The sequence below is a fragment of the Eubacterium multiforme genome, assembly GCF_030813415.1.
GTDB classification, from domain to species: domain Bacteria; phylum Bacillota; class Clostridia; order Clostridiales; family Clostridiaceae; genus Clostridium; species Clostridium multiforme.
This window is the reverse complement of record NZ_JAUSUF010000007.1, coordinates 1-115,343: the sequence shown is the minus strand read 5'-3', so window position 1 is coordinate 115,343 and position 115,343 is coordinate 1. Positions and strand designations below refer to the sequence as shown.

101 protein-coding genes, 1 pseudogene, 1 riboswitch and 2 other annotated features (1 of these 105 running past the window's edge) are annotated in these 115,343 nt (G+C 28.4%); of the genes and pseudogenes, 29 read left to right on the top strand and 73 right to left on the bottom strand.

The features are described from left to right. Positions 1-208, bottom strand: partial view of a M24 family metallopeptidase gene (locus J2S18_RS10665; RefSeq protein ID WP_307486793.1) — the 5' end (the start) only. 872 nt of this gene lie to the left of the window's left edge; the window shows 208 of its 1,080 coding nt (coding positions 1-208); it begins with the start codon at positions 206-208; its stop codon lies off the left edge, out of view. Positions 209-363: 155 nt separating this feature from the next. On the opposite strand from J2S18_RS10665, the gene J2S18_RS10660 reads away from it, so the two are divergent. Further along, positions 364-1,062 carry a metallophosphoesterase family protein gene (locus J2S18_RS10660; RefSeq protein WP_307486792.1) on the top strand — a complete coding sequence of 233 codons (699 nt, stop codon included), beginning with the start codon at positions 364-366 and terminating at the stop codon, positions 1,060-1,062. A gap of 187 nt (positions 1,063-1,249) precedes the next feature. On the opposite strand, the gene J2S18_RS10655 is transcribed toward J2S18_RS10660, so the two are convergent. Continuing rightward, entirely contained in the window at positions 1,250-1,657 is a 408-nt protein-coding gene (locus tag J2S18_RS10655; protein WP_307486790.1) for a cytochrome b5 domain-containing protein, read from the bottom strand. A 101-nt stretch (positions 1,658-1,758) separates the two neighbouring features. Next, positions 1,759-2,014, top strand: a binding site (T-box leader). Positions 2,015-2,077: 63 nt separating this feature from the next. Here J2S18_RS10655 and asnS point away from each other — a divergent pair. Beyond that, positions 2,078-3,472 (top strand): asparagine--tRNA ligase, encoded by a 1,395-nt coding sequence (gene asnS / locus J2S18_RS10650; protein ID WP_307486788.1) that lies wholly within the window; start codon positions 2,078-2,080, stop codon positions 3,470-3,472. Between the two features lie 124 nt (positions 3,473-3,596). Here asnS and ebgA read toward each other — a convergent pair whose 3' ends face one another. Both ebgA and J2S18_RS10640 read right to left on the bottom strand, forming a co-directional pair. Beyond that, positions 3,597-6,662 (bottom strand): beta-galactosidase subunit alpha, encoded by a 3,066-nt coding sequence (gene ebgA / locus J2S18_RS10645; protein ID WP_307486786.1) that lies wholly within the window; start codon positions 6,660-6,662, stop codon positions 3,597-3,599. Between the two features lie 64 nt (positions 6,663-6,726). After that, positions 6,727-8,280, bottom strand: coding sequence for an amino acid permease (locus tag J2S18_RS10640; protein WP_307486784.1), 1,554 nt, complete (start codon positions 8,278-8,280; stop codon positions 6,727-6,729). 277 nt (positions 8,281-8,557) lie between these two features. Between J2S18_RS10640 and J2S18_RS10635 the strand changes: the two genes are divergently transcribed. After that, positions 8,558-9,388, top strand: a complete 831-nt coding sequence (locus J2S18_RS10635; protein ID WP_307486783.1) for an AraC family transcriptional regulator — start codon at positions 8,558-8,560, stop codon at positions 9,386-9,388. Between the two features lie 119 nt (positions 9,389-9,507). On the opposite strand, the gene J2S18_RS10630 is transcribed toward J2S18_RS10635, so the two are convergent. The 6 genes from J2S18_RS10630 to nrdD form a co-directional block, all read right to left on the bottom strand. After that, positions 9,508-10,635 carry a glycerate kinase family protein gene (locus J2S18_RS10630; protein ID WP_307486781.1) on the bottom strand — a complete coding sequence of 376 codons (1,128 nt, stop codon included), beginning with the start codon at positions 10,633-10,635 and terminating at the stop codon, positions 9,508-9,510. 22 nt (positions 10,636-10,657) lie between these two features. Further along, entirely contained in the window at positions 10,658-11,914 is a 1,257-nt protein-coding gene (locus J2S18_RS10625) for a GntP family permease (protein ID WP_307486779.1), read from the bottom strand. Between the two features lie 110 nt (positions 11,915-12,024). After that, a complete protein-coding gene (locus tag J2S18_RS10620; RefSeq protein WP_307486776.1) occupies positions 12,025-13,083 on the bottom strand; it encodes a CdaR family transcriptional regulator in 1,059 nt (352 codons plus the stop codon). Between the two features lie 102 nt (positions 13,084-13,185). Then, on the bottom strand, positions 13,186-14,667 hold the full coding sequence (locus J2S18_RS10615; protein WP_307486775.1) for a leucyl aminopeptidase: 1,482 nt from the start codon (positions 14,665-14,667) through the stop codon (positions 13,186-13,188). Positions 14,668-14,700: 33 nt separating this feature from the next. After that, positions 14,701-15,219, bottom strand: coding sequence for an anaerobic ribonucleoside-triphosphate reductase activating protein (gene nrdG, locus J2S18_RS10610; protein WP_307486773.1), 519 nt, complete (start codon positions 15,217-15,219; stop codon positions 14,701-14,703). A gap of 208 nt (positions 15,220-15,427) precedes the next feature. Then, on the bottom strand, positions 15,428-17,545 hold the full coding sequence (gene nrdD, locus J2S18_RS10605) for an anaerobic ribonucleoside-triphosphate reductase (RefSeq protein WP_307486772.1): 2,118 nt from the start codon (positions 17,543-17,545) through the stop codon (positions 15,428-15,430). A 259-nt stretch (positions 17,546-17,804) separates the two neighbouring features. Here nrdD and J2S18_RS10600 point away from each other — a divergent pair, with 259 nt between their 5' ends. The 4 genes from J2S18_RS10600 to J2S18_RS10585 all read left to right on the top strand — a co-directional run bounded on the left by J2S18_RS10600 (position 17,805) and on the right by J2S18_RS10585 (position 20,597). After that, positions 17,805-18,809 (top strand): DUF3048 domain-containing protein, encoded by a 1,005-nt coding sequence (locus tag J2S18_RS10600; protein ID WP_307486770.1) that lies wholly within the window; start codon positions 17,805-17,807, stop codon positions 18,807-18,809. A gap of 128 nt (positions 18,810-18,937) precedes the next feature. Continuing rightward, the gene (locus J2S18_RS10595; RefSeq protein ID WP_307486769.1) at positions 18,938-19,783 is read left to right on the top strand and encodes a DegV family protein; all 846 of its coding nucleotides are present in this window, start codon (positions 18,938-18,940) and stop codon (positions 19,781-19,783) included. Between the two features lie 6 nt (positions 19,784-19,789). Then, entirely contained in the window at positions 19,790-20,242 is a 453-nt protein-coding gene (locus J2S18_RS10590) for a PadR family transcriptional regulator (protein ID WP_307486767.1), read from the top strand. A 166-nt stretch (positions 20,243-20,408) separates the two neighbouring features. Further along, complete coding sequence (locus tag J2S18_RS10585; protein WP_307486765.1) at positions 20,409-20,597, top strand: hypothetical protein; 189 nt, start codon at positions 20,409-20,411, stop codon at positions 20,595-20,597. 48 nt (positions 20,598-20,645) lie between these two features. On the opposite strand, the gene J2S18_RS10580 is transcribed toward J2S18_RS10585, so the two are convergent. The 9 genes and pseudogenes from J2S18_RS10580 to J2S18_RS10540 all read right to left on the bottom strand — a co-directional run bounded on the left by J2S18_RS10580 (position 20,646) and on the right by J2S18_RS10540 (position 28,356). Next, the gene (locus tag J2S18_RS10580; RefSeq protein WP_307486763.1) at positions 20,646-20,834 is read right to left on the bottom strand and encodes a ferredoxin; all 189 of its coding nucleotides are present in this window, start codon (positions 20,832-20,834) and stop codon (positions 20,646-20,648) included. A gap of 33 nt (positions 20,835-20,867) precedes the next feature. Then, positions 20,868-21,620: pseudogene (locus tag J2S18_RS10575) on the bottom strand (Mrp/NBP35 family ATP-binding protein); the annotation flags it as partial. Positions 21,621-21,694: 74 nt separating this feature from the next. Continuing rightward, positions 21,695-22,540 (bottom strand): YhfM domain-containing protein, encoded by an 846-nt coding sequence (locus J2S18_RS10570; RefSeq protein WP_307486761.1) that lies wholly within the window; start codon positions 22,538-22,540, stop codon positions 21,695-21,697. Continuing rightward, positions 22,527-23,297: a prolipoprotein diacylglyceryl transferase gene (locus J2S18_RS10565; RefSeq protein ID WP_307486759.1), complete on the bottom strand. Its 771-nt coding sequence runs from the start codon at positions 23,295-23,297 to the stop codon at positions 22,527-22,529. The genes J2S18_RS10570 and J2S18_RS10565 overlap by 14 nt, the downstream gene beginning before the upstream one ends. A 114-nt stretch (positions 23,298-23,411) precedes the next feature. After that, a complete protein-coding gene (locus tag J2S18_RS10560; protein ID WP_307486757.1) occupies positions 23,412-24,629 on the bottom strand; it encodes a hypothetical protein in 1,218 nt (405 codons plus the stop codon). A gap of 72 nt (positions 24,630-24,701) precedes the next feature. After that, on the bottom strand, positions 24,702-25,544 hold the full coding sequence (gene rsmA, locus J2S18_RS10555; RefSeq protein WP_307486755.1) for a 16S rRNA (adenine(1518)-N(6)/adenine(1519)-N(6))-dimethyltransferase RsmA: 843 nt from the start codon (positions 25,542-25,544) through the stop codon (positions 24,702-24,704). 4 nt (positions 25,545-25,548) lie between these two features. Further along, complete coding sequence (rnmV, locus tag J2S18_RS10550; protein WP_307486754.1) at positions 25,549-26,109, bottom strand: ribonuclease M5; 561 nt, start codon at positions 26,107-26,109, stop codon at positions 25,549-25,551. A 153-nt stretch (positions 26,110-26,262) separates the two neighbouring features. Then, on the bottom strand, positions 26,263-27,318 hold the full coding sequence (locus J2S18_RS10545; RefSeq protein ID WP_307486752.1) for a resuscitation-promoting factor: 1,056 nt from the start codon (positions 27,316-27,318) through the stop codon (positions 26,263-26,265). A gap of 252 nt (positions 27,319-27,570) precedes the next feature. Continuing rightward, positions 27,571-28,356, bottom strand: a complete 786-nt coding sequence (locus J2S18_RS10540; RefSeq protein WP_307486750.1) for a TatD family hydrolase — start codon at positions 28,354-28,356, stop codon at positions 27,571-27,573. A gap of 98 nt (positions 28,357-28,454) precedes the next feature. Here J2S18_RS10540 and J2S18_RS10535 point away from each other — a divergent pair, with 98 nt between their 5' ends. Further along, the gene (locus tag J2S18_RS10535; protein ID WP_307486748.1) at positions 28,455-29,132 is read left to right on the top strand and encodes a Crp/Fnr family transcriptional regulator; all 678 of its coding nucleotides are present in this window, start codon (positions 28,455-28,457) and stop codon (positions 29,130-29,132) included. A 199-nt stretch (positions 29,133-29,331) separates the two neighbouring features. Here J2S18_RS10535 and J2S18_RS10530 read toward each other — a convergent pair whose 3' ends face one another. Together J2S18_RS10530 and metG are read right to left on the bottom strand one after the other, a co-directional pair. Next, entirely contained in the window at positions 29,332-30,735 is a 1,404-nt protein-coding gene (locus tag J2S18_RS10530) for a methionine--tRNA ligase (RefSeq protein WP_307486746.1), read from the bottom strand. 143 nt (positions 30,736-30,878) lie between these two features. Beyond that, positions 30,879-32,846 carry a methionine--tRNA ligase gene (gene metG / locus J2S18_RS10525; protein ID WP_307486745.1) on the bottom strand — a complete coding sequence of 656 codons (1,968 nt, stop codon included), beginning with the start codon at positions 32,844-32,846 and terminating at the stop codon, positions 30,879-30,881. Between the two features lie 88 nt (positions 32,847-32,934). After that, positions 32,935-33,178, bottom strand: a binding site (T-box leader). Positions 33,179-33,299: 121 nt separating this feature from the next. On the opposite strand from metG, the gene J2S18_RS10520 reads away from it, so the two are divergent. Then, positions 33,300-33,791: an FUSC family protein gene (locus J2S18_RS10520; protein WP_307486743.1), complete on the top strand. Its 492-nt coding sequence runs from the start codon at positions 33,300-33,302 to the stop codon at positions 33,789-33,791. 129 nt (positions 33,792-33,920) lie between these two features. Here the strand turns inward: J2S18_RS10520 and J2S18_RS10515 are convergent, their stop codons facing one another. From J2S18_RS10515 to J2S18_RS10495, 5 genes are all read right to left on the bottom strand, one after another. Next, positions 33,921-35,696: an aminopeptidase P family protein gene (locus J2S18_RS10515; RefSeq protein WP_307486741.1), complete on the bottom strand. Its 1,776-nt coding sequence runs from the start codon at positions 35,694-35,696 to the stop codon at positions 33,921-33,923. 107 nt (positions 35,697-35,803) lie between these two features. Then, entirely contained in the window at positions 35,804-36,301 is a 498-nt protein-coding gene (locus J2S18_RS10510; RefSeq protein ID WP_307486740.1) for an Hsp20 family protein, read from the bottom strand. Positions 36,302-36,526: 225 nt separating this feature from the next. Further along, positions 36,527-38,239 (bottom strand): Na+/H+ antiporter NhaC family protein, encoded by a 1,713-nt coding sequence (locus J2S18_RS10505; protein WP_307486738.1) that lies wholly within the window; start codon positions 38,237-38,239, stop codon positions 36,527-36,529. A gap of 114 nt (positions 38,240-38,353) precedes the next feature. Continuing rightward, a riboswitch (Lysine riboswitch) is annotated at positions 38,354-38,529 on the bottom strand. 83 nt (positions 38,530-38,612) lie between these two features. Beyond that, positions 38,613-39,863 (bottom strand): aminopeptidase P family protein, encoded by a 1,251-nt coding sequence (locus J2S18_RS10500; RefSeq protein WP_307486737.1) that lies wholly within the window; start codon positions 39,861-39,863, stop codon positions 38,613-38,615. A gap of 18 nt (positions 39,864-39,881) precedes the next feature. Continuing rightward, entirely contained in the window at positions 39,882-40,322 is a 441-nt protein-coding gene (locus J2S18_RS10495; RefSeq protein ID WP_307486735.1) for an ACT domain-containing protein, read from the bottom strand. A 239-nt stretch (positions 40,323-40,561) separates the two neighbouring features. Between J2S18_RS10495 and J2S18_RS10490 the strand changes: the two genes are divergently transcribed. After that, positions 40,562-41,716, top strand: coding sequence for a dicarboxylate/amino acid:cation symporter (locus J2S18_RS10490; protein WP_307486734.1), 1,155 nt, complete (start codon positions 40,562-40,564; stop codon positions 41,714-41,716). Positions 41,717-41,903: 187 nt separating this feature from the next. Here J2S18_RS10490 and J2S18_RS10485 read toward each other — a convergent pair whose 3' ends face one another. Then, positions 41,904-42,428 carry a spore maturation protein gene (locus J2S18_RS10485; RefSeq protein WP_307486732.1) on the bottom strand — a complete coding sequence of 175 codons (525 nt, stop codon included), beginning with the start codon at positions 42,426-42,428 and terminating at the stop codon, positions 41,904-41,906. Between the two features lie 11 nt (positions 42,429-42,439). Next, complete coding sequence (locus J2S18_RS10480; protein WP_307486730.1) at positions 42,440-43,015, bottom strand: nucleoside recognition domain-containing protein; 576 nt, start codon at positions 43,013-43,015, stop codon at positions 42,440-42,442. A gap of 121 nt (positions 43,016-43,136) precedes the next feature. On the opposite strand from J2S18_RS10480, the gene J2S18_RS10475 reads away from it, so the two are divergent. After that, positions 43,137-43,322 (top strand): hypothetical protein, encoded by a 186-nt coding sequence (locus J2S18_RS10475; RefSeq protein WP_307486728.1) that lies wholly within the window; start codon positions 43,137-43,139, stop codon positions 43,320-43,322. Between the two features lie 208 nt (positions 43,323-43,530). Here the strand turns inward: J2S18_RS10475 and J2S18_RS10470 are convergent, their stop codons facing one another. The 8 genes from J2S18_RS10470 to J2S18_RS10435 all read right to left on the bottom strand — a co-directional run bounded on the left by J2S18_RS10470 (position 43,531) and on the right by J2S18_RS10435 (position 53,682). Then, positions 43,531-43,698 (bottom strand): hypothetical protein, encoded by a 168-nt coding sequence (locus tag J2S18_RS10470; RefSeq protein ID WP_307486726.1) that lies wholly within the window; start codon positions 43,696-43,698, stop codon positions 43,531-43,533. Between the two features lie 278 nt (positions 43,699-43,976). Beyond that, a complete protein-coding gene (locus tag J2S18_RS10465) occupies positions 43,977-44,663 on the bottom strand; it encodes a ferredoxin-like domain-containing protein (RefSeq protein WP_307486725.1) in 687 nt (228 codons plus the stop codon). A gap of 237 nt (positions 44,664-44,900) precedes the next feature. After that, entirely contained in the window at positions 44,901-46,277 is a 1,377-nt protein-coding gene (locus J2S18_RS10460) for an MATE family efflux transporter (RefSeq protein WP_307486723.1), read from the bottom strand. Positions 46,278-46,292: 15 nt separating this feature from the next. Next, the gene (locus tag J2S18_RS10455) at positions 46,293-46,757 is read right to left on the bottom strand and encodes a YbbN family protein (RefSeq protein ID WP_307486721.1); all 465 of its coding nucleotides are present in this window, start codon (positions 46,755-46,757) and stop codon (positions 46,293-46,295) included. 95 nt (positions 46,758-46,852) lie between these two features. Then, positions 46,853-47,851, bottom strand: coding sequence for a LacI family DNA-binding transcriptional regulator (locus tag J2S18_RS10450; protein ID WP_307486720.1), 999 nt, complete (start codon positions 47,849-47,851; stop codon positions 46,853-46,855). A gap of 178 nt (positions 47,852-48,029) precedes the next feature. Then, positions 48,030-51,140, bottom strand: a complete 3,111-nt coding sequence (ileS, locus tag J2S18_RS10445) for an isoleucine--tRNA ligase (RefSeq protein WP_307486718.1) — start codon at positions 51,138-51,140, stop codon at positions 48,030-48,032. Between the two features lie 492 nt (positions 51,141-51,632). Next, a complete protein-coding gene (locus J2S18_RS10440) occupies positions 51,633-52,532 on the bottom strand; it encodes a selenium metabolism-associated LysR family transcriptional regulator (RefSeq protein ID WP_307486717.1) in 900 nt (299 codons plus the stop codon). Next, positions 52,522-53,682 carry an aminotransferase class V-fold PLP-dependent enzyme gene (locus tag J2S18_RS10435; protein WP_307486715.1) on the bottom strand — a complete coding sequence of 387 codons (1,161 nt, stop codon included), beginning with the start codon at positions 53,680-53,682 and terminating at the stop codon, positions 52,522-52,524. The genes J2S18_RS10440 and J2S18_RS10435 overlap by 11 nt, the downstream gene beginning before the upstream one ends. A 183-nt stretch (positions 53,683-53,865) precedes the next feature. Between J2S18_RS10435 and yedE the strand changes: the two genes are divergently transcribed. The 5 genes from yedE to J2S18_RS10410 all read left to right on the top strand — a co-directional run bounded on the left by yedE (position 53,866) and on the right by J2S18_RS10410 (position 56,047). Next, entirely contained in the window at positions 53,866-54,933 is a 1,068-nt protein-coding gene (yedE, locus tag J2S18_RS10430) for a YedE family putative selenium transporter (RefSeq protein ID WP_307486713.1), read from the top strand. 13 nt (positions 54,934-54,946) lie between these two features. Next, positions 54,947-55,150, top strand: coding sequence for a sulfurtransferase TusA family protein (locus J2S18_RS10425; RefSeq protein ID WP_307486711.1), 204 nt, complete (start codon positions 54,947-54,949; stop codon positions 55,148-55,150). Further along, positions 55,131-55,403 carry a putative Se/S carrier protein gene (locus J2S18_RS10420; protein ID WP_307486709.1) on the top strand — a complete coding sequence of 91 codons (273 nt, stop codon included), beginning with the start codon at positions 55,131-55,133 and terminating at the stop codon, positions 55,401-55,403. The genes J2S18_RS10425 and J2S18_RS10420 overlap by 20 nt, the downstream gene beginning before the upstream one ends. Before the next feature lie 203 nt (positions 55,404-55,606). Further along, positions 55,607-55,834 (top strand): (2Fe-2S)-binding protein, encoded by a 228-nt coding sequence (locus tag J2S18_RS10415; RefSeq protein ID WP_307486707.1) that lies wholly within the window; start codon positions 55,607-55,609, stop codon positions 55,832-55,834. A gap of 63 nt (positions 55,835-55,897) precedes the next feature. After that, positions 55,898-56,047 (top strand): hypothetical protein, encoded by a 150-nt coding sequence (locus J2S18_RS10410; protein WP_307486705.1) that lies wholly within the window; start codon positions 55,898-55,900, stop codon positions 56,045-56,047. Between the two features lie 95 nt (positions 56,048-56,142). Here the strand turns inward: J2S18_RS10410 and J2S18_RS10405 are convergent, their stop codons facing one another. From J2S18_RS10405 to J2S18_RS10390, 4 genes are all read right to left on the bottom strand, one after another. Beyond that, positions 56,143-57,645, bottom strand: coding sequence for a helix-turn-helix domain-containing protein (locus J2S18_RS10405; protein ID WP_307486703.1), 1,503 nt, complete (start codon positions 57,643-57,645; stop codon positions 56,143-56,145). A gap of 230 nt (positions 57,646-57,875) precedes the next feature. Then, the gene (locus tag J2S18_RS10400; RefSeq protein WP_307486701.1) at positions 57,876-59,183 is read right to left on the bottom strand and encodes a conjugated bile salt MFS transporter; all 1,308 of its coding nucleotides are present in this window, start codon (positions 59,181-59,183) and stop codon (positions 57,876-57,878) included. A gap of 149 nt (positions 59,184-59,332) precedes the next feature. Then, positions 59,333-60,673, bottom strand: coding sequence for a conjugated bile salt MFS transporter (locus J2S18_RS10395; protein WP_307486699.1), 1,341 nt, complete (start codon positions 60,671-60,673; stop codon positions 59,333-59,335). A 334-nt stretch (positions 60,674-61,007) separates the two neighbouring features. Continuing rightward, positions 61,008-62,240: an NAD(P)-dependent oxidoreductase gene (locus tag J2S18_RS10390; protein ID WP_307486697.1), complete on the bottom strand. Its 1,233-nt coding sequence runs from the start codon at positions 62,238-62,240 to the stop codon at positions 61,008-61,010. Positions 62,241-62,651: 411 nt separating this feature from the next. Here J2S18_RS10390 and rbr point away from each other — a divergent pair, with 411 nt between their 5' ends. Further along, positions 62,652-63,242: a rubrerythrin gene (rbr, locus tag J2S18_RS10385; protein WP_307486695.1), complete on the top strand. Its 591-nt coding sequence runs from the start codon at positions 62,652-62,654 to the stop codon at positions 63,240-63,242. A gap of 55 nt (positions 63,243-63,297) precedes the next feature. Here rbr and J2S18_RS10380 read toward each other — a convergent pair whose 3' ends face one another. Genes J2S18_RS10380 through J2S18_RS10370 form a run of 3 tightly spaced genes read right to left on the bottom strand, consistent with a single transcriptional unit; the run spans position 63,298 to position 66,119 of the window. Further along, a complete protein-coding gene (locus J2S18_RS10380; protein WP_307486694.1) occupies positions 63,298-64,011 on the bottom strand; it encodes a 2-phosphosulfolactate phosphatase family protein in 714 nt (237 codons plus the stop codon). 9 nt (positions 64,012-64,020) lie between these two features. Continuing rightward, the gene (mnmL, locus tag J2S18_RS10375) at positions 64,021-64,956 is read right to left on the bottom strand and encodes a tRNA modification radical SAM protein MnmL/YtqA (RefSeq protein ID WP_370873816.1); all 936 of its coding nucleotides are present in this window, start codon (positions 64,954-64,956) and stop codon (positions 64,021-64,023) included. Positions 64,957-65,006: 50 nt separating this feature from the next. Next, positions 65,007-66,119, bottom strand: coding sequence for a hypothetical protein (locus J2S18_RS10370; protein WP_307486692.1), 1,113 nt, complete (start codon positions 66,117-66,119; stop codon positions 65,007-65,009). A 135-nt stretch (positions 66,120-66,254) separates the two neighbouring features. On the opposite strand from J2S18_RS10370, the gene J2S18_RS10365 reads away from it, so the two are divergent. After that, a complete protein-coding gene (locus tag J2S18_RS10365) occupies positions 66,255-67,319 on the top strand; it encodes a YkvI family membrane protein (RefSeq protein ID WP_307486690.1) in 1,065 nt (354 codons plus the stop codon). 71 nt (positions 67,320-67,390) lie between these two features. On the opposite strand, the gene J2S18_RS10360 is transcribed toward J2S18_RS10365, so the two are convergent. The 23 genes from J2S18_RS10360 to murI all read right to left on the bottom strand — a co-directional run bounded on the left by J2S18_RS10360 (position 67,391) and on the right by murI (position 92,980). Further along, on the bottom strand, positions 67,391-68,686 hold the full coding sequence (locus tag J2S18_RS10360) for an amidohydrolase (protein ID WP_307486688.1): 1,296 nt from the start codon (positions 68,684-68,686) through the stop codon (positions 67,391-67,393). 345 nt (positions 68,687-69,031) lie between these two features. After that, on the bottom strand, positions 69,032-70,267 hold the full coding sequence (locus J2S18_RS10355) for a peptidoglycan-binding domain-containing protein (protein WP_307486686.1): 1,236 nt from the start codon (positions 70,265-70,267) through the stop codon (positions 69,032-69,034). A gap of 61 nt (positions 70,268-70,328) precedes the next feature. Further along, positions 70,329-73,802, bottom strand: a complete 3,474-nt coding sequence (locus J2S18_RS10350) for a S8 family serine peptidase (protein ID WP_307486684.1) — start codon at positions 73,800-73,802, stop codon at positions 70,329-70,331. Positions 73,803-74,028: 226 nt separating this feature from the next. Further along, positions 74,029-74,706 (bottom strand): helix-turn-helix domain-containing protein, encoded by a 678-nt coding sequence (locus J2S18_RS10345; RefSeq protein WP_307486682.1) that lies wholly within the window; start codon positions 74,704-74,706, stop codon positions 74,029-74,031. Between the two features lie 6 nt (positions 74,707-74,712). Further along, positions 74,713-75,075, bottom strand: coding sequence for a DUF3783 domain-containing protein (locus J2S18_RS10340; protein ID WP_307486681.1), 363 nt, complete (start codon positions 75,073-75,075; stop codon positions 74,713-74,715). 13 nt (positions 75,076-75,088) lie between these two features. Further along, entirely contained in the window at positions 75,089-75,613 is a 525-nt protein-coding gene (locus tag J2S18_RS10335) for a peptidylprolyl isomerase (protein WP_307486679.1), read from the bottom strand. A 212-nt stretch (positions 75,614-75,825) separates the two neighbouring features. Further along, complete coding sequence (locus J2S18_RS10330) at positions 75,826-76,479, bottom strand: DedA family protein (protein ID WP_307486677.1); 654 nt, start codon at positions 76,477-76,479, stop codon at positions 75,826-75,828. A gap of 32 nt (positions 76,480-76,511) precedes the next feature. Beyond that, on the bottom strand, positions 76,512-77,072 hold the full coding sequence (locus tag J2S18_RS10325) for an undecaprenyl-diphosphatase (protein WP_307486676.1): 561 nt from the start codon (positions 77,070-77,072) through the stop codon (positions 76,512-76,514). A 191-nt stretch (positions 77,073-77,263) separates the two neighbouring features. Next, positions 77,264-79,012, bottom strand: a complete 1,749-nt coding sequence (locus J2S18_RS10320; protein WP_307486674.1) for a solute:sodium symporter family transporter — start codon at positions 79,010-79,012, stop codon at positions 77,264-77,266. Between the two features lie 16 nt (positions 79,013-79,028). Further along, on the bottom strand, positions 79,029-81,044 hold the full coding sequence (locus J2S18_RS10315) for a heparinase II/III family protein (RefSeq protein WP_307486672.1): 2,016 nt from the start codon (positions 81,042-81,044) through the stop codon (positions 79,029-79,031). A 122-nt stretch (positions 81,045-81,166) separates the two neighbouring features. Further along, entirely contained in the window at positions 81,167-81,457 is a 291-nt protein-coding gene (yajC, locus tag J2S18_RS10310; RefSeq protein ID WP_307486671.1) for a preprotein translocase subunit YajC, read from the bottom strand. Between the two features lie 17 nt (positions 81,458-81,474). Next, positions 81,475-82,311 carry a PTS system mannose/fructose/sorbose family transporter subunit IID gene (locus tag J2S18_RS10305; RefSeq protein ID WP_307486669.1) on the bottom strand — a complete coding sequence of 279 codons (837 nt, stop codon included), beginning with the start codon at positions 82,309-82,311 and terminating at the stop codon, positions 81,475-81,477. Positions 82,312-82,323: 12 nt separating this feature from the next. Next, complete coding sequence (locus J2S18_RS10300) at positions 82,324-83,136, bottom strand: PTS mannose/fructose/sorbose/N-acetylgalactosamine transporter subunit IIC (protein ID WP_307486667.1); 813 nt, start codon at positions 83,134-83,136, stop codon at positions 82,324-82,326. A gap of 46 nt (positions 83,137-83,182) precedes the next feature. Continuing rightward, positions 83,183-84,400, bottom strand: coding sequence for a glycoside hydrolase family 88 protein (locus tag J2S18_RS10295; RefSeq protein WP_307486665.1), 1,218 nt, complete (start codon positions 84,398-84,400; stop codon positions 83,183-83,185). A gap of 56 nt (positions 84,401-84,456) precedes the next feature. Further along, positions 84,457-85,113: a lactate utilization protein gene (locus J2S18_RS10290; RefSeq protein WP_307486663.1), complete on the bottom strand. Its 657-nt coding sequence runs from the start codon at positions 85,111-85,113 to the stop codon at positions 84,457-84,459. 141 nt (positions 85,114-85,254) lie between these two features. Beyond that, positions 85,255-86,040, bottom strand: a complete 786-nt coding sequence (kduD, locus tag J2S18_RS10285; RefSeq protein WP_307486661.1) for a 2-dehydro-3-deoxy-D-gluconate 5-dehydrogenase KduD — start codon at positions 86,038-86,040, stop codon at positions 85,255-85,257. A 28-nt stretch (positions 86,041-86,068) separates the two neighbouring features. Further along, the gene (gene kduI / locus J2S18_RS10280; RefSeq protein ID WP_307486659.1) at positions 86,069-86,899 is read right to left on the bottom strand and encodes a 5-dehydro-4-deoxy-D-glucuronate isomerase; all 831 of its coding nucleotides are present in this window, start codon (positions 86,897-86,899) and stop codon (positions 86,069-86,071) included. A 30-nt stretch (positions 86,900-86,929) separates the two neighbouring features. Further along, a complete protein-coding gene (locus tag J2S18_RS10275; RefSeq protein WP_307486657.1) occupies positions 86,930-88,114 on the bottom strand; it encodes a glycoside hydrolase family 88 protein in 1,185 nt (394 codons plus the stop codon). Positions 88,115-88,129: 15 nt separating this feature from the next. Then, entirely contained in the window at positions 88,130-89,152 is a 1,023-nt protein-coding gene (locus tag J2S18_RS10270) for a PfkB family carbohydrate kinase (protein ID WP_307486655.1), read from the bottom strand. Between the two features lie 14 nt (positions 89,153-89,166). Continuing rightward, positions 89,167-89,805 (bottom strand): bifunctional 2-keto-4-hydroxyglutarate aldolase/2-keto-3-deoxy-6-phosphogluconate aldolase, encoded by a 639-nt coding sequence (locus J2S18_RS10265; protein ID WP_307486653.1) that lies wholly within the window; start codon positions 89,803-89,805, stop codon positions 89,167-89,169. Positions 89,806-90,469: 664 nt separating this feature from the next. Then, positions 90,470-91,243: an IclR family transcriptional regulator gene (locus tag J2S18_RS10260; RefSeq protein WP_307486651.1), complete on the bottom strand. Its 774-nt coding sequence runs from the start codon at positions 91,241-91,243 to the stop codon at positions 90,470-90,472. 267 nt (positions 91,244-91,510) lie between these two features. Further along, a complete protein-coding gene (locus tag J2S18_RS10255; RefSeq protein ID WP_307486649.1) occupies positions 91,511-91,783 on the bottom strand; it encodes an STAS-like domain-containing protein in 273 nt (90 codons plus the stop codon). Positions 91,784-92,206: 423 nt separating this feature from the next. Next, positions 92,207-92,980 carry a glutamate racemase gene (murI, locus tag J2S18_RS10250; protein ID WP_307486647.1) on the bottom strand — a complete coding sequence of 258 codons (774 nt, stop codon included), beginning with the start codon at positions 92,978-92,980 and terminating at the stop codon, positions 92,207-92,209. A 482-nt stretch (positions 92,981-93,462) separates the two neighbouring features. On the opposite strand from murI, the gene J2S18_RS10245 reads away from it, so the two are divergent. After that, positions 93,463-95,364 (top strand): type I glutamate--ammonia ligase, encoded by a 1,902-nt coding sequence (locus tag J2S18_RS10245; RefSeq protein ID WP_307486645.1) that lies wholly within the window; start codon positions 93,463-93,465, stop codon positions 95,362-95,364. Positions 95,365-95,468: 104 nt separating this feature from the next. Here J2S18_RS10245 and J2S18_RS10240 read toward each other — a convergent pair whose 3' ends face one another. The 3 genes from J2S18_RS10240 to carA form a co-directional block, all read right to left on the bottom strand. Continuing rightward, positions 95,469-95,732: a hypothetical protein gene (locus J2S18_RS10240; protein WP_209797135.1), complete on the bottom strand. Its 264-nt coding sequence runs from the start codon at positions 95,730-95,732 to the stop codon at positions 95,469-95,471. A 238-nt stretch (positions 95,733-95,970) separates the two neighbouring features. After that, a complete protein-coding gene (carB, locus tag J2S18_RS10235; RefSeq protein WP_307486642.1) occupies positions 95,971-99,186 on the bottom strand; it encodes a carbamoyl-phosphate synthase large subunit in 3,216 nt (1,071 codons plus the stop codon). 21 nt (positions 99,187-99,207) lie between these two features. Next, on the bottom strand, positions 99,208-100,257 hold the full coding sequence (gene carA, locus J2S18_RS10230) for a glutamine-hydrolyzing carbamoyl-phosphate synthase small subunit (protein ID WP_307486641.1): 1,050 nt from the start codon (positions 100,255-100,257) through the stop codon (positions 99,208-99,210). Positions 100,258-100,722: 465 nt separating this feature from the next. Between carA and J2S18_RS10225 the strand changes: the two genes are divergently transcribed. The 4 genes from J2S18_RS10225 to J2S18_RS10210 all read left to right on the top strand — a co-directional run bounded on the left by J2S18_RS10225 (position 100,723) and on the right by J2S18_RS10210 (position 105,506). Continuing rightward, entirely contained in the window at positions 100,723-101,454 is a 732-nt protein-coding gene (locus J2S18_RS10225; RefSeq protein WP_307486639.1) for an ABC transporter ATP-binding protein, read from the top strand. Beyond that, the gene (locus tag J2S18_RS10220) at positions 101,447-102,628 is read left to right on the top strand and encodes an ABC transporter permease (protein WP_307486637.1); all 1,182 of its coding nucleotides are present in this window, start codon (positions 101,447-101,449) and stop codon (positions 102,626-102,628) included. Before J2S18_RS10225 ends, J2S18_RS10220 begins: the two co-directional genes overlap by 8 nt. A gap of 198 nt (positions 102,629-102,826) precedes the next feature. Further along, positions 102,827-103,963 carry a betaine/proline/choline family ABC transporter ATP-binding protein gene (locus J2S18_RS10215; RefSeq protein ID WP_307486635.1) on the top strand — a complete coding sequence of 379 codons (1,137 nt, stop codon included), beginning with the start codon at positions 102,827-102,829 and terminating at the stop codon, positions 103,961-103,963. Further along, the gene (locus J2S18_RS10210; RefSeq protein ID WP_307486634.1) at positions 103,956-105,506 is read left to right on the top strand and encodes an ABC transporter permease/substrate-binding protein; all 1,551 of its coding nucleotides are present in this window, start codon (positions 103,956-103,958) and stop codon (positions 105,504-105,506) included. The genes J2S18_RS10215 and J2S18_RS10210 overlap by 8 nt, the downstream gene beginning before the upstream one ends. A 93-nt stretch (positions 105,507-105,599) precedes the next feature. Here the strand turns inward: J2S18_RS10210 and J2S18_RS10205 are convergent, their stop codons facing one another. The 4 genes from J2S18_RS10205 to J2S18_RS10190 all read right to left on the bottom strand — a co-directional run bounded on the left by J2S18_RS10205 (position 105,600) and on the right by J2S18_RS10190 (position 110,265). Next, the gene (locus J2S18_RS10205; protein ID WP_307486632.1) at positions 105,600-106,403 is read right to left on the bottom strand and encodes an HAD family hydrolase; all 804 of its coding nucleotides are present in this window, start codon (positions 106,401-106,403) and stop codon (positions 105,600-105,602) included. Positions 106,404-106,414: 11 nt separating this feature from the next. Continuing rightward, complete coding sequence (locus J2S18_RS10200; RefSeq protein ID WP_307486630.1) at positions 106,415-107,191, bottom strand: SDR family NAD(P)-dependent oxidoreductase; 777 nt, start codon at positions 107,189-107,191, stop codon at positions 106,415-106,417. 81 nt (positions 107,192-107,272) lie between these two features. Further along, on the bottom strand, positions 107,273-110,053 hold the full coding sequence (locus J2S18_RS10195) for a sigma-54-dependent transcriptional regulator (RefSeq protein ID WP_307486628.1): 2,781 nt from the start codon (positions 110,051-110,053) through the stop codon (positions 107,273-107,275). Positions 110,054-110,067: 14 nt separating this feature from the next. Continuing rightward, positions 110,068-110,265, bottom strand: a complete 198-nt coding sequence (locus tag J2S18_RS10190) for a hypothetical protein (RefSeq protein ID WP_307486626.1) — start codon at positions 110,263-110,265, stop codon at positions 110,068-110,070. A gap of 244 nt (positions 110,266-110,509) precedes the next feature. On the opposite strand from J2S18_RS10190, the gene J2S18_RS10185 reads away from it, so the two are divergent. From J2S18_RS10185 to dhaL, 6 genes are all read left to right on the top strand, one after another. After that, positions 110,510-110,983, top strand: a complete 474-nt coding sequence (locus J2S18_RS10185; RefSeq protein ID WP_307486624.1) for a PTS sugar transporter subunit IIA — start codon at positions 110,510-110,512, stop codon at positions 110,981-110,983. 38 nt (positions 110,984-111,021) lie between these two features. Next, positions 111,022-111,312 carry a PTS sugar transporter subunit IIB gene (locus J2S18_RS10180; RefSeq protein WP_307486622.1) on the top strand — a complete coding sequence of 97 codons (291 nt, stop codon included), beginning with the start codon at positions 111,022-111,024 and terminating at the stop codon, positions 111,310-111,312. Positions 111,313-111,447: 135 nt separating this feature from the next. Next, positions 111,448-112,812 carry a PTS galactitol transporter subunit IIC gene (locus J2S18_RS10175; RefSeq protein WP_307486621.1) on the top strand — a complete coding sequence of 455 codons (1,365 nt, stop codon included), beginning with the start codon at positions 111,448-111,450 and terminating at the stop codon, positions 112,810-112,812. A gap of 72 nt (positions 112,813-112,884) precedes the next feature. After that, positions 112,885-113,541, top strand: coding sequence for a class II aldolase/adducin family protein (locus J2S18_RS10170; protein ID WP_307486619.1), 657 nt, complete (start codon positions 112,885-112,887; stop codon positions 113,539-113,541). 29 nt (positions 113,542-113,570) lie between these two features. Then, entirely contained in the window at positions 113,571-114,566 is a 996-nt protein-coding gene (locus J2S18_RS10165; RefSeq protein ID WP_307486617.1) for a dihydroxyacetone kinase subunit DhaK, read from the top strand. Between the two features lie 17 nt (positions 114,567-114,583). Then, positions 114,584-115,207 carry a dihydroxyacetone kinase subunit DhaL gene (gene dhaL, locus J2S18_RS10160; protein WP_307486615.1) on the top strand — a complete coding sequence of 208 codons (624 nt, stop codon included), beginning with the start codon at positions 114,584-114,586 and terminating at the stop codon, positions 115,205-115,207. Positions 115,208-115,343 lie beyond the last annotated feature (136 nt).

Sequence of the window (115,343 nt, the reverse complement as noted above, 5' to 3'; positions counted from 1 at the left end):
CTCCTAAGTCTTCTTCCACTGGAAATAACTTATTTATAATTAATTTATGTTCACCATTTGTTTTAATAAGTAAAGCTATCATTCTTTCTCCAGGGCTAAACCATTTTCCTGTTAAATAAAAAAGTGATGCTGGTGATGATACTATCATTTGTGATAAATTATTTTTCTTCATTTCATTTATAACTTTATTTATTCTACTATTTTTCATTAATCTTGCCTCCAAATTATTAAGATTTTCTATTACTTATTATAATATACTAATATTAATAAATTACAAAGTGTAACAAGTTAAGCATTATTTAATAAATTTAAACATATACAAGTGATATAATATTATTAAGAAATACTTAGGAGGCTAGACATATGAAAATAGCAGTAATCTCAGATATACATGGTAATCTTTATGCTTTAATGAGAGCATTAGAAGATATTGAAGATCAAAAAGTAGATACTATAATTTGTTTAGGTGATTTAGTAGGCTATGGCCCTCACCCAAATGAAGTAGTAGCAATGATAAAAAGAAAAAATATTATTTGTTTAAAGGGAAATTATGATGCTTCCGTTGTAGATGGCAGCTACACTTACATAAGAGAAAATACTATAAATTCCTTCTCTCTTCCTTGGGCGGTAGATGAGCTTAGAGCCGCTAATAGATTTTATTTAAATTCTCTTCCAACTTCTATTACATTAGAGTTTGAAGGAAGAAAAATATTATTTGTTCATGGAAGTCCAAATAAAATAAATGAATATATGTTAGAAGATGGAGCTAATACTTCTGAGATTATGAAAAACTTAAAAGAGGATGTTTTAGTATGTGCACATACTCATATACCTTCAGTTAAATATTTTGGAGACAAGCTCTTTATAAATGACGGAAGTATTGGTAAACCTAAAATAGGAAGACCAAACCCAACTTATTGTTTATTAGAAGTTGAAAGAAATAAGCCTATAAAGGCTGAAATTAAGGAAATTACTTATGATACTAAAGGAATAATAAAAGATATGACAATGCTTAAATTCCCTGAAAGCTTAATTAGATCCTTTGAAACTGGAGTAGAATAATATATTCTTAATTATTAAAAATATACTTAGTTACTACTTAAAAAAATCTATTATAAAGGCACAATAATAAACCATAAAGAGTATCTTAATATTTTTTGGTTTTCTTATTGTACCTTTTGCTAAATATCTGCTATCTTGAATATTTTCTTATATTTTAATTTAATCTATTAGATTGTGTAGCTATAAATTATTGTTTTAATACTCCAATAACTCTTAAATTTTTAAGTACATTAGTATTTCCCTTATGACAATTATTAAAGGCTCCTGTAGCATCCGTTCCTGGCTTTATACCAAAGTGATTTCCCTCTTCAAATCCCATAATTCCTGTTACATCATATACCGTTCCATTTACTGCTATATATGCCAAACGTCCTTCTTTCCCATCATACTTTGCTAATTCACTTAAAGTAAGCTCTCTTCCTCTTTCCTTATTAGATAACTTATTTTCCTCCTCTAATATTATAGTTAAATCCTCTATAGCATTTTTAATATTATCTACAATGTCATCTTTATCCCTTTCTCCTCTAAAAAACAAGCTATTTTTTAATTCATTAATTTCTTTATTTTTTTTCATTATAAGTCTTTCAAGTAACATAAAAAATCTCTCCTAATTGATTAATCTATAAGTAATATATGATAACCTTGTTGCATTTGTTAGAAAAGTATTGTAAAATCAATTTAATATAATATTGTTATAAAATAACTATGACGAGAAGAGTAAACTTAGGACGTAGTCTTAGCGAATAAGGGATGGTGTAAGCCTTATACGAAGCCTATTTTGAAGAACATCTCCGAGTTTCTAACCGAAAGCATTATTTGTTAGTAGACTTAGACGGATATTCTAGACCGTTATTTTTCTAGAAAGGCATAAGTTAATGTGCCTACATTTTGAGTTGGCTATATTTTTATAGCAATTTGGGTGGTACCGCGATAGTATCCTTTCGTCCCATGGTTTTGGGGATGGAAGGTTTTTTTATTTTTAAAATTAATTTTATAAATTACAGGAGGTAATATAATGGATAAAAATATTTTAGTTAAATCACTTTACAGAAACACTTCAGATTATTTAAACAAAGAAGTATCCTTAACTGGTTGGATAAGAACTTTAAGAGCTTCAAACGCTTTTGGATTCATTGAAATTAATGATGGTTCTTTCTTTAAAAATATCCAAGTAGTTTTTGATAACAAGTTAGATAACTTTAAGGAAATATCAAAACTTCCAATAAGTTCATCATTAAAGGTAATTGGTACTTTAGTTGAAACTCCAAATGCAAAACAACCTTTTGAAGTTCAAGCTAAAGAAATCGTAATTGAAGGAATGTCTGATTCAGATTATCCACTTCAAAAGAAAAGACATACTTTTGAGTACTTAAGAACAATAGCTCACTTAAGACCTAGAAGTAATGCTTTCTCTGCTGTATTTAGAGTAAGATCAGTTGCAGCTTATGCTATACACAAGTTCTTCCAAGATAAAGGATTCGTATATACTAACACTCCTATTCTTACAGGTAGTGACTGTGAAGGTGCAGGAGAAATGTTTAGAGTAACAACTCTTGATTTAAATGAAACTCCAAAAACTGAAGATGGATGCATTGATTACAGCAAAGACTTCTTTGGAAAAGAAACTAACCTTACAGTTTCAGGACAATTAAATGCAGAAACTTTTGCTTTAGCATTTAGAGATGTTTATACATTTGGTCCAACATTTAGAGCTGAAAATTCAAACACAGCAAGACATGCTGCTGAGTTCTGGATGGTTGAACCTGAAATATCTTTTGCTGATTTAGAAGATGATATGCAATTAGCAGAAGAAATGCTTACTTATGTAATTAAGTATGTTATGAAAGAATGTCCTGAAGAAATAGAATTCTTCAACAAATTCATTGATAAGGGCTTAGTTGAAAGATTAAATCACGTTGCAAACTCAGATTTTGCAAGAGTTACTTACACAGAAGCAATTGAAATATTAGAAAAGTGTGGAAAAGAATTTGAATATCCAGTTGAATGGGGTATAGACCTTCAAACAGAACATGAAAGATTCTTAACTGAAGAACACTTTAAGAAACCTTTATTTGTAACTGACTATCCAAAGGATATAAAAGCATTCTATATGAGAATGAATGATGATAATAAAACAGTTGCTGCTATGGACCTTCTAGTTCCAGGAATAGGAGAAATCATAGGTGGTAGCCAAAGGGAGGAAAGATTAGACCTTCTAAAGAAGAGAATGTCTGAACTTAACTTAAATGAAGAAGATTACTGGTGGTATTTAGAGCTTAGAAAATACGGAGAAACTAAGCATGCAGGATACGGTCTTGGATTTGAAAGATTAATTATGTATATAACTGGTATGACAAACATAAGAGACGTAATACCATTCCCAAGAACAACTGGTCAATCAGATTTCTAAAAAATATTAAAATAATTTTTGTAAAAAAGAAAGTAGATAAATTTGATTATTACACAAATTTATCTACTCATTCTTTTAAGGTATTAAGGTAGTTTTTCCAATTATTAAATCTACCTTTTTATTTTTATCTTTCTATAGTTTCTCTTCCTAAATTAACAGCTGAAACTTCTGTATTATTATATGGTGTAAGTTCAAAAGATAATTTAAATGGTTCAAATTTACATCTATACTTTTCTAATTGACTTTGTCCACAAGAATTTGTTCCTACTCCATTTTGCTTGTAATCTATATTTAAAACTATATAATCTCTCTTCTTAAGATCTATTGTATGCTTAGCATATTCTAAATCAGTATCTTCATAATAAGAAGCACTAAAATCAAATTTATTATCTGCTATTGCAATTAATCCTAATCCTTTATTGTTAGTTAAGCTTGCCCACTTACAATCTGAATGATTTCCATTTTCCTGTGGCTTAACATAGTTTGTAAACATCTCATCAACAGTTTTACTAAATACTCCAAAAAGATTATATTCTTTAGTATCTGCATAAGATTCTAAAGGTCCTCTTCCCTTCCATTTTACATTACTGCATTCTTTGTTTACTTTAAGTTTAACTCCTATTCTTGGAAGCATATCAGGTGCATTTTCAATCATACCAGCTGGAGTTCCCTCTACATTAACTACTATATATCCATTTGGATAAACTATATATTGATAACTTGACTCATAGTACCATGCACTATTTGTTGTTCCATTTACAGTCTTTACATTTACTTCTAAAATATTTTCTTCTACTTTATAAGTAACTTCTCTTACAACTTCATGCATTAAGTGCATAAAATATTTTTTCTTATAATCTTCAACTACATACATATCATTATCAATAGGGGCTCTCCAGAAGTTTAGTCTAGGGCCTTCCTCTACTAATTTGTATCCATCTCTAATTACATTTACAATATTTCCTCGTACTAAATCAAATTCTACTTCAAAGTCTTCTCCCTTAGCAAATAACTTGTAGTTATCTTTTATAACTTCTAATTTACCTTCTGCTTTTACTATATTTCTTTCCTCTTTTACAGGTAATATAAATTGTGCTGTTGCAAGTTCATGTCCAGCCTTTGCCCACATAGTATCATTTTTTAATACATAGGAGAAATTAATATAATAATCTGCACCCTTTACTTTATCAAAATCTAAAGAATATGGGATTTGTATTTCTTTTTCATTTCTTGCTGCAATACTTGGAAGTTCAACTCTTATACTTTGTAATATCTTATCATCTTCTACAATAGTACAAACTAACTCTAATCTATTTAAATCTGCAAAATCATATCGATTTATTAAATTAAATATTCCCTTTTCTAAATCTACTGCCTTAGTTTCAACTGGCTCAATAACCTTTTTATATTCAAGTAATCCTGGTGATGGTGTTCTATCTGGCATTATTAATCCATCTATACAGAAATTAATATTACTTGGATCATCTCCAAAATCTCCACCATATCTATAATAAACTTGTCCATCTTCAGTTACTGTTTCTATACCATGGTCAAACCATTCCCAAACAAAACCACCTTGAAGTTTATCATGGGCATAAAATAAATCTTGATACTCCTTAAGATTTCCTGGACCATTACCCATAGCATGACAATATTCACATAGTATATGAGGCTTTTTACTATTTTTAATTATTTTGCTCATAAGTAATCTATTTTCATCCTTATGCTCAAGCCAAGTATACATTGTGCTGTATACATCTGTTATTTCAGCTTCAAAATCTCCTTCATAATGAACTAGTCTAGTTGGATCTATTTCTCTTGTTTTATTTGCCATAGCCTTAAAGTTATGTCCAAATTCAGATTCATTTCCTAATGACCACATAATTATTGATGGATGGTTTTTATACATCTCAACCATTCTTTCCATTCTCTTAACATATGCAAGTTCCCAAGCTGGATCATCTGTTATCCACTTATAGTTTCCTGTTAATTCAAATCCATGACACTCTAAATCTGTTTCTGCAATTAAATACATTCCATATTCATCACATAATTCATATAAATAATATTGGTTAGGATAATGAGCTGTTCTTATCGCATTAATGTTATGCTCTTTCATTAAAATAATATCTTTTTCTATTTCTTCTCTAGTAACAACTCTTCCTGTTTTAGGATTATAATCATGTCTATTAACACCCTTAAACTTTATAGCTACTCCATTTACAGTAAAAGTTTCCCCTTTAACTTCTATTTTTCTAAATCCAACTCTTTGAGGAATAACTTCTACTACATTTCCATCTTTTATAACTGTTATATATAAAGTATATAAATTTGGTTCTTCAGCAGTCCATTTTAATGGAGAAATAACTTCTTTATTAAAGGATATTTCTTCCCCTTCTATTGAAACACTTTCTTCAAAAACTAGTTTTTCATTTTTATCTACTAATTCAAAAGATACACTATCACAGTTTGTAGTTTTAAGCTTTAAGTTAACTTTTAAGTTAGAATTAATATAATTTTCATCTAAATCAGTAACTACATATATGTCTTCAACACCATCTTTAGGTTCTCCAATTAATTCAACATCTCTAAATATTCCACTTAACCACCACATATCTTGGTCTTCTATATATGTTCCATCTGACCATTGATATACTCTAACTGTACATTGGTTTTCTCCAATTTCTACATAATCTGTTATATCAAATTCACTTAAAAGTCTAGCTCCTTTGCTATATCCTACTTCCTCACCATTTATCCAAAGGTTAAAAGCTGAATCTACTCCATTAAATCTTAAAATTATTCGCTTTCCTTCAAAACTTTCATCAATAGAAAAGTTTCTTCTGTAAATTCCTGTTGGATTTTCTGTTGGCACATATGGTGGATTTATTGGGAAATTGTACCATAAATCTGAGTAATGCATTTTACCATATCCTTGAAGTTGCCAATTTCCAGGCACCTCTATATTGTCCCAATTTTCCACTGAAAAATCTTTATTATAAAAACCAACTGGTGAATATTCTGGTGCATCTAAAAATAAGAATTTCCATGTACCATTTAGGTTTTTGAATTTATGTGTATATCTATTATCAATTAATTTAGCCTTTTCCTTTGATGCAAAACTTCTAAAATAACTTCTTGCATCTAATCTACCAATTCCATCAATATTAATGTTTTCCCATAATTTCATAAATATCCTCCTATTTATATAGGGAGATTTTTAATCTCCCTAATACTTTATAATTTATTTTAAATTATCTATTTTTATCTTTTTTATTAATTACTGTACTATTTTCTTCCTCTGTAATTGCCATTTCTGCTGAAGCTAAATTTTCTATTCCTTCATTTTCAAAATAACCTGAAGCCAATCTCTTTTGGTATCTGTTCCAGCAAATTAATGCAAATCCCATAAATATAACTATTCCTAAAATGTTGTATAAAAGTACAAACATTGGATTTGCTACTCCTTCAGCTAAAGGAACTCCATTTAAGTAATCCATTATAATCTTAGGTTCTGGAATTGTTGATATTACAAATGAAAGTGTAAATAATCCTAATAACATTACTCCTACTGCCATTCCAACTTTTCTATTTCCAAGTCTGAAATCTCTCTTTATATAATCTTTTTTATATCTTAAAACAACATAAGAAATTAATAAGAATAATACTGGTATTAGTGATGTTGCAGCAGTCATATTTATTAATGTTTCTAAGAAACTATCTATTGATCCTATTCCTAATGCTGGTATTATTAAAAGAATAGTTACTATTATAGCTTGTGTATATAATGCATTTACTGGTGTTCCTTGCTTATCTGTTTTTGCAATCCACTTTCCAAATATTCCTTCTGGAATTTCTGAGAAAAGTATTTTAGCAGGTGCTGCTGTCCATATAACTAATGAACCTATGCTACCTAAAAGCATTATTAATCCAACTATATTAGTTATGAAGTTTCCTATTCCATAATATTTACCTAATATAACAAAGGAATCAAATAATCCATTTGAGAAATTTCCTTGAAGTGTTTCCTGTGGAACTACTAATCCAACAGCTACACAACCTAAACTATAAATTAATCCGATAATTGCTGTAGAAATTAACATTGTTTTTACGAAGGCTTTTGTACCACCCTTTACGTCTTTAACATAAACTCCTATACTTTCAGCTCCCCCAACTGCTTGAAGTATCCAAGCTAATGTCATAAAGAATCCCCAGTTAAATTTTGGTGTTATTGTACTTGCTGTAAATTCTTGTGCTGGAGCTTTTCCTAAAACAAATGTTACTCCAAAAGCTAAAATTATAAATAAAATACCTATTAATATTCTTGCAACACCTGAAATATTAGTTACCTTTGAAATCCAATCTACGCCCTTTGTTGAAACATAAGTTGCAAGCCAGAATAATACTATTGATACTACTGATATAATAACTGTCATATTATCCCCTTGGAATATGTTTCTTCCTAGGAATGTATATGAAGCATATATTAAAGTTTGTGGTAATAATGATGTGAAAAAGAATAAGTTAACAAAGAAATACGCCCAAGCTCCTAAGAATGCCCATTTACCACCTAGTGCTGTTTTAATCCAACTATAAACTCCTGATTCTGAATCCTGATTTGCAGATGAAAATTCTCCAATCATAAGTGCAAATGGGAAAAAGTATACTATAGTTGCAAATACATAGGATGGTATTGATGCAAGTCCTATATTAATACTGTTGTTAATTATACTGTTGAATGAGAATACAGCAGTAAATGTCATAAGCATTAATGCTCTAGAACTCATTCGTCTTCTTGAATCTTCCATTTTAATCCCCCTCATTTTATTAATAGATTTTATTTTTTAAAGTTTCTATAATTTCTACTACCCTTCCTTTTAGAAAACCTTTACAAATTGTGCATGATCAACCTTCTAATAAATATAAGATATCTTATACTTATTTGTAATATTAATCATAAAATGGTAAAATTACATCGAACTTTATCTTTGATATAGCTATATTTTATAGTTTTTAATATGGCTTTACTATAACTTTTTGTTGTTTCAAATTTCACTTTTGTTGCATATTTTGGGAGGTTTTATTATGGATAATTTTTTTGGAATCTTTAAGACTAATAACATTCTTAGTAAAGAATTATTTATATATGAATGTGGTTATGAAAACTGTGAAGCTAATAAGCCCTTTGAGTATGCACCTATAGATTATTATTTAATCCATTATATTGTTGAAGGAGAAGGTACTGCAATTATAAATGGAGTTAAATATGTTCTAAAAAAAGGTGATGGCTTTTTAATTCCACCAAAGGCTACAAATAAATATTTCCCTTGCAAAAAAAATCCATGGAAATATAAGTGGATAGGCTTTAATGGAACAGAATGCAAAAGATTACTTAATTTATGTGGCTTTTCAAAGGATAATTATTCCTTCAGATATACTAAAGATAATTGTATTAATAATTACTTCGATAATATATTTGATTGCTCAAATAACGGAGATTTATTTTCATCTATTGGATATCTTTATTTATTTTTAGGCACTCTTATAAGAGAACACGATAATAATAAAAGTGATTATAATGTAAGTAATGAAAATACTTATGTAACAAAGGCATTAGATTTTATTCACAAAAATTATACTGAAGATATATCAATATCAGATATTGCATCTGAAATAAATATTAATAGAAGTCACTTATTTAAACTTTTTAAGTTAAATATGACTATAAGCCCTCAGCAATATCTTATAAATTATAGATTAAACAAAGCTTGTAATCTTCTAAAAGAAAATATTTCTTCTATTAATGAAATAGCATATTTAACTGGATTTAATAGTCCCTCTTATTTTTCAAGAATATTTACAAAATATAAGGGAATTTCTCCAGCATCTTATAGAAGTAATTCTTTAAATAAATAAAAATGCATCTTGTTTATTATTTTTTCTAACATAATAAACAAGATGCTTAAACTTTATCCACAACTTTTAAATTTTACTTTTTCTTTTCCACAAATCTGTGAATAACTTTTGGGATTACTTTAATTTTTTAAAAGCCTTACAACATTTTCTGTTGTTCTTTCTAAATTTTTTTCTCCATCCTTTAAAGCTTTGTCTAAACTTATAGCACCTGGTGTAATTCCAAATATAGAAGTTACTCCTATTGAATAAAGATTTTCTGCTCCTTCTAATATTCTTCCTCCAAAGGCTATTGTTTTAATTCCCTTTTTCTTTGCAACTGTTGCAACTCCCATTGGTGTCTTTCCACATATAGTTTGGGAATCAATACTACCTTCACCTGTAAATAAAAAATCTGCATTTTCTAATTTTTCTTCTAAAGCTGTATGCTTTATTACTAATTCAATTCCCCTTTTTAGTTTACCATCTAAAAAGGCTACTAATGCAGCTCCAAGTCCTCCTGCAGCTCCTGCTCCTTCTATATCTTTTATATCTTTACCTAAACATTCTTTTATCTTTTTTGAATAATGGTTTAAATTGCTATCAAGTTTTAATACCATTTCTTCTGTTGCACCCTTTTGAGGTCCAAAAACATGAGATGCTCCCTTAGGTCCGCATAAAGGATTTGTAACATCACAGGCAACTTCTATTTCTATATTCTTTAATCTTTTATCTAATCCACTTATATCTATTTTGTGAAGTCTATTTAATTCTCCTCCACCAAAGGGAAGTTCCTTCCCATTTTCATCTAAAAATTTTCCACCTAAAGCTTGAACCATTCCAATGCCACCATCATTTGTAGCACTTCCACCAATTCCAATTACAATTCTTTCTACTCCTAAATCTAGTGCATGTTTTATAATTTCACCAGTTCCATAAGTAGTTGTAATCATTGGATTTCTCTTTTCTCTATCTATAAGAGCAATTCCACTAGCCTCTGCCATTTCAATAATAGCTGTTTTTGAATTACCTAATATTCCAAACTTAGCTTCTGTATCCTTTCCTAATGGGTCTTTTACCACAATATTTAAAATAGAACCATTTGTTGCTTCAACTAATGCCTCAACTGTGCCTTCTCCACCATCTGCCATAGGTACTTTAATACATTCTGCATCTTTTATTACTTTTTTTATTCCTCTCTCCATTGCATTGCATGCTTCCTTTGAAGTCATACTCTCTTTAAATGAATCTGGTGCTAATACAAATTTCATGGTAATTTTCTCCCTTCAAATTTTATAATATAAATCCAAATATTATAGTTGATACAATTGTCATTGAAAGTCCAACTAATGATTCATATGGTATAAGTTTTAATCTCTCATTCATATCCATTGATACACTTCCACCTGTTGCATGAAAGAAACTTCCATGTGGAAGATGATCTAATACTGTTGCTCCAACATGTATCATTGCAGCTGTTGCTAAAGGTGTTACTCCAAGACCTACAATTGTTGGTCCAAAAACTGATGTTGCAACTGCTGTTCCTGATGTAGTTGATGCTGTTGCAGCTGACATTAAAATACCTGATATAGGTGCTAATGCAAAGCTTGGTAATCCTAATGAATTAACACCATGTATTATTACATCTTTAAGTCCTGAATTTGCTATTATTCCAGCAAGAGTTCCAGTTCCTATTAAAAGAACGGCTACTCCTGTCATCTTAGCTAATCCAAAGGTTGCATATCTATTTAAATATCTTATTTTTCCCATTGCTATTATTCCGCATATTCCTCCAACTGGAAGTGCTATTAATGGATCTATTGCTATTCCTGCAATTGGTCTTAACATTAATAATACTATTGCAACTAAAGGTCCTAAAATTGATGAAAAGAAACTTGGCATATCTTCAAAGTTTTTTAATTTTTCTTCTTCACTTACAAAGCTTCCCTTTTTCTTTAATTTCTTTGATATAATACATGTTACTATAATTCCGAAAATAGCTGGTATAACACCTGCAAGCATTACTGAAGTTAATGGAACTCCAAGATTATCCGCTGCTGCAATAGTATTAGGATTTGGGGACATTATGTTTCCAGCCTTTCCCCCTCCAACCATAGCTATCAATATAGCAGTTTTAGTTAATTTTGATTTTTGAGCTATAGCAAGAGCTATAGGTGAAACTGTTATTACAGCTACATCTACAAATACTCCAACCATTGTAAGTACTGTTGTTGCAATTGTTAATGCCATAAGAGCTCTTGATTCTCCTAATTTTTCAACAATTGTTTCTGCAATTTTTGCAGCTGCTCCTGATTCAATTAAAACTCCTGCTAACACACCAGCTGTCAATATTCTAATTATTGCAGGAATCATTCCTTTAGCTCCATCCATCATTAATGAAACTGTTCCAGTAAGTCCTGCACCTCCAACTAAGCCACCTACAATAGCTCCAATAATTAATCCATAAGCTGGATGTACTTTCTTTACAATTAGTACTATTGCTATAATTAATGCAACTACTGCTCCTAATGCTGTAACTGTAATATTCATTGACTTCTCCCCCTTAAATTTTTCTATAGGCTAATTGTAAAGGTTTTTATAAACATTTTCATTATTTAACTATCCAAACTTTTTAAATTATTTTTGTTCAAATGCACAATTTAATTTTTAAGTTTAAATCCAATATAGCTTGATAAATATTGAAATAAATCAATATAATTTTCAAATTTTAAAGAGGTTATATCCTCAATTCTCTTTAATCTATAATTTAAAGTATTTCTATGAATATGTAATTTATTTGAAACCTTGTTCTTCTCTCCATTCATATCAAAATATGCTAAAAAAGTTTCAAATAACTCCTCCCCTTCACTTTTAATTTTTGTTATTATTTCTTTATTGTCCTCTTGAAAAAAGAAATCCTCCATAAAGTAAAAAATTTTTATCTTCTTATAAAAGCTTATTCTATCATTATCATAAAGTTTTTCACCAATATTTAAGGCTTCTATTCCTTCTATTAATGAATTTTGAAGAATTTTATGAGACTCTCCCACCCCAATTTCTATTTTGTATTTACTTAAAGCTTTATCTATCCTTAAAATCTTATCATTAAATTTATTATCTTCAACCATTATTATTGCAATTTTATCATTTGATATATTTATAAAATACTCATCCTTATAAAGTATTTTTTCAAGGTTAGAAGATATTATATTTTCAAATCCTATTTCATATCCTACGATTACAACTGTTCTCTTCTTAGTTAAATCTATACCTAAGGATTTTCCTCTTTGAATAAAATCATTATCATACTCTTTATTTGAATATAAAAGTTCATATATGTATTCATCTTCTAATTTTTTTCTTATTAAATATTCATTTAGTGTATATTCCTGATTAATAAGTAATTCTGCTGTAACTGAAACAAGCTTAGAAAATTGCCTAACTTCATCTGGATTTCCAGTTATACCAATAACCCCTATAGCTCTGCCTCTAAAAAATATAGGAGTATTAACTCCAGGCTTTACTCCCTTTGCTTCTTCTTTTATCTCTGTTACCGATTTTTTTGCTAAAGTTTCTATTGCCCCTTCATGAATATCCCCAATTCTATTTTTATCCCCACTTCCAATAATAATCCCTTTTTCATCCATTATATTTACATTGTATGGAATAACCTCCATCATTTTTTTAGAAATATTCTGTGCTAATTCTCTACTAAGCATACAAACCCCTCCTAATAGTAATTTTTTATAATGCACTATTATCTTCTATATTATATTTTACATAAAAAAAGGCAGCTAAAAAGCCACCTTTTTTAAAATAAATTAATTATTTTCTCTTCTCTTTGCTAATTCATAAATTGTATTAACAGGAACTCCAGTACCACCTTTTCCCTTATAAGGTTTTTCTGAATCTGTCCATGCAGTTCCAGCAATATCTAAATGTAAAAATGATACACCATCATCAATAAACTCTTCTATAAATAATCCAGCAGTTATTGTTCCTGCATTTCTTCCACCAATATTTTTGATATCAGCTATATCAGATTTTAAAAGTTCTTTATATTCAGGGAATGTTGGTAATTTCCAAACCTTTTCTCCTGTATATTTTGATACAGATTCTAATTCTTCATATAACTCATCATCATTAGTTATAACAGCTGTAGTTGTTTCTCCAAGGGCAACAAGTGCTGCACCTGTAAGTGTAGCCATTTCTATAACTTCATTTACATTTTCTTTTTTAGTTATATAAGTTACTGCATCTGCTAAAGTCAATCTACCTTCTGCATCTGTATTTAAAACCTCAATTGTTTTTCCTGCCATACTTCCAATTATATCTCCAGGTTTATAAGCCTTTCCTGATATCATGTTTTCACAAGCTGCAACTACACCAATTACATTCATTTCTAATTTTCTTTTTGCAATTATTGATATTGCTCCAATTACAGCAGCTGCTCCACCCATATCTGACTTCATTGTATCCATACTTGAAGTTGGTTTTATTGAATATCCACCTGAATCGTAAGTTAATCCCTTACCAACAAGTCCTAATACATCTTCTTTATTATGCTTATCTCCAAAATATTTCATAACTATAAGTTTTGGTTCTTTAGATGATCCCTTAGCAACAGATGCGAATGCTTCCATTCCAAATTCTTCAATCTTTTCTTCTCCATAGACCTTAACATCAAATCCATTTTCTTTTCCTAGGATTTTAACTGCATCAGCTAAAACCTCTGGATACATTTCATTTGCAGGTTCATTAACTAAATCTCTAGCTATAATTATTCCCTTTGAAATGTCTATTCCTTCTTTAATAAACTCTTCTACTATATCAACCATAACGCCTTTAACTTCATCACCTAAAATTGATACAGTTACTTCTCTATCTTCCTTATCACTCTTATATTTGTTAAATTCATAGTCTGAAAGCATTAGTGATATTGTCATAGCCTTTGCTATTTCTCCTAAACCTAATTCCTCAGTATATGGTATTTTAACTAAAATATCATCATTTTTTAAAGCTTTCATTTTATTATAAGCCTTTGATATATTCTCTTTAATTTTTTCTAAAGTTATATCTTCCTCTTTTCCAAGGCCTACTAAAACTATATCCTCTATATTGTCTTCAGTTTCATAAGTAAAAGTATAAACTTCTCCTTCTTTTCCACTAAACTTTTCTTTTGAATTTAAATATTTTATCATTTTATTTATTTCTGGATTTTTTGATTCTAATTTTTCTTGAAATAAAGAAATTATTACTCCTTGTACTTCTGTACACTTTTTCCCTTTTGCACTTATCTTCATAAATCTCTCTCCCTTCATCTTTTATATAAATAATTAGTTCATATATTTATGTACTAAAACTATTTCTTTTTTTTCTAAACTTTGTGGTATGTCTATTATTCTTTGATTACTTGAACCTCTAAATTTTATGCCATCTTCCATTTTGCTTTCATCGAATTTTCCATCTATAAGGACATCTATATTATTAATGAATTCTCTCCAGCCTTTTCTATCATCTAAATGATCTAAAACATATTCAAAGGTATATCCTGTAAAAGACCAAACAGATAATCCATTTTCTTTAAACCTTTTTGCCATATAAGAAAATTCTTCTGCTCTCTCTAAAGGATCTCCACCACTAAAGGTTACCCCTTTAAGCATAGGATTAGCTAAAACATCTTCTATAAGTTCATCCATATCTCTTTCTTCTCCACCTTGAAAATCATGAGTATCTGGATTAAAGCAACCCTTACAATTATGCTTGCAACCTTGTGAAAAAAATACTCTCCTTATCCCAGGGCCATTTACTAAACTTTCATAAGCTATTCCTGCAAGTCTAATCTTTTTTCCCATAAGTTCACTCCTTAATTAATTTACATTATATCATCTTGATAAAATTTATCATATATAATCAAAAATATTTATTACTTAATTAATTTTATTAATACTTATATAATATAAATATTATTTACTTTATTATAAACTAAAACCATATAGTTTAATTTGAAAAAAAGCTTCTATAATAGAGAAATTTCTCTATTATAAAAGCTTTCTGCATACTCTAACAACTTTGGTAACAATTTGTTCCTGTTCCTGTGTGAGTTATTCTATCTTCTCTTTCATGATATTTTCCTGGACCAAATCTTTCATCTAGGCTTAAATATCCAGTAACTCTTGAAACACCTTGTATATCTGTGCTTCCACAATTATTACACTTCTTTTCATTACTTTGTAAATAAGTTCCACAATTTTTACAATATCTTATATGGAAGTTTATTCCTAAGTAGCTTATATTTGTATTTCTGTATGCATAATTTAATATATCCATTATGTCCTCACCTGATGGAGAATCATCAACTTCTAAATAACTTATATGTCCACCATTACAAAGTTTGTGGTATGGTGCTTCAATATCTATTTTATCCTTTATTGAAATAGCACATCCAACTGGAACATGGAAACTATTAGTGTAGTATTCTTTATCAGTTACACCTTTAAGTATTCCAAAAGCTTTTTGGTCTTGCTTTATAAACTTTCCTGATAATCCTTCTGCTGGTGTTGCATATGCACTCCAGTTAAGTTTTGTTTCTTCAGTTGATCTATCACAATAAGCTCTTAAATGTTCAATTATTTTTAGTCCAAGTTCCCTTGCCTTTTCGTCTTCTCCATGATGCTTACCAACTAATGCAACAAGTGTTTCTGCAAGTCCTATAAATCCAATTCCCCAAGTTCCTTGTTTTAAGATTGGTTCTATTGAATCATCTGGTGAAAGTCCTTCAGATCCCTTCATTAAATGTTGTCCTGCTACAAATGGTAAATCTTTAACTCTTAGTTTTTTAAGAACACCATATCTGTGCATTAAGGCTTCTCTTGCAAGGTTAAGTCTTAAATCTAATATTTCAAAGAATTTATCTATGTTTCCTTGTGCTTGTATTCCTATTCTAGGTAAGTTTAAAGTAGTTGGTGCTATATTTCCTCTTCCATTAATACCTGGATCTCCATTTACATTGCTCATAAGGTATGTTCTACATCCCATTGTTGCTGGAGTAATTCCCATATCATAGTATTTTTTATTAAAATCTGCATCTATATTCATAAATGTAGGATTCATTCTCTTAGCTGCAACTCTGCATGCTAATTTATATAAATAGAAATATGGATCATTTTCTTCTCTATTTACTCCATCTTTAACTCTAAAGATTATGTTTGGGAATATTGGTTGCTCTCCTTTTCCTAATCCTTTTTCGTACTCTAATAGGAAAACTTCACAAACAAGTGCTGCATCCGCTGACTCTGGTATTCCAATATTCATTGAACTAAATGGAACTTGTGATCCTGCTCTTGAATGCATTGTATTTAAATTATATACAACTCCTTGCATTGCTTGATGAACTCTTTTTCTTAATTTTTTTTCTGCAAGTTCATTTATTTTTTCTTCTGGAATTTCAAGCTCTTTTAATTCAGCTATAATTTCTTGTCTTGTTGGTTCTACAAAAATACCCATGTCGTTATCAAAGTCTGGGTGTGATTGTCCTCCAAACATATCATTTTGAGTTGATTGTAATAATATACATGATAATTCCGCTGCTGTTTCTATTCTCTTTGGTGCATTTATTGTTCCATAACCTGTGTTAAATCCATTTTCTAATATTTCTCTAGTTGGTATATGAAGACAATTAGTTGTTAAGTTATAACTATCTAAATCATGATAGTATAAATCTCCGATTTCATGAGCTTTAGCTAAATGCTTTGGCATTGAAGCTAAATTATGCCATTTATTTGATTCAGATGCTATTCTTAATAACTTTGAACTAAAATTATTTCCTACATTTGCATTATCTCTATCAGTTTCAACTCCGATTTTACTAATGGCTTTCATAAGATCTGATTTTATCTCTCTAATTTTAGTTCTTTCCGTTCTGTAATTTCTATATGCACCTAGTACCTCATTAAGTTCTGAATTTCTTAATGCTTTCTCCACAAGATTTTGAACTTCTTCTACAGATATTCTATTTTCTCCGCTTACTTCTATATAATCAATAACCTTTTGAACAATCTCTAAAGTCTTACTATCCTTTAAATTTAAGTTAGTTTCTTCAGCCGCACGCTTTATTGCATTTACTATTTTCTCTGAATTAAACTCAACTTCTCTACCGTCCCTTTTCACAACATATAGCATTCAAACTACCCCCGTTCACACAATATATAGTACTTTTTTTTAATACTTGTATTATTATACTTCAAAAGATATTCTAGCGCAATTGTATTTTTTTTTTAATAATTCGATATATTATCTCTTATTACTTAGTTAAATCTATTTAAATCTCATTCCCTCTCTTTTTTAATTTTGACATAAAATTTTTTTGCTAAATAAGAATTAATTAAACCAAAACCTTAATATACATTAAATAATGAAATTTTAATTTTAGGAGGAAAATATGAGAAAAAAATTATTGTTATCTTTTATTTCAATATTTATTATTTCATCATTAGTATCCTGTAATTCTAATGAATCTATTCCTACATCTCAAAATAATGTAGAAAATATAGAAATTGAAAAAACATATAATTATCCCTTTACAGGAATTGAATCAAAGGAAGACCCCAAAAGCAGAACGCCTTATATGGCAGTTATTGAAAATTCCAAAGCTTCAAGACCTCAAAGCGGATTATCCTTTGCTGATATAGTATATGAAACTTCTGCTGAAGGGGGAATACCTAGATTCATTGCTGTATATCATAGTAATAGTTCTGAAAAAATAGGACCTATTAGAAGCATACGTCCATATTTTTTAACTATTTCAAAGGAATACTCCCTTCCTATAGCCCATTGTGGTGGCTCTAAAGAAGCTCTTAATGAAGTAAAGAAAGATACTGCAATTATGAGCTTAAATGAAATGTATAACGGTAAATATTATTATAGAGATAATAATAGAGAAGCTCCTCATAACTTATACACATCAAGTACTAAAATATTAAAAGCTGTGGAGGATAAAAAATATAATTTAAAAGCAGAATCTTCTTTAAAATTTAATAAAGAATATTTTAATAAAGAAAATTTAAAATCAGCTAATAATATAATAGTTGAGCCTAATAATATATATAAAACATCTTATACCTTTAAAGATGGTCTATATACTAAACATATGGATGGAGAAGTTGCAATAGATGCCATTACAAATAATCCACTAACTTTTACTAACTTAGTAATACAAAAAACTGATATAACCTTACAAACTGATAATTCTCATTTAGATATAGATTTAGTTAATACTGGAGATGGACTTCTATTTTCTAATGGAAAAATAATTGAAATAAAGTGGAATAAAGATTCAGAGTTTGGAGACACTAAACTTTATGATTTAGAAGGTAATGAAGTATCTTTAACACCTGGTAATACTATATGGAATATAGTAGATTCTAGTTCTAAAATAAATTATTAATATAAAAAAGAAATTATTGTTGGAAATAATTTCTTTTTTCTTGATAAACTCTATCACTAATGATATAGTTTATATTATCAGTAGTGATAAAGATTTTATTATAATCTAAAAATTAGGAGGAATCATTTATGCAAAAAATTGCTGTTTTAACTGATAGTGGATCAGATTTAACTTTAGAACAATTAAAAGATAACAACATAGAATTTACACCATTTAAAATAATATATTCAACTGGTGAATTCGAAGATAAAATAGATTTAAGTCCTGAAGAGGTTTATGCTTCTTTAGATAAGGAAGTTCCAACTACTTCATTACCTAGTACAGCTAGAATCGAAAACATATTAACTAAATTAGAAGAAGAAGGCTATACTCACGTAATTGCAGTTACAATTTCAAGTGGTCTTTCTGGAACTTCTAATGCAATAAGATTAGCCCTTGAAGATCATCCTAAACTAATATCTTATGTTTTTGATACTAAAATACTTAGTATGGCTGAAGGTGCTTTAGTATTAAACGCAGCAGAATTAGTTAAGGAAGGAAAAACTTTTGAAGAAATTATTGAAGAACTTCCAAAGCTTCGTAAAAAAACTTATGGTTATTTTACTATAAACACATTAGAATACTTAAAAAAGGGTGGAAGAATAGGAAAAGTTGCTGGAACAATTGGAGAAATATTAAACTTAAAACCTATTATTTCTGTTGATGATGAGGGAGTATACTACACTTATGCAAAAGTACGTGGAAGAAAACAATCAATAAATAGACTTTTAAAAATAGCAAAGGAACATCTTGATAAATGTAAATGTAAAGTATGGGTTTTAAACGGTGGTTCTTCTATTGAAGAATTCACTCCATTTTATGAAGCAGTTTCTAAACTGCATAATATAGAGTCAATAGCTCCTGCTACAATTGGACCAGCATTAGGAGTTCATACAGGACCTGGCTTATTAGGATTGATATTTCAAGAGGTGTAATAACTAATGAATAAAACAAATTTTTCTGATTTAAAGGATATAGAGTCTGAGGAAAAACGTCTTTATGAGGAATATAAAAAGAAAATTACAGAGCTTAAAAAGGTAAAAAAAGAAAAAGAAGCAGTTGGCCAAGTTTTTACAAAGGGTCTTTTACCGATTTACGTTCTTCATATACTTACTTTAGGTCCTACAACAGGAAATTATATCTCTCATGAAATAGGAGTCCGTACAAAGGGTAAATGGATTCCTAGTACAGGAGGAATATATCCTCTACTAAAAGCCTTTGAAAAAGAGGGCCTAATTGTTGGAACTTGGGATAATCCTAAAAAGAAATTCAGAAAAATATATTCTCTTACTCCAGCTGGTAAAAAAGAGTATTTAAAAAAGAAATACTTACTGAAGCCAAAAATAGAAGAAGCTTTAGATGTTTTTAAAATTATATATAATGATATTTATTAAGGGTGCTATTATTAGCACCTTTTTTTGTATATATATTGCCTATACTGATAACACTATTAATATAAAACTATATTTTTAAGTAAGTATTTGTTTTAGCCTAATATATAAAATATTATACTTACTAAAATGAAATGCATACTAAATCACTAATTAGGAGGTTAATACCTTGCGTGGACAAATAATTGATATTAATAATTTAGAAACTTTTATTGAGCTTGAAGATGGCAGATTAATTTCAATACCATCTTACCAAACTAATAAAGCTTCCATTGGTAATTATATATACATATCAAATAATATTTCAAACTCTCCAATGAATCATTCCTTTGGCAAATATACAAATAATATTTTCTAATAAAAATAGCAGACCTAAATTTTTAGATCTGCTATTTTTATTATTTAATTATTCTGCTTCGATAGCATCAACTGGACAGCTTTCTTCAGCTTCCTTAGCTCCGTCTTCATGTTCTGATGATACATCACTGTTAAAAGCTACTGCCTTCCCATCATCATCCATTGTAAATACATCTGGACAAATTGATGGACATAATCCACATCCTATACAAGTGTCCTTATCTACATGAGCTTTCATATAAAAATTCTCCTCTCTTATAGAGAGTACATCTTAATATAATCCTTCGAAGATTAATGAGTATAGAGGATTATCTAATACGTACTCCTCAGCTCTTCCCTCTTCTAATGCTTCTGTAAGCTCTAAGTTTATTGGAAGTTCTCCTAAAAGTGGCAATCCAAGATATTCTGCATGCTCTTCTGCTGATTTCTTACTAAATACTCTTAATTTCTTGTCACAACCATCACAAATTATGTAAGACATATTTTCAACAACACCTCTTACTGGTGTTCCAACTTTTTGAGCCATCTTTACAACCTTTTTAACAATCATTGAAACCATATCTTGTGGTGTTGAAACTATTATAAGCTCTTTTACATTAAAGTCATTCATAACTGTAAGGGCTATATCTCCTGTTCCAGGTGGCATATCAATTAATAGGTAATCTAATTCTTCCCATTCAGTATCAAAATACATTTGGTTTAATACTCCAGTTATTACTGGACCTCTCCATATAACAGGATCGTCTTCTACATCAGTTAAAAGATTCATAGACATAACTTTTATTCCACTATTAGTAGTAGCTGGGATGAACTTTAAATTTTGTTCATCTATTGATATTATTTGCCCTCTTTTATTATTTATACCAAAAAATCTTGGCATTGATGGACCTGTTATATCTGCATCAAGAACTCCAACCTTATAACCTTTCTTTCTAAGAATAGTTGCCATTATACCAGTTACAGTAGATTTACCAACTCCACCTTTACCGCTTATAACTCCAATTACATTTTTTATTTTCCCATATTTAGGCTTCTTTTTAAATTCACCTATAGGTGTTCCCTTACTTGAAAATTCACTCATTTTTCTTCCTCCTCAGTTTACCAGTTTTCAGGCTTTTGCCCATCTTTTCCTACTGTTATATCCCATTTTTTAAAATCATAATGACCTACAACATAATATTTACTATATACATTGTCAGTCTTATTATCTATTGTTATAAGTGTTCTGAAAGTGCTACTATCATAACCCTTATTTTGTACATTAACAATTACATTAAAATCTTGTGAATTATCCTTTTTCATAATTTCAGCTCCAGGAATTATCTTTTGGACTTCATTTTGAAATCCTTGTAATTCAACTGAAAAAACATATTTAACGCAATCTATATCACCAAGTATATTAATTCCAACCTTATGCTTTCCATCTCCAAGCTGACTCTTATTCATCTCTAATACCTTCATTATTGTTCCATAATAAATTGAATTAAAATCTCTTGGTCTTCTTATGAATGATAAGTTGTTTATTATTGTTTGGTCTAGATTTTTTGGAACTTTGTAGGCATTAGTATCATTGTAAAAATTACCTTTTCCACTTTCATCAACACCAACAACATATTTATATGATTTAACTTGATCTCCTGAATGAATTTTAAAAATATAATCAGGTTCTAATGAACTTCTTTCTGATTCTGGATCTCCAGATGATAATTCATTATATATTTCTTGAATAGCCTTTGGATCAGTAACCTTAAATCTAAATCCTGTATCTCTGTTACTTTCAATTATAATTTCATCTACTTTATTTGTTTTCATATAATTAAAATCATTATTTCTAAGTCCAAGCTTAACCATTGCATCATTTACTGGAGAACATCCAACCATAGTTATTCCAATAATAAGCATAGTAAAAAGCATTAATATTTTAGTTATTCTACTTTTTTTCACCTTGTTTACCTCTCCTTTTTATTTTATCCAAATTGTATATTATACATCCAAATATAAATGTAAAAATAGCTATAAACTGTGATGTAGATAGTACTCCTACACTTCCTCTAGGATCATTTCTTAAAAATTCAACAAGGAATCTTCCAATGCTATATATTATTATGTATAAAGCTAAAACTCTTCCTTCTTTTTTGTTTTTCCTACTATACCATAATAATACTCCACCTAAAATAAAATCAAATATTGAACTATAAAGTTGTGTTGGTATTAAACATACTCCACTTGGTGCTAAAGAGTTTATTGGAAATTCAACTCCTATTGGAAGTGAAGTTTCTCTTCCATAGCAGCATCCTGCTAAGAAACATCCTATTCTTCCAAAACCTTGAGCTAAAGCCACACATGGTGCTGCAAAATCTAAAAGCTTTAAAGAGTCAAATTTATTTTTCTTGCAATATAAATAAAGTACTAAGCCGCCTAAAATTATCGCTCCATAAATAACAAACCCATTACCGAAGTCTAGGAGCATTGATGGATCTTTAATTATATTCTTTAGTTCAGTTATTATAAATAGTATTTTACCTCCTAAAACACCACCTATAACCGTAAATATTAGTAAATTTAGTATTTTATCTTCATTGTATCCAGCCTTTTTTGTTCTTCTTAAAAATATAGCTGAAGCTACAATTACTCCTATAGCTATCATAAACCCATAGCTATATACCTTAAAGTTTCCTATTTGAAATAATACTAGTCTCATATATCCTCCAAAAGTCATATAAGTAATTAGGAGAAGCTTAAGCTTCTCCTAATCATATTTAAATTATAATACTTTACATTACCATTGGCAAACTATTGTTATATTACAATTTTATTACTTTGAAGGTACAACAATAGTTGAATTTTTATAATCATAGAACATTAACCAAAAACCAATATCCTCATCTTTTTTCTTACACCAAGTAACAAATCCAGATTTACCTCCATAAGGTTGTTCATCTTTATCCTTTTTACCTGGAATAGCATAAACTAAGTACTTTAAATTACCTTTAGAATCACATTTATATCCCATCATAAAATATCCATGTTTATTTATATATGGATAGTAATTTAACATAGGATAATAAATTATTGAGTATTTATTATAATCGTTAATAGCACACATATCCTCTATATCTTTAACAGGTACTTTAAACCATTTGCAATAAGGTAAGCCTTTAAACTCTCCCTTAACTTCTTCAAAACCCTTTACTAAGTTTTCAAAGAAATCTCCAATTCCACCTCTTAGTTTAAAATCATATGGATCTAAATTTTGTTCTATGTTTCTTTCATAATTTTCAAATTTCTCTAATACAGGTTCTCTATCAATACACTTACATTTTGAATCCTGTTCTTTTTTATGGCACTCGTCTTTATCATGCTTTTCTTTATAATCTTTATCCTTGCAATCATACTCATCATGTTTCTCTTCATAATCCTTCTTTTTGCAATTATCCTCATGCTTTTCTTCATAGTCTTTCTTCTTGCAATCATCCTTATCATGCTTTTCTTCATGAATCATCTTGTAACAATCATCTTTATCATGCTTTTCTTCATGATCTTTTTTATCACTAGACTTCTTAATATATTCTTTTTGTTTCATCTGCTTACCTTTATCATCACAATTTAGAACTTTAAAGTTCTTCCATCCCTCTTGATATTTTTCACCATTAATAAAACCATACATTAAGAAATCTAATTTTTCTCCTGACTTCTTACATACTGCAGCTCCTGAAATTTTATCATAAGAAAGACTTAATCCACCTATATCATCAGAAAAATATTCTACACAAGCCTCACCTTTACCAACATTATTAATAACTATTGATCCCATATCAATAATTTGTTTCATATCTTTTTTGTTACAAATAAGTACTATGGCATAATTGTCATCCTTTTTTAAGTTCTGAGCATAAAAGGTTATTTTACACTTATCTCCCTTTGCTTCAATCTTTGCATATCCAGATAAAGCTTTTTCATTTAAGGATGATTTTTTATATTTTTCATCTTCTTGTAGTATTATAAAATTTCTATATAACTTATTACGTGCCAATCTCCCATTACCTCCACATATATTTATTCAATATAGTATATGCGTGAAGGTTCCTGTTATGATAATATTAGCTTATTTATATTCATAAATTCTGTCACTAAGCTTTGCAAACTCTTCAAGGGATAAAGTTTCTCCTCTTCTCTTAGGATCTATTCCTGCCTCCTCAAAAGCCTTTTGTAGGTCTTCTTTACTTAAGCCTATATTCTTTACTCCATTCCATAAAGTTTTTCTTCTCATATTAAAGGAGCTTCTTATTATTTCAAACATAAGAGCTTCATCTTTAACTTTAACCTTTGGCTCATCTAGTCTATCTAATCTTATAACAATAGACTCAACCTTAGGTCTTGGTATAAATGAACTTGGAGCAACCTTTCTTATTATTTTAGTATTACAGTAATATTGAACTAATAATGAAAGGGATCCATACTCCTTACAGTTTGGCTCTGCATCAATTCTCTCTGCAACCTCTTTTTGAATCATTATAGTTAAGCTCTTAAACTTATATCCATCCTTTAAAAGTTTAACTATAATTGGAGTAGTTACATAGTATGGAAGGTTAGCTACTAGCTTTACACTTTTTTCATCTCCAATTATTTCATTGAAGTCAACTTTAAGTGCATCCTTGTGTATAAGTGAAAAGTTTGGATGACTTCCAAGTTCTTCAGTTAATATAGGTATTAAATCACTATCTAATTCAATTGAAACAACCTTTTTAGCTTTATTTAAAAGCTGAGCTGTAAGGGTTCCAACTCCAGGACCTATTTCTATTACTAAATCCTCATCATTTACATCTGCACCGCTTACTATATCATTTAACACAGAATCATCTATAAGAAAGTTTTGTCCTAGACTCTTTGAAAATTTAAAGTTGTACTTTTTTACAAGTTCTTGAGTTTTATAATCTTTTATTTCCATATTATTATTCTCCTATTTCCTTATCTACCTTTTGTATAGCTTTTACAAATTCATCTTTATCTATTCCGTAATTATTTAATCTAGATACCATTTGCTTTGCATTTCCATATCCAATTCCAAGTTCTTTTCCAAGGGCCATTCTTCTTTCTTTTGCTTTGCTATCTGCTGTAAGTTTAAAGAAAAACATATCTTCCATTCCATAAATAGATGTCTTTTCTTCTAATGTGACCTTAGCTCCTTCTAAAGCTCTTATTATAACTTCAGGACAAGCATTCTCTACTCCAATATCTCCATCTTTTAATCCATCTTCTTGAGCAATATAAGCATGCTTTATTCCCTTTACTCTTTTTCTAATAATACTTCTTATCTTTTCTCCTGCAAAATCAGGATCAGTAAGTACTATTACACCTTTTCTTTTTTGAGCCTCTTTTATTCTATCTATAACTCTTTTATTTATTCCAAATCCTCCAACAGCAATAAGTTCTGCATCCACAGCCTTCTTTACTGCATCAATGTCATCTCTACCTTCTACAACTATAACTTCTTTTATAACCTTTTTTTCCACGGCTTTACATCCTTTCGCTAATTCTAATTATTCCTTAGCAGTTTTCTATATAAATAATTTACATATATATGAATGGTATGTCAAATAATCCTTAATTATATAAGTGCAAAAAAATAAGAGATAACACATTTTTGTTATCTCTATAAAATCCTACTATTCTCCCGGATAAGATACTATATAAACATCTACGCCATATTTTCTTCCCCATGAATTACATTGACTTGAACTATTGAAGAAAACATCTATTATATTTCCTTTAATAGCCCCACCAGTATCTGCGGCTCTTGCATAACCATATCCTTCTACGTATACTAAGCTACCTAACGGTATAACTCTTGGGTCAACTGCTATTGTACTTACACCCCCAGGGTTGTACACTGGTCTAACACCAGTAGCAGTAGTATTATGTCCTGAATATGCTGTTGATTCCATAACTAAATGTTTTTTATATTGTACTGAATCTCCTCTATTTGGTATATATTTTACGGGATTCTTAGTACCTTGTACAACAATCGCGTTTACAGGAGTTGCAACAGTTTTACTGTTTACCTCTCTCTTTGAAGCCGCCTTGCCATCTTTATAAACCACTTGGTAAGTAACTTCTTGCTTTCCGTTCTTACCTACAGCTTCAACCTTCTCCTTCCCTTTTTCAAGAGATGAGTCACTCTTAGTTACTGTGTCATAAGGTATATCTTTATGTTCTGTTATATTTTTAGTTTCTACCTTTACGACATCAACATTCATATCTTTTTCTATTGGAGTATTTGGTCCAGGCTTAACTTCATCAACGCCCTTTACATATTCTACTCCTTCTTTTTTAAGTTGATCATTACTAGCTACTAAGGCATCTTCAACATTATCTTCTGCTGAAAGAACTGTAACGTCTTTCTTTGCAAAGTTAACCTTGATAGGCACGGCCTTTTTAACTGTAATCTCTTCAGCCTCATTAATTTTGGATTCTAAGGATGGTTGCACTTTATCATGTTCAGATACTTCTACACCTTTATCTTGCAACGCATCTTTAACAGTCCCTTTATATGTGATAAATGTTTCTTCTTTTCCGTCAATTCTTAATTTTACTGTCTTCCTCATTGTAACAATTGTAATTATTGTTACTGCCACAATACAGACCGTGGCTAATATCACTATTTTTGCCTTCGGACCGTTAGAAAAACTTTTCTTAATAAAAGTTTTAAATTTTTCTACCATTGATTTCCCTCCTTTGGCAAGAGTGTCTTTTGCATTATATATTACTTTTTAATATTTTGTCAAATTAAAAGCCTCTTGCTTGTTTGAACTGACATAAAAAATGCAATACTTTGCATACCTAAAAAAAATGTATAATTCCTATATATCTCAGTTCTTTATGGAGTCTCCTTACGTCCTGGTTCTTAGTGAAAATGTCTCCTTTAAATTAATTGTTATAAATAAAAATTACAATTAATTCCATTTAATTATATTCTATTTTTCTTTATTAATCAAGTTATAAAAATTATCATTTAACTTGATATTTAATTCAATTGGGTCTAAATCTCTTATCTCTGCTAATTTTTCTATTATTTCTTTTATATAGTCTGACCTATTTCTTTTTCCTCTGTTTGGTACAGGTGCCATAAATGGTGCATCAGTTTCAACAAGCATTCTATCTAAAGGTATTTCTTTTGCAACTTCAACAATCTTTTTTGCATTTTTAAATGTGACTACTCCTGTAAATCCTATATAATATCCAAGTTTTATACATTCTCTTGCAAACTCAACACTTCCTGAAAAACAATGGATAATCCCTTTAACTTCTGGAAACTCTTTTATTATGTCAAGAGTATCTTTATGAGCATCTCTATCATGAATTATTACAGGCATATTTAATTCCTTTGCAAGTTCCATATGCTTTCTCAAAACTTCTTTTTGGATTTCTCTTGGTGGATTTTCCTCCCAATAATAATCTAATCCAATTTCTCCAACTGCAACTATCTTATCATTTGCTTTTATCATATCTTTTATTATATCAAGTCTTTCTTCTGTAAACTCATCTGCATTTTCAGGATGTATTCCTAATGCACCATATACAAAATCATATTTTTTTGTAAGTTCATCTGTTGCTTTAACACTATCATATGATGAAGCACAGTTTAATATTCCAATAACTCCATTTTCTTTTAATTCTTTAAGTATATTTTCCCTATCTATATCATAATCTTCTGAATCATAATGAGCATGAGTATCAAAAATTTTATATTTATTTTCCATATCCTCTATCTCCCTCTTTAAATAATCTAATATGTATATTATTATACATTATAAGTAACTTATACAAAACATATGAAATTTGAAAGGATGTGAAAGCTATGAATAATACTGAAATAATTTCTGTATTAAAAACTTCTCTATTATTTAAGAATTTTAGTGAAAATGAATTAAGCATACTACTAAAAAATCCTTTAGTTAATATAAAAGATTATTCAAAAGAAGAAACCATTTTCTTTCATACTGAAAAATGTGATCATTTAAGTATTATAATAAGTGGGAAAATTGAAATTCAACAAAATGATGCTAACGGTAACACCCTAGTTGTAACTGGGTTAAAGGAAGGAAATATGTTTGGAGAAAATCTTCTATTTGGAGATAAAAATACTTATCCTATGGATGTTGTTAGTAAGGATAAAAGTTTAGTCCTTCATATAAATAAAAAGGAGGTTACAAACCTCCTTCAATCAAATCAAAATTTTCTATTGTTATTTTTAAAACTATTGTCAAATAAAGCTATACTTTTAAGTTCAAAATTGCGCCAAGTAACATCTAAATCTTTAAGAAATATGATCTATGATTTCTTATTAAAAGAATCTAAAAAACAAAATAGTGACACAATAATATTATCTATGACAAAACAAGCTTTAGCAGATTCCTTTGGTGTTCAAAGACCTTCTCTTTCTAGAGAATTAATAAAATTAAAAAACGAAAATATAATAGACTACGACAGGAAAACCATTAAAATACTAGATTTCGCTAAGATTTATTCAAATTAATTGCTTTTATTGAAAATTTAATATTTTTATTATTATCTCTTAATATTTTATTATATTTTTTGACACATAAATGACATATTACTAGGTTATTATGTAATTGTAAAGTAGTTAAAGCATTATTATTTACCCCTTATAACCATCTTAATTGATTGGTTTGCCTAGAATATCTCGTCCCCCTATTGTAGATATTCTAGGTTTTTTATTTTTTATGGAAATTCTTACAAAATTTATTTTCTTTTAATTCCTTAATTTCTTCAATTATATTTTTCTTATCTATACTTTCAAAAATTGGATTATAAACCAAATTTTCTGGTATTTTTTTAATAGATATAAAATTCCAAATACATTCATTTATGCAAAACTTTTCTTTTATATTTCTGCTTGTTTTTGGTAAAAATGGTTCTAATATATTAGCCAAATTTATTACTATATTAATAGAAGGTTTTATTTTTTTATTTTCTTCTTTTATATAAGAAAATATTTCTTTTAATGCACTTTTAAATTCTCCATATTCTATTTTTTCTCCTACACTAAAATATAAATTTAACATTCTATTTTTCTCTTCTAAAGTACATTCTTTAATATTTCCATTTAATACTGCTTTTTTATATAATTCATTTAATTCTAAAGCTAAATCATAATTATGTGAATTAATAAAATTTTTCCACTTAAAATCAGTATCTTTAAATTCAGGTCCATTTAATATTAAATAATATCTTAAAGTATCAACATCATATTTTTTAAGTATTTCATCTACCCAAATTGCCCAATTTTTATTTGTAGAAAAATCTTTGCCTTCAAGCTTTAAATGTTCACTAGAAATAATATTTAATTTAGTATTTTTAAATCCTAATGCTGCTAAAAGCCCTGGAAAAACTATAGTATGGAATGGAATATTATCCTTACCATGAACTAGATATACCTTACTATCATCACCATCCCAATAATCTGAAAGCTTATCCTCTTTTCCCTCTAAATATTTAGAAGTTGCAGTAATATATCCCATTAATGCTTCAATCCATACGAAAATCTTTTTATCTGAATAGCCATCTAATGGTACATTAACTCCCCAATCTATCTCTTTAGTTACAGTTCTATCTCTTAAACCTTCATCTATATACCTTTTAGTTATATCTTGAGAATTTTTTCTCCAAAATTCTTGTTTAATAAACATTTTCTTTACATCTTTTTCTACTTTAGAAAGAGCAAAAAATAAGTGTTTACTTTCCTTGTTATTTTCTAAACTAGTTTCTTCATATATATATCCATTTTTATATAATTCCAAAATAAAATCTTTTACCATATTTTGATGATACTCTGTATCAGTATGTGTAAATAAATCAAAGGAAAAATTTAAATTTTTAAAACAATTTAAAAATTCTCTGTGATATTTATCTAAAGTTTCCTTTGGAGTAATCTTTAATTCTTTTGCCTTCCTTTTTACCAAGTGACCATGAGCATCACTACCTGATATAAATATTACATCATCACCCATCATTCTATGATACCTTGCAAGAATATCTCCTGGTAAAAATACTGCTATTCTTCCTAAATGAAGCTTACCATTTGCATAAGGCCAAGCATTTCCTATTATAACCTTCATAATTCACCTCTTTTATATAAACTTTTACTATTTAAAAACCTTAATATATTATGTTTAATTTTAATAATACTTTTTATACCTATGTATATAAGAAGGAAGTCAACTTAATTTTTAAGCTAACTTCCTTTAATGTTATAAAATATTTATCTTACTATACTTCCAGTTGGTAATTCTCCTGGGTTTACTAACTTTAATACACTATCATCATCAGTTGATGCTGCAAGTATCATTCCTTGTGATAATTCTCCTCTTAATTTAACAGGTTTAAGATTTGCAACTAATACAACATTCTTTCCTATTAAATCTTCTGGCTTAAAGTGTTTAGCAATTCCTGAAACCACCTGTCTAACTTCTCCACCTAGGTCTACTTTTAGTTTAAGTAACTTGTTTGCTTTCTTTATTGGTTCGCATTCTAATACTTTAACTACTCTTAAATCTAACTTTTCAAAGTCATCTATAGTTATTTCTTCCTTTATTAGTGTCATTTCTTTAGCTTCTTCTACCTTTGCTTCTGCTTCTTCTTTTGCCTTTACAGCATCCATTTGAGCTTTTCTTAATTCTTCAAGTTCAGCTAATTTTTTATCAACATCTATTCTTGGGAATAAACTTTCTCCCTTTTTAACTGTTGTTCCTGGTGCTGTTCCATCAAAGCCTTCTAATGAACTCCAATCCTTAGCTGTTACTGCTAATTGTTCATTTATCTTTTCAGCTGTTGTTGGTAAGAATGGTGATATAAGAACTGATATAAATCTTAAACTTTCTGCTAAGTTATAAAGAACTGTTCCAAGTCTACCTTTCTTTTCTTCATCTTTTGCTAATATCCATGGTGTTGTTTCATCAATATACTTATTAGCTCTTCCAACTAATTCAAATATATTTTCTAAAGCTTCTGGAATCTTAAGTCCATTTATTGCATCTTCAACCTTCTTTGGAGTAGCTAATGCAAGATTTATTAAATCATCATCAACTTCTTCCTTTTCTAAAGGTGCTGGAATTGTTCCATCAAAATACTTTTCAACCATTGCAACTGTTCTTGAAAGTAAGTTTCCAAGGTCATTACAAAGATCTGAATTTATCTTCTTTATAAATATTTCATTATTAAATAATCCATCTGCTCCAAATGGTATTTCTCTTAATAAGTAGTATCTAACTGCATCAACTCCAAAGTTTTGAACAAGTGCAACTGGATCTACTACATTACCCTTTGATTTACTCATTTTTCCGCCATCAACAAGTAGCCATCCATGACCAAATATTTTCTTTGGTAGTGGTAAATCAAGTGCCATTAACATTATTGGCCAGTATATTGTGTGGAATCTTAATATGTCTTTACCTATTAAGTGAACATCTGCAGGCCAGTATTTATCAAATAGTTCTGTATTGTTACTTCCATATCCTAAAGCAGTTATATAGTTTGATAATGCATCTATCCAAACATAAACTACATGCTTTTCATCAAAAGTTACAGGAACTCCCCAGTTAAAGCTAGTTCTTGAAACACAAAGATCTTGAAGACCTGGCTTTAAGAAGTTATTTAACATTTCATTCTTTCTTGATTCTGGTTGAATGAAATCTGGATGATCCTCTATATATTTTATTAATCTGTCAGCATACTTACTCATCTTAAAGAAGTAAGCTTCTTCCTTTGAAGTTTCAACTGGTCTTCCACAATCTGGACACTTTCCATCTACTAATTGGCTTTCAGTCCAGAAAGATTCACATGGAGTACAATATAAGCCTTCATATGAACTCTTATATATATCTCCTTGGTCATATAATTTTTTAAATATTTTTTGTACTGCTTCAATATGATAATTTTCAGTTGTTCTTATGAACTTATCATATTTTATGTCCATTAGCTTCCAAAGATCTTTTATTCCAGCAACAATTTCATTAACATGCTCTATTGGTGCTATTCCTTTTTCTTCAGCAATTCTTTGGATTTTTTGTCCATGTTCATCTGTTCCTGTTAAGAACATTACGTCATATCCTGTTAATCTCTTAAATCTTGAAATTGCATCTGCTGCAACTGTTGTATAGGTATTACCTATATGAAGTTTTGTTGATGGATAATATATTGGTGTAGTTATATAATACGTTTTTTTACACATCTTAAAACCCTCCTTATATTTTCATACTAATGTATAATTTACTATTTTTAAAATTCTTATAAAAAAAACCTCTATGCAACACATATTGCATAGAGGCGTTGTATACGCGTACCACTCTATTTCTTTCCTATCTCACAATAAGAAACTCACTAGGTGACTATCATCACCATGCAATATAACGGTTGCTCCCGTATCTTCCTAACCTTAAATTTATAAGTTCAAAAGATATGCTCAAAGACCATCTTCATAAAAGTCTATAACGCTAACTTTCAGCAAATTATTAGCTCTCTTTGGAAATCTACTCTTACTACTCTTCTTATCATAGCATTTACATTTTAAATATATAATATTCCATATATCCTTATATGTCAATTATTTTAGGGCATATTAAATTAACACAATATTATTTCCTATGGTATAATATTAAAATATTAAATTAGGAGGAAAGTAAATATGAAACTTAATATACATAGAGTAGGTCTACGTAACATAAAAACCGCCTTAGCAGTTACTATATGTATGGTTATTTTTAATTTTATCGGAAGAGAAAATGCTTTTTATGCTTGTATAGCAGCAGTTATATGTATGAAAGATACTGTATCTAGTACCTTTGCAATGGGTAAAAACAGACTTATAGGCACAATTCTTGGTGGTCTATTTGGAATAGTTATTATATTCATTATGATTAAATTTCCTTTTTTATATGATTATAATTCCTTTGTTACAGGTCTTGGTATTGTTGCAGTTATATATACATGCAATCTTTTTAATAAGCCTGGTTCTGTAACCATAGCATGTATAGTTCTTATAGGTATAATGATAAATTATAGTGGCCCTCAATCTTATGCATATGCAGTTGGAAGAAGTATTGATACTGCAATAGGAATTATTGTAGCTATATTAATTAATAAATATTTTAATCCCCCAGAAGAAAAGACAGATTAAATAAAAATAACATAGAAAATCAATCTATTTTTATAAAATTTTTTTACAATAAAAAATTTCTAATATAATTAAAACCCAATAAAAAAGCTCCATAGGGAGCTTTTTTTTGGTCTTTGAGCAAAAATATTTTTATATTTCTCTAGTTTCATTTCTTAAAAATTCTTTTTCTTCATTACTTAAATAATGTGATAATGTATCAAATACAGTTTTATGATAATTATTAAGCCATTCTTTTTCTTCTTTGCTTAATAATTCTGAATCTATTCCATTTAAATCAATCGGACATAATGATATAACTTCAAATTTATAAAACTGTCCAAACTCCTCTGATGAAATATCATTTACAACAAGCATTACATTTTCTGTTCTTATACCATGTTTTCCTTCTTTATAAACTCCAGGTTCATTAGTTATAATCATTCCAGGTTCTAAAGGAATTTTATTTGGTACTGGGCTTATACTTTGAGGTCCTTCATGTACATTTAAGAAGAAGCCTATTCCATGTCCTGTTCCACATTTATAATCTATTCCATTATCCCATAAAGGTCCTCTAGCTCTTATATCAACATTTGATCCTGTTGTTCCCTTTAAAAATCTTGTTCTCATTAAATTTATATGAGATTTTAAAACTAAAGTAAAATCCCTCTTTTCTTCCTCTGTAAGATCTCCTAAAACAAAAGTTCTTGTTATATCTGTAGTTCCATCTAAATATTGTCCACCTGAATCTACTAATAAGAAACCTTTTTTGTCTAGTTTATAATCAGTTTCTTTAGTTGGGAAGTAATGCATCATTGCACCATGTTCCTTATGAGCTGCAATTGTATCAAAGCTTATTCCTCTAAATAATTCTCCTAAAGCTCTAAATTCCTCTAGCTTATCTGAAGCTGAAATTTCACTTATTTCTATTTTTCCTAAATTCTCCTTAAGCCATTTCATAAATCTAACCATTGCCACGCCATCTCTTACTTGGCATCTTTTTAGATTTTCAATTTCATCCTTATTTTTTATAGCCTTTAAAGATGTTGTTATATTTAAATGCTCAATTATATTATCTTTATTTTTTATATTTTCATATATTGAAGCACTAGTTTTATTAGGATCAATTAAAACTGTACCTCTTAATGCTTTAATTCCATTTATTAAACCATCATAGTCCTTTACAGTTATTCCATTCCTATTTAAGTCTTTTTCCATTTCATTAGAAATCTTATCTTTATCTACATATAAAAATGCTTCCTTTTCCTTAACTAAAGCGTAACTTATAACAACTGGATTACAATGTATATCATTGCCTCTAATATTATAAAGCCATGCAATATCATCTAAAGAAGCTATTATATAGTTTTCTGCTCCTAATTCCTTCATCTTTTCTCTTACTTCGCTTAGTTTTTCTCCTGCACTTTTACCACAATATTTAATGTTATGAATAAAAGCTTCTTCCTTAGGAATTTCTGGTCTATCAGTCCACACTTCATCTAATAAATCTTCATCTATCTTTATATTAATTTTCTTTTTATTTTCTATCTCTTTAAAATTTTTATAACTATTTACAGAGAATGTTTTACCATCAAAAGCTAAAGTTTCTCCATCTTTCATATTTTCCATAAGCCATTCTTCTAAAGTAGGCCATCCTGGTATTCTCATTTTAAATAGTTCTATTCCAGAGCCTTTAAGTTGATCTTCTGCTTGAATAAAATATCTTCCATCAGTCCAAAGAATCCCTTTATCTAAGCCTATTAATAATGTACCTGCTGATCCTGTAAATCCTGACATGTACGCTCTGCCTCTATAATGTTCACAGACATACTCACTTTGATGAGCATCTCCACTAGAAATAATATAATAATCTATTTCCTTTTTTCTCATTATCTTTCTCAACGATTTTATCCTATCTAATACTTTCATAAGATCCCGCCCCTTTTTCTATCATTTACTATATTCTCCCACAACAGTTATCTTATATCAAGTTGCAAGACATAATAAAATCCCAGAATAAACCTATATATTAATATTTATTCTTCTTCAAAATCTACAACATCTATAATATTACAATTATCTTCAAATAACTCAGTATTTAACTTAGGAAGTTCTAACCTTAGCTCATAATTTTTAAAGGAGGCATTCATTCTAGATACATCTCCATTTGGTACAAAAAATTCCCTACTAAAACCATCTCCATACTGCATAACCATCATGGACATATTATATCCATTTGAATAAACTTGCTTTCTATTAACATTTAAATATATATAATCATCTTTATAATCAATTCTTATATCTTTTCTTTCTATTCCTGGAAATACTCCTTCAATTAGATACTTATCTTTTTCATTTTTTATATTAACCCTTATTAAATCCTCACCTAAATTAATATTTTGAAATGTATCTTCACTAAAAAAACTATTAAATATATTATCTATAAGGTTTGTATCATTTATGATGGTTGAAAATGTTTGAGCAAATATATTAGAAAACATATCCCCATTTTTCATAACATTTCTATTTCTCATAACTTCTCCTGAACTTATTTCTATCTCTTTATTAAGATATTATTTTAATTTGTTTAATGATACACTTATTTAAAATAGACTAAATCTATTGTATAAATATTTTTATTAAAATTTACTACAACAAAAAAGCAAAACCATAAACTTATGAAATTTATATAAATCCATAAAAGTTTACTATTTTGCTTTTTAATAAAATTTATTTAGTTAATATAATTAATTACTTTTTTACTCTACATTATCTACTGGTTTTCCAATAAATCTTACAGCTATTGCAATTATAGCTATTGCCACTGGAAGTACAATATATATTGGTATATTTAATCCTACTGGAATATATCCAAATATAATTGTTATTCCTCCAACAAATAATGCATACCACATTTGAGTCTTTACATGTTCTATATGATCACAACCAGATCCCATTGATGAAAGAATTGTTGTATCTGATATTGGTGAACAGTGATCTCCAAATATTGCTCCTGTAAGTACTGCACTTGTACTTACTATAATATATCCCATATCTGGTGATATTGAATGAGCTAAAGGTATTGCAAGAGGCATTAATATACCCATTGTTCCATAGGCAGTTCCTGTTGCAAAGGATATTACTGCACCTAATACAAATATTATACTTGGCAGTAAAAACTGTGGTATTGATCCAGATAATAATGTTACTAAATACTTTGCTGTACCTAAATCCTTTATTACTGAACTTAATGACCAAGCAAGTAAAAGTATTACTCCTGTAATTATAAGACCCTTCATTCCATCAATCCAAGTATCTACCGCCTCTGACACTGTAAATATCTTTTTAAGTACTCCCATTGCTATTGCAACTATTGAAGCAAATACTGCTGATTGAAATAATGCAGTTGATGCATCTGCTGCACTAAAGGATTGCTGCACTGCATTAAATGAAAATGGTGCTTCGGTTAATACTTTTTGAAGGGCCACATCCTTTCCAGCCATTATTGCTGAATATCCACTATAATAAAAACTTATAAGAGCTGTAATTATAAGTGTACCTATTGGAATAATTGCATTCCATATGCTTAATTTAACCCCTTCTTTTACTTCCATTTCTTCATTTACAGTAATACTTTCAAGTTCTGATTTTTTATCCTTTATTCCTTTTCTCGCTCTAATTTCTGCCTTCCTCATAGGTCCAAAATCTCTAAGCATAATTGTTGTTATAACAACAAAGACAAGTATTAATATATTATAAAACCTATAAGGAATAGTTTCTAAAAATACTCCAAAGGCATCTACTTTAACTCCTATTTGAGTAAATGAATCATTTATAAGTCCAACTTCAAGTCCAATCCATGTTGAAATAATGGCAAGTCCTGCAATTGGTGCTGCTGTTGCATCAATTATAAAAGCAAGTCTTTCTCTTGAAACCTTTAATTTATCTGCAACAGGTTTCATTATAGGTCCAACAATTAATGAATTTGCATAGTCATCAAAAAATACTAAAATCCCCAAAAACCAAGTTACAAGTTGGGCACTTCTTGGAGTTTTTGCTCTCTTAGCTAATGCTTCTGCTATAGCCTTTGCTCCCCCCATTTTTGCAACTAAGTTTATGACTCCACCTATTGCTAAAACTTGAAGTATAATACCAGCATTCCATGGATCTGCCAAAGAATTTAATGCTCTTTGAATAAAGTCTAAGAATGCTTGTATTAATGATATAAATGCGTTGTGATCTAAAATTTGAAGCATAAAACAACCTGCTAGTGTTCCAATAAATAAGGAAATAACAACATTTTTAGTTACAAAGGCTAATATAATTGCAACTAATGGTGGAATTATTGTCCATATTCCAAACTTGTCTGCATTTAAAGTTCCTGGATCTACCTCTGCTGCAAAAACAACTGTTGACATACTCATCATTAAGATAAACGTTAAAAAAAATACCAAATAATTTCTTTTTTTCATGATTGAATCCCCCTTAAATAATTTTGTGAATATTTAGAGGCCCATCATTTACTTTAATGTAAAAAAAGAACCTTGAGATAACACCCAAGGTTCTGCTATATGTGCAAAAATCCGTTGAATGATAGCTCACCACAAATATCTTTTGTGACAGTCTTATGCATATTTTACATAAGCCCAGGATTGTAACCTTAAAGCATTGATTACATCCTTCGGCAATATTTCCTTTCCTATTACTTCATTGTGCTTACCTCAATAATAGTACTTTTAAATATTGCGCCTCTACCTCTTCTAATTATTCACTTGTTAATTAATGTAATTATACATTAAAATTATATCTCTATCAATACAATTTTAATATTTTGTATATAATTTATTAACATTTTGCCATAAAATCTTCTATTTCTTTAACACTTTTAATCATTTCTTTAGTAAGAACTTCATTACCATTTTCTGTTATTAATACATCATCTTCAATTCTTACTCCAATTCCTTCTTCTCCTATATAAATTCCAGGTTCTACTGTATATACCATTCCTGGTTCTAATATAGTATCTCTTCCTACATTTTCAATGTCATGAGTATCTAATCCTAAACTATGACCTATACTATGCCAATAATATTTAGATACTTCTTCTAAATTATCTATTAATCCAAGATTTACACACTCTTCTGCAATCCACTCTCTTGATTGTTTGTTAAGTTCTAAGAATTTAACTCCAGGCTTTAATGCATCTATTACTTTTTCATTTACTCTAAGTACAGCTTCATAAACTTCCTTTTGTCTTTGAGTAAACTTACCATTTACAGGGAATGTTCTTGAAATATCCCCATTATAATAATTAACTTGTGCACCTAAATCAAAAAGAATTAAATCTCCATCTTTAGCTTCTGCATCATTATCAACATAATGAAGTATTGTTGCATTTTTTCCTGCTGCTGCAATAGTTTTAAATGCATAATCTTTTACTCCATTTTTCTTACATTCAAATTCAAAATATGCTTCATATTCATATTCTTTCATTCCAGCTTTAGAGTTTTTCATAAGTGATTCTACACCTTTAATTGTTATATCTATAGCCTTTTGCATTTCACTTATTTCCTCAGGACTCTTTACAAGTCTTAAAGGAGCAAATAATTGAAATACATTCTTTATTGTAACTTGAGGATATTTATTTCTAAGTTTTTTGCAAAATGAACTACTTACAGAAGGAAGACTATCAAATGCATCTCTTTCTAAGTCTAAATAAATATTCATTTCTACCTTTTCATTTAATATCTTATTTAAGAATGGCTTTAAATCTCCTAAATATTCAACATCTTCTATTTTACTTACTTCAAAAACTTCTTCTTTTCTTATTGTCTTGCCATACCATTTTTCCATTTCAAGATCAATTTCTTTTATAAACATTTTTTCTATTACTTTTCCATCAAATTTTCCCATAACAAATATATGATCTTCCTCATCTATACCTGTTACATAATAGAAATTTCTATTTGGTGTAAATTGATATTGTTCATCTGCTGTTTTCTTTGGTGCTTTCCCAGCAAAAAGAATAAGCAAAGAGTTATCTTCTAACTTCTCAGCTAATCTTTCTCTGTTTAACTTAAATACATCGTTTCTCATACTAATCCCTCCAAAAGTTTATTCAACAGTTAAAACTCTAACCTTTATAACATCTTCTATTTCACTTATTTTATATAAGAAGTTTTTAACATCCCCCTTAATTTTAGAAACATCTAATGTTATAGTTACGTTAGCTGTCATATTTATTGGTATATCTTGATTTATTGTTAATATATTTAATTGTCTTGTTGCTATAAAATCTAGTACTTTTGATAAAACTCCTGATTTATGAGCTAATAAAAGTACAATAGTTATCTTTTTACTATTAACTCCCTCTGCCATTAAAAAAACAGAATCCTTATATTTGTAATAAGTACTTCTACTTATTCCAACTTTTTTTACTCCCTCTGATATATCCTTTACTTTTCCTGTATGTAATAATTCCTTAACTTCTATTACCTTATAAAATACTGTCGGTAATACTGATTCATTAACTACATAAAACTTTTCTTCTGCCATACAAAACCTCTCCCCACAACGAAAAAACAAATCCCACAATTTGTTTTTTGGTAAAAATTAATTTACTCTCATTATTTTTATTTACAATCATATTATCTCTTAATTTGCATATAATTATTGTTATTCTTCTTTTTATACTTATTTCCTCTTTATAATTACATTTTATAATAAATAATTGACTTTTATATCATATTACTATAATATCATATAAAATACACTTGTCCACAGGAGGAATACACATGAAAAACTTAGGTTTAATCCCTAAATTAATAATCGCAATTATATTAGGAGTAATATTTGGAAGCTTTATGCCAGAAGGATTTATTAGACTCCTTGCCACATTCAATTCAATATTCGGTAACTTCCTTGGATTTGTAATACCACTTATAATATTAGGTTTTGTAGTTTGCGGTATTGCTGATCTTGGAGGTTCTGCTGGTAAGATGCTTGGTCTTACAACATTACTAGCTTATGGATCAACACTTATTGCAGGTTTTTTTGCTTATTTTGTATCATCAAAGGTATTTCCTATGTTTATTACAAAAGCAATATCATTTAGTGCAGATAATCCTGAAAAAAAATTATTATCTCCACTATTTATTGTTGAGATACCACCTTTAATGCCCGTAATGACAGCTTTAATTTTAGCTTTCTTATTAGGCCTTGGTATATCTGCAATAAAAGGACGTACTCTTTATAATATGGCTTTTGAATTTCAAGAAATAGTTCAAAAGGTTATAAAAGTTATTATAATACCTTTAATTCCATTACATATTTTAGGTATATTTGCAAATATGACTTATACAGGAGAAGTTCAAAGTATATTTTCTGTATTTTGGAAAGTTTTCTTAATAATATTATTACTTCATTTCTGTATAATCTTATTACAATTTACTTTAGCAGCATCTGCTAGCAAGAAAAACTTATTTGTTCTTCTTAAAAATCAAGTAGCTGGATATTTAACAGCACTTGGAACTCAATCTTCTGCTGCAACTATTCCAGTAAATCTTAATGTTGCAGAAAAAAATGGAGTTTCAAAAGGAGTTCGTGAATTTGTGGTTCCATTATGTGCAACAATTCATTTATCAGGTAGTACAATAACTCTTACTTGTTGTTCAATTGCAGTTATGCTACTAAATGGAATGTCTTTTACATTCCCTCAATTTGCTGGTTTTATTGCAATGCTTGGTGTAACAATGGTTGCAGCTCCTGGAGTTCCTGGTGGAGCAGTTATGGCTGCCCTTGGAGTTTTACAAGTAAATCTTGGTTTTAGTGAAGCTCAACTTGCTTTAATGATAGCTTTATATATAACTCAAGATAGCTTTGGAACTGCTTGTAATGTATCTGGTGATAATGCAATTGCACTAATTGTTGACAGATTTAAATTTAAATAAATATATTAAAAACATGCAATTATAATAATTTGCATGTTTTTTTATATTACTTTAAGTATAATTATACTACTTATATAAAATTTTCCCAAATAGTCTTCTTTATTTAAAATCCATAAAAGATATATCTCTTTAATAATTTCTTTAAAATTTCTAATGTATTTCAATTGAAACCTTAAATTTAATAGTACTATATTAACATCCAGTTAACTACAATGATTGCCACTATTATAGCTGTTATATCTGCAATTATAGCTGCCCATAAAGTATGTCTTATCTTTTTTATTTTTGCTGCTCCAAAATAAACTGTTATAGTATAAAATATTGTTTCTGTTGTTCCCATAATAACTGATGCTAAAAGCCCTATAAATGTATCTGCTCCATATGTTTTAATTATTTCAGTAAACATTCCAACAGCACCACTTCCTGATATAGGTTTTATTAAAACTAGTGGAACTACCTCCTCTGGCAGTCCTATTGCTCCTGAAAATGGCGCAACTAATTTATTTACCAAATCCAAAAGATTTGCATTTTTAAATATTTGTACTGCCACTAGCATAGCTAATAGACATGGAAATATTCTAAAACAAACTCCTAACCCATCCTTTACTCCTTCTATAAACCACTCATATACTTTCCTACCCTTTATCATTCCATAAACTAATATTACAACTACAATAACAGGAATAATACTTTTTGTAATATAACTAAACATATATGTTCCTCCTAAAAGTATCTTTGCAATATTTTGCAGCAAACTATTCCAACAATTGCTGCAACACTAGTTGAAATTATTGCAGGAATTATTATTATCCCCGGATTTACAGAACCAGCTGCTGCTCTTATTGAAATAACAGTTGTAGGAACTAATTGTATGCAAGCTGCATTCATAACAAGAAATAAAGCCATATCATTTGAGGCTACACTACTTTCATTATTTAACCTATCCATTTCTTCCATTGCCTTTATTCCAAAGGGAGTTGCTGCATTTGAAAGACCCATCATATTTGCAGTTAAATTCATTACTATGGCACCAAGTGCCTTCTCATCCTTTGCTGCACCTTTAAAAACTTTTTTTAAAAGTGGTCTTAATAATTTTGCAATATGAGATGTAAGTCCACTTTTTTCAGCAATTTTCATAACTCCACACCAAAAACATAATATACCTGTAAGTTCAATAATAAAATTAACTGTTCCATAACTACCACTTACTATAGCCTCTGTTATCTTATCTGCATTTCCAGTAAACAGTGCAAATACTATTCCAAAAAATATTATTAAAAACCAAATATAATTAATCATCTTATCCTCCATAAAATAAGTACTGTTAACATTTAAATATATGCCTTGCACTAGAGTTTTAGTAGTGATAGGATATTTAATATATACATTAATTAAAGAATATATTAAAGGAGAAGCTTACATGAGAGAAGAAAATCTTAAATTAGCCCAACAAGATATTGAAGATGCATTAAAAACTGTAGAAGATTTAGAGCAAAATATTGATAGTGATGCCTTATCAAAAGACGATATAAAAGAAAGATTTATATCTTTAAGTGATAAACTTCAAAAATTAGAAGATATCTTAAAAAATGAAGGTATATTATAAAGCCTAATGATAATATGAATAAAAGAGCCTATCCACTAAGAAATTTTAAAATTCCTTAGAGATGGCTCTTTTTTATATTATATATTTTTTATTTTTAGTTTAGGTAAATCTTGATTAATATAAACCTTTAGTCTTAATTAATTGCTTATTAAAATGCTCTTAAAATTATATCTAGAATCTACAATAGTTTAAAACATAAGTTAATTTTTTAATATGTATTTAATATGTATTTAATCTTATAATTAATAAAGAGGTTTACCCCCAAAACAAGAACTATAACTTTCCACTTTGACAATTCTGGAAATATTATTGTTATAATTGCTGCTAACATAAAAAAACTAAAAAACATATCTATTAATTCTTGTCTCATATTCATAAATAATCCCCTCTTATATACCCATTAAATTTACTATTTTTATCCTGAAATAGTATTCAATTAATTTTATCATTTTTTACCTTTTTTATTTGTTGAATTTTGTAATTTTACCCAATAAAAAAGTCTACTTTTCCCGACAAAGAATTATTTATATATGAACCAAATTAAAAAATATACTTATAAACTTTTAAATGTAATTTCATTTATAACTCATATAAAAATATAAACATAAAACAAAAGAGTTTGCAGCACTAAAAATTAGTGTTGCAAACTCTTTTTTATAATACTTTCTCTTTAAATTCTTTTATTCCTATTCTGTCTATATAATCTCCAAGCTTTTCTCCTGCCATTCCCTCTAACTTATAAACTTCAAATATTTTATCTACAATATTTAAAGCTTCTTTTTCATCTACATCTTGAATAATTATATCTGCCATTCTTGGATTATAACCAGCAGAACCTCCTGCTGTAACTAAAAATCCTGTTTTATCAGCAATAACTCCAACATCCTTTGAATAAACTCCGCCGCAAGCATTTCTACAGCCAGCAACTCCAATTTTTGTTCTGCAAGGCATCTCCATGTATTGATATTTATTTAAAAGTTTCATACCTGTACCAATTGTATTAAACTTTGATCTTTTGCAATATCCTGCTGGACACATTTCAACATTCTTTACAGAATTTTGTGCCTTAACCCCAGGTTCCATACCAAGTTCTTCCCATATATTAGGTAAATCTTCCCCTTGTAAATTAGTTATTAATAACCTTTGTCCTGATGTAATTTTAATTACCCCATTATATTTTTTAGCTACTTTAGTTATCTTTTCTAATGTCTCTATTGTAATGAAACCTCCTGGAATATGAGGTGTTATACCAAAAGTTCTTTTGCCATCTCTTACTTTTTGAAGATTACCATAGTTAGTTCCACTTACCATAGCAGGCATTTTACCCATTATTTCACTCATAATTTCTCCTCCATAATTTAACTCACATATGTTAATTTTATATTTATATTATATATTACCCTTATAATTTAAGTAGTAACCATTGTTACAAATATTAAAATATTGATATACTTACTAAAATCCCCCTACTATAAAGCTTATAGGCTTCCATAAATATAATAATAAATTATACCTATAAAAACTTATAATAAAAAATATAGACTGCCTAATAACTTAAGGCAGTCTAAAATAAATTTTCTAATATGCTTCTACTTGTTCTAATTTGTCTTCCTTAACTTCTTTTAATTTCTTAACAGAATTATAGAAGAGAATACCTGTAATTAATGATGATATTCCATCACTTATTGGTCCTGAAAGCCATATTCCATTTAGTTCAAAAATATTTGGTAATATTAAAAGACATGGTATTAAAAGAATAACTTGTCTTAATAAACTTAAAAACATTGATATCTTGGCTTTACCTATTGATTGAAAATAATTTGAACTTATTACTTGGAATCCTATAACAGGTAACATAAATAAGTATATTCTAATACCATTTGTAGCAATCTTTACAAGTTCTGGATCCTTATTAAATATTTTAATCAATATATCTGGTGCAAATTGTACAACAATCCATCCTAAAACAACTATCATTGTAGCTATTATAGATCCATATTTAACTGTTTCCTTAACTCTATGATATTTCTTCGCTCCATAATTATATCCAATTATAGGTTGAGAACCTTGGTTTAATCCAAAAATAGGCATTAAGAATATCATAGAAATACTTGAAATTATAGTCATAGCTCCAATTGCAAGGTCTCCTCCATATTCTTTTAAAGAGTTATTTGCAAGAACTTGAACTATACTTGCTGCTATTTGCATACTACAAGGGCTCATTCCTATTGAAAATATACTAAGAACTGTAACTCTCTCTAAAAATAAGTTTTCTTTTCTAAGTTTAATAATACTTTTTCCCTTTGTAAAATATTGAAGTATCCATATAGTTGTTAGTACTTGAGATATTACTGTTGCAATGGCTGCTCCCCTAACTCCCATTCCTAAAACAAATATAAATATTGGATCTAATACTATATTGGTTATTGCACCAATTAGCATAGATAACATAGCAATCTTAGGACTTCCATCACTTCTTATTGAATGATTTAATCCAAAGCTTAACATATTAACAATTGTTCCTATAAATATAATTTGCATATATTGTCTTGCATATATTTCTGTATTTACACTAGCTCCAAAAATTGATAGTATCGGATCTAAAAATATAAGTCCAAATATAGTTATAATTACACTTATTATAATTATTAATGTAAATGCATTACCTAAATGTTTTTCTGCTGATTTTTTATCATGTTGTCCAAGTTTTATAGAAACTCTAGCTGCTGTTCCAATTCCAACTAGCATACCAAAAGCTAATATTATTGTCATTATAGGCATTGTTATACCAACACCTGTTATGGCTAATTGTCCACTACCTGGTATATGTCCTATATACATTCTATCAATTATGTTATACAGGGTATTTACCATCATTCCTACAATAGCAGGTATTGAAAAAGTTAATAATAACTTTGTTATTTTTTCTTCTCCAAGCCTCTTTTGTTTATCCATATACATTCCCCTTTCTTATTGTTTTTCATTAAAGTTAACTCCCATATCCTTCAAAATTTTCTCTATTCCCTCTTTTGAAAATACATCTTCTTTCTTTTCAATTAGTTTTCCATTCTTATCTAATGCAACTAATGTAGGAACCCCAACTACATCATATTTTTTAGCAAGGTCTATTGCCTCTTTATTATCTAAACTATCTGAATTAGCATGGACTATATTAAATTGATTACCATAATCATCATGTAGAAGTTTTAAATTTCTTTCTGCATAAAAACTATTTTTAACCATAGCACTTTTAAATAATATTATTGTTGGTAAATCCTTATTTATATCCTTCATACTAGTTACAAATTCAGCCTTACCATATTTTATAGCATCATATTTATCTTTTTTATTTTTATTAATTAAAATAAAGGTACTTGAGATTACTGCTATAACAGCAATCACTATAATTGAAATAACTATATATTTTTTCTTCACCATCTAGCCTCCTTTAAATTTTTATAAATATAATAATATCACAAATAAAAAATTAAGCTACCCTTATAAATTAAGGGTAGCTTAAAATTTTTAAATTATTTTACACTGTTTCTCTCTACTATTCCATGTGGTAAAACATAGTGTGCTTGTTCTAACTCTTGTTTATTAAGAAGTTTTATTAGTATTCTCATAGCTACAGAACCCATATCATAGCTTGGTTGACTAACTGTTGTAAGTTTTGGATAGAATACTTCTCCTAAGAAGTTATTATTAAATCCTACTACACTAACATCTTCTGGGACTCTTACTCCATTATCTCTTAATCCGTTAATAACTCCCATTGCTAGTTCATCTGTTGCACAAATTATACCTTCTACTTTATTACTTGATTTTATAAAGTTTTCAGCAGCCTTGTATCCGCTCTTAACTTTAAGATCTGATAAGTAAATTAATTCATTGTCTACAGATAATCCAGCTTCATCTAAAGCCTTTTCAAATCCTACGTATCTATCACTCCATGCATTTATTTCATCTTTTTTAACACCTACAAATGCAAGATTTTTTAATCCTTTGTCTAATAGATATTTTGTTCCTTCATATGCAGCCTCTATATTATCTATTGTTACACTTGGAAGTTTTCCTTCCTTATCTTTAGTTTCAACAAGTACAGTTTTTAAATCTAATTCATTTATTAAATCTAATATCTCGTCTTGAAGTGAACTACTCATATAGATAACTCCATCAACCATTTTTTCCTTTAATACTCTTAAATATTCTTTTTCTTTCTCTACATCGAAATCCGAATTTCCAAGTATTATATTGTAATCGTATATGTTAGATACATCTTCTGCTCCTCTAACAATTTCTGGATAGAATTGGCTTGATATGTCTGGTATCAATATTCCTATAGTCTTTGTTCTTTGTGTTTTTAAGCTTCTCGCTACTATATTTGGTCTATATCCTAACTTCTTAATTGCATCTACAACCTTCTTTTTTGTGTCTTCATTTACGACGTCTATGTCATTTAAAACCCTAGAAACAGTAGCTATTGAAACACCTGCTTCTCTAGCAACATCTTTAATAGAAGTAGCCATAATTTAATCACTCCTAATCATCTTTGATAACTTATTATACTAATATATTCGGTTTATTTCAATAAAATCCCTTCTTTAATTATAGTTTTCCTAAAACTTTTGTAAATATATATTAAAACATAAAAAAAAGAATAGAAATCTAAAAGTTTTTCAGATTTCTACCCCTAATTTTAAATAATTATTTTACAACTTCTACTGTCATATTTAAATTTTCACCATTAACTGTTACTTCTGTATAATCAAATTCTCCATTATATACTATTTCTTTAGTTAATGTTTCTTTTTTAATAGTATCTTGGAATTTCTTTATAACATCTATTAACATATCATTTCCTGCAACATAAAGGTTTATATTATCTAAAACTTCAAAGCCTTTTTCTTTTCTCATATTTTGAATTTTTGAGATGATTTCTCTTAAATGACCTTCTTCTCTTAATTCTTCAGTTATATGAGTATCTAAAACTACTCCGATTTCTCCTTCACCTGCAAAGGCAAATCCATCTAATCCTTGCATTGTTACAAGAATATTTTCTGAGTTAAGTTCTATTTCAGTTCCTTGAACGTTTATAACTTCTACTCCACCATTTTGAATTTTTTGAGCTAATTCCATTTGGTTTCTTGAAGCTATTTCTTTTCTTATTCCTGGTATTAATTTACCATAAGCTCTTCCTAATACAGGTAAGTTTGGTTTAAGTTCAAAGTTAACATATTTAGAAAGGTCTGCTCCAAACTCAATTTCCTTTATGTTAAGCTCATTAGCTATAATATCTCCATAGTAATCTGGAAGTGATGTTGTAGATACAAGTATCTTTGAAAGTGGCTGTCTGTTCTTAACATTAGCACCATTTCTTGCACTTCTTCCAAGTTTAACTATTGTGTAAGCTAAATCCATATGCTCTTCTAAATTTTTATCTATTGCTTTTTTATCAGCCTTTGGCCATGGACATAAATGAATGCTCTCTGGTGCATTTTCATCTAAGTTAACAACTAAGTTTTGATAAATTTCTTCTGTTATAAATGGAACAAACGGTGCACAAACCTTAGCTAAAGTAACAAGTACTTTATTTAATGTTACATAAGCTCCAATTTTATCATCAGTTAATTCTGATGACCAGAATCTTGATCTATTTCTTCTTACATACCAATTTGATAATTCATCTGTAAAATCTTCAATTGCAAGAGCTGAACCTGTTATATCATAATCATCTAATCCAGTTTCTACTCTTTCAATTAATGTATTTAATTTTGACATTATCCATTTATCCATTACGTTATCTGATACAAAGTCAGCATATTTAGTTGGATTGAATTTATCTAATTCAGCATATAAAACATAGAATGAATATACATTCCATAATGTGCTTAAGAATTTTCTTGAAGCTTCTGCTACATCATCAATTGAGAATCTAGTTGGAAGCCATGGTGCACTTGCAGTATAGAAATGCCATCTTGTAGCATCTGCACCTTGTGAATCAAGTACATCAAATGGATCAACAACATTCCCCTTTGACTTACTCATCTTTAAGCCCTTCTTATCAAGAACATGACCTAAAACTATACAGTTTTCAAATGGGTTTCTATCAAATATTGCAGTTGAAATTGCAAGTAATGTATAGAACCATCCTCTTGTTTGGTCAACAGCTTCTGATATAAATTGAGCTGGGAAGTTTTCATCAAATAATTCTTTATTTTCAAATGGATAGTGATGTTGTGCAAATGGCATTGAACCTGAATCAAACCAACAGTCAATAACTTCATGAGTTCTCTTCATCTTCTTACCACAATCTGGACAAGTTAAATGAACCTTATCTATAAATGGTTTGTGTAATTCTATACCTTCTGGTACATCAATTCCCTTTTCTTTTAATTCTTCTATGCTTCCAATACATTCTCTATGACCGCATTCACATTCCCATATTGGAAGTGGTGTTCCCCAGTATCTATCTCTTGAGATACCCCAGTCAATAACATTTTCTAAGAACTTACCAAATCTACCTGTTCTAATGTTATCTGGAAGCCAGTTTATCTTATCATTATTTTCTAATAATTTATCTCTTAAAGTTGTCATTGCAACAAACCAGCTATCCTTTGGATAGTAAAGAAGTGGTGTGTCACATCTCCAGCAATGTGGATATGAGTGAGTATGCTTTTCTGCTTTAAATAATTTATTTTCAGCTTCTAAGTAATCACAAATTTGTTGATCACATTTCTTTACAAACTTTCCTGCCCATGGAGTAACTTCTTCTTTAAAGCATCCGTGAGTATCAACTAAGTTTATAAATGCCATTCCATTTTTCTTAGCAACTAAGCTATCATCTTCACCATAAGCTGGTGCTATATGAACAATTCCTGTACCATCTGAAAGAGTTACAAAATCTCCATGAATTACTTCAAAGGCTTTTCCTTCTGGAGTATAGAATGGTAATAATTGCTCATACTTCATTCCAAGTAATTCTTCACCTTTAAACTCTTTACCAATTTCAAAATCTTCTCCTAAAACTTTTGGAGCTAATTCTTTAGCTAAAATATAAGTTTCATCTCCTACTTTAGCTTCAACATATTCGTATGCTTTATTTATACATAAAGCAACATTTGAAGGTAGTGTCCAAGGAGTTGTTGTCCATGCAAGTATATATTTATTGTCTTCTCCTGAAACTTTAAATTTAGCTACTGCAGTTAGATCTTTAACATCTTTGTATCCTTGTGATACTTCATGAGATGAAAGAGCTGTTCCGCATCTTGGACAATATGGCATAACTTTGTGACCTTTATATAAAAGATTCTTATCCCACATTTGTTTTAATGCCCACCATACTGATTCAATATATGGGTTATGGTATGTTACATATGGATGATCCATATCTACCCAATATCCTATTTGGTTTGTCATCTTTTCCCACATGCTAACATATGTGAAAACACTTTCTTTACATTCTTTAACGAATTTTTCAACACCATACTCTTCTATTTGTTCTTTACCTGAAATTCCAAGTTTCTTTTCGATTTCAAGCTCAACTGGTAATCCATGAGTATCCCATCCAGCTTTTCTTATTACTTTAAATCCCTTCATAACTTTATATCTTGGGATTATATCCTTCATAACTCTTGTAAGGATGTGTCCTACGTGAGGTCTTCCATTTGCTGTTGGAGGGCCATCATAAAATGTGAAATATTCACCATCTTGATTCATGTCAAAATTCTTTTTAATTACATTTCTTGCCTTCCAAAGGTCAGCAACTTCTTTTTCCATTCCTACAAAACCATTTGTAAGTTCTACTTTTTTGTACATGTTCATTCTCCTTTCTTATGTTCCTTTATATTTATTAAAATATTTTTCTATAAAATAAAAAAACTTCATCCTAACTATAGGACGAAGTAAATAACTCGCTATACCACCCATGGTAATATTACAATAATCAATTAAATATTGATATTATATCAATATTTTTTATAATAATAGATTTTTTCTCCTATTATTTGAATTGATATTGAACTATTTTAAGTACTAACATACTCTATCTTTTAACGCAAGATTACGGGTTAACTTAATAGGTAAATTTTTACCGTTAGGCCACCAACTCCTAGGTGATTTTCATTAATACTTATTGTAGCTTCTCACCAAACAGCTACTCTCTTAAAATAAGTTTATTAACTACTTTTCCTAATCATTGTCTTTATTAAAAACATTATATATTATGCCCATAAAAAAGTCAATTAATCAAATTGCTATATTTTTCAAAAAATTTTTAGTGACCTTTATAGTATTTTTTCACTAAATTTTTTAATATAAATCCTTATAATATTCCTTTACAAACTTTATAAATTTTTTTATATGTTTTGGTAATACTTTATTTTTTCTATAAACAATATATAAATTCCTATAAATTGCATTTTCTCCAATAGAAAATGCAATTAATTTTTTAGTTTTAACCATATCCTGTATTACCTTATTAGATACAATAGAAATTCCCATACCATTAGCTATAGATTTTTTAATAGCTTCCTGATCATTCATACTAGCTATAATTTTAAGTGACTCTGGAGAAATCCCCATACTTTTTATAAATCTATAAGCTTCCTTTTTTGTTCCTGAACCATTTTCTCTCATAATAATAGGTTCAGCTAATAAATTTTTTATATCAAAATTTTTATTAAGAAACTTCCTATAATATAAAGTGTTAGGAGCAGCTACAACAAGTTCATCTGTAAAAAAAGGTTCAAATATAAAATCCTTGTTATCTATTACAGTTCCAACAAACCCTATGTCAACGTTGCCATTTATAATTTCTTTTAATACTCCTTCACTATCAGAATGCCACGCATTAAAGGAAATCTTTGGTTCAATTTTTCTATAAGAACATAATATTTCAGGCAATATGTAAGAAGATGGTATAGTAGATGCTCCTATATTAATGATACTTTTAGTTGAAGTATCAAATTCTTCTAGAGCCTTTTGCCTAAGTTTCAACATACTAGCTGCATATTCATATAATTTTGCCCCTTCTTTAGTTATAGTTATTTTCTTTGTACTTCTAACAATAAGTTTTGTATTTAACTCACGTTCAAGAGATTGTATATGAGTGCTTACAGTAGGTTGAGTAAGACAAAGTTGCCTTGCTGCCTCAGAAAATCCCTTCCAGTCTATAACTGCAACAAAAGCCTCTAGTTGTTTAAGCTCCATAAATAATCCTCCTAAGAGAATCAAGTGCATAAAGAATCTCTTCTTCTGTATTAAAGTGACTAAATGAGAAACGAATTGTTCCTGTTGGATATGTGTTAAGAGTTTTATGCGCATTAGGTGCACAATGAAGTCCAACACGAGTCATAATTCCATATATACTATCTAATTCATAGGATACAAGAGCTGGATCTTTTTCTTTAGGTTGAATAGATATAACAGAAACACGACCATTAGTAGATGTTTTCCCTATAAGTTTTACCTTGTCCATTTCTTGTATTCCTTTAATAAATATATCTGTAAGTTTAAGTTCTTTTTCTCTAATACTATCTATACCTACTTTTTCTAAATAATTAAGTGCACCATGCAAACCTAAAATACCTGGAAGATTTAAAGTTCCTGCTTCAAATTTATCTGGAAGAAAGCTTGGAATTTCTTCTGTATGAGATAAACTTCCTGTCCCTCCACTTATTAAAGGTGTAATTGCATCTGAAAGCTCATCACTTATAATAAATCCACCAATTCCTTGAGGTCCTAATAGTCCTTTGTGTCCTGTAAATGCAAGGGCATCTATATTCATTTCTTTCATATCTATAGGTAAAATGCCTGCTGTCTGTGCAGAATCCACAAAAAATTTAAGATTATTATCTTTACAAATCTCTCCAACTTCTTTTATAGGAAGTACCGTACCACAAACATTTGAAGCGTGAGTCATTATAATAGCCTTAGTATTTTCTTTAATAAGAGGCTTAACTTCATTTAAAAGTAACTCTCCTTTATTACTACAAGAGATTCTATCAAAGGTAACCCCCTCTGAAGTTAACTGTACTAATGGACGCATAACAGCATTATGTTCCATATCAGAAACTAAAACATGATCTCCATTTTTTAAATAACCTTTTAAAAGAATATTTAAACTAGCTGTAATATTTGAAGTAAATATTACATTTTTGCAATCGTGAAAGTTAAACATGTTAGCTAACTGTTCCCTTGTTTCAAATACTATATCAGCAGTTTCATAAGCTTTACTATATCCTCCACGATTAATATTTGTTCCATATTGATTAATAAAGTCAAACATCATTTTTGAAACAGAAGACGGCTTTGGAAATGATGTACTAGCATTATCAAGATAAATTTTATTTTCTTTCATAATAATCTCCCCTCATTCCATAATAATTTCCTTTAATGTAAATCATTATAAATATTATAAGTTAAAAATTTGCTTTTGTCGATTTATAGAAAAAATCAATAAATGACATTGAATTATTGAATTAATGAATTATTCATTTTTGAGAACTTATGCTAAAATTTCTAGTATAAGGGGGAATTAACTATGAATTTAAAAAATGAGAAAATAAGTATTATCGTGGCAGGAATTATAATAGGAATAATTTCAGTTTCATTAGTTATTCTTGGTAATCCTGCTAACATGGGATTTTGTATCGCTTGTTTTTTAAGAGATACAGCAGGAAGTCTTGGTCTACATAGAGCTCAAGCAGTTCAATATATTAGACCAGAAATCATAGGTTTAGTTTTAGGTGCTTTCATTATTTCACTTACAAAAAAAGAATTTTCATCAAGGGGTGGTTCCTCACCAGTTACTAGATTCGTATTAGGATTTTTCATTATGATTGGATGTTTAATGTTTTTAGGATGTCCTTTCCGTATGATACTACGTCTTGCAGCTGGTGACTGGAATGCAATTTTTGGATTTATAGGACTTGTTCTTGGAATACTTTTAGGAATATATTTTTTAAACAGAGGCTACTCTTTAAAAAGAACTTATAAATTAACATCAATGGAAGGTACAATAGTTCCTATAGTTCAAGTAGTTCTTTTAATACTTCTTGTAGCTGCTCCAACATTTATATTATTTACTCCAGAAGGAAAAGGTCCTGGTGCAAAACATGCTGCAATTATAATTTCTCTTTTAGCAGGAGTTATTGTAGGAATTATAGCACAAAGAACTAGACTTTGTATGGTTGGTGGTATTAGAGATTTAGTTTTATTCGGTCAATGGAAAATGCTATATGGATTTATTTCTATTTTAATCTCTGCCTTTGTTATGAGTTTAATTGTAGGAGGATTTAATCCTGGATTTGCTGGACAACCAGTAGCTCATACTGATGGTCTTTGGAATTTACTTGGAATGGTAGCAACAGGTTTTGGATCTGTACTGTTAGGAGGATGTCCATTAAGACAACTTATCCTTACAGGAGAAGGAAATACTGATTCTGCAATTACTGTAATCGGTTTAATAGCAGGTGCAGCCTTTGCTCATAACTTTGCACTAGCATCTTCAGGAAAAGGACCTACATTAAACGGTAAAATCGCAGTAATAATAGGAATTATAGTTATGTTTATAATTGCAATTGTTAATACAAAAAAACAAAAATCTTAAGGAGGATAAAATTATGATTGATGCAAGAGGTCGTTCATGCCCAGAACCAGTTCTTATATTAAAGAAAGCTTTAGAGTCAGGTGATGATAATTATACAATATTAGTAGATTGTGCACCTGCCCTTGAAAACATAACACGTTATGCAAATTCTAAGAACTATGAGGTTTCTTATAAAGAAGATAATGGAGAATACAGCATTGAACTTAAAAGAAAATAATAAGAAGATATATATAGCTACATTTTTTTCTCACTTTGGTGCATTACGATTTAAAAAAGATTGTGAAATGGAAAATTTAAAGGTAGAAATTATGCCAGTTCCAAGAGATTTAAGTTCGTCTTGTGGAACCTGTGTAAAATTTGAAAAAGAAAACTTAGCTAAAAAAGATATTAAACATAGTGATGAAATAGAACAAATAGTTCAAGTAACTAAAGAAGGCTATAAAAGTATCTATAAAGCAGAAAATAGTTAAAATTTTAAAATAGCACTTACATTTATAATAAAAATGTAAGTGCTATTTTTTTAAATAAATATATTTTAAAATCAAATTAATAATTTTTATTACTTAGTATTGATTTTTAATTGAAACAATGATTAAATTAATTTATATAAAATGAATATTAAATTAGAAATATTGTTTAGAATATAGATAAATTGAATTTAGGAGGATCTAATATGGAAAATAATAATATAAATCAAGAGATAATGGATAAATTAACTAAAGTATGTATATGTAAGGCAATTAATAGAGCCAAAATTAAAGATGCAATAAGAGATGGTGCAAGAACAATAGCAGAAGTAAGAAAAGTAACTGGTGCAGGAACAGGATCTTGTGGTGGCGCTAGATGCGTATTTAAAATTCAAGGATTAATTGATCAGTATAATAACGGAGAATACAAATAAATTCCTAGAATTAAAATTTTTATAATGCTAAAACTATAAGTATTATAAGAAGGAGGAATTTATATGAGTGAAAAAGAAAAAACTGCAACTAATAATCAGTGGATTTCTACTCCAGTAGAAACAGAAGGTGCTAAAACTTCTTCCCAAGAAAAAACTGCTGGTAATAATCAATGGACTTCAACTAATAAAAATCCTATGAAAAATTACAAATAAAAAGTGAGCCAAATATTTAAGTGTATCTTAAAATGTAATTATATATTTTAACATTTTAGATATCCTTAAATAAGGCTCACCTTTTTTATTTAATCTTATTCTTTTTTTAATAATTTAAGACAATTCATATAATAAGCAATCTTTTCTAGTATACTTTCATTATCAGAAATAACTACATCTTTACAATCCTTCCACACTTCATTATAAAAATCATTGAAAATTTCGATTAAATCCTTATTATTTATTACTAAAAATTGTTTATCTGAAGCTTTGCAATCTTTTCTAATATAATTTATATTATCAGCTAAAAATAAAGAAATATCAGTGAAATTTTTTAAGCAGTCTACAAAATTTCCTTCTACTAATCTAATTTCTATATTTTTATGTTCCATAAAGAAATTATAAATATTGCTAAAACATTTTTCTCTTTCTTCTAAAGTTAAAATTATCTTCTTATTAAAAAAGTTTATTTCTCCATTTAAAATAAAATCATCTAAAGTAGATAAATATACTAAAATTTTAACATTAGACTCAACCATAGCATTTAAATTTGATATATGATTTTGAATTAATTGATCCTTTAGCTCCTCATCATCTTTAAAATATCTATTAAGTAAATCATTAAAAAGTTCTGTTGATAGTGCATGTTCTGTTATTTTTCCTAAAATCCAGCTCTTATTTTCATTTAAAATAGATTGAATATAATATTTTTTATTAATTATATTTTGTAAATCTAAAGATTCAACCATTAGTTTTGAAGATGTATTTACTAATTCATCTAATGTATCATACATTTCTTGTACAACCTTCTTATCCTCTGAAGTAGATGACATTATACAACGGTTATTATTGTCTACTATGCTGCTATGAGCTAAGCAATCTTTAATAACTATAAGTAATGAACAAAGAGGCTTATTGAAACTATATAGTTTAAATTTATCATTAGAAAATGATACAATCATATATAAAAGTATCATAGCATCAAACTTTGTTTTTATATGTTCCTTATTTAAATATAAATTTAGTTTAATACTTTCTATATTAAGAGCTTCACTTTTAAAATTTCTACCCTTTATTCCTGATAAATGTAATTTATCTTCTCTTCCTAATGAAAAAATATCAGTAAATAAAATAATATTTAGCTTTTCATTATTCTTAAATTCATTTATTTTATGGTTTAATACTATATGTTGTAATTTAGGGTTAATAATCATTTCTGCATTCATCTTATTATGTCCATTATGTAATATACTTCCACGTGAAATCTTTTTAGATGTAGTTCTATAACTTTTATATAGATTATCTTTTATTATTTTTTGAAATTTTTCATCATCTTCATATTTGCACTTTAAATATTCACATACCCTTTCAATAGCTTCATCATCTGCATTATCAATAAAAAATTCAGCTATAGAAGTGCATATGTTTTTAATATTTTTTGAAGTTGGTACATTAGTATTACTTATCCATTTACTTATATATGACACATCATATCCTAGTTCACTTGCTAAAGAATAATTTTTTTGTCCTGAATACCTTAATAATTTTTCTAATAGTGTTCCAAAATCAATTTCATCATAAGTATACATTTCCTTCATAAAATTCCACCTTAAACCATATTGTAATCTATTGTATTATATCATTTAAAAAATATTAAATTCAATGTACATACCTTTAATAATGTAGACTCGCGATGATTATTTTGTTAATTAAACATAGTTTATTTGAAATTCTTATACTTATTAACCCTTAATTTAATAACTTTAATCTTAAATGAACAATAAAAAGGTTTTTTCATTAATAATGAAAAAACCTTTTTATTGCTAGATTAATTAGCTTTAGTACTTTGAACTTTTGAGTCTTTATTTAAATTTAAATCTCTACTTTTATTTTGTTTATTTATTTTTTCAACTGCATATAATAATATTCCATATCCTATAGCAACTGCTACTATTGTAAGATACCAACCTATTGAATATCCATATTTACCTACAAGGAATCCAAATAGTGTAGTCCCTGCTGCAAACCCTACTGCAAATAATAAACTTACTATACCTAGAATCTCACTTGATTCTTTTCTTCCAAATAAAGCTTGAACTGTATATCCAGGACCTGTCATATATGAATATATGTTAAGTCCATAACCAATTGCAAATAAAAATACTAAATTATTCATACTTGGTGATAATATTAAAGCTATGCAAGAAATTGTCTCTAGTATCCCTGCAATAAGCATAGTTTTAAAAGTTCCAAATTTATCAAATAAAAATCCACCTGAAACATTTCCTATTAAGCAGAAAAATGCTAAAAATGATCCAGCTATCCCAATTCTTTTTGCATCAAATCCAAGTCCATCTCTTAAAAATGCTGCATATTGTGTACTTAATGCTGATATTGAAAGACCAATAAATAAAAATCCTATTGCATAAATCCAAAAATATTTATTTTTCTTTGTAGCCTTTGCTCCAAGTCCATCAAATGTAGCTACTTCTTTAACTTCTCCAGTTGCTTCAGAACCAAGCTTTGCAATAAGCTCTTTCTCATTACTTTTTGGTAATCTAATAAATATCAATGCAACTGGAATACTTACTACTAATGAAACTATACCAAATACTAAATAAGTATGTGCATAACCTAAATTAGCTAAACAATTAGCAACTATTGGTTGTAAAAATATATTTCCAATTGCACCACCTGAAAATACTACCCCTAAAGCTTTTCCTCTTTCATGAGGTTCGAACCAAGCATTAACTAAAAGTGGAACTCCAAGAGTTGAAAATGCAATTGTACCAATTTGCATAATAGCTTCAAATAAGTAATACATACCTATTGACTTTGCAAATGCAAAAGCTAAAAATCCTGAACCAGATACTATACATCCAATTGTAAATAATACTTTTACATTAATTTTTGAATATAGTTTTCCTATTGTAGGAGAACATATTGCTGAAGCAAGAGATCCAATTGTAAATATTAAAGAAAATTCTCCTAAGCTAAAACCCTGTCCTTTAATAACATAACTTATAAATAATGGCTGTATGTTTTGAGCAATACAAAAAGGAACTGCTTGCAAAAGCATACACATAAATATTACTAAATACTTATGTTCCTTCAATTTCTTTATGGTAGTTTCCATATATATTCCTCCCTATTTTATTTTTACTTTATGTAATTTATAAATCCGCTTTATTTTTTAATTTAAATTATTATAAAAGATAGATTAAGAATTCCATAAACTCTTAATCTATCTTTTTATCTACCTACACCTTATATTTAATTATTTTACTATTTAGTTGTTTGAGTAGTTTGATTTGATTGAGTCTTTGGAGCTGCTTGATTTACTTTTGCTGTTTTAGCTTCTTCTAACTCTCTATCTTTGTTTTGTTTATTTACTTTGCTAACTCCAAGTAATAATACACCATAACCAATTATTATTGAAACAATTGTAAGATCCCAACCTAAACCATAACCATATTTTCCTACAAGGAATCCAAATAATGTAGAACCTGAAGCAAATCCAACTGCAAATAATAAACTTACAATTCCTAAAATTTCACTTGATCCTTTTCTACCAAATAATGCTTGAGTAGTGTATCCAGGACCTGTCATGTAAGAATAAACATTTAAACCATAAGCAATTGAGAATAAATATGCTAGTCCATGCATATTTCCTGCAAACATTAGAGCTAAACAAGAAATAGCTTCTAATATTCCTGCTATAAGCATTGTTTTATATGTTCCAAATTTATCAAATAAGAATCCACCTGAAATATTTCCTATTAAGCAGAATAAAGCAAATACTGATCCAACAAATCCTATTGTCTTTGCACTAAATCCAAGAGAATCTCTAAAGAATGCTGCATATTGTGTACTTAATGCTGATATTGAAAGACCTACTAATAAAAATCCTACTGCATAAAGCCAAAAATATTTATTTTTCTTTGTAGCCTTTGCTCCAAGTCCATCAAATGTTGCTGCTTCTTTAGTTTTTCCAGTAGATTGTACTTCTAATTTAGCAATAAGTTCTTTTTCATTTTCTTTTGGTAATCTAACAAATAATATTGCTATTGGAATACTTACTACTAATGAAACTATACCAAATATTAAATAAGTATGTGCATAACCCATTCCTGCTAAACAATTAGAAACTATAGGTTGTAAAAACACATTACCAATTGATCCACCTGAAAAAGCAATTCCTAAAGCCTTACCTCTTTCATGACTCTCAAACCAAGAATTTACTAAAAGTGGAACTCCAAGTCCAGAAAATGTTACTGTACCAATTTGAGTTATAGCTTGAAATATGTAATACATTGTTATAGACTTTGCAAATGCAAACCCTAAGAAACCAGCACCAGATACTATACAACCAATTAGAAATAATATTTTTGCATTAACCTTTGAGTATAATTTACCTATTGTTGGAGAACATATTGCTGAAGCTAAAGCTCCTATTGTAAATATAAGTGAAAATTCTCCTAAACTAAATCCTTGTCCTTTTATAACATAACTTATAAATAGCGGTTGTATGTTTTGAGAAACCCCAAAAGGAATGGCTTGTAAAAGCATACACATAAATACAATTAGATACTTATGTTCTTTTAATTTTTTTACTGTAATGTCCATATTATGACCTCCTATACTATTTAATTTTCAATTTGTTCTTATTTATTATTGTTTATTTATTATGAAATATAGTTTGTTAATAATATTAACAGTTTTGCTATTTCAATAATATTTTGTTTATATTTTAATTAATTAATTAAATTTAAGCTGTTTATTTTTTAAAATAATTATTTTTTATAGTCTTTATTGTAATACTTTTATTTTCATTTATTAAGCTTATTCAACAAATTTCAATTGAATTCAATTTTATTCAGTTGAATTTAGTAAATAAAAAAATTGCTAGCCCAAATAGACTAACAATCTTTTATAATTTCTATATATATTTATAACTAATTTAATTGTTTTTACAATACTCTTCCATTGCATCTGCAACATGCTTTGCATGGGCAACTGCTTGAACAACTGTTTTAGCTCCTGTAACAACATCACCAGATGCAAATACACCTTCTCTTGTTGTACGTCCTTCCTCATCTGTTATAACAAGTCCCCATTTATTTGTTTCTAATCTTGTAGTACTTGATACAATAACACTTCTTGGTTCTTGACTTATTGCTATTATTGTTGAATCACATGGAATAAATTCTTCTTCTCCATCTAATGTTCTTGTTTTAATTTTTCCATCAACTTCTATATTTTCAGTTTTAACAACTTTAATTCCATCTTCTAATATTTCAACTGGTGCTCTAAATAATTTAAATTCTACACCATCTTCCTTAGCTTCCTCTATTTCTTTATTAGTAGCTGTCATTTGTTCAAAATCTTTTCTATAAACTACATAAACTTCCTTTGCTCCATTTCTTTTTGCAGTTCTTGCTGCATCCATTGCAACATTTCCAGCACCAATAACACAAACTCTATCTCCTAAATGATATACATTTGGAGCCTTTAAATAATCTATGGCATAATGAACATTTCCTAAAGTTTCACCCTTTATGTTTAGCTTTTTAGCATTCCATACCCCAGTTCCTATAAATAAAGCTTTATATCCATCTTCAAATAATCTATCTATAGTTATAACCGGTCCTATCATTATGTTAGGTCTTATTTTAACTCCAAGATCTTCAAGTTTTTCTGCAATTTTATCAACTATTTCATTTGGTAATCTATATTCTGGTATACCATATCTTAAAACTCCACCAATTTTTTCATGAGCTTCAAATATAGTAACTTTAAATCCTCTTTTTGCTAAAACAAAAGCAATTGTTATACCAGCAGGTCCTCCACCTATAATACCAATTCTATCTTTATCAGCTTCTGGTTTTTGTAACTTAACATTATTTAAATATTCTAATGAAAGTTCCTCTTCTATTTTACAAAAATGTATTGGCTCTCCTTTTATTCCTCTAACACAGTGTCCTGCACATTGTTCCTCATGAGGACACACTATAGCACATACTGCTGAAAGAGGATTATTTTCAAATAATATCTTACCTGCCTCATCAAATTTTTCTTCTCTATATAGTTTTATAACTTCTGGAATAGGAGTACTTATTGGACAAAACTCTTTACATCTTGGTTTTTTGCATAATAAACACCTATTTGCTTCTTCGCTTAAAAATAAATTCATAACTGCCTCCTGAAAAACTTTATTTCTTTAGTACATATTTTTTTATAATTATTACTTTGTTTTGTATAAAAAATAATTTCTTATAATTATAACTCAAAAAATTTCTATTATCATCTTAATTATTTTATTAACAATGTCAATTTTAACAAAAAAAATTAACTCTCATTTACAAATTTGAAATTTACAAATATCTCCTTAAAAAATCAATTTTATTTTAAAACATAGATTAAATCTTAATATATTTAAATTAAACTATATATTATTAACAAAAACTTCTAATTTAATATGCAATATTATCCTTTAATACGGTTGAATGTTTTAGTTTATACAATTATAATTAATTTATACATATTGAGGATATTAATTATCCACTAATATTTAATTTTAATAATTTAAGGGAGGAAGTTAATTATGAAGAGTTTAAAAGGTACAAAAACAGCTGAAAATTTAATGAAATCTTTCGCAGGAGAATGTCAAGCTAGAACAAGATATACTTATTTTGCTAGTGCTGCAAAAAAAGAGGGATTTGTACAAATCTCAAACATATTTATGGAAACTGCTGAAAATGAAAAGGAACATGCTAAAAGATTTTATAAATTCTTAAAGGATGATTTCCAAGGAGAAGTAATAGAAATAAATGCAGGATATCCAGTAGAATTACCTACTGATACTAAAACAAATTTAATCTATGCAGCTGAAGGTGAACATGATGAAAATTCAAATCTTTACCCTACATTTGCAGATATAGCTGAAGAAGAAGGATTCCCAGAAATAGCTGCTGCATTTAGAATGATAACTAAAGCTGAAATAGCTCATGAAATGAGATATAGAAAATTAGCTGCAAACATTGAAGAAGGAATTGTATTTAAGAGAGAGTCTAAAGATACTTTATGGAAATGTGGAAACTGTGGATTCATATTTGAAGGTGCTGAAGCTCCTATTAAGTGTCCAGCTTGCTTACATCCACAATCATACTTCGAATTATTTACAGAAAACTACTAAAATTATATAACAAAAAAGCTACCATTATTTGGTAGCTTTTTTTAAGTTCTAAAACTTATTTTACAATATGACCATTTTTATATTCTGGAACAATATTTGTAATTCCCTTTTCCATTGCATATTTAACATCATTCATTAAACCTAGTTCTTTCATTACTCCATAATGTCTTGCACTATTTATAAAACTATCTATGCCTTTATTATTTTCATATATATAATTTGCAGTTTTAGCTATATCTGTTAGCTCTAATTTATTACTTATTTTAAGCATTTCATTTATCATATATCCTGCACATATAAAGTCATCCATTGAAAACTGTCCATTAGTTCCTGCATTAACTATAACAACATCTTCTCCAAATTCTACTAACTTTTCTGCTACTGCCTTACCATTAATCATAGCACCAACAAAAACTCTCTTTGCATTTGCACACTTTGTTAAGCTTCTAGTTCCATTTGTTGTTGTAATTATAACAGTTTTATCTTTAACTACTTCTTCTGTATATTCTAATGGAGAATTTGACAAGTCAAAGCCTTCAATTTTAACTGCCTTTCTCTCTCCACCTAATATACAATCTCCCGCTTTAAATTCTTTGCTTTTTTCCTTTGCTTCTTCAACAGTTAAATAAGGTATTACTTCTTTGCAACCATTTATAAAAGCTGTTGTTATTACAGATGTAGCCCTTAGCATATCAATAACAACTACAACCTTATCTTTTATAGAATCCTCATTTATATAATCTGCTGAAATAATAATATCTATATTCATAGTATCCCCCTAAAAATCTTTTCCTTGGTATATATCATTATCTATTAATGCTTTATCAATAGCATTTAAAATCTCCCACTTTTTAAGACTCCACATTGGACCTATAAGTAAATCTCTAGGTGCATCTCCAGTTAATCTATGAACTACCATATCCTCTGGTAACTTTGCTACAGATTTACATATTAAATCTATATAATCTTCCTTAGATACAAATTGTAATTCACCTTTATCATATAATTTAACCATAGGGGTATGTTTCATTAAATGAAGAAGATGAAACTTAATTCCTTTAGATCCTGAATGTGCTATATAATCTACAGTTTTAAGCATATCTTCTTTTGTTTCTCCTGGTAATCCAAATATACAATGAGTTACAAAATCAATATTTCTTTCCTTTAGTTTTCTTGTAGCATCTTCAAACACATCTAACTTATATCCTCTATTTATTTTCCTCGCAGTTTCATCTGAAACAGTTTGAAGTCCAAGTTCTATCCATACATAAATATTTTTATTTATTTCTTCTAAAAGATCTAATACATCGTCACCTAAACAATCTGGTCTAGTTGCAATAGCAAGGGCAACAACTCCATCTTCCTCTATTGCTTCAGTATATTTTCTTCTAAGTTCTTCAACTGGTGCATATGTATTTGTAAAAGCTTGAAAATAAGCTATATACTTCCCATCTTTCCATTTCTTATTCATCATTTTTTTCATATCACAAAATTGTTTGCTTATAGATAAATTTCTATCTCCTGCATAATCTCCTGATCCACTTTCACTACAAAAAAGGCATCCACCAATGCTTATTGTCCCATCCCTATTTGGACAAGAAAATCCTCCATCTAATGATATTTTAAAAACTTTCTCATTAAATTTATGTCTTAAGAAATAGTTTAAGCTATGATATCTTTTTCCATTCCATTCTTTCACTATGATTGCCTCCATTATTAATCTTATTTATTTTAATAATATCATAAGTGAAAATTTATTTCTTGTTATATTTTTTCAAGAGTTTGCTCTAATAAATCTATTCTGTAATTGCCAAGCAGCTCCTGTGATACATCCCCTTTATCCTTTAAACTTATTACCTTTATTATTATGTCGCTTTTTGTTGCACTTTCATAATTTATACTATATTTATCTATAGGGAATATTTTTTCAAATTCTATCTCTAGTAATTCCCCGTCAGGATTTTTATATATTTTCATTCCCAGTCCTTTCCCTTTACCCTTTGTATATTGAACTATTAAATTTCCATCCTCTTCATTAAATATCATTCTTTTAACACTAGAATCAGGTATTATATCATAAGCTAGTATCTTTTGGGCAATTGGCTTTTCTAAAATTTCCTTTAAACTATTTTCATCAACTCCTTCGCTACCTTTACCACCTGCACCACCTTCAGCAATTAAATTATTTAAAGGTTTTGCAGATGCTTCTGAAATATTAGCCTCTTCAACTATAGCAACTCCAACAAAACTATCCTTTCCATCTGTTGTACTTAAAGCTATATTACCTCCAGTAAAACTTATACCAAAGGTAGAAAATTTGTCCTTAGGAATCTTAACCATTTTTATTGCTGGTTTATTCTCCTTAGGGTACATTTCTAGCGGTATATCCTTTAATCTAAGAACTAACTCACTAGTTCCAGTATCCTTATTTATAGCTCTAAGTTCAGAACCTTTATGATATAGTTGCTTCATAGTATCACTTTTCATATCAGAAATTTTATATTCATTTTTTTCCTTTGCTATTTTTAAAGTTATCACATCTAAACTTGCATCAGAAACTTCTCCCTTTGCCCTTGAACAATAAAAAGTTATATATGCACTTTTCCCTGTTTCTATTATGTTTCCTGATGAAAAAGCTACTATTGGCATATTAGCTATATCTTTTACTTTATTACTTGCTGCAAGTTCTGGCATTGATATTTTATTTGCACCTTCAATATCATTACTTTTAAGTCTTTCCATATATTGAATTGCCCTTTCATTTGCAATCTTACTATTAAATCCATCTGAATTACTATCATTAGTAGTCGCTTTTTTGCAACCTACAATACATAGTATAAATATTATAAAAATCAAAAATAGACTTCTTTTTTTCAAAAAATACCACTCCTCTTTAGATTTATATCTCTTTTTAGTTTTCCTTAGAAAATTTACCTTATTCACTTATAAATAGAATAAATCTTAAGTATCCTTTATATATTTTATATAGAAAGAATTTATAGGAGGTATCATTTGAAAAAGGAATGGATTAAAGTATTTCAAATTGCAGTTGTTTTTATAGGAACTGTTGTAGGTGCAGGACTTGCTTCTGGAAAAGAAATAACACAGTTTTTCACTTCCTTTGGTATATATAGCTTTATAGGAATAATTATTTGTGGCTTATTTTATATAATCATGGGAACAATAATTTCAAAGATAAGTATAAAATATAACTTAGAATCCTATGGAGATGTTATTTATAAGATAAGTCCAAATTTTCTAGGTAAGATTACTGGAGGAATAACAACAGTTTATTTAATATCAAGTGCATCTATTATATTAGCTGGAAGTGGTGCATTAATTAATCAATTTTTTGATATTCCAAAAATAGTTGGAACTTTAATTATGATGGCAATAGCAGTTTTCTTTTTATTTAGAGGAACAAATGGCTTAATAGAAGTTAATTCCTTTATAGTTCCAACATTAGTAATTACAATCTCAACAATAACAATATTATATTTTGTTTTTTGTGCTGATGCTGTAACAATTGAAAATATATTAAGCTTTCCACCTAAAAAAGAAAGTGGAATAGCTACCTCAACAATTCTTTATGCAGGTTATAATATACTCTGCTGCTGCGGAGTATTAGTGCCTTTAAGCACAAATATTAAAAAGACAAAAACTATGTCTCTTGGAATTTCCTTTGGGGCTATAGGACTTACTGTACTTTGCCTATTAATAAATTTATTACTTACAATAAATCAGCCTTATATTTATGAGTTTGAAATTCCACTATTATTTGTAGCAAAAAGATTTTCTACAATAATTCAAGCACTTCTTTTAATGGTTATACTTTTAGAAATGTTCTCAACAGAAGTTTCAGATGTATACTCAATAGGTAAAACATTAGAAAAAACCTTTAATATTAACTTTAAAAAAGGAATATTATTAGTTATTTTAATAGCATTTCCTATATCACAAATAGGCTTTGGTAATTTAATCTCAACATTATATCCCCTATTTGGAGTGTTAAGTTTAATATTTATATCCCAGTGCTTAATATTTTATTTTAAACATAAGAAAGAATTAAACAGCTAAAAAATAGACTATATCCTAGTGATTTAAAATCCACTCTGATATAGTCTAAAACTTTTTAATATATAATTTTTCTAATTAATTTTATTTATATCTTTTAAAATCTCAAAATAAACATTAAGTCCATTTATAAGATTTTCCTCATTTATATCAAAGGCTTCACTGTGATGTGCATCAGTTCTATTTGTTCCAATTATCATATATATTGCCTTACCATTATTATCTTCTGTAGCCTTAAGCATACAAGTTACATCTTCTGATGCCCCAAAATCTTCCCTAAAAATTAATTTTAATCCTAGATTCTTTATTATTCTTTTTATATCCTTTGCAAACTCTTCATTACCTAACTTATAGCAACTAGCAAAGCCCACTTCTTCAATATTATAAGTTAAATCATACATAATTGCAGAACCTTTTATCATATTTTTGGATTTTTCTATTAATTCATTAAGTATTTCCTCTTTATCTGATCTAACTTCAAGCTTTAGTGATGCCTCACTAGGAATAATATTTCTTGATGTTCCACCATTTAAAATACCTACATTTATTCTACTTACTCCCTCACTAAATTGGGTAAGTGTATGTAAATTCAATGTGCAATTACATGCTCCTAATAATGCATTTTTACCTTTTTCAGGTTCAGAGCCTGCATGGGAAGCCTTCCCTAAAAACTTTACATCTAACTTAGAAGTTCCTAAAAACTTTTCTGTTAAACAAACTATTTCATTATCCTTTGCCATAAATCCAATATGGGAAGAAATAAAATAATCAACCTTTGAAAAAATCTCTTTACCTATTTTACTATTTAAAATGCTACTTGCACCTCTTACTCCTTCTTCTGCTGGCTGAAAAATAAAATATATCTTACCACTAAGTTTATCCCTATACTCACTTAATTTTTTTGAAACTATTAACCCAATAGCTATATGAGAGTCATGTCCACAAGCATGCATTACATTATCATTATATGATCTAAAATTTTCTTTGTTAGGAATATGATAACTACTGTTAGTTTCTCTAATCCCTATTCCATCTATATCAAATCTTAGTATAGTATTTTTGCCATTTCTCTTAGTATCTAATATGCCTATTGCTCCAGTGTATCCTTCAAAAATATCTTTATATTCTTCACTATACTTTATCCTATTATTTTTTATTAGATTTTCTTTATGTGCCTTTATATATTCATCCTTAGGAAGCCCTCTTCTTACACTATGAATACTTTTCCCATAAATTACATCTAAATTAAAACTTTTTAGATATTCAATTATTTTAATTGTTGTTTCCATTTCAGTCCACCCAACTTCTGGGCATTTATGAAATTCTCTTCTAAGATTTATAATCTCTTCTACATCCTTTGTATTATTCAAAAAAACACCTTCTATTTATATTTAAAATTACATTTTATGAAAGTATAGATTTTAAATATCACCTAAGACCTATTTAACTTCTCAATCTATTGTATATTTCAAAATAATAGCTAAGGCTTTTAACTTTATACTTAAAGAAAAAGCCTTTAATACTATTATTTTTTATATTAATTAAGCTCTCTGATTACTTATTAAAATTATCTTGAAGTTCTATCTAAAATCAGCACTAGTTTAAACATAAGCCTATTTAAAAAATTTTAAACTATTTACTAATTTCTATTTTATATATAAATTTTACACATTTACTAATTTTTAATATAAAACATATTTTGTTTACATATATTTTTATTGCTTAAGTTCTGCTATTTTAGTTACCCCAACATATATTTCTGAAATTTTATACCAAGTTTTATAATCCACTACTCCTGTTTGTGGTAATCCAAATATTCCTTGAAATACTTTTACCTGCTCTGCTGTCTTTGCTCCATATATACCATCAATAGCAACCTTAGGTATTAATGGATAATTTTTAGCAATCCGATTTAAATATTCTTGAGTTACTCTTACTGGTTCTCCCCTTGATCCTATTGTTAAATCATATCCTGGATAGGACTTTGGACTACCTTTTACAATTTCAGCTGTTGTAAGTTCAATATTATTTCCATAGTAGTATGTTAATATATCAAATGGTACTCTACCTTCATCTCCAAGGGCTTTACTTCCCCACTGACTAAGCCATTCAGGACATATAACATTTTTACCATCACAATATTGAGTTAAAAGTGGCTGTTTTCTTCCTATTCTTCTTACATAAGTTGAAAATACTTCATCTACAATATTACTTATATTTTCATAAATATTTCTTCCAAAATTAAAAGCATGATCGTAGGCAGTTGAATTAGTAATATCAAAATTTTTACCTTTTGATCTATACCATTCTGTATAAATTCTATTTAAAGTAAATGATATTATACAAAAAACATTAGCAGTTATTGTACTTTGTGACCAAGTAGAAAATATCTCACTTGAGGCAACATTTTTAATATAATCTTTATATAAAACTCTGTGATTTTGTCCTGGTGAATTTGGTCCACCTTCATGAACTATAATATATTCTGGAACTACAGGTTTTGGTAATACTACTCCACTAGAAGGTGCTGGTAGAGGCTTATCCACTTCTTCAGGTATTTTTCTTGGAAAATCTCCAACCAACCTATTTGGTGGTATATCTATAACTTCGGCTCTACTACTTCTTGATGGATTAGATTCTGTTAAATTACATTTTTGATATGCAGTTTCTACGGGAAATATTTGACAACCATTAACAACAAAAGGTTGAAAACCATCTCTTTCTACTCTAATATCACATAAACTATAAGGTAATTTATCACTAGGCTTTTGTGAATTTTCTAGTGGTGGAGCATCTAATTCTATAGTTTGTGTAAGTCCAGAAGAATCTGTTTTAAGTTCAACTTGCGTTTCAGTTCCTTCTCTAGGAATTATAGTTGCTCTGCATCCTTCTACTGGAATATAATCATCTCCACTAAAACATTGAATTTTTAATCTTCCTTTATCAGCCATTAAAGACTCCTTATTATTTCTTTCATAAATAGCTTATGCATATATTACTTTATTGGTGAAATTATTTAATAGGCTTTCTTATAAATAAATCCTCTCTATAAAATTCATCATATCTATAATCCTTAAAGCCTCTAGCCCTTATATTATTAAAGATTCCCTGCATACTTAATATTCCATATCCCCATTCTCTATTTGGATATACATCTCCCTCTCTTTTTTCAGTTCCCCTAATTATATAAGTTTGCATTTTTATAGAATACATAGTTGGATCATTATCATCTACAATTCCCCATTGAAGAAGTAACACGCAGCATCCAGCTAAAACAGCACCAGCAATTGATGCTCCTGAAGCTACTTTGCTTCCACCTCCTGGAGTCATTACAACAGCATTAATTCCTCCAGCTACAACATTTGGTTTTATTCTATTATCTCTTGTAAATCCTCTTCCTGATTTACCTACAGTTGCATTGTTATTTTGATTATAATAAGCTGCAACTATTGCTCTTTCAGCTGTTGATGGTAGCATTAAAGTAGTATATTGACTTGAATTTAAAAACTTAGTGTCTCCTTGTAATAATTCTCTTTGTGGAATCCAAGCATCATATCTTCCATCTACTATATAATCTCCTATAAGATTAAATTGCCATATTCCTTCTTTTAAATTATTAGCTCTAATTCTTATTAATTCATCTCCTGTTATTTCTTCTGGAATAAAATATTCTACAAACATTCTTGTTCCTTCAAAAACAAATTTAATTTCTTCTGCTTGCTTTAATTTAGCTGGTATTCTATTTATTATTTCTCCTGAAGGAGAAACTATAGATAAGGAAACTTTATCAGGTCTTCTACACCATATTTCAAAAAACAAATCAGTTTGAGTATTAGAAACTCTAAGTTCTATAGTTTTAATATCACCATTTTTAGAAATAATTCCTGTTGTATGAGTGTCTGAATCTCCTTCATTTCCTGTACACGCTACAACAACTAATCCTCTTCTTTTTGATACATCATCTATAAATCTTTCAACTACAGAACTTCCATCATGGGCACCAACATTTGTTCCAAGAGGTATATACAAAACTAATGGTCTATTTAATCTTTTTGCTTCATCTAATATATATCTAATAGCAAGTACAATATCTACATTGCCATACCTTCCAACTCCAGGAGTAGTTATACCAAAGTTTCTTAAATATCTTTCTGATGCCTCCTTAAGCTTAACTACAATAAAATCACAATCTGGAGCTGCCCCTAAAAAATTTGGATTTTTTCCTCGACCTCCAACTAATCCAGCAACCATAGTTCCATGTCCTATTTCATCTCTACTATTTACTACAGAATATGGATCTCCTCCCGATAAAGATGTATTTATTGCATTATTTATCTGGCTTTCTGAAAATACACTTCCATATTTAGCTACACTAGATTCTCCTCCTTCTCCAAAAGTTTGATCCCAAATTGATATTATTCTTGTTGTATCATCCTCTCGTCTAAATTCTTCGCTCATATAATCTATTCCTGTATCTATAAGTCCAACTACTACACCTCTTCCATTTAAAGAAAGGTATGGATTATCATGAAAAAGTGGAGCTCCAGATGCGTCTATTGGAGAAATTTCATTTAATGTATAAACTGGAGAAGCTTCAGCAAATACAATTTGAGGTACATCCTTTACTATTTTATCTATTTCATTTTCTGGAGCATTTATAACTGCAAAATTTTCATCTAAAATTATTAGTTCTACATTAGGATAATTAGCTAACCCAGCTTTAACATCTCCTGAATATTCAATTATTTTTCTAATATTCATAACTTGTCTATCCTTTCTAGGTAAGTTAAGAATATTTCTTAATACTTCAAAAGAATTATAGGCACATACTGTTCCATAACCCCATAATGCATTTGGATAAGTTACACTAGGTCTATCTCTTTTAGCTCCTTGTATAAGATAACTTTTAAGCCTTTCACCATATAAAAATTTATCATTTCCTTTTACTATTCCCCACTCCATAAATAATGCAGCTATTCCAGTTATATGAGGAGCTGCCATAGAAGTTCCTGTTTTTGAGTCAAAACTATTATAAGGAACTGGCGCTATTATCCCTTCCCCTGGTGCTATTAAATCTGGCTTAATATTACTTTCATCTCCAACTTTTCCTCTTCCACTAAAACTTGATATTGTATTAGTTACATAATTATAACTTCCAACAGATATAACATTATTAACAGTTGCAGGTATTCCTAATGTATTAAAAAGAGTTGGCCTTAAAAATTTTGTATCCTTATTTAACCCTTCAGTTACAGGCATCCAAATATTATAATTTCCTCTATAATTGTTTAATGAACTTATTTTTATTTTCCACTCTCCAGTTACTAAATAATTATCTCCTGCTATAAAAGCTATTATAACTTCTCCTAACAAATCAAAAGGTTTAGGCCCTGACATATAAAATATTATTCTATCTCCATCTAAATTTACTTCATTAAATCCCTCCTTTATTTTTGTTTCTCCACTTATTTTTCCTGTCGGATTTGTAATTTGAACACTTACCTCTGATAAAATATCATGATAAAAGGCAAGTTCAACAGAAGGTTCATCATCTGCAATATTTATTGATATAGTTTGTACATCTCTTAAAGTTCCTCCTACATGATGTGAAGCATCTCCCTCATTACCTGCAGCTATGACAACAGTTATCCTTTCTAAATCACATACTGTGCTTATATACTTTTCTAAAAGAGAGGTTCCATTATGAGCTCCATCATTAGTGCTTAAACTAATATTTACAACTAATGGCATTTTAAGTTCTTTACTCTTATCAACTAAAAATTTAAGTCCTCTCATTATTTGAGTACTAAGGGCAAATCTTCCTCTATTTGCTTTTACCATTATAATTGAAGCTTTTGGTGCTACTCCATAATTTGAAATAGGTATTTTCCCACCAGCACAAGCTATCCCTGCAACATGAGTTCCATGTTCAATTAAATCATTTGATGGAACTATGCTATAAGGATTTTCATTTTTTATAGCATTATTTATTTGTTCTTTGTTATATACAGTTCCTCCTAAACTTAAATCATAAATATATTCAATTCTTGTAGTTCCATCATCATTTCTAAAAGCCTGATGTAAATAATCTATTCCTGTATCTATAAATCCTACTAAAACTCCACTTCCATTTACATCATAACTACTTTGTGCAGTTTGAACACAAGCTGCTCTATTACTACTTGCATCTGAAATATATAATGACTTTGGTAATTCAATATATTGTATTGTATCTACCATTTCTAACTGGGAAAGTTTATCCACAGATATCTTTACTATTCCATATCCATATCCCAAATTCTCATACTTACCCCCTAAGTTATCCACAGTTTGTGCAATGTTATCCACATTATCCCCACTTATTATTACAACCTCTATGAAATTTTGTCCATCAACCATTTCTCCCTTAAAAAAATTTAATTTATTTAAAGTATCTTTTGTCAAAGCTCTATATAGTTTCAAATAAGTATCTAACTTATTTTTCAAATTTAATTCACCTCTAATTTATTTCTATACTATAACCATTGTATGAAATCAGATATTTTTTTGATAAACTAATTATTTTTTGAAAACAAAAAAAGAGCCAAGTTACCTATGGCTCTTTTCCTACTAAATATAAACTTTTAAATTAAGCTATATTTTAAACTAGTTTTGATTTCAGATATAACTTTGCTACTCTAAAATCAACACTTAATAAAAACATAAACTTAAATTAAAGTTTAATTTCTATTCTATCTAATTTTGCTATTACTTTAATGTTTCTAACTTCAACAGTTTCAGTCATAAGACTTCCTCTGTTATTCATAAGTAAAGCTTTTGAGTTATCTAATCTTCTAATTTCTCTTATTTTAGTTTCTCCCTTATACTCTACTAAATAAAATCCATTTTGATTAAGCTCTGTAACTAAGTGACCAAATACTAAATCTCCCTTTAGCATTCTAAATCCACTCATCTCATCATCAGAAACCTCAATGTATAAAACCTTATCTTGGTTATATCCTTCTATCTTATTAGAATGAATAGGTAATTCCTTGTGTCCCTTTATATTTTTTAAACTGTAATCATATATAGGAACATTTTTTAAAACTGAAGAAAATGCATTTTCCCAAACATCATTAGATTTATTATTTTTCTTAGAAGTAGAATTAACTTCTCTAAAGGATTTCTTCTCTTCCATTAATTCTTCGTCTGTAGCTACCATGCTAATATCATTTAAATCAGTATTTAAAACTTTTGAAACTTTATTAATAAAGCTTTCTTGTGCAATCTTTCTTCCAAGTTCAACTTCATTTATATACTTTTCAGAAACTCCAAGCTTTTTAGCTAATGCTTTTTGAGGCATATTAGCTTTAAGTCTAGCTTCCTTTATTCTATCTCCAACTCTACTCAAAACTTATTACTCTCCTTTTTGTTGTTTCTTATACCATTCTCTTTCCTCTAAAAGATGAGTAAGTAAATATTTAAATGACCAATTACATGATATTGGCGTTACTACTGCAAGAACTCCACCTTTTACAGCACTTCTTATTTTCTTTACTAGAACTTGAACTTCTTTATCGGAAAAACCATTAAATAATATTGCCTTTTCATTTGGCATTTCAATAATTCCTTCAACATCAGAAACATTTTTACCCTCAGCTATTTCTTTAATTTTTAATTCTACCATTTCTGGTGTTATTTCTATAACCTTTGATAATAATCTTAATGAATTTATTTCATCCTTTGATAAGCCATGTACTAATAATGATTTATTACTCATCTTAGATCACCTCTTAATCTTCTAATATTTTTGGTTCTTTTGCTAAATAGTCACCTAAATCTACAGTAACCTTTTTAATTCTTTGATCTTCATATGGTCTATCTCCACGATCTCTTGGCTCTTTAACTATCTTATCTGCAACTTCCATACCTTCAATTACTTTACCAAAAGAAGCATATTGTCCATCTAAATGTGGTGCATCTGCAACCATTATAAAGAATTGACTTCCTGCTGAATCTGGATGCATTGCTCTAGCCATTGATAAAACACCTTTTGTATGTCTTAAATCATTTTTGAAGCCATTTCTTGAAAATTCTCCCTTTATTGCATATCCAGGACCACCCATTCCTGTTCCTTCTGGACATCCTCCTTGAATCATAAATCCTGGAATTACTCTATGGAATATTAAATCATCATAAAATCCCATGTTTATTAAATGTATAAAATTATCAACTGTATTTGGAGCTATTTCTGGATATAATTCAGCTTTTATAACTCCCCCATTTTCCATTTCAATTGTTACTATTGGATTTTTCATATAAATTCTCCTTTCAATTTAGACCTATTATGTATTATTGTCTAAAAAATCTATATAAATTCATATAAATCTTAGCAAAACAATACTTCTATATATAATGAAATTATATATCATTTAATCATATTAAACAATTATTATAATGTAAGATATCTTTAAAAAAATATAGTACAAGTGGTATATAAAAATATACCACCTGTACTAATTATTAGTAGCTATTCTATACTTTCACTAGAGGATTTCTTTCCTTTAAATACTCCAATTAAAGCTGGAAGAATTGATACTATTATTATACCTATTATAACTATAGAAAAATTATTTGCTACAACAGGAATATTTCCAAAGAAGTATCCTAAAATAGATATTAAAAATACCCAAAGAGTTCCCCCTAATGCATTATAAGATATAAATTCTTTATATTTCATAGAACCTATTCCTGCCACAAAAGGTGCAAAGGTACGAACTATAGGAACAAACCTTGCTATTACAATAGTTTTGCCCCCATATTTATCATAATATTCATTGGTTTTATCTATATATTCTTTCTTTATAAATCTTGAATCCTTCTTTTCAAGTAATCTCCTTCCAAGATACTTTCCAATATTGTAGTTCATAGTATCACCAATTATAGCTGCAAAAGTAAGAGCTATCATTACAACAAAAATATTTAAAGCTCCTAATGCTGCAAAGGTAGCTGATGCAAATATTATTGAATCTCCTGGTAAAAATGGTGTTACAACTAATCCAGTTTCTAATAATATTATCAAGAATAATATTACATAAACCCATATGCCATAATTATTTATTAATACTCCAAGATACTTGTCCAAATGTAAAATTATATCTATGAATTTATTTATAAAGTTCATCTTGTCACTTCCTTATCTTTAGTAAAATATTTTTACTTTATGAACTTTCTTTCTATATTTTCATATAATTTTTCTACTTTATCTTTTAATAAGTTATTGTATATAAAGCTTGTTATTATAACTAATAAAAATCCAGCTAATACATCTGATGGATAGTGATGTCCAACATATATTCTTGAAAACCCAACTAAAAGTGATAAAACTGTAAGTATAGTTCCTATTACTTTGTTATAACTTCCAAGACCTAAAGCTATACTTAATGTTCCAATAGCATGGTCACTTGGGAAGGATGAATTTGGTTTATGGTAATATAATAAATTAACTTTATTATGTACAAAAGGTCTATTAACATAAAACAAACTACCTATTATAAAGCTTATAATTAAATTTAAAATGGTAAAAACTACTGTACTTACAGCTGCTTTCCTACATTTTATATTTTTATTTTTTATTCCAATTATAAATACCCCAATAGCTATTAACACAAATATGTATGGTAGGTATTTTGAACAAAATATCATAGCTTTGTCTAACATTTCATTTTTATAGGCTAGATTATTTATAAGGTGAAAAATTTCTAAGTTTAAATTCAAAATAAAACTCCTCCTTTTAACAATTTATTTACTATTATAAAAGCAATATGTTAAGTAGAGATTAACTAAAAATAATTATTAAATTAAGATATGATGAGAATTTTTTAATTTACCCATAGAAAAATCCCCTACTATTTTTAGTAAGGGATAATTATTGGGTTTAAATATATAAAAACTAACTTTAACTAATATTAAATTGTTTTATCAGTTAAGGAGTCAACTTCTTTACCATCTTCTGTTTGTATTATTACTTTATTTTTCATAAATTTCTTATGAGAAATAAATGCAACTATAGTTATTACAATCCAATATATAATTGAGTAAAAACCAAAATCATCAGTTCTAACCTTTGTTGCTATTCCTATTGGGGATAACAATGCATATAAATAAATTAATGCTGCTATTAACATTATGCTACAAAATACAGAGTACTCCCAATAATTTAAACTAACATGAGATTTATTTTCCTTGTTCATATGATATGGAACTTCTCTTTTAAATTTAATGCCTAATACAAACATTAATCCTATATCAAATACAAATAAAAGTCCCATTATATTTGCAAAGTTAATTTTAACCTTAAATACCCATATTAATAAGTAATATAAAACTATATGTATGTAAGTTGTAATTCTTGCTGCTTTTCCAGAAACTGTTTTATTTAAAAATCCCATTAAAACAAGAACTATTATTGGGATATTGAAAAATCCAGCAAATCTCTTTAGTAATAAAAATAATCCTTCTGATCCATATTGAAGTAAAGGTGCTATAAACATTGAAATTAATGCTATTATTGTTCCTACAATTTTTGCAACCTTAATAAGATGTTCATCTGTAGCATTTGGATTTATCTTAGGTTTATATATATCTACACAAAATAATGTAGCCGCACTATTTAAGAATGAATTAAATGTACTAAGTATAGCTCCAAAGACTGTGGCTGTAAAAAATCCAAGTAATGGTTTAGGTAAAACTTTAGATACCAACGCAGGATAAGCAAAATCCATATTTTCTAAACTTTTACCAAATATAGCATAAGATATTGTACCTGGTAAATTTAAAATAACAGGTAAAAGCAATAACATAACTCCTGCTATTAATATACCTTTTTGTCCTGTTGCTAAATTTTTAGCAGCTAAAGTTCTTTGAACTATAGCTTGATTTGTACTCCAATAAAAGAAATTAACTATAAGTATTCCAGTAAATATTGTTGTCCAAGGTGCTGGGTCTTGTGGACCTCCAACAGCATTAAGTTTCTCTGGAATATTTGTTATTATAAAGTTAAATCCTGAGGAAATATCCCCTTTTCCTAAAAACATAAGTCCAAATATAGGAATAAGTAATCCTCCTATAAAAAGACCAATTCCATTTAAAGTATCAGATACTGCAACGGCTTTTAATCCTCCAAAAATTGCATATATTCCTCCTATTATTCCAGTAATCCAAATTACAATCCACAAAGATGCTGAAAAACTTATATTAAATACTTCAGCTACATTAAATATCTTTGTAAAAGCTATGGCACCTGAATATAATGAACCTGGAATTATAACAAAAGTATATCCTAATAAAAATAATACTGATGTAAGCCTCCTTGTTTTTGAATCATATCTCTCTTCAAAAAACTGTGGAACAGTAGTAAATCCACCCTTTAAATACTTTGGTAAAAAATATAATGCTAATACTACTAATGGTACTATAGATGTTACAGTCCATGCCATAATAGAAAAATTAGCTACATATGATGATCCATTAGTTCCAACTAACTGTTCTGTAGATAAACTCGTAAGAACCATGGAACTAGCTATAACAGTTGCTGTTAATCCTCTTCCTGCTAAGAAATATCCTTTAGCAGTAGTATCGCTTCCCTTTGTTTTTATATAGGATGCAACAGCTACTAAAGCAGTAAAAAATATAAATGATACAATTGTTAATAGCATATAATTACCCCTCCCTTTAATATTTTAATTTTATATATTTTGTTTGATTATCACATTTTTCTATAACAATTACTTTTCCATATATAGATATTTCATTGTTATACTTTAATAACTTACTACCATCAAAAATCTCATTATGAGTTATGGTAATTATATACTTTTTGTTGCTATATTCTATTTCTAATGCAGTAGCTTCCTTTTCATCTAATGGAATCCTTTTGCCTTGTTGATATAAGTTACCTATTTTTATCTTTATATCCTTTTCATTCTCTTTTCCATAAATAACATCAAATGAAACAATTGAATCTTCAAAATTCTTTTCACTAACAAGTGTTTTCGAATCTGTTAAAACATTAAAATGTTTTGATATAACATCATCCTTAATCATTAATTTATCTATATTAAAATGTCTTATTATAACATCCTCATTTTCTTTTTCTAAAAAACTTATATTATTTTTAACTTCATATTTTACATCTTCATCTAAATGATAAAATTTATTTATTTTATGTTTTCCTCTTAGTTTTATGTTATCAACAATAATCCACATGTTAGGTTCTATGTTTATAACTTTTCTTATAGCCATATACTCTTGCTTATTATTTAAAATCCCTACAAGTGGCATCTCTATATAACTTATTCCATCTTTTAATTTCACATAATTTTTTAATGGTTCTGCTAATTTATAGTAATCCCATGAACTTTTAACTACAGTAAATGGTTCATTATCTATAACTATAGTGTTATGTGCATAACAACTTTTTAAATAGTATCTATACTTATTATTTTCTAAATAAGTGTATCTACCTGGATCTATTAAAAAATCTTTTCCTTTATATACTATATTGTAATGAAGCAAGTCTGCATGACCATGTCCTCCTCCCATAGTTCCATTATGGAAGTAACTAAAGGTACTATCTTCACTCCAATTATTTCTTAAATATAAATTTCCAGCGTCTTCAAAATATTTATTTTTTTCTTTTGGTTCTATTTTAGGAAGTTCATTATAAATATTTATATACTTACTTCCAAAGTACCATGCTGAATCAAAATCAGCCTTACTATAACCTCTAAATTTTAATTCACCATCTTCAAATAGCATTGATGCTTTTACTAATATATCTCTAGTATCTGTATCATCGCTATCACTTTGCATAATTTGTCTATAATTAGGTTTAGTTGTATGTATTAATGGTTTTGACATATTTTTTGTAGAATCTAGTATACTAGTAGGTATTGCTGCATTAAGTTCAATCATTAAATTTATAAGCTTTAAACTGCTTAATAAAACTTCAACATGGTACATTGGTGATTGTTCCCATTGTAACCCATCATTAAATATTTGAATATTCATTTGCTCTTCATATCTATCTAATGCCCATTTGAATATTTCATCATCTAAATAATCTTCTTTAGTTAATATTTTTGATGCTATCATTCCTGTTGTTTGTAAAACACCCCAGTTGCTTAATCTATATTTTTCTATATTCATATCTTTTAGGTATTCTGTTTGCTCATCTAAAGATTCTATTATTTTATTTAATTCCTCATCACTAAAAAACTCATTGCTTCCTATTAATAATAATGATCTTACCCAACTTAAACACCTTATCCCAGTGTCAATAACTCTACAACTTGGTATAGGATTGTTAGTATCTAATTTATTTTTTTCTATCCAATCTAAAACAAAGAATTTCCATTTATTTATATACTTAATTTCTCCTGTTAAATAAAATGCAGTTACCAATTGGTATAAATACTCTTGCCTATTTAACATGAATATCCATTCTTCATCTCCATTTGGACTCTTCAACCAATCAATTGAATCTAAAGTATATTTAATTGGACATTGCTCCATATCCCATTTTTCTTCAAAAATAAAGCTATTCTCTAATAACAAATCTGCTTTTTCTATAATACCTTTACAATCATCTTTAAAATTTTCTTTGCAATATTTTCTTACATTTTCAACTTTAAAATTTTTCATAAATTTTGTGGAATTGTTTTTTAAAACACTACACCTATTAACCATATTTTCCTCCTATTAATAAGACTTTAGTTCCCTTAATACATAATTAAATATTGTTTTTAATTTTAAAAATTCCACAATACCTAAATCTATAGAAAATAGGTACTATGGAATTTTTTTATTTACTAAAATATTTTTTCTTTACTCATTCCTACTACTGTGGATTTATCTATCTTTACTACAACATCTGGTGATACCTTTAATGAAACAATGTTTTCATTAATTTTTACTATAACTCCATACATTCCAGACATAGTTAATACATTATCTGATACCTTTAATCCATCTTGGAAATCTTTTACATTTTTTTGTTGATTCATAAATTTCTTTTGATTGACTGTTGGTAAAATTATTGAGCTATATAAAAAATAAAGTAGTACAGTTAGTATAAATCCTATAATTATTGCATCTTTCATATAAAATCATCCTTATTTTATACTAATATTCCACAAATTGATCCAAGTATAGCTATTCCAAATACAATTCCTAGTAACTTATACATATTAAATTTGTACTTGTGAATTAAAATAAATATTATTGTAGCAAATATAACTGGTAGCATATTAGGTAATATTTTATCTAATATTTCTTGAATCTTAACAACTTGAGTTTTTCCATTTACTAATGTTGAATATTGTAAACCTAGTTTTATATGTGTAAAGTGAACTATAAGACCAGAAATTACTGTAACACCAACTATTGAAACACTATCAGTTATGTCTTTCATCTTTTCTTTTAATCCAGCCATAACATTTGTTCCTAGTTTATAACCAAGCCAAGTAGTAAGTATTTTTAAACCAAATACACAAAGATTCATGCAAACAAAGAAGAATATTGGTCCTAAAATCAATCCCTGAGCAGCCATAGATGCACCAACACTGGCAAAAATCATAGCTAATCCAAATTGTGAAATTGCTCCACCAATTCCTCCAATAGGTCCCATTAAAGATAATTTTATAGAACGAGCTTCATCTAAAGTTTCACCATTATCTAACATAGCCATATAAAGACTTGTTATAAATGCCATAACTTGCATATTAGTATTAAAGAATTCAGTATTATCTAAAGTAACATTAATAAGTTTTTGTTTATCTTTTCCATATAATTTTTTATAAGCTGGCCACATTACATAAGCCCAACAATGTCCCATGTAAGTACCATAATTAAATACATCTTGTGCTAAATAAGTACGAAATCCTATTTTTAAATAATCTCTAAACTTAAATACACTCTTTGAACTAGTTTCGTTTGTTGTTATTTGAGATTCCATTCTAAGCCCCTCCTATTTTATTTCCTTAGCTAAATTATTATTCTCTGTAGCAGCACTTACCGCTTCTTGTATAGCTTTATTACGTGCTTGACGTGAGAAGTAGTCATATATAGCAAATATTATTCCTACAAATGCTAATCCTAATATTGGTAATTTAAAGTATGACATACATACATATCCTAGAATTACATATGCTAAGTATTTCTTTTCTCCATTAGTTAATTTATCCATTACTATTGCAAAACCTGCTGTTGGTAACATTCCTCCTGCAACTGTAATTCCTTGCATTAACCATTTTGGAATTAATGATATTATGTACTTAACTGTTGGCATACTTACTGCTGAACCAAATCCTACTAAGAATCCAAAAATAAATAACATAATAACGCAGCTATGAGCTAGTATTTTAAATCTCAAGAAATGTCCTTTCTTAAGTTCTTTATTCATCCAAGCTCCTGCTGGAGTTGATAATGTATAAGAAAGAGTAACTAAGAATTGAACTGCTACTGCAAATGGAAATGATAAAGCTAACGCTTGTTCAACAGTAACTCCACTATTCTTCATTGTAATTGCTAATAAAGTACCTATTATACCAGGTCCTAATTGGTTTGGAGGAGCTGCTCCACAGATACTAACTCCAAATCCTAGGAAAGCCATTTCTCCAATTGCTCCCATTGCAAGAGCTGTTGGAATATCTCCTAAAATTATTCCTACCCCCAAGGAAAGTACAAGTGAACGATTTGTGTAAATTCCAAGCATTTGACCAGCTAAACATATACCTGAAAATAATCCTATTATGATAGCTTGTGCTAGTGATATTGTCATTGTTCCACATCCTTTCAATTATTCGACAATATGTAAAATTTAATTTTTACCAGTATAAATCCCAATCCTTATAGAATCTTATTAATGCTTCTAAATAGTAATAATCTCCCCAGATAGTTCCTTCATCAATTCCTCTATTAGCATGTACTGCATAAGTTCCATGTAATAATAATGCTTCTGAATCTGATTCTGGTTTAGCTGCATAATTTTCTATTAAAGATCTTAATATTGCATGCATTGCATACTTATAAACTAATTTATTTTCATCTGTTTCTTCTAAATGTTTGTTAGCTTCATTTATTCCACAAACAGCTATTGCTGCTGAAGATGTATCTCTTGATTGATCCTCTACCTTACAATCTGTTGGAATATTTCCTTCATCACTAAATATTAAATCCCAATAACATACGAAATCTTCAGGTAATCTATTTAAATAAAAATTAGTTACTGCTTCAAAAAGATTCTTTGCATTCTCATCTTTTGTATACTTATAAGTTAATGGCACTCCATAAATTCCCCAAGCTTGTCCTCTTGACCATGTAGATTCATCTGAATATCCTTGTCTCTTCGCTCCTCTTAAAGGTTCTCCAGTCTCATTATCAAAGAAGAATGTATGGAAACTTGATCCATCTTCTCTTATAACGTTATCGCAAGCAGTCTTGTAATGATTGTATGCTTTGTTAAATAAATCTTTTTCTCCAGTTTCTTCAGCTGCCCAATATAATAAAGGAATATTCATTAAGCAATCTATTATTAATCTATAATTATCTTTTGCTCCAAGAGGTCCCCACGCTTGTATGAAATCTCCCTTTTCTTGATATCTTGTAATTAATTGTTTTGCAGCCTTTATAGCAACTTCTTTTGGAAGCTCTTCCCCTGTAAGCTTATAAGCACTAACACAAGTTGTTGTATATAGGAATCCTAAATCATGATGTCCAAGTTCTATTAAGTTATCTAATCTATCTTTAAATGATTGTATATTTTCTTCTGCTAATTTTCTAAATTTATTATCTCCTGTATATTCATAAGCAAGCCATAACATTCCAGTCCAGAAACCTGTTGTCCATTCAATGTTTTCTATAACAGGATATTTATAATCTACGCTTGATGAATCTGGGAATTTATCTCCAGGAAACTTTTTCATATTCTTTTCTATTATTTTTATACAATCTTCTATTGCATTTTTAACTTCTTCTTTAGTTAAAAGTTTTTGACTTAAAAATTTTTCTCTATTCTTAATTGGTTCTATCTTTTTAATTTTCACAAATAACACCTCTTAATTATTTTTATTTACGCCCTTATAACCTATTTATAACTTTTTTAAAATCCAACTTCGTCTAAAACAATTATTACTTTAAATCTTCCTTCGAATTTTCCACCGTGTTCAACAATTGATATGTAATTACACATTCTTTGTTTTATATTACATCCATCATCTCCTGTACATTCTCCATTTTGAACGCAAGGAGCTACATTATGTCCCTTTAGTCGTTTACAATTCATAGGAGCAATTTCCTTTAATCTCTTTAAAGCTTCATCTAAATTTTTAACAATTTTATTAAAACCTGCTACAACGATTACATGTCTAGGTCCAAAAATCATACTAGCAGCTCTATTACCTGAACAGTCAACATTTACAAGCATTCCATCTTCTGTTATTGCATTTGTACTACTTAAAAAATAATCTGCTAACATTCCTTGTCTATAAACTTCAACTTCCTCTTTGTAAGTTAAATTTGGATCAAATCTATCAAAGAACTTATAGTTTCCATTTCTTATTGTAGGTATCATATCCATTGCATTTAAAGTTACTGATCCCCCCATTGCAACTGATGATCCTTCTGGAATTGATTCAAGAACTAGTTTTTTTGCTTCTTCTAAGTTATTTACAATAACAGCATCATATTTCTTTTCTTTTAATGCTTGTACAGCTCTTTCAGCTTTAGCTGTATAATACCATTTTTTATAATCGTTCATTTAGAACTCCTCCTTAAATTGTATAAATTAAGTATTTTATTCTTTTTGGTAATTTTATTTATATTTTTCAATTAAATTACAATAATAATCATTATTTAAGATAGTTCCAATAAATTAGAACTATCTTAAATATATTAAATACTATCTAACTAACCATCCACCATCAATTGCAAGGATGTTTCCGTTCATATAATCTGAAGCTTTACTACATAGGAATACCATAGCTCCCATTAAGTCAAATGGTTTTCCCCATTCAGCTGCTGGAATTCTTGAAAGTATTTCTTCATTTCTCTTTTTATCAGCTCTAATTGGAGCAGTATTTGCTGTTTCAATATATCCAGGTGCTATTGCATTTACTTGGATATTATAGCAAGCAAGTTCATTTGCAAATGCTTTAGTTAAACCAGCTACACCATGCTTACTAGCAGTGTATGGAGGTACAAACTTTCCACCTTGGAATGCAAGCATTGAAGCTACATTAATTATTTTTCCTGACTTTTGTTTAGCCATAATTTTTGCAACTTCTTGACTTAAGTAGTAAACTGCATTTAAGTTTATATCCATAACAGCTCTCCAGTCTTCATCTTTATATTCTAAAAGTGGAGCTCTTCTTATAGTTCCTGCATTATTTACTAATATATCTATCTTTCCATATTCTTTCATGCAAGTATCTACAACTTTAGTAATATCTTCTCTCTTAGTTAAATCAACTTGGCAGAAAACAATTTTTCTTCCTTGTGCTTCAACCATTTTTCTTGTTTCTTCCCAATCTGTATCATAAGTTGGAACAAATAAATCTGCACCAGCTTTAGCTAAGGCAACAACATATCCTTGTCCAAGACCTGTATTTCCTCCAGTTACTATTGCAACCTTTCCTTTTAATGAAAAGAAATCCATTGAAAACTTATCTAATTCTGAACAACTCATTCTTTAATCATCCTTTCAAAATAAATTCTTATCTTAAATCTTCCATTGATATTTGGTCCATATCATCAAATGTTTGATTTTCTCCACACATTCCCCAAATGAATGTATAATTGCTTGTACCTACACCAGCATGTATTGACCAACTTGGTGATATAGTAGCTTGTTCATTTTTCATTACAATATGTCTTGTTTCTTTTGGTTCTCCCATTAGATGGAATACTCTAGTGTCTTCATCCATATCAAAGTAGAAGTAAACTTCCATTCTTCTTTCATGAGTATGACAAGGCATTGTGTTCCAAGCATTATTTGGTTCAAGCATTGTTAATCCCATTAGTAATTGACAACTCTTACATACAGCTGGATGAACATATTGATATATAGTTCTTTCATTTAAGTTAGCTGGGCTTCCTAAATGAACAGGATTTGCATTTTTTATATCTATCTTTACTATGTCATAACTATGATGTGCAGGAACTGAATTTATATAAAATTTAGCTGGGCAATCTTTTGATTTTGATTTAAATACAACTTCTTTTATGCCCATTGGTATATATAATCCATCTCTTTTTCCCATTTCATATTTAACGCCATCTAGTTCAATTAAACCTTCTCCACCAACGTTAATAACTCCCATTTCTCTTCTTTCTAAGAAATAGTTAACTCCCATTTCTTTTCCAGCTTCTAATTTTAATTCTTTGTCTACAGGCATTGCACCACCAAATATAATTCTATCTACGTGGCTATAAGTTAAAGAAATTTCATCTTTTACAAATATTTTTTCTACTAAATAATGTTTTCTTAACTCCTCTGTAGTGTACTTTTTAGAATCTTCTGGATGTGTTGCATATCTGATATCCATAATTAAAACCTCTCCTTTTTTTTTAATTTTTTACCAATATAAATTCCAATCTTTATATAATCTCATTAGAGCTTCCATATAATAATAGTCACCCCAAGTAGTGCATTCATCTACACCATTATTAGCGTGCCATCCGTAAACTCCATGAAGTAGTAAACCTTCTTCTTCACCATTTGGATCTGGTGCATAATTTTCTATTAATGATCTCATTATTGCATTAGATGCATTTCTATATATATTTTTATATTCATTTGTATTTGGAAGATACTTATTCATTTCAAGCATTCCACATACAGCTATTGCTGCTGCTGATGAATCTCTTGGATGATCATCTCCATCATTAAATATTAAATCCCAGAAACATACATTATCTTTTGGTAATCTGTTTAGGAAATAATTTGTTACAGCTTCATATACTCTGAATGCGTCTTTATCTCTTGTATATCTATAAGTTAAAGGTACTCCATATACACCCCAAGCTTGACCTCTTGCCCATGAAGAATCATCTGAGTAACCTTGTTTTGTAACTCCCTTTAATGGTTTTCCTGTTTTATTATCAAAATAATATGTATGGAATGTTGAACCATCATCTCTTATTACATAATTACATGATGTTTTAAAATGTGTATGAGCTAATTCGTAATATTTTTTATCTCCAGTAACTTCTGATGCCCAATATAATAAAGGAATGTTCATTAGACAATCTATAATTAATCTATAATCTTCTCCCATGTTACCCCATGCTTGAATAAACTTTCCTGTTTCTTGATATCTTGTTATTAAGTGATTTGCTGCCTTTAAAGCTGCTTCTTTTCCTTTTTCACTACCTGTTAACTTATAATCTGCAACACAAGATATTGAATATAAGAATCCCATGTCATGATGATTTACTTCTATTTTTTCATCTATTCTCTTCATGAAATCATCTACATTCTTTTGTGCAAGATTTTTATACTTTTCATCGCCTGTATATTCATATGCAAGCCAAAGCATTCCTGTCCAAAATCCTGTTGTCCATTCAACATTATCTATGATTTTATACTTTCCATCCTTACTTGCTGAATGTGGAAATCTTTCACCAAACTTTTCTATATCTTTGTCTATTATTTTAATTGTGTTATCTAAGGCCTTTTTAACCTCTTCTTTAGTTAACGGTTTTGAATTAGTAAATTTGCTTTCGTCTTTTATCTTCTCAATAGCAATTTCTTTTATCATTTATTTACCCTCCTATTATCTTTGGACACTTCCTGAAGTTTTTCCATCTACAATTGATGTTATTTCATCTATATTTGTTATATTACAATCACCATTGATTGTATGTTTTAAAACTGCAGATACAACTGCAATATTTAAAGACTTTTCTATTTCTTCATTATTTATTAATCCATATATTAGACCTGCTGCAAAAGCATCTCCAGATCCAACTCTATCTAATATGTCAAATTCATATCTATGACTTTTATAAATTTTATTGTTTTCATATATTATTGCTGACATAGCATTTTTTGATGCCGAAAAATTTTCTCTAAGAGTTGTTGCTACATATTTTATATTGTACTTTTTACTCATTTTAGAGAATATGTTTAAAAATTTATTTTCATCGAATTTTTCTGTTGCAAAATCAGCTATTTTATGTTCACCTGAGCATCCTTCTACGCTACTTAACCAACCTATACATAAATCTACATTAGGTAATAATTCTTCCATTATCTTTTCATAATCTTCTATAGTAGCTAGTTGACTTCTATAATTTAAATCTAAACTTATCTTTAGCTTTTTTTCTTTAGCTTTTTTCATTGCTAATTTTGTAAATTCAGCACACTCTTTACTTAATACAGGTGTTATACCTGATATATGGAACCAATCTGCACCTTCAAATATTTTATCGAAATCAAAATCCTTTACATTTACATCACATATAGCTGAATGTTTTCTATCATATATTACTTTTGAAGGTCTTAATGATAATCCTTTTTCAAAAAAATATGCTCCTAATTTATCTCCACCAAAATTTATGTAATCTGTTTTTACACCATAAGATCTTAAATAATTTTCTGCACTCTTTCCTATATCATTATCTGGAAGTTGAGTAACAAAATATGAGTCTAATCCTAGTCTAGCTAATTCAAGAGCTACATTTGCCTCTGCTCCACCATAATTTATATCAAAGGACTTTGTTTGCAAAAATCTTTCATAATTGGGAGGAGTTAATCTCATTAAGATTTCTCCTAATGATACTACTTTTTTTGCCATAATTATTTTCTCCTCTATTTTCTAGCTTCTTTTATCTTTTCTATAAATTCTTTAGATAATTTTGTTATTGATTCAAAGTCTCCTGTTTTAGCACCTGCAGTTAATTTTCCACCTACGCCTACAGCTATACAGCCATTTTTTATCCATTGGTCTACATTGTTTATATCTACACCGCCAGTTGGCATAATTGGTGCTTGAGGTAATGGTGCCTTAACACTTTTAACATAACCTGCTCCAAAAGCACTTCCTGGAAATAATTTTATAACATCAACTCCAGCTTCTAATGCTTTTATCATTTCATTAATAGTTACACAACCTGCCATATAAGGAACTCTGTATCTATTACATAATTTAGCTGTTTCGAAATCAAATCCTGGACTAACTATAAACTTTGCACCAGCTAATATTGCAATTCTAGCTGTTTCACTATCTAATACTGTTCCTGCTCCAACTAATAGTTCTTCTGGAAATTTATCAATTAATTCTCTTATAACATTTTCTGCACCTGGTATAGTAAATGTTATTTCAATTGAATCTACTCCACCTTTTAAACATGCGTCTGAAATTTTAATAGCTTCTTCTGGATTATTAGCTCTAACAACAGCTACTATTCCTTTGTCTTCTATTCTTTTTAGTACATCGTACTTATTCATTTTTCCATCCCCTTGTGTTTCACATAATAAAACTTCGTTTCATAATATAGAATATATTTTAAGTATAGTTAATAAATTTGAAATATTCAACAGATTTGTTGAAAACTTATTATTAACAACTTCATACTTTATTAACATTATTTTCTTTTTTATAGTTTTTTTGTACATTTTTTATTTTTATTGAATAATTTTTTATCTGAAACCGTTGATTTATGCTGGTATAGACCACTTTAGAAATTTTTATATTTTTAAATATTTATTTTTTAGAACAAAATATTTAAAGTATTAGGCTTTAATTAGGTTCTTTTATATATTTTTATTTCACATTGCAAAACCCAATTTCATAATATAGAATATATTTTAAGTATAATTAACAATTTTAAAATTCTCAATCAATTTATTGTTAAGTAATTGTAACTTTATTAATTTTCTATTCATTTTTACTTCTTGTTTTGAAAACATTTTCTTTTTTTAATAAAAAAAAAGATGGATTTTTAATTAATTATAAAAAAATCCATCTTAATATTTTTAAGCTTTCTATATTGGAGTTACATATTATAAACTTTTAGAAATAATTAGAATGCTTTTATTTTGAATTATGAAAAAGAAGATTATTAGAGTTTAAGATATATTTATGAAACATCTTTAGGAAAAAATTATTATTCTAAATATTATTTTCTGTACTATGTCCTATGTCTTGTGAAATTTCTAATGCTGTTTTTTTAATTAATTTTGAATAGGGTTCTATTTTTTCTGGTGTAAATATATTAGTAGGTCCTGAAATACTTATTGCTGCACAAACTTCATTTTTATAATCTAATATTGAAACACCTATACATCTTATTCCTATTTCATTTTCTTCTTCATCTAATGCATAGCCTTCTTTTCTTACATTATTTATTATTTTCATATATTCATCAAAATCAACAATTGACTTTGGAGTAATTTGTTTTACGTCACTATTATTCCATATTTCTTTTATTTCACTATCATTCATATATGCCATCATACTCTTTCCAACAGCAGTACAATACATTTGAATTCTTTTTCCTATTCTAGAATACATTCTTAATGTATTATTAGGCTCAACTTTATCTATATATATAATTTCATTACCATCTCTAACAACAAGGTGGACTACTTCTCCTGTTAAATCAACTAATTCTTTTAATCGTGGCTTTGCAACATCTACAAGATTTATACTATTAGCCATTCTATTTCCTATTTCAAACATTTTAAATGTCAACATATACTTATTAGTTTTCTGATTTTGCTTAACATATCTTTTTTCAATTAACGTCGCTAACAATCTATGAACAGTACTTTTGTGAAGATCTACCCCTTCACTTATTTCTTTTATTCCCATGCCATCTGGATTACTAGATAATATCTCTAATATTGATAATGCCCTATCTACAGACTGCACTACTTCGCCCATATATTTTCATCCTTTCTTACTATATAAATTTGTTCTATACTTCTCTGCTTAAATACTCTATAATTTTGTTCTAATACTCATATTAAACTAATGCAAATTAATAATCAACTTAAATATGGCAAAAAAATAAAGAGTAATTTCCTCATAAAATTCTCTTTAAACCAAATAAAAATATATATAATTAAAATAAAAACCACTATCTTAATTTATAAAAATAGTGGTTTTTTTGTGTATCTTTTCTATTACATTCATTCTTTTACTCCATATCTAATTTAAGAATGTTGTTCCCATTACCACTCTTGAAAAATCTTTGTAGTTTGTTAAGTTCTTAACATTTACAGCCTCAAAAATTGCTTTTCTTCCTTTTTCATTTATTAGTTCACTAAAAAGACAATTTAAAAATGTTGTTGGTACTTTATCTAATCCTTCAAAGTCTAAAACAACTTCTTCATTTAAATTTTCTTTTATTTGATCTCTTAGTAATATAGCATCTTCAATAGCAAAATTTTCTCCTAAAGCTTCTCTAACATTTATCATCATAATTATCACCTCATAAATTATTTTCATTATTAATTAATCTTATTTTTAAAATTTTCTGACAATTCTGTCTACACTTATAATATACCAAGTTACTATTTCTTTGTCAACTATTTAACAAAGTTTTTTTCAATATTTTTGCTTTTTTTATTATTTATTGATATATTATATTCTCTTATTTTTTAATAGTTCATCATTTTAATAAAGATACATATTTAAAAACATTTATTTGGTGAATTAAAAAATTATAATTATTTAAAAATATTACAACTATTTTTAATATTTAATAAAGCTCTAAAAATCTACTGCTATTTAGATTTTTAGAGCTTATCTTTAAATATTTTTACAATATTTTATGATTAATCTCATATATTAATTAACTTTCTATTTTTTCATTATAATAATTTCAAGAAATAAATTTTATATTTAAATTCCTAATAATTTTTTACTTAATAAAATAACTTCTTCTTTTTCAGTTGAATTATAAATTTCAACTTCTCCCTTTGTTTTTCTGTCACTTACAAGATCTACATCTTCAAGTTTCCTTTTAAGTTCTTTTACAGTTCCTTCTCCTCCATCAATTATTGGAACATCTTCTCCAACAACTTCTGATAAAGTTTCCTTTACAAATGGATAATGGGTACATCCAAGCACTATAGCTGCTATATCCTTATTTTTATAATTTTTAAATTTATCTTTAAGATATTCTTTTACATTATCACTATTTAAATCTCCCTTTTCTATAAATTCAACTAATCCATCACAGGGCATTGGATATATGTTTGCATCTTTTCTATACATATCCATAAGTTTCTTAAATTTAAGATGAGATAATGTAAAAGGAGTTGCCATTATTATTACATCTCCATTTCTATGTAACTCTACAGCAGGTTTAACTGCTGGCTCTATACCAATAATAGGAACTTCCTTATATACCTTTCTAAGTTCACTAACAGCTGCACTAGTTGCTGTATTACAGGCAACTACTATAGCCTTAGCTCCTTTACTTAACAAAAATTTAACTGCATCAAAAGTTAAATCTCTAACTTCACTCATTTCTCTTGTACCATATGGAGCATTTTTTGAATCTCCAAAGTATATGTAGTTTTCATTAGGCATAAGCTTTAAAGCTTCTCTCATTACACTTAGTCCACCCACTCCTGAGTCAAAAAAACCTATTGGTAACTCTCTCTTATTCAAAGCTTAATCACTCCATTCTTCAATCTTTATTTTAAATTTATATACTATATATTTTATAACTTTAACTAGAACAAATCATCTAGTTTTTTAAACTTATTTTATTTATAACTACAATTTATTATTTATCCTTTATAAAACTTAGATTATTTCCTTCATTTTTTTAAAATGAATTTAAAAAATATTATATAACTTTAATTAGAATAAATCTATATGATATTCTACATTTATAAAATAGTAAATCTATTAATACAACTTCTATAAAAAAAGTTATTATCTTAACAGTTATCTAACAAACTATTAACTAATAATTTTCTATTAACGTTATTGACTGATACAGTATAATGTAGTAAAATTTGTCTAAGATTTTTTGTGACACGAACATTAAGTTAAGTGTTTTCAAATTCATTCGATAAACTAGAAAGGATGTGACATTATTCTAGGTATATAGTTCATTTCTACATTAATATCTAGAATAGAAAACTATGGTTGATGATTTAATTTACACTATACCAAGCAATAAACACACTAAAAGCGATATTTTTAATATATTATCTGAAAATCCTGAAATTAAGTTTGTTTCTCTAGTTGGAATAGATTTATCTGGTAATGATACGGATGAAAAAATTCCTGTAAGCTTATTTTTAGATGATATTGATTCATTCTTAAATGGTGTCGCTGTTCAAACGGATGGTTCATCAGTTGTATTACCTGGAATAGCTACCCTTAATAATGCAAAAGTAGATATGATTACAGATTTAGACTGTAATTGGTTTGTTGACTACAACTACGATAATATAGACCCTCTTACAAAAAAACCTATTGGTACTCTTAGAATTCCTTGTTTCTTATATCATGATAACAAAGCTGTTGACTCAAGATATATTTTAAAATCATCTGTTGAAACTTTCGAAAAAGCTCTTTGGGAAGAATTCTCCAAAAATCCAAAATTATTAGAAACTTACAATTTAACTAAAGAAGATATTGAGGAAATTAATCTAACTTCAGCAACAGAATTAGAATTTTGGGTTAAGACACCAAATGATACTGCTGAAATAGAAGAGTTATCAACATCACAGGTTTTACATGAACACTATTGGACAAGAACTAAGGGAACAGTAAGAACTGCCTTAGAACAAACTTTAATATTAATGGATAAGTACGGCTTTAATCCTGAAATGGGTCATAAAGAGGTTGGTGGTGTTAAAGCTAAGCTTGAAAGCACTGGTAAGTTCAATCATATTATGGAACAACTTGAAGTAGACTGGAAGTTTGCATCAACACTTCAAGCGGCAGATAATGAACTTTTCGTTAGAACTCTTATACAAGAAACTTTTAGAAGAAATGGTCTTGAAGTAACATTTATGGCAAAACCAATAGATGAAGTTGCTGGTTCTGGTATGCATGTTCACTTAGGAGTTAGTGCTAAATTAAAAAGCGGAAAAAGAGTTAACCTATTCCATGTATCTAAAGAACATTTCTTAAGTGAAATAGGATATGGTGCTGTTATGGGAATACTTAAAAATTATGAAGTAATGAATCCATTTATATCTTCAACAAATAATTCTCTTAAGAGATTGAAGCCTGGATTTGAAGCACCAGTTTGTACAGTTACTTCATTAGGAATAACTCCAGAAAACCCTTCAAGAAATAGAACTGTTTTAGTTGGATTAATAAGAGACTTTGAAAGCCCTATGGCAACTAGATTTGAACTTAGATCACCAAATCCACATTCAAATACATATTTAACATTTGCAGTTTCTTATTTAGCTATGCTTGATGGTATTTTATATGCTTCACATTCAAAAAAATCAAAGGATGAGTTATTAAAGGAATTATCTAAAAAACCTGGTGAAAAATCAGAGTACTTAGAGACTAGTAGAGCTTATAGAAGTGAAGATGATGTATTTGAAGACTTTAACGAACAAGAAAGAAATGAATACTTTGGTAAAGCTCCTTCAACTGTTTATGAAAACTTATCTCAACTTGATAATAATTTAGATAAACTTGAAGTATTAAAGAAAAATCCAGTATTTACTGATCAAATAATAAACAGCTTTAAAATTGCTGCATTATCAAGATGGTCAACTGAATTAGAACATAGAATAATAAATAACTATATTAAACAAATAAGGGATAGTAAGATACTTCATTCACCAGAGAAGGCTCTTGATTTAGATATATTTAATTGGACTAGACTAAATAAATTAAGACACTATTTAATGAAAGATACTTCTAATAGTAAATCTTTATTTAGTAGATTAAGAGATGCATTTAATAATTCTGATTATAAATTAGCTTCTGAACTTTATTTAGAAATTGAAGATAAAATGTGTGAATTAAGAGAACTTTACTCAGAATATGAGAAAAACTTATTAGATTTATAATTTAATATATTAAAGGCTAGAAATTGCTTCTAGCCTTTTTATTATTCAAAGTATATATCTATAAAATTATTTCTTGTAGAATGTTTTAATCCTGTCCATTAGGTTTAACATGAGAATGATGGTTTTTGATATATACTTGATGAATATCCTTTGCTATGTATAAAAGGATTATTATTTACTATTTCCTCAGCCTCTTTATAATCTCTAGCTTTAAAAACTATAGTCCATCCATTTTTATCATATTTTCCTGCACACATTAAATATTTTTTTGAATCTCCAAAGTTTCCCTGTCTATCAATAATTAAGCTTCTGCTTTCAGTCATACTCTTATAATTTAATTTTACAAAAATATTTGAATTAGATTTCATAAATAACACTCCTTTTATACGAACACACGTTTGATTATATTTTAGCGAACACAGGTTCGTATGTCAATATATTTTTTCTTATGTTAACAATATATGTTTTATTAGATTATATATTCCTAAATTATTTTTTATTTTTAAAAGAAAAAACTGTCGATTTATAATTCTTTTTTATTAGACATAAAAAGAGTATTGCATATGATTTCTAATCCTTATGCAATACTCTATTTTATTGTTTATTTTAAATTTCTGATATATTGAAAACTTCTAAATTATTTTTTTCACTAAAATTTTCTTTTCTAACATCTATCATTGCCTTCAATGTATCTAAAGCTGTTATAACTCCAATATTTCTCTCTACAGCAGCTCTTCTTATTAAAAATCCATCTCTCTTTGAATCATTTCCTTTAGTTGGTGTATTTATTACTAAATCAACTTCTTTATTTTTTACTACATCTAGTATATTTGGATTTTCTTCATTAATTTTTCTTACTTCTTCTGCATTAATTCCATTATCTTTTAATAATTTACATGTTCCCTTTGTTGATACAAATTTATATCCTAGTTTTGAAAGCTCCACTGCCATTTCTAAAAATTCTTGTTTATCATGGTTTTTAATTGTTGCAAGTATTTTTTTATTATCAATGTTAGTTATCATTCCAGCTGCAACAAATCCTTTGTATAAAGCTTCCTTTATATTTCTTCCAACTCCTAAAACCTCTCCTGTTGATTTCATTTCTGGTCCTAATGATACTTCTACATTTGGAAGTTTTTGAGTTGAGAATACTGGTACTTTAACTGATATAAGTTCTGGCTCTTTGTATAGACCTACCCCATATCCTAAATCTTTTAATTTATATCCAAGCATTGCTTTTGTAGCAATATCAACTATTGGAACTTTAGAAACTTTACTTATATAAGGTACTGTTCTTGAAGCTCTTGGATTAACTTCTATTACATAAAGCTTCCCTTCAAATTCTATAAATTGAATGTTTATCATTCCTTTTATTCCTATTGCTAATGCAAGTTTTTTAGTATATTCTAATATTTTTCCTTTAATTTCTTCTCTTATATTTTGACTTGGATACATTGTTATACTATCACCTGAATGAACTCCAGCTCTTTCTAAGTGCTCCATAATTCCTGGTATTAATATATCTTCCCCATCTGATATTGCATCTACTTCTATTTCTCTTCCCATTAAATATTTATCTATAAGAATTGGATTTTTCTTATCCTTTAAAAAGGCATTTTCTAAATAATATTTTAACTCCTCTTCATCATGAGTTATTTCCATACCTTGTCCTCCAATTACATATGAAGGTCTAACAAGTACTGGAAAACCTAATATTTTAGCTTCTTTTAAGCCCTCTTCAACTGACCATACTCCTTTTCCCTTTGGTCTAGCTACTCCTAACTCTTCTAAAAGTGCATCAAATTTTTCTCTATCCTCTGCCATATCAATTTCATCTGCTGTTGTTCCTAGAGCCTTTATATTTTTCTCCTTTAAGAAGTTTGCAAGCTTAATAGCTGTTTGACCACCAAATTGAAGTATTACTCCATCTGGATTTTCTTTTTCTATTATGTTTAAAACATCCTCTTCTGTAAGTGGCTCAAAGTATAATTTATCTGATATATCAAAATCTGTACTTACTGTCTCTGGATTATTATTTACTATTATTGTTTCTATTCCTAGATTTTTAAGTGCCTTAACACAATGAACTGATGCGTAATCAAACTCTACACCTTGTCCTATTCTAATTGGACCTGAACCTATAACTATTACTTTCTTTTTATCCTTTGTTACTTTAACTTCATCATATTCATCATAACTTGAGTAGTAATATGGTGATAGTGCTTCAAATTCCCCTGCACAAGTATCAACCATTTTATATGAAGGTTTTATATTCCATATATCTCTTAATTTATATATATCATCTGGACTTACCTTTAAAAAATCTGCTATTGCCTTATCTGAAAAACCTTTTTTCTTTAATTTTAAAAGCCATTCTTTATCTAGATTTTCTATATTGCTTAATTTTAATCTTTGCTCTTCTTCAACTATCCACTTAAACTTTTCTATGAAGAATCTATCTATTCCAGTTATTTGAGATACCATGTCTATCCTATAATCTCTTCTAAGAATTTCTGCTAAGGCAAATATTCTTTCATCATCTGGACATACTACTCTATCTTTTAGTTCCTTCATACTTAAATTTCTAAACTTCTTAAAATCTAAAGAATATCTTCCTATTTCTAAACTTCTTATTCCTTTTAAGAAAGCTTGTTCAAAATTTGAACCTATTGCCATTATTTCTCCAGTTGCCATCATCTTTGTTCCAAGTTCCCTATCTGCACTAAAGAATTTATCAAAAGGCCATTTTGGAATTTTACATACTACATAATCAAGAGCTGGTTCAAAGCAAGCATATGTTTTTTGAGTTACAGCATTTTTTATTTCATCAAGTCCATAGCCTAATGCAATTTTAGCTGCAAGCTTTGCAATTGGGTATCCAGTTGCCTTTGATGCTAGAGCTGATGATCTTGAAACCCTTGGATTTATTTCTATTACTGCATATTCAAAACTTTCAGGATTTAGGGCAAATTGCACATTACAACCTCCCTTTATTCCTACTGCATTTATTATGTTTATTGATGCAGTTCTAAGGATCTGATATTCCTTATCTGATAATGTTTGAGATGGTGCTACAACTATACTATCTCCTGTATGGATTCCAACTGGATCTATGTTTTCCATATTGCATACTGTTATACAGTTTCCATAGGAATCTCTCATTACTTCATATTCTATTTCTTTCCAACCCTTAACTGACTTTTCTAGTAATACTTGTCCTATTGTGCTTAACTGAAGTCCTGATTCTAATATTACTTTAAGTTCCTCTTCATTTTCAGCAATACCTCCACCAGTTCCCCCAAGGGTATAGGCAGCTCTTACTATTACTGGATAACCTATTTTATTTGCAAAGTCCATTCCAGCATTAAAGTCTGTTATTATTTCACTTTGAATAACAGGTTCTTTAATTCTGTTCATCATATTTCTAAATAGTTCTCTATCTTCACCTTCTTTTATAGACTCAATAGAAGTTCCTATTACTTTTACATTATATTTATCTAAAATTCCAGAATCATAAAGTTCTACTGCAAGATTTAATCCTGTTTGACCACCCATTCCTGCAAGTAAACTATCTGGTCTTTCCTTTTTTATTACTTTTTCAACAAATTCTAAAGTTAATGGTTCTAAATAAACCTTATCTGCAACTTCTCTATCTGTCATTATAGTTGCTGGATTTGAATTTATTAATACAACTTCAATTCCTTCTTCTCTTAATGCTTCACAGGCTTGTGTTCCTGAATAATCAAATTCTGCTGCTTGTCCTATTACTATTGGACCTGATCCTATAACTAATACTTTCTTTATATCTTTATTTAATGGCATATCTTTAACCCCCTAATAATCTTATAATGCGTAACTTAAAAATCTATCGAATATATATTCTGAATCCTTTGGACCTGCTGATGCCTCTGGATGGAATTGAACTGAGTATACTTTCATAGTTTTATGTTTTAATCCTTCAATTGTTCCATCATTTATATTTAAATGAGTTACTTCTACATCATCAGGTAATTTATCTACAACATACCCATGATTTTGTGAGGTTATATGTACTTTTCCTGTTTCTAAATCTTTTACTGGATGATTGCAACCTCTATGTCCAAACTTTAATTTAGTTGTATTTCCTCCTAAACTTAAAGCTAAAAGTTGATGTCCTAAACAAATTCCAACTACAGGTTTTTTCCCTATTATATTTTTTATTGTATTTATTTCCTCTTCTAAATCCTGTGGATCTCCAGGACCATTTGATAAAAATACTAAATCTGGATTTACATTAAGTATTTCTTCTGCCTTTACCTTTGATGGAAATACTGTAATTTTGCACCCTCTATTTTTAAAGCATCTTATTATATTTTCTTTTATTCCATAATCTATAATAGCTACATGCTTTCCTTCTCCAGGAATTTCATATTTTTCTTTAGTAGATACAATATTTACTGCCTCTTTATTTGAAAATTTATTTAGTTTACTTTTAACATCTTCTAACTTTGAATCATCTAAAACAATAATTCCTTTCATTGTTCCATTATTTCTAAGAACTTTTGTTAGTGCTCTTGTATCTATGCCTTCAAGTCCTATTATTTTATTTAACTTTAAATAATTATCTAATGTTAATTCACATCTAAAATTATTTGGCATATCACATTTTTCTCTAACTATAAATCCTGAAACCCTTGCTTTATTTGATTCCATATCTTCTAAGTTTATTCCATAGTTTCCTATAAGAGGATATGTCATTGTTACTATTTGGCCATGATAAGATGGATCTGTTAAAACTTCCTGATATCCAGTCATTCCAGTAGTAAATACCACTTCTCCTACATTTTCTTTAAGATATCCAAATGGATTCCCTTCAAAAATCATGCCATTTTCTAATATAAGCCTTGCTTTCATGCTTAGCCCTCCCTAACTTAGTATTTTTGCTAAAAATACACTTCTTAAAGATAAAATTTTATATACAAAAAAAGGACAATAAAGAGACCACAATATTTTAAATTGCTCTCCTTATTATCCTTATATATTCTTTGTTTATTAAATTTACCTTTAACGGCAAAGCTATGATATTTCTCTTTTGCTGTAATAACATAGTTGCATACTCCTTTCTGGCCTCACAGGACCAATTTAAAGTGTATCTTAACTTTAAAAATTATTCTGTTTTATATTTTAGTTTATGAATATTTATGTGTCAAGAAATTTATGTAAAATTATTCAGAATAACAATTACTTTTTAAAGAGTAAATAATTATTATAAAAAAGGTTATTAAATACTATTTACTTTTGTTGAATTTAATGATATTATTTTTTCATAACATATTTATGGTAATATATTACACATAGTAAATGCAAGGGGGATTAATAATGTTAAAGGTAGATAATTTAACGAAAACTTTTAAAAATAATACAGTTGTTGATGATGTCACCTTCCAAGTTAAGCCTGGAGAAATAGTTGGTTTACTTGGAGAAAATGGGGCTGGTAAAACAACCACTCTTAGAATGATATCAACAATGCTTAAAATTTCTTCTGGTGAAGCAACAGTTAATGGATATTTAGCATCTAAGGAACCTATTAAAGTTAGAAAAGAAATTGGAATACTTTTTGGAGGAGATGTAGGTCTATATGATAGATTAACTGCAAGGGAAAACATAAAATATTTTGCTAACCTTTATGGAATAGACAATAAAACAGCTGATAAACGTATTAATGAATTATCCAAAAGATTTGGAATGGATGAGTTTATTGACAAGAGAGTAGCTAAATTTTCAAGAGGAATGAAACAAAAGGTATCTATAGCACGTTCTATAGTTCATAGTCCTAGCGTTATGCTTTTTGATGAACCTTCAACTGGTCTTGATGTTACAGCAGCTAGAACAGTTCATGACTTTATACTTAAATGTAAAGAGGAAGGTAAAACTATTCTTTTCTCAAGTCACTCAATGGCAGAAGTTGAAAAACTTTGTGATAGAGTTGTTATTATTAATAAAGGTAAACTTTTAGAAGATTGTAATATAGAAACTCTTAAAATTAAATATGGTAGTGAAGATTTAGAAGAAGTTTTTGTATCTTTAATTGGAGGTGAGGCTCGTGAATAATTTTTTTATAGTCTTTAAGAAAGAACTAAAGGATATTTTCCGTGATAGAAAAACTATTATATTTTCTATCCTACTTCCAATATTAATTTTCCCTCTTATATTTAATATTATGTTTAAGGGAATGGAAGATACTCAAAAGAAAGCCTCTCAAAATATTAATATTGTTATGGAAGGAGATTTAAATTCAAGTGTAGCAAATATACTAAAATCTCAAAGTAATATTAATATAAAAGATGTAAAGGATCCTTCTAAGGCTTTAAAAGATGGGGATGTACAGCTTATTATTAATATTCCAAAAAACTTTGACAAGCTAGTATCAGAAGGAAAGAAAACAGATCTTCAAATATTATTTGATGAAAACTCTAATAATTCTCAGATAGCATCAAATATTGTTGAAAAACTTTTAAGCGGATTATCAGATAAAATAGTCAGTGATAAATTAACTGCTAAGGGTATAAATCCTTCAATACTTAAACCTTTTGATGTAAGTGTTAAATCTGGATTAACTAAAGATGGAAATGTTAACCCTATGGCTAGTGGCTTTGGTAGTATGATACCTTCATTAATAATAATACTTATGATTTCACCAACTCTTGCAATTGCAGCAGATCTTGGAGCTGGAGAAAAGGAAAGAAATACTTTAGAACCATTACTTTCAACATCTTGTAATAGAAGTGCTCTTTTATGGGGTAAAATTATTGCAATGAGTGTGGTTTCAGCTATTGCACTAATACTGAGTCTTGGTTCTATGTACTTTGCAATGCAAAATATTCCTGGCATGGAAGGTGGATTCCCTCTTGCCCTTAATGGAACAAGTATTGCTTTAATACTTTTAATCTCTCTATTATTACTAATTGCTATTTGCTCATTAGAAACTTGTGTAAGTCTTTATGCTAAATCAGTTAAAGAGGCTGGAACTTACCTTTCAGGTCTTGTAATGCCATTTATGATTCTTTCATATGTACCTGTATTTATGGATGCTAAAAATACTTCTATGCTTATATTTAATATACCAATTGCAAATTCAGTTGCCCTTATGAAAGAGGTTATGGTTGGAATATATAACCCAACTCATATAGCAATAGTATTTGGTTGGCACATAATTTATGTTGTAGCTGCTGTACTTTTTGCTAGATACATGTTCTCAAGAGAGGAAGTAATATTTAGAGCATAATTTTAAAAATAATGGGGATTATATTATATAATTCTCATTATTTTTTTATTTTTTTTAAATAAGCAGCTCACTCTAAGAAAACGTTTATATATGTAGTAAAATAACTTTTTAAATTTGTATTTTACTTTTTCTAATGTTATAATTGCAACTACCAACTTATATTTATAAATAAGTTGTCAGTTTTAAAGGAGGTTTTTTATGATAGAAATTAAAAATATATCAAAAAAAATAGGTAATACTACAATATTAGATAATATATCCTTATCTATTGAAAGTGGAAGTTTAGTTGTTTTAATAGGCTCCAGTGGATGCGGAAAAACTACAACACTTAAACTTATTAATAAATTAATTACTCCCACATCTGGAGAAATTTTTATTAATGGTAAACCACTTTCGAAGGAAAATGCTATAACTCTTAGGAGAAATATAGGGTATGTAATACAAAATACAGGATTGTTTCCTCATTTAACTATAAAAGAAAATATAGAGCTTATACCAAAATTAAAAAAGGAGAAATCTTTAAAAGATATAGAAGAAACAACAATAAATCTTTTAAAGATGGTTGACCTATCCCCTAAAGATTATTTAAATAAATATCCATCGGAACTTAGTGGTGGTCAGCAGCAAAGAGTTGGTGTTGCTAGAGCCTTTGCTACAGATGCAGAAATAATACTTATGGACGAGCCTTTTAGTGCCTTAGATCCAATAACGCGTACCTCTCTTCAAGATCAACTTTTTACTCTTCAAGATGAATTACGAAAAACAATAATATTTGTTACTCATGATATGGATGAAGCACTAAAAATTGCAGATAAAATATGTATTATGAAAAATGGTAAAATAGCACAATATGATACCCCAGAAAATATTCTTAGGAATCCAGCCAGTGACTTTGTTAGAGATTTTATTGGTTCTGATAGAGTTTGGAATAATCCTGAATATATTAAAGCTAATGATATTATGATAAAAGATCCAGTTTCTGTTATTGGATCAAGAACTATACTTCAAGGAATTGAAATTATGAGAACAAGTAAAGTTGATAGCTTATTAGTTGTAGATAAAGAACATTTCTTAAAAGGTATAGTAACATTAAAAGATATAAAATCAACTCACCAAAAATCAACCCCTCTTGGTAATATTATGAGCAAAGAACTTATTACTGTTAATGAAAATGATAGCCTAGTAGATATACTAGATGTTATGAATGAATATTCTATTGGATATGTACCTGTAACCAATTCTGATTATAAATTAGTTGGTTTAATTACTAGAAGTAGTTTACTTTCAATATTAAGCGAACAATTTCTTGATATGGAGGTGAGTGTTCTTGGGTAGTTTCTTTGAATTTGTAATTTCAAAAAGAGAACAGATACTTCATCTTCTACTTCAACATATCTCTTTAACTCTTACTTCTATCTTAATTGCAATTATAATTGGAGTTCCTCTAGGTATAATCGTCTCTAGAGTGTCTTTCCTTAAGAAACCTATAATTGGTTTTGTAAATTTAATTCAAGCAGTTCCATCAATGGCACTACTTGGACTTCTTATCCCACTTCTTGGAATAGGTAGCACTCCTGCAATATTTATGGTTGTTATTTATTCATTATTGCCTATTGTTAAAAATACATATACAGGGCTTACAAGTATTGATCCAGTTATTTTAGAATCCTCTAAAGGAATTGGGCTTACAAAAAATCAAACTTTATTTAAAATTCAATTACCTCTTGCACTTCCAATAATAATGGCTGGAGTTAGAATTTCTGCTGTTACTGCTGTTGGACTTATGACTCTTGCTGCATTTATTGGTGCTGGTGGTCTTGGATACTTAGTATTCTCAGGAGTTCAAACTGTAAATAATAATATGATATTAGCTGGAGCTATACCTGCTTGTATACTTGCTCTAATAGTAGATTTTATATTTGGTAAAATAGAAGCTTTAGTTACTCCTATTGGATTAAACCCAAAAGCTCCAAGGAAGAATTTTATTGCAATTAAAATAATAGGAGCATTACTTATTATAGCTGTTTTATTTTCAACCTTTAGTTCAATATTTATAGGTAAAAAAAATACAATAGTAATTGGTTCTAAAAATTTTACTGAACAACTTATACTTGGAAATATGTATGCTGATTTAGTAGAAGCAAAAACTGATTATAAAGTAGAAAAAAAATTAAATCTTGGTGGCTCTTCAGTTGCCTTTAGTGCACTACGTTCTGGTGATTTAGATATGTATGTTGACTATACTGGAACTCTTTTATTAAATGTTATAAAAGGAAAACCTATTAAAGATGCTAATAAAGCCTATAATTATGTAAATACTACTATGAAAAAGGATTATGGATTAACTTTACTTGATCCAATTGGTTTTAATAATACTTATTCTCTAGCTATGTTACCAGAATTAGCTAGTAAATATGGAATAAATACAATATCAGATTTAGCTAAATATAATAATAAATTAACTCTTTCTCCTACTTTAGAGTTTGAAAATAGAGATGATGGTTTAATAGGTTTATCTAAGGATTATGGCTTATCATTTAAAAATGTTAAAGCAATGGACGGAAGCCTTAGATACTCTGCATTAAAAAATAATGAGTGCCAAGTAGTTGATGCCTTCTCAACTGATGGACTTCTTAAAAAATTTAACCTTAAGGTATTAAAGGATGATAAAAATTTCTTTGCACCTTATTATGCAGTTCCCCTAGTTAATGAAAAGACTTTAAAAAAACATCCTGACTTAAAAGATGTATTTAATTCTCTTTCTGGAAGAATAAATGAAAAAACAATGATAGAGCTTAATTATAAGGTAGATGTCCTTGGTAAATCACCTGAAAGTGTTGCTCATGATTTCTTAGTTAAAGAAGGTTTAATTAAATAAGAAACTATTTTAAAACACAGTATATTTAATAAAATAATCTAAAAAAGGTTTTTCTAAAAATTTAGAAAAACCTTTTTGTTTTTAACAAATATCTTATTTATTATTTTCTATCCAATTAACAATATAAGTAATAGGACTTTCATTATTGCTTGGAGCTGTATATTTTATATTGTTTAAAAGCTTCTCATTACCATTTTTAACTACAAAGCCATAGGTGGCATTTTCTATAAGCTCTTTATCATTCATATTATCTCCAACAGTTATAGTCTTTAAATCATTTAAATTATATGCTTCAACTAATTCCATAAGAGCTTTTCCCTTTGAAGTATATTTAGGCACAACTTCAAGAAATTTTTCTCCACTTCTTATAGGAATCTCACTATCATATTTATTTTCAAAACCTTCTTCTAGGTTATCAATAACTTCCTTTTCCCCAAGGATTAAAATCTTAGTCCATTTTTTATTCCAAACATCCTCATCTATATCAAAAATCACATTATAACCAAGACTTTTTAATCTACTTGTATATTTACAGGATTTAAATATATAAATATTCTCTTCGCAGTAAAGTTCTATTCCTATATCAGCCTTTTCTTCTAGTAATTTATGTATCACAGCTTTTCTCTCTTCCTCTAAAAAGTGTTCCTTAACAACACTTTCTGTGGAATAATCATAAACCTTACTTCCATTATATAAAATTATAGGTAAACTTAAATTAAGTTCCCTTGCAAACCTACTTGCAGCAGGTAACATTCTTCCTGTTGCTATAGTAAATAGTCCGCCATTATCTATAAAGTATTTTATAGAATTTTTATCTTCCTCTGATATTTTTCTTTCATCATTTAATAAAGTCCCATCCATATCTGAAACTAAAATATGTCCGTCAAAAATCCCCATTCCCTGTCCTCCTATTTGTTTGTACTAAAAATTATTTTTCTTATTATACCTCTAGGTAAAAATTTTGTACCAATTACCATTAATTTATTTTTAAATCCAGGTATTATAATAGCTTTTCCTCTTTTAAAGCCCTCATAACCCTCTCTTGCAACAAAGTCTGCATCCATTAAATATTTTTTTGCTTTTTCAGATTTAATTATACCTGCATTTTCTTGAAATGATGTCTTTACAGGACCAGGACAAAGGCAGCATACCTTAATTCCAAATTTCTTTCCTTCTTCATAAAGAGCCTCTGATAAAGTTAAAACATAAGCCTTTGAAGAATAATATGTACTCATTTTAGGTCCACCAACAAAGGCTGCTGTTGAAGCTACATTAAGTATTCCACCTTGTTTTCTCTCCTTCATTTTAGGAAGAAAATATTTAATAAGTTTTGTTAAAGCTACAATATTAATTTCTATAAGATTAATATCCTTTTCCTCACTAACATTATCAAAATAACCAAAACTACCTATACCTGCATTATTAATTAAGTTATCCACAACTATATTTTTTTCATCCACAAATTTAAAAAGTTTTTCACAGGCATTATCCACACTAAGGTCTAACCCTAAAATTTTTACACATATATTAAATTCTTTTTCTAAAGATTCTTTAATTTTCACTAGTTCTAATTCATTTCTTGCAACTAATAATAAATTATTTCTATCCTTTGCAAATAATTTTGCAAGTTCTAAACCTATCCCTTTTGTACCTCCAGTTATTAAAGTATAAGATTTTTTACCCATAATATTTCCTCTCTTTAAATCTATCTTCTTTATAAATTATAACCTATTTTGTTACATTAAAAAAAGTGGCTAAGCCACTTTTTAATCTCTATTTAATACCTTTACTATATAGCATATTTCATCTTCTGTAATTTCCATATTAAATTCTTTTTCTAATATTGATATACAATCTTTTACCTTATTAAAATCATTATAAAATATACCTTTAAACTCTTCTATCCTATCAAATTTTGCATAATTTCCTTGAATACACCTATCTAACATACATCCAATATGTAATATTAAATCAACGAGATTTTCATCATTTATTCTTGGGTCATTTAAGTTTATAACAAATTCTTTTATTGATTTTACAACAAAGTATGGGTTTAAAAATTTTATATATTTTATTAATATTTTAGTTGCAGCCTCATATGGATTATCACAATTTTCATCTTCATTAGAACTTTTATTGTTCTTATCATTTCTTATTCTATTTTCTATAAAATCAGTAAATTGCTTTGAAAAACTTTTGCTAAATAATTTATGTATAGGGAAATATGGTATATCAACCTTTGGTCTAAAGTTACCAATACAAGCTAAAACTTTATAAGAATCCATTAGCTCTGAAATTTTTGATAAATGTTCATCATATTCTAAAGCTATAATTTCAATATCACCTAAATTGCTATCTTTTATAATATCATTAATCATATTTTTAGCTATAAGGCTAGAGCCTTGACCTGTAGTACATAAAGTTAAAATAGCATTTTTCTTATATTCTTCATTACTTGAATTTCCAAAGGAGTCCTTCAAATTATGGTAAATCTCATCTATTGAATATGTTCCTAAAAGTACTTGTCTTAAGGCTTCTAAAACAGTTAATGTAGTTACATTTGTTACAGTTTTTATCTTTATATTACTTTCAATAGATATTTTCTCCCCTATCTCAGTTAAAGATCCCATGTCAGTAAGTAATAAAACACCTTCATCTGGAGCCATAGCTCTAATTGTTGAAAGGGCTCTCTTATAAATATCATCTACCTTTTCATTTAGAGGCATGTCTATTGCTCTAACTAAAGATGATTTTAATAAGTTATTTGCAACTTTACTCATACTACTTGCTGTACTATCCCCATGACACATTACAAGTATTCCTATTGCTCCACTTTCAAACTTAACTTGATTATTTGCTAAAAGTAATGTTAAAAATCCTATTTCATCTTCAGGTGCATTAACATTAAAATATGAATTTAACTCCCTTAAAAAATATTTTGATACTAAATACTCATTAGGATATTTCTTTTCAATTGTTGTTAAGTCTAGTTTTTTTGTATAATTACCATCATGTAATCTTTTTAATAAAGACTTAATGTGGAGAGATAATATCAATATAAATTGATTAGTGAATGTATTTTGTAATTCCATAGATGCATAATTTATAACCTTAGAAGAAAAGTCTACAATATCTTTTCTTATTATCTTATATAATTGCTCAATATTTATATCTTTATCCTCTAATTTATTTAAAAGTGTATCATAATGTATATTTATAATATCTGTTATTTCCTTAGTTATCTCCTCATCCTTAAAACCTAAATCCTTTAAAGATGTTGTTTTATTATATATTAAATCATAAATATTCCCATCAAATGTATTTGAAATTGAGTAATGGTCTTTTGATGTATTTTTAGGATCTAAAACAATCTTGCTGTTTTTAAAAGAAAAGAAGTTTTTAGATATATCATCCATTAAAGAGTAATTATATATAATGTCTTTATTAAGCATATCGTAACTTAAATATATATTATCACTTTCATTTTTTACATAATTTAAAAAGCCTTTAGCACATATTAACTTAACTTCCGAATATAGTTGTCCTAAATTTCCCTTTCTAAAATCATACAGACAAATTGCCTTTAAAAGTTCTGCTGAAATAATGATTTTCTTATTAAGATTTAGTGCCTCTCCTAGAAATAAATCTTGTACAACAGCCATTCTTTCATTTAAGTCTCTCTCGCAAAAAGAAGGCAGTTTAATACTTACAGGAATTCTTCTTGAAAATGTATTTAAAAGAACATCATCTGGATCCTCTGTAGTTGCTGCTATTATAATTACATTGCTTTTTCTATTTTTTGATGTTTCCCCAAGTCTATTAAACTCTCCAGTATCTATTAAATAAAAAAGCATTTCTTGCCCATCTGGTGGTAACCTATGTATTTCATCTAAAAATAAAATTCCTCCATCTGCCTTTTCAACTAATCCTTCCTTATCAGAATCAGCACCAGTAAATGCTCCTTTTACATGTCCAAAAAGTTGAGATAAAAGTAAATGTGGATTATTAAAATAATCTGAGCAGTTAAATGAAATAAACGGAACTTCTTTCATTGTATTTTTATTCAATTTTGCAAACTCATACATACGTCCAGCAAAGGTAGTTTTTCCCACTCCACTTTCCCCTAAAATTAATGTATTAAGCCCATTTGGTGGATATAATATAGCCGCTTTTGCTTTTAATATTTGATTTTGAAGAGAACCATTATATCCTATAAGTTTACTGAAAGGATCTAATGGCACTTCTTTTTTGAAACTAGAAAGAATCTTTTCAAATTCCCCTAATGTATATGTGTTTTTTGATAAATTAAAATTTAAAACGTTATCTCTATGCAAAAAGGTAACTGGTCTACTTGTTATTTTTATTAAATATCCTTCTTTGTATAAACTATTAAGAATAGTACTACTATTATTACGTACAATATTGAATACCTTTTCAATAGACTTTGCACTAACGCCCATATCTCTTGAATTTAAATAGTTCTCAATCAATTTATCTTTTGTAGTATTTTCCTTAATGAAGTCTAAGATGAGATCTTTTTGAGACATGTTAAACCCCCTTTTTATTTATTAGAATTTTTAAAGCTTATAATTTTCATATTAATAAAATTCTTCGGAAATTCTACTTTTGATTTTACCTTTTGCAAATATAAAGCCATACCTAAACTTATAGCTGCAATTATAATATTACTAGTTGCAAAAGATACAGTTAACAATATTGCACAAACAACTACTAAAGAAAACCAAGTTTTTGCTTTCATAAAATTCACTTCCCCTTAATAAAATATTTTTTATTAATTACAAATTATCATACTATTATTAACATTTCAACCAATATATAAATTTTAATTTTTTAATACTTATGCACTATTTATTAGTAAAAATTCATTAGTGCATAGTAATTTTTTTAAATCTGATAAAATAGCTACTTAGAAGACTATGCACTATTTTGGCACAATATTTGCTCTATATATAAGCACAGACATTAAGACAGGAGGTGTAATCATGACAGGAAAAAATAATCTTTTTACAAAAGATTTAATCCTATTAGATTATGAGGCAAATTCAAAAGAAGAAATTTTAAGACACATGGCAGGTATTTTAGAAGAAAAGGAATATGTAAAAGATACCTTCTATGAAAACCTAATTAAAAGAGAAGGAATCTATCCAACTGGGTTAAAGGCTAATGATATTGAAATAGCAATCCCTCATACAGATTCAATTCATGTTAAAAAGGGAGCAATATTTTTTGCAAGATTAAAAAATCCAGTTGTATTTAAGGAAATGGGAACTGGAGAGAATGATGTAAACGTTAAACTTATATTTATGTTACTTATTCACGACCCTAAAACCCAAGTAAATACATTAAGTAATTTAATGGGTATATTCTCTCAAAAAGAAAGACTAGAAATATTAAATACTAGTAAAGATCTTAATGAGATATACAAAAATTTATCAGAACTTATTAATCAAAAATAAAATTATTAAATCTATTAAATTTTAAGGAGGAATTAAAAATGGGAAGAACAAAAAGAATTTACGTAGCATGTGGATCAGGAGTTGCAACATCACAAACAGTTGCATCAAAAATTTCAAATATGATTGAGGATGAAGGTTTACCAGCAGTAGTTGAAGCTGTAGATATTAAATCACTAGAAAGCATAATAGACCAATGTGATATTTATGTTTCAATAGTTTCAGCTGGTGCATTAGACATTGATAAACCAACTATAAATGGATTAGCATTTTTAACTGGAATGGGAATGGATGAAGAATTCGAAAAATTAAAAGAATTTATAAATGCATAAAAAAAAGACCCATCAGCATTAAAGCATCAAGGTACAAATAAATTAAATCACAACTAAATTATACAATAAGAAATTATAAATATAAAGCTATTTAAATAGCTAAATTAATTTTTAAAGATTAAGGGAGGAATTATTGTGAAAGCAATATTAGATTATATATTAGGTCTAGGTCCAGCTGTATTTTTACCTTTAATAATGATAATACTTGGTTTATGTATGAAAATGAAGGTTAAAAAAGCTATTACTGCAGGATTAACTTTAGGAATCGCCTTTACTGGAATGAGTGTAATACTTGACTTCATGTTCAAATCAATAAGTCCAGCAGCTTCTGCTTTTGTTAATAACACTGGAATTCATTTAAATGCAATAGATGTAGGTTGGGCTCCAATGTCAGCAATAGCTTGGGCTTGGCCTTATGCCTTAACAGTTTTCCCAATTCAAATAGTTATTAACCTAGTTATGTTAGCTTTTGGATGGACAAGTACCCTAAATGTTGACCTTTGGAATGTTTGGGGAAAAATTTTAACTGCAACAATTGTAACTGCAGTTACAGGTAGTGTTCCTTTAGGACTTATTGCAGCTTCAATTCAAGTAGTATTAGAACTTAAAAATGCAGACTTAACTGCAAAACAAATTAATAAATTAACTAATATACCAGGTGTAACATGTCCACATATGATGACTTTACAATGTGTTATATTAGCTCCATTAAATAGAATTTTAGATTTCATTCCTGGAATTAATAATATAAAATTAGATGCTAAAATCTTAAAAAAGAAAATTGGAGTATTTGGCGAAAACTCAGTTATGGGTTTCTTAGTAGGTGCACTAATTGCTGCCTTTGCTGGATATGATCTAAGTAAAATCTTAACTGTAGCTATTCAAGTTTCAACATCACTAGTTCTTTTCCCTATGGTTGCTAAATTATTTATGCAAGCACTTGCTCCAATTGCAGATGCTGTAAGTAGCTTTATGAAAAATAAATTTAAAGGTAGAGAATTCTACATCGGATTAGACTGGCCTTTTATGGCAGGATTATCAGAAGTATGGGTTGCAGCAATACTTTTAGTTCCAATTGAGTTATTACTTTCAATACTTTTATCTAAAGCTGGTGTAAATAACGTATTACCACTTGGAGCTATTATAAATATAGGTATGGTTGTTCCAACTCTTATAATTACAGGAGGAAACTTATTTAGAATGTTAATTTTAGGTACAGTAGTTACTCCAATATATTTATTATGTGCTTCTAATTTCAGTACAATGTTTACAGAATTAGCTAAACAAGTAGGAACTATAAATGTTCCAGCTGGACAATTATTAAGCTGGTTTGGAATTGAAGCTCCAACATTTAGATGGTCACTAGCTGAAGCTATGAATGTAATAAACGGAAAATTTATAGGATTATTATTCTTTGGATTATGGATATTATGTTTTGTATATTATGCAAAATATATGAAGAAAAGAAATGCAAAATTAGATGAAGAAATGTCAAAATAAAAAAATAATGGACCATCCCTATGATGGTCCTTAGTACTAATAAAATTTTAGGATAAGTAAGGAGATAATATTATGTTAGAAGATTTAAAAAAATCAGTAGTTGAAGTTGCTAAAAAAGCTCAAGATATAGGACTTTGTAAACATAAGGCAGGTAATTTTAGTATTAGAGATAAAGAAACTGGATATGTAGTTGTAACTCCATCTGGTATTGATAGAGAAAAGCTTACATACAAAGATGTTTGTGTAGTAGATTTAGATGCAAATTTAATTGAAGCTGAAACTGGATTAAAACCAACAAGTGAATTATTAATGCACTTAGAAGTTTATAAAACTCGAGAAGATGTACACAGCATAGCTCATACTCACTCAAAATTTGCAACAATGTTTGCTGTTTTAGAAAAAGAAATTAAACCAGTTATATATGAAGTATTAAGCTACGGTGGAAAAGTTCCTGTAGCTCCATACGGAAGACCTGGAACTGTTGAACTTGCTAAAAGTATAATTGAACCAATGAAAATATCTGATGTTTGTTTAATGGCTAAACATGGAGTACTTGCTGTTGATAAAGATGATATTCACGAAGCATTATTAAAAGCTATATATGTGGAAGAAGTTGCTGAAATATATTATGGAACATTAATGCTTAATGGATTAAAAGAACCTGAATACATTTCAGATGAAGAACTTGCAAAATGGAAATATCCAGATCAAATAAACTTAAAAAAATAAATTATTTTCATTATTAAAGGGAGGTAAGTATGAAAAAATTAATTAATAAACCTGAAAATTTTGTAAAAGAAACTGTTGAAGGTATACTTCTTGCACATCCAGAGAGTTTAAAAATGGTTAATAATAATTTCAGATGCTTAGTTAGATCCGATAATAAAAAAGAAGGTAAGGTTGCCATTGCAACTGGAGGTGGTTCAGGACATCTTCCTGTATTTTTAGGATATGTAGGTTATGGACTTTGTGATGGTGTAACTGTTGGAAATGTATTTGCATCCCCTAGTGCAGAATGTATGTATGAAGTTGATAAGGCAATCCATTCAGGAGCTGGAGTTCTTCATCTTTTTGGAAATTATGGTGGAGATGTTATGAACTTTGCTATGGCAAAAGAACTAGCTTCTATGGATAATATTAATGTTGAAGAAGTGTTGGTAACAGATGACGTTGCTTCTGCTCCTAAAGGAGAAGAACATAGACGAAGAGGTGTTGCAGGCCTATTCTTTGCCTATAAAGTGGCAGGTGCTGCTGCTGAAAAAATGTACAACCTAAAAGAAGTTAAAACTGTTACTGAAAAAGCTATAAATAACATGAGAACAATGGGAGTTGCAATATCACCTTGTACAGTTCCAGAGGCTGGCAAACCTACCTTTACAATTGAAGATAATGAAATGGAAATTGGAATTCACGGTGAACCAGGTATAACTAGAGAAAACCTAAAAACAATAGATGAAATAGTTGATGAATTATTAAGTAGAATTCTAAATGATATGGATTTTAAAAATAGTGAAGTTGCAATTTTAGTAAATGGATTAGGAGCAACTCCAAAGGAAGAATTATATCTAGCTTATAGAAAAGCTTCTGAAATATTAAGTAACCATAATATAAAAATCTATAAAAATTATATTGGAGAGTTTGCTACTTCATTAGAAATGGCAGGTATGTCTATATCATTACTTAAACTTGATAATGAATTAAAAGAATTAATTGATTTTAATGCTTATACTCCATTTTTTAGACAAGGTATGTAGAGTAAGGAGGGAAAACTTTGAATAAAGAAATCTTAAAAAAAGTTCTTAGTGGAATAGTTTCTTCCATTGAAGAAGAAAAAAATTATTTAATAGAACTTGATGGAAATATGGGAGATGGAGATTTAGGTCTTACAATGTATAATGGCTTCTCTGCTCTTTATAATGAAATTGATAATTTAGACTGTTCTGATTTAGGACTTGCAACTATGAAACTAGGTATGAAAATGAATAGTGTTGTTCCTTCAACAATGGGGACCCTTATTTCTATATGTCTTATAAGAGGTTCAAAAGCCTTCAAAGGTAAGTCTTCTATTACTCTTAATGATATAGTTAACTTTGGAGAATATGCAGTAGATGGTGTAGTTGAAGTCGGTAAAACTAAAATAGGAAATAAAACTATGCTAGATGCATTATACCCAGCAGTTAAATCATTAAAAGAAAGTAATTCTAAAGGATTATCTATAAAAGATGCCTTTGAAAAAGCTTATTTAGCTGCATCTAATGGTGTAGAAGAAACTATAACAATGAAATCAGTTCACGGAAGGGCAGCTTATTATGGTGATAAATCAATAGGAAATCCTGACCCTGGTGCAACTGCTGTAAAATTTATAATTAAAGGTATATACAATAGTTTAAATTAACCACTTATTAAAAATAACACTTTAAATTAAGTCTAAAACTTGAGACTGTAGATTATTTTGTGTAATATGGTTTCTTAGAAATTAAATATTACTGGAAATTTTAGATTCCAGTAATATTTTTTTATTATCTAGAAAT

What these genes read in the sequence shown, in the direction of transcription:
- J2S18_RS10200 (WP_307486630.1), bottom strand. Translation starts at nt 107,191, where the DNA reads ATGGGTAAAAAATCTTATACTTTAATAACTGGAGGTACAAAAGGGATA.
- J2S18_RS10180 (WP_307486622.1), top strand. Translation starts at nt 111,022, where the DNA reads ATGGGAAGAACAAAAAGAATTTACGTAGCATGTGGATCAGGAGTTGCA.
- J2S18_RS10240 (WP_209797135.1), bottom strand. Translation starts at nt 95,732, where the DNA reads ATGAAATCTAATTCAAATATTTTTGTAAAATTAAATTATAAGAGTATG.
- J2S18_RS10615 (WP_307486775.1), bottom strand. Translation starts at nt 14,667, where the DNA reads ATGAAGATAAGTGCAAAAGGGAAAAAGTGTACAGAAGTACAAGGAGTA.
- J2S18_RS10660 (WP_307486792.1), top strand. Translation starts at nt 364, where the DNA reads ATGAAAATAGCAGTAATCTCAGATATACATGGTAATCTTTATGCTTTA.
- J2S18_RS10205 (WP_307486632.1), bottom strand. Translation starts at nt 106,403, where the DNA reads ATGGGGATTTTTGACGGACATATTTTAGTTTCAGATATGGATGGGACT.
- J2S18_RS10400 (WP_307486701.1), bottom strand. Translation starts at nt 59,183, where the DNA reads ATGGAAACTACCATAAAGAAATTGAAGGAACATAAGTATTTAGTAATA.
- J2S18_RS10335 (WP_307486679.1), bottom strand. Translation starts at nt 75,613, where the DNA reads ATGAAAAATCCAATAGTAACAATTGAAATGGAAAATGGGGGAGTTATA.
- J2S18_RS10185 (WP_307486624.1), top strand. Translation starts at nt 110,510, where the DNA reads ATGACAGGAAAAAATAATCTTTTTACAAAAGATTTAATCCTATTAGAT.
- nrdG (WP_307486773.1), bottom strand. Translation starts at nt 15,219, where the DNA reads ATGGGAAAAAAGATTAGACTTGCAGGAATAGCTTATGAAAGTTTAGTA.
- rbr (WP_307486695.1), top strand. Translation starts at nt 62,652, where the DNA reads ATGAAGAGTTTAAAAGGTACAAAAACAGCTGAAAATTTAATGAAATCT.
- J2S18_RS10490 (WP_307486734.1), top strand. Translation starts at nt 40,562, where the DNA reads ATGAAAAACTTAGGTTTAATCCCTAAATTAATAATCGCAATTATATTA.
- J2S18_RS10225 (WP_307486639.1), top strand. Translation starts at nt 100,723, where the DNA reads ATGTTAAAGGTAGATAATTTAACGAAAACTTTTAAAAATAATACAGTT.
- J2S18_RS10620 (WP_307486776.1), bottom strand. Translation starts at nt 13,083, where the DNA reads ATGCTTAGTAGAGAATTAGCACAGAATATTTCTAAAAAAATGATGGAG.
- J2S18_RS10395 (WP_307486699.1), bottom strand. Translation starts at nt 60,673, where the DNA reads ATGGACATTACAGTAAAAAAATTAAAAGAACATAAGTATCTAATTGTA.
- J2S18_RS10355 (WP_307486686.1), bottom strand. Translation starts at nt 70,267, where the DNA reads ATGGCTGATAAAGGAAGATTAAAAATTCAATGTTTTAGTGGAGATGAT.
- mnmL (WP_370873816.1), bottom strand. Translation starts at nt 64,956, where the DNA reads ATGGAGGCAATCATAGTGAAAGAATGGAATGGAAAAAGATATCATAGC.
- J2S18_RS10465 (WP_307486725.1), bottom strand. Translation starts at nt 44,663, where the DNA reads ATGAGTGAAATAATGGGTAAAATGCCTGCTATGGTAAGTGGAACTAAC.
- J2S18_RS10425 (WP_307486711.1), top strand. Translation starts at nt 54,947, where the DNA reads ATGATTGATGCAAGAGGTCGTTCATGCCCAGAACCAGTTCTTATATTA.
- J2S18_RS10415 (WP_307486707.1), top strand. Translation starts at nt 55,607, where the DNA reads ATGGAAAATAATAATATAAATCAAGAGATAATGGATAAATTAACTAAA.
- J2S18_RS10195 (WP_307486628.1), bottom strand. Translation starts at nt 110,053, where the DNA reads ATGTCTCAAAAAGATCTCATCTTAGACTTCATTAAGGAAAATACTACA.
- J2S18_RS10380 (WP_307486694.1), bottom strand. Translation starts at nt 64,011, where the DNA reads ATGAATATAGATATTATTATTTCAGCAGATTATATAAATGAGGATTCT.
- J2S18_RS10475 (WP_307486728.1), top strand. Translation starts at nt 43,137, where the DNA reads ATGAGAGAAGAAAATCTTAAATTAGCCCAACAAGATATTGAAGATGCA.
- J2S18_RS10305 (WP_307486669.1), bottom strand. Translation starts at nt 82,311, where the DNA reads ATGGAATCTCAAATAACAACAAACGAAACTAGTTCAAAGAGTGTATTT.
- yajC (WP_307486671.1), bottom strand. Translation starts at nt 81,457, where the DNA reads ATGAAAGATGCAATAATTATAGGATTTATACTAACTGTACTACTTTAT.
- J2S18_RS10265 (WP_307486653.1), bottom strand. Translation starts at nt 89,805, where the DNA reads ATGAATAAGTACGATGTACTAAAAAGAATAGAAGACAAAGGAATAGTA.
- J2S18_RS10470 (WP_307486726.1), bottom strand. Translation starts at nt 43,698, where the DNA reads ATGAATATGAGACAAGAATTAATAGATATGTTTTTTAGTTTTTTTATG.
- J2S18_RS10260 (WP_307486651.1), bottom strand. Translation starts at nt 91,243, where the DNA reads ATGGGCGAAGTAGTGCAGTCTGTAGATAGGGCATTATCAATATTAGAG.
- J2S18_RS10460 (WP_307486723.1), bottom strand. Translation starts at nt 46,277, where the DNA reads ATGGATAAACAAAAGAGGCTTGGAGAAGAAAAAATAACAAAGTTATTA.
- J2S18_RS10215 (WP_307486635.1), top strand. Translation starts at nt 102,827, where the DNA reads ATGATAGAAATTAAAAATATATCAAAAAAAATAGGTAATACTACAATA.
- carA (WP_307486641.1), bottom strand. Translation starts at nt 100,257, where the DNA reads ATGAAAGCAAGGCTTATATTAGAAAATGGCATGATTTTTGAAGGGAAT.
- J2S18_RS10190 (WP_307486626.1), bottom strand. Translation starts at nt 110,265, where the DNA reads ATGAAAGCAAAAACTTGGTTTTCTTTAGTAGTTGTTTGTGCAATATTG.
- ebgA (WP_307486786.1), bottom strand. Translation starts at nt 6,662, where the DNA reads ATGAAATTATGGGAAAACATTAATATTGATGGAATTGGTAGATTAGAT.
- J2S18_RS10640 (WP_307486784.1), bottom strand. Translation starts at nt 8,280, where the DNA reads ATGGAAGATTCAAGAAGACGAATGAGTTCTAGAGCATTAATGCTTATG.
- J2S18_RS10580 (WP_307486763.1), bottom strand. Translation starts at nt 20,834, where the DNA reads ATGAAAGCTCATGTAGATAAGGACACTTGTATAGGATGTGGATTATGT.
- J2S18_RS10255 (WP_307486649.1), bottom strand. Translation starts at nt 91,783, where the DNA reads ATGATGATAAATGTTAGAGAAGCTTTAGGAGAAAATTTTGCTATTGAA.
- carB (WP_307486642.1), bottom strand. Translation starts at nt 99,186, where the DNA reads ATGCCATTAAATAAAGATATAAAGAAAGTATTAGTTATAGGATCAGGT.
- J2S18_RS10410 (WP_307486705.1), top strand. Translation starts at nt 55,898, where the DNA reads ATGAGTGAAAAAGAAAAAACTGCAACTAATAATCAGTGGATTTCTACT.
- J2S18_RS10625 (WP_307486779.1), bottom strand. Translation starts at nt 11,914, where the DNA reads ATGAATATTACAGTTACAGCATTAGGAGCAGTAGTTGCATTAATTATA.
- J2S18_RS10515 (WP_307486741.1), bottom strand. Translation starts at nt 35,696, where the DNA reads ATGAAAGTATTAGATAGGATAAAATCGTTGAGAAAGATAATGAGAAAA.
- J2S18_RS10270 (WP_307486655.1), bottom strand. Translation starts at nt 89,152, where the DNA reads ATGGCAAAAAAAGTAGTATCATTAGGAGAAATCTTAATGAGATTAACT.
- J2S18_RS10405 (WP_307486703.1), bottom strand. Translation starts at nt 57,645, where the DNA reads ATGAAGGAAATGTATACTTATGATGAAATTGATTTTGGAACACTATTA.
- J2S18_RS10300 (WP_307486667.1), bottom strand. Translation starts at nt 83,136, where the DNA reads ATGACAATATCACTAGCACAAGCTATCATAATAGGATTATTTTCAGGT.
- J2S18_RS10505 (WP_307486738.1), bottom strand. Translation starts at nt 38,239, where the DNA reads ATGAAAAAAAGAAATTATTTGGTATTTTTTTTAACGTTTATCTTAATG.
- J2S18_RS10635 (WP_307486783.1), top strand. Translation starts at nt 8,558, where the DNA reads ATGGATAATTTTTTTGGAATCTTTAAGACTAATAACATTCTTAGTAAA.
- J2S18_RS10435 (WP_307486715.1), bottom strand. Translation starts at nt 53,682, where the DNA reads ATGAAAGAAAATAAAATTTATCTTGATAATGCTAGTACATCATTTCCA.
- J2S18_RS10630 (WP_307486781.1), bottom strand. Translation starts at nt 10,635, where the DNA reads ATGAAATTTGTATTAGCACCAGATTCATTTAAAGAGAGTATGACTTCA.
- yedE (WP_307486713.1), top strand. Translation starts at nt 53,866, where the DNA reads ATGAATTTAAAAAATGAGAAAATAAGTATTATCGTGGCAGGAATTATA.
- J2S18_RS10545 (WP_307486752.1), bottom strand. Translation starts at nt 27,318, where the DNA reads ATGGTAGAAAAATTTAAAACTTTTATTAAGAAAAGTTTTTCTAACGGT.
- J2S18_RS10290 (WP_307486663.1), bottom strand. Translation starts at nt 85,113, where the DNA reads ATGAACGATTATAAAAAATGGTATTATACAGCTAAAGCTGAAAGAGCT.
- nrdD (WP_307486772.1), bottom strand. Translation starts at nt 17,545, where the DNA reads ATGCTATATGTTGTGAAAAGGGACGGTAGAGAAGTTGAGTTTAATTCA.
- J2S18_RS10600 (WP_307486770.1), top strand. Translation starts at nt 17,805, where the DNA reads ATGAGAAAAAAATTATTGTTATCTTTTATTTCAATATTTATTATTTCA.
- J2S18_RS10330 (WP_307486677.1), bottom strand. Translation starts at nt 76,479, where the DNA reads ATGAACTTTATAAATAAATTCATAGATATAATTTTACATTTGGACAAG.
- J2S18_RS10320 (WP_307486674.1), bottom strand. Translation starts at nt 79,012, where the DNA reads ATGCTATTAACAATTGTATCATTTATATTTTTTACTGCTTTAGTAGCT.
- J2S18_RS10540 (WP_307486750.1), bottom strand. Translation starts at nt 28,356, where the DNA reads ATGGAAAATAAATATAAAATTTTTGATACTCATGCTCATTATGATTCA.
- J2S18_RS10495 (WP_307486735.1), bottom strand. Translation starts at nt 40,322, where the DNA reads ATGGCAGAAGAAAAGTTTTATGTAGTTAATGAATCAGTATTACCGACA.
- asnS (WP_307486788.1), top strand. Translation starts at nt 2,078, where the DNA reads ATGGATAAAAATATTTTAGTTAAATCACTTTACAGAAACACTTCAGAT.
- J2S18_RS10315 (WP_307486672.1), bottom strand. Translation starts at nt 81,044, where the DNA reads ATGGTTAATAGGTGTAGTGTTTTAAAAAACAATTCCACAAAATTTATG.
- J2S18_RS10565 (WP_307486759.1), bottom strand. Translation starts at nt 23,297, where the DNA reads ATGAGACTAGTATTATTTCAAATAGGAAACTTTAAGGTATATAGCTAT.
- J2S18_RS10590 (WP_307486767.1), top strand. Translation starts at nt 19,790, where the DNA reads ATGAATAAAACAAATTTTTCTGATTTAAAGGATATAGAGTCTGAGGAA.
- J2S18_RS10535 (WP_307486748.1), top strand. Translation starts at nt 28,455, where the DNA reads ATGAATAATACTGAAATAATTTCTGTATTAAAAACTTCTCTATTATTT.
- J2S18_RS10390 (WP_307486697.1), bottom strand. Translation starts at nt 62,240, where the DNA reads ATGAATTTATTTTTAAGCGAAGAAGCAAATAGGTGTTTATTATGCAAA.
- J2S18_RS10440 (WP_307486717.1), bottom strand. Translation starts at nt 52,532, where the DNA reads ATGGAGCTTAAACAACTAGAGGCTTTTGTTGCAGTTATAGACTGGAAG.
- J2S18_RS10500 (WP_307486737.1), bottom strand. Translation starts at nt 39,863, where the DNA reads ATGAGAAACGATGTATTTAAGTTAAACAGAGAAAGATTAGCTGAGAAG.
- J2S18_RS10275 (WP_307486657.1), bottom strand. Translation starts at nt 88,114, where the DNA reads ATGATAAAAGAAATTGCTATTGAGAAGATAAAAGACGAAAGCAAATTT.
- kduD (WP_307486661.1), bottom strand. Translation starts at nt 86,040, where the DNA reads ATGAGTTGTTCAGAATTAGATAAGTTTTCAATGGATTTCTTTTCATTA.
- J2S18_RS10485 (WP_307486732.1), bottom strand. Translation starts at nt 42,428, where the DNA reads ATGTTTAGTTATATTACAAAAAGTATTATTCCTGTTATTGTAGTTGTA.
- kduI (WP_307486659.1), bottom strand. Translation starts at nt 86,899, where the DNA reads ATGGATATCAGATATGCAACACATCCAGAAGATTCTAAAAAGTACACT.
- metG (WP_307486745.1), bottom strand. Translation starts at nt 32,846, where the DNA reads ATGTGTAAAAAAACGTATTATATAACTACACCAATATATTATCCATCA.
- J2S18_RS10480 (WP_307486730.1), bottom strand. Translation starts at nt 43,015, where the DNA reads ATGATTAATTATATTTGGTTTTTAATAATATTTTTTGGAATAGTATTT.
- J2S18_RS10530 (WP_307486746.1), bottom strand. Translation starts at nt 30,735, where the DNA reads ATGAAGGTTATAATAGGAAATGCTTGGCCTTATGCAAATGGTAAGCTT.
- J2S18_RS10170 (WP_307486619.1), top strand. Translation starts at nt 112,885, where the DNA reads ATGTTAGAAGATTTAAAAAAATCAGTAGTTGAAGTTGCTAAAAAAGCT.
- J2S18_RS10510 (WP_307486740.1), bottom strand. Translation starts at nt 36,301, where the DNA reads ATGAGAAATAGAAATGTTATGAAAAATGGGGATATGTTTTCTAATATA.
- J2S18_RS10595 (WP_307486769.1), top strand. Translation starts at nt 18,938, where the DNA reads ATGCAAAAAATTGCTGTTTTAACTGATAGTGGATCAGATTTAACTTTA.
- J2S18_RS10340 (WP_307486681.1), bottom strand. Translation starts at nt 75,075, where the DNA reads ATGAGTAATAAATCATTATTAGTACATGGCTTATCAAAGGATGAAATA.
- rsmA (WP_307486755.1), bottom strand. Translation starts at nt 25,544, where the DNA reads ATGGAAATAAAAGATTATAAAACTCAAGAACTTGTAAAAAAGTACAAC.
- J2S18_RS10165 (WP_307486617.1), top strand. Translation starts at nt 113,571, where the DNA reads ATGAAAAAATTAATTAATAAACCTGAAAATTTTGTAAAAGAAACTGTT.
- ileS (WP_307486718.1), bottom strand. Translation starts at nt 51,140, where the DNA reads ATGTACAAAAAAGTAGAACTTACAAATGGTTTTGTAGGAATGGAAAAA.
- J2S18_RS10450 (WP_307486720.1), bottom strand. Translation starts at nt 47,851, where the DNA reads ATGGCTACTTCTATTAAAGATGTTGCTAGAGAAGCAGGTGTTTCAATA.
- J2S18_RS10245 (WP_307486645.1), top strand. Translation starts at nt 93,463, where the DNA reads ATGGTTGATGATTTAATTTACACTATACCAAGCAATAAACACACTAAA.
- J2S18_RS10655 (WP_307486790.1), bottom strand. Translation starts at nt 1,657, where the DNA reads ATGTTACTTGAAAGACTTATAATGAAAAAAAATAAAGAAATTAATGAA.
- J2S18_RS10520 (WP_307486743.1), top strand. Translation starts at nt 33,300, where the DNA reads ATGAAACTTAATATACATAGAGTAGGTCTACGTAACATAAAAACCGCC.